This is a genomic window from Sporomusa aerivorans, from assembly GCF_041428895.1.
In the GTDB taxonomy this organism is placed as follows: domain Bacteria; phylum Bacillota; class Negativicutes; order Sporomusales; family Sporomusaceae; genus Sporomusa; species Sporomusa aerivorans.
This window is the reverse complement of the sequence record NZ_CP156926.1, coordinates 5860858-5976200: the sequence shown is the minus strand read 5'-3', so window position 1 is coordinate 5976200 and position 115343 is coordinate 5860858. Positions and strand designations below refer to the sequence as shown.

Here is a 115343-nt window from a genome sequence, read left to right as displayed (position 1 = left end):
GCGACAGCAACCATGGTTATAAAAAACTATACAATCGGCGTAACATCTACTTATGTCTCACCTGATAACGAAAAGATTACGTCCATAACCTTTGGTTTTAACGGTACTTCAAATTCATATAATTATTATTACATTTATCAGAAATCCACTCAAGCCTACCTCCAGAGCATCACCGCCTTGTTCCAAACTAACTCTGCCCCAATAATCTCCAATGTTGCCCTATCGCCCGCTGAGACGCATACAGAATCCACACTGACCGCTCATATCGCGGATTCGGACGGCGACAACGCAAGCTATCGCATCCTGGTAAATGGGGAAGAGTTCCAAGCCTACAATACAGGCGATTCGTTCGAATATGACATTTCGGTTGTTATACCCAGCAGCGCAACCATCGTGGGGACGAACGCCATAACGATTGAGGCCACGGATGGAGTAGCCACAAATCAATATACCACCTATTTGACTAAAACAGATGCCATACCTGAGATAGTCGCGGTACTTGATAAAACAACCCTATCAGCCGTTATCAGTGACGCGGACGCAGATACCATGAGCTACCAAATTACGCTTAATGATGTTGTCCTGGTATCCTGGACGGACTTTGCAGCAGGCCCGATAAGTATAAGCTATAAACTGCCCACGAAAAGCATTAAGATAGGGAAGGAAAATAACTTAGTTCTTGAAGTAAAAGACTCCTTAGAGCAGACTGCCTCCGTGGAAATTGACTTTGTTGGAGTACGGTATGGGAAATTCCCTTTCATTATCTAGTTTCTTTTTATCAGTGTTTCTATGGGGTGATAATATGCCGCGTGAACCATGCTGCTGCCGCTATTAGCGGCTATTTTTATAAGCATTTGAGAGGAGAGGTGAGGTGTGGGAGATGATGTGATCCAGCGCCTGTTTGATAAAATTGACGGCGTAGCCCATGATACGGCTACAATAAAGGCGCAACTTGAAGAAAGGGAAAATCGTAAACACGAGGTGCGTATTCAAAAGCTTGAACTTTGGAAGGCGGCGCAGGAAGGTGTTTCGGGTTTTATTCAGCGCTGGGGACCGGTTGTTATTTCAGGTTTGATAGCTATATGGGTAGCGACGAAGGGAGGTTGATCCATGGAGCTTCTTAAAAAAATTATGGACGGGCTGCTCTATGAAAATGGTCAATTAAGTCTTACAAGAGTGCTGGCTATCAGTGGATGGCTAGCATTTTTGTTTGTAAGTTTTTATCTTGTTTGGCGCGGAATGGGTTGGCAGAATTATGAAACATTCGCTAGTCTTACCGGTGGTGGTAGTGCTGCCACACAGATAGCAAACAAACTGATAAACAGCAAATATAATAGCCAAGTCGGGCAGCCGCTCGACATGAGAGGGGATAAACAGAATGGCTAAATATTTCTCAAAAGAAGAGTTTGCGTGCAGGCATTGCGGGCAGGAACCAGGCATTGATGTCCGGTTGCAAAACATTCTGGACGCTATGCGGGAGCAGGTTGGCAGGCCCCTACAACTGTCCTGCGCGTATCGTTGCCCGGAGCATAATGCCGAGGTTGGCGGCGTGCCGAATAGCTATCATGTGCAGGGAATGGCCGCTGATGTGCTGGTGCCGGACGACATGAGCGTCAATGAATTGGCCGAGATTGCTGAGCAGTGTGGCGCTGATGGTATTGGTCGGTATTATGAAAGCCTATTTGTCCATGTCGACACACGCGGCTATACGGCGAGGTGGTCTGAGTGACACCAGAAGAATTTATTTCATGGTTAGCGCCGGCGGCCCAAGCTCAATGCAAACCCTACAACTTGCCGGCCAGTGTACTTATTTCTCAAGGTGCGTTAGAGAGTGGCTGGGGCAGGTACAAGATCGGCGAGTACAATATCTTTGGCCGCAAGTGGGGCGGCTGGGGTAACTACATTGAGAAAACCACCTGGGAGTGTTACAACGGAGAATGGCAGCAGATTACGGCTAAATTTCAGGGATATGAGTCCCTATTGCAAGCGTGTGACGATTGGTGCATCCTGATCACCCAGGAGCCATATTATGCCGATGCCTGGGCGGCCTGGTACAATTCGCACGATGTAGAGCAGTTTGTACGCGCATTAGTCCCGGTATATGCAACTGATCCGGATTATGCTGATAAAGTACTCAGTACAATCTGGGCTAATAATTTAACTCAATATGATTAGGAGGGGAACACAATGCAAGTAACTTTAACGCGCGCCGATCAATCTGGGGTATTTGCTTTGCCGGAAGGCAAGACTACAGCAGATATCCAAAATGTTTTGTTGGACGGCATGCCGACAGAAATTGTCTTCGTAAAGAATCAAACGGAAATTGACGTACCGGCGGCGCAGTTAAATTCAACCGTGACTGCTATTTTTAAATAAAAATTGGAGGAATGAATCATGAGTGAAGAAACCACTAATGTTGAAACCACGGAAGCTACCGAAGCAATCACGGAAGCCATTACTGTTGATGGAGTAGATTTATCTACTCTGACGGCAGACCAACTTGCCGCATTAGCCCAGGAAGAGTGGGACGAATTTTATACTGTTGTTCTCGCCGCGCTCAAGGCCCGGGGCGAGGATCAGATATCAAAGCTAAAAACCAAGATCAAAGCAGCGGCGGACACAGTTTTGCCAGTCATTAAATATACTGCAGGCGCAGCAGTGGTGCTTAAAGTGTTCGGGATTATTTAGCCATGACAAAGGCAGTATGCTTTACAGCCTTACTCCTGGTAGGCCAAGCAGTTGTCTATTGTAACCGGTATAAAAACGATGGTGGGGGCCATGACGGCGAGTTATGGCTCTACTTGTTGTCTATGATTGGTGGCGCGTTTGGGGTCATGCTGCTGGCATTGGTCGGCATTGTTAGTTTGTTACAATAAAAAATACGCCGCTGGAGAGGCGGCGCATTAAGGGAAAGGAGAGTAGAAACTATGTTTAGCTTAACCAAGCGCCATGCAGTTATACTGCTTGGCGTTGTTTTATTGGTGGTGGTGGCCGGGTGGGTGCTATACCAGAATTACTACCAGCCACAGACGGTTACCGGAGAAAGCCAGCAGCAGGCCGAAACACCGGCAGGTGTGGGGCAGTCCGCAGATAATGCCCGGGTAAAAATGCTCGAATCTCAGTTAGCGGAAGCTGCCCTACAAATTGCTGAACTGAAGAATAAACCACCGGACACGATTATACAGACAGTGCCGGTGGAAGTTGAAAAAGTTGTCATTAAAGAAGTCGAAAAGCGCGGTGCTAACTTTGCCATTGTTACCGATCCGGCAAATCCAGATAAGACAGTTGACTTAACCGAAGTTGCTTCTATGCCCGAAGGAACTACCGTCAATCTCAATCAGTACAATGTGTATGCCTACCGCAAGGTTATCCGAGGTTTTAATATTATTCCTGATTGGTCAGAATCTGTTAAAAAAGCCAGCCCTCGCATTCAGGAACTAACATTTGATGCTAGCCGGCGAATTACAAAGGATGGCAAGTACCTGGGCGGCGTAGTCGGATATGATTTTAAACACGATGAAGCAAAAGCCGGAATTAGATATTCATTTTAGCTTTAGTCCTCGGGAAACCGGGCTTATTTTATTTTTAGGAGGCGAGTCGAATAGACAAACAACATCTTTGCCAAGAATTTAAGCCGCTCGTTAAAAAGTACGCGGGAATATATAGACGGTCAGTCCCTGATGCCGAATCCGAAGCGTGGCTGGCCTTGCTGCAAGGAGTGCATAGTTTTAATCCTGAACAGGGAGTCCCATTGGCCGGCTATCTCGAAAGCCGAGTTAAATTTGGCCTACTGAATCTTTGGAAACAAGAAATGAAGCGAAAGCAAATGGAATGTCAGGGGGACAATGTGCTTGCATATATAGCGGCCCCGGATGATCCGCAAGCTGAGCTGGTATATAAGGAAATTATTGAGCGTATGCTGACAGCGCTGCATGAGTTGCCCCAACGGCAGCTCATGGTATTGATTCATATTTTTGTCTATGGCCGTAAGCTGGCATACATTGCGCAGGTACTGGGAATTACGGTACAGGCAGTGAATCAAATAAAAAATAGAGCGTTGAGGCGTTTAAAAAGTCGGTTGATTTGAATGTATATAAGTGAAAGCTGATATACAGGAAACACACAGTGATATAAGAGTTCCTTGGATATATTGGAGTTCAACTATTAATTTGGAGGAATGTGAAATGGCGACATTAGGTAAAGCGTTGACTGCACCAGAGAGTGGGTGGCAACGAATCAACGATGATAATGAGAACATTACTTACAATGGAGCGTGGTATTCGAATTCAAGTTCGTCTTATTATGGTGGCACACTTAAAACCAGTTTAGTTAACACATCAAGTGCTTGTTTTAATTTCACTGGAACAAAGATTAGAATATTAGGGACCGCGGTGAACCATACTAGATATTCTGGTCAAGTGGTTATCTCAATTGATGGCACTGAGTATAGTTATACTCACCAATATTCAGCTACTGCTTTTCAAGCATTGTTATTTGATAAAACAGATTTAAGTGATACGCAACACTATGTCAAAATATATTCTGTGCCGAATATTCAATGGAATATAGATGCAATTGATATAGATTCTAATGGAACAATAGCACCGTATAATTCGGAAATTGAGGCACCTACAAATCTTGTCGCAGCTTTAGAAAATTCCCAAGTGACACTTTCTTGGAGTGCAGTAACGGGTGCTGCCAGCTACAACGTTAAGCGTGCAACAACTTCTGGGGGAGAGTATACAACGATAGCTACTGGTGTAGCTGATACAAGCTATGTTGATACCGCTATTGAAAATGGGGTTACTTACTATTACGTAGTTTCTGCAGTAACTTCAGATGGTGAAAGCTCTAATTCCAATGAAGCTTCGGTGAGTACTCCGATGAATCTTATTGCAATTGCAGGTGACGCCCAAGTAACACTTACATGGGCAACAATAACTGGTGCAATCAGCTACAACATTAAACGAGCAACAACTTCTGGAGGAGAGTACGCAACGATAGCTAGTGGTGTAACTGATGCAAGCTATATCGATACAAACGTTGAAAATGGGATCACGTATTATTATGTTGTTTCTGTAGTAACTGAAAATGGTGAAGGTACTAGCTCTAACGAAGCATCTGCAACACCGGTTGAAGAAGGTCGGGTATTGCTAGTTATTGAAATGGTAAATGGACTGAAAAAGGAATACAAAGTTACTGTGACTGAAGTTGAAGCGTTCCTTACTTGGTACAAAAATCGTGCCGATGATACAGGTGATCCGTATTATATTTTTGATAGCAACTTTAACCTTGGGCCATTCACCAGCCGGAAAGATTACTTGGCATTTGATAAGATACAAAACTTTGAAGTAATGGCATACACTGAGTAAATTGTTGCAGCCGCCTGCCGGGTTCGTCCTGGCGGGCGGCTTTTTTTGTTTTTATGGCAAGTTCTTCTAAATGAATTCTAAGAATTGGTATATATATTTGCAATATAGAGAAAGAAATCTACTGGGGGAATATCAATGAAGAAGATGTTAGTTCTAATGATTGCGATGTTTGTTTTGAGCCTTTCTTCAATAGTAAGCGCTTATGATAATCAACAAAGTTCAGTTCCAAATTATCAAATGATGGCTGTTGCCGATCAACCGCAGCCTGATCCTAACGATCCGCATCATAAGCAACAACCTAAATCACGTCATAAGCAGCAGCCCAAGCAACAGCAACCACAGCCTGAGCAACCAAGATAAGATATTAAAATCATTAAAGCCCGTCTCTCAGCCATTTTTACTGGCCGGGGAACGGGCTTTTTTGTTTTATTCCTTTCTCTCCTAGTATATCTGAAGATTGGACGATGGAGGTTTATCCTTTAAATATCATAAAGTATAATAATAGAAGGAGGTATCCGATATTTTAATTGATAATGACGCAATTTCGACATGGTTAAAGAACGAGGAGGGTTACGGTGAAATTTTATCATGGGACAAGTATTTATCACGGCATGAGCATTATTAAAGATGGTAGGATTAAAAAGACTACGGAAGATAACACTATATATCAAGATGTTCCGGAAGAATATAAAACAACTCCTGGATATGTGTATTTGACAACATCCGATAATCAAGCATTTCGATGGGGGAAAAAAGCATTATTTCATATGCTTCATTATAAAAAAACGACTATGGAGTCGGAGCTTTCAGAAGCTGAAAAATTAGGAATATATATTTTCGAAGTAGATATTCCTGATATTTCAGTTTTGGAACCAGATATAGATGAATGTGACTTAAGAGTAAAGACGAGAAGAATTGATAGATGTAAAATATGTACGTTAGACAACTGTATAGATAGGATTGGCTCTGTCCGATTTAAACATGATTTATTTATCGGAAAGGAAATTAATCGATTAAAAGTAATGTCTACAATGACTATGAATGATAAGTTTATGCTTTTAAAAGATTGGTCTAACATTGTTACTTCGTAGATGATCTACACATAGTCTATTCGTTTGCGCAGCCTGCCGGGTTCGTCCTGGTGGGCGGTTTTTTATATTTGCGGAATAATTTTGGGAAGATACGGTTAAGGTAGGAAGAAAGGAGCGTGAAGGAAATGCCGGCTGTAGCGGAAACGGAAGAATTAGATTGGCAAAAAGTCTTAGAGGTTGGAGCAAGTTCGCTCGGTTCTACCCTTGCTAGAGAAATAATTCGGCAAATGTTTGGAGGGCAAGATAATACGGCAAGTTTAGTTGCTGCGGCAATCGAAGAGATTTGTAACCGTTTAACTAAAATAATAGATAACGCATTTATGCAAGAGTATATCGCTGATACGAATAGTATTGCAAGTCGATTAAACGCTTATAAAGACTCGGGCGACGTTAATATACTAGATGAGATATTTGCCGATGCATCTGATACCGTACATCGCTTGAAAAGATTTGACACAATAGAAAGTATTACGACATGTAATTATGTCAGTACATTACATCTTGTTGCTACCCAGGCGTTGTCGGAACACAATTCAGGATATCGTCAAACACTACAAAAATTAGGTAAAGATTACGCCGAATGGTCTCAGGCGAAGAGTGAGAGAATTATCGAGTTGACAAGAGACAGTGTAGGGCAACTTATGATTGGATCCTTATCTTCTAAAAATATAAATTTTGGATACGGCATAGATGCAAATCAAAATTTAATAAAATTTCATGCGACGTTTCTTGATATGTGGGGTTCTCCTGACTTTAGTTCATGGCAGTATATTAGATCAGAAGCAGTTAATATTAATCCCCAACATTATTTTAAAGATTCAAATGAATACATACTGAACGACGAAGGGAAAAAAGATCGAAAAATTTTAGAAGAATTTTCTAAGTTTCAAGTCTATGCTAAAAAATCGAGAGATGATTTTTTTAATAAGCGCATGGATGTGGCTAACAAACTAAGAAATACTATTCTATCAGCATGTAACAGATGGCGTTCCTTGTAACAAGATTTTGCCCTGCAAATGCAGGGTTTTATTTTGGGCAGAAAAATACCGCCTATTCGGTCTAGGTAGTGCCGCTTTGCCTGTAGCAGAAGGGTTTTTTTGTTTAATAAGGCAGGAATTTACAAGTAAGTGTATAATTTGTAATATAATAAATTAGTTTTGGGGGTGGACACTCTGTTAGATATACAAAATATAACACATCACAGTGATCTGCTGAGACTATCGAAAAATCAATTAGTTGAAATCTGTACGGATATGGATTTACCGACTGATGGTTATCGACCGGAACTTGCTTTTAGTGTATGGGAAAAGGTAAAAGGGAATACTCAACTTCAGAATGAAAAACTGAAGCCTTGGAAAACGAGACTTTTGTGTGGACGTACATCTGTTATGTGGTACCAGTTAGATGTTGGCACGTCCAAAGGAATAAAGGAAGCTCTTTTAAAGCAATGCGGATTTAATCCGTTCAATGATATAAAAATGCCACCAAAAGAAGAATTAACGAGTACACCGATTTTAATTAGTGCTGCTAGTGGTGATAATGAAAGTGAGTATTTTCTAAGATTTATTTATAAATCTGGAGTAACAAAAAATATATATGGAGACGAGATGCAACTAATACCTAGCAGTAGTATTGTAACAGTATATGTTAATGAAGACATAAATTGCTTTGAAGTTCGATCTGAACCAGGAACTGCCTCAAAAGTAGCAAAAAGTTTTGCGCGTTTAATTAACCGAGAAATAGCATTAGCACCTAGAAATATACTAGTGCCTTTTGGTAATAATGTAGAAGCGATGGCGGATGCACTAGGCGGTAATTTGATTGAAGCTCTTTCCAAGCCTGAGTCTTTGCTTGAGGATTTTACATCAGAACAAACGGAAGCTATTGCAAAAGTATTGACTGCATTTGATGAATACTTAGCTGCAGAGGATACTGATAGTTTAACTAAAGAGCTAAAAGACGCAAAAATTGCTTTCGGAGATGAATTACTAAGCGTTCCTTTTGCGGCATTAATATTATCAGGAATTGAAAAGGTTTCATTAGGTGTTGCTGGTCGTGATCTAAGAGAACTGGCACTATACGATTTTTTAAAACCACATTTGCAGCATCAAGGGGGGTTCATTCAGTTTGTAGTACAAGAGGATGGTTTGCCGCAAAGCTATACTATAAAGGTTGGTCTCAAGAGTAATAGTGTATATTTTGTTACACCTGCGACAGAAGATGTATTAAAATTTGTTCGTGAACGTATCTTTTAGTCTTGACAAATGGTATAATTTATAGTAATAAATACTTACAGGGGAGGTGACTAGGTATGGCTTTAATTTGGAAGGTAGACGAGGTTGTCAATGAAATAGCATTGTGGCCTATAAAGAAATTCTATCCTACACTTATTGCAAAGCGTACCGGACTCCCCATAGACACTGTTTTTGCTCGCCTTTTGGAATTAACTAATGATCATAAATTATGTGTAAAATGGGAATTAAGATGCCCAGGTGATAATTGTGCACGTACATTGCTAGTTCTTGACGAAGAAGCTATTAAACTTAGGGACGTTTTCTGTCAGTACTGTGGTCAAGATTTCTGTGAAGACGATTATGGTGATGTATATGATTATATTTACCCCGCTTTTGAAGTCTGCAGAGAGTATAAAGAATATTTAAGGCAATCCAGTTTACAGACTAAAAAAAAACAACCACCAATGAAAGGAAAGAAGTTTTTAAACTAGGAGATAATCAACCAATATCATTATCTCAGATACTTAAAGGTAATATTAGTAATATGCCATCAGAAATAAGTGCACCATTTATGGTTAACATTTTTCAGAATTGTGATTTTGCGGAGGGATTACTAGTGAATACTAAAAATAGTTTTGGTGGGGTTACAGTTAATGGTAACCATGGTGCTTTGGGGATAGGTTCTGACCAGACAATTGTTAATGTAAATCATGAGGCAGTTAAAGAATTGTCGGCAGAGTTAATTAAGGAAATAAAGGCTTCAAATATTCCAGATACAACAAAGAAAGAACTGGAGGAATCTGTTAACGAAGTTAGTAAGCAGGTTAATTCAGGAAGTCCTAATAAAATTACTTTGACGGGCATGTTGAGCGGAATTAACGCAGCAATAAATACTATAAATAATTCTCCGTCATTAATAGAATCATTCACTAAGTGGAAAGACTTTATACTGCCTTTAGTTGGCATTAACTAATTATCATGGCCGCATCCTCCGGGGTGCGGTTTTATTTTTAAAGGTAGAGACATGCGGTATTTTTTTGCAAATCAAACAAACATTACTTGCTTTAAAGCAAGTAATGTGTTATAATTAAGACATAGAGAGGAGGTGAGCAGAATGTGGTTGAATGGTTAGAGGTACTAAAAGACCTAGTGATAATAGGGTACACCACCTACAAGTGGTACACCGAAATCACTAGGCAAAAGAAAAAGCGCTCTCGGCCTCGCAAGCAAAGAAAGCGCTAATTCACCGGGGAGGGAAACCTCCCCACCTCTTAACCACATTCTAACAGGTATGAATACTAAAATCAAGTTTGTTGACTGGGGCATGTTGTTTATCTTTATTCTCTGGTTGGCATCGGTAGATTTTAGCAACATGGAGTGGCATTCCTGGCTTGCAGGCGGTTTGGTTGTTTCTTATCTAATATTTTACGCAGTTCGGCGGGTAATTAATAAATGAAATACGAATTTGACACAGAAAAAGAGCTAATTCCGTTTATTGTTGACAATATTATTACGACCCGTGAAGCTATGGAAATCCTTGGCTGCTCCCGGCAAAACATTGACGATTTAATTAAGCGTGGTAAGCTGGCCCCAATAAAAAAATGGGATAGGGATAAACTTTTTTGGAAAGAGGATGTGCTGGACAGATTAAACCGACTGAGTAAATAGTTACGCCCTTGGCATGTGCCGGGGACAATATATTGCAAAAGAATATTTGTTCTGTTGACACATTTGTTTACTTGTCATATTATAAAATACATCCGACCAGTAGGCTGGCATTATAATAATGTAGCCCTCTACTCAGCATTTTATATTGAGTAGAGGGTTTTTCGTTGAGGTGATAAGATGATAAATTCTGTAGCAATTTTACTAGACGCTGGTTTTGTTCTTAAAAAAATGGAAGCAGAGCTTGGTAGAATACCTACTTCTCAGGAGATTTATGAGTTCTCATTGCTTTGTGTAAAACCAGACGAACAGTTGTCTAAAGTTAGCTATTTATAATAAAAGCACTCCTCTTATTACATAGAACCATCATATATCCCGGCCTGTGTGCCGGGTATTTTTTTATTATTTATGCAACTGACTTGATATATTGTATTGACAAATAATCAAAGATGATGTATAATTAAATCATAGAAAGGAGGTGTAAAGTGGACGCCAAGCAAAAAGAGCTTCTCGAAGTAGCGGCCCTGCTGATCGGAATAGCGGCAAACCTAATCACGATAGCAGAAGCCCTGAAGAGAAGCAAGAAGCCCCGGAAAAACCGCCGTAAGCCTCGCAAGCGTAGACGGTAACCCGGAGCAGGTAGCGAGGGAGGGAAACCTCCCTTACTACTAAAAGTATAACATGTTTAGTGTCCACATTCAATTATGACAAGATGGGGTAAACTAACCTTATTATCAACTTCAATGCTAACGATTGGCATGCTGCTGCGCATGACCTGGACCATTGATAATATACTCATATTACTGACTGGAATTTTGCTTGGAACTTGCTTGACTGGTGCAATAGTTTGGTGGAGGGACAAAAATTGGTGACCAAGAAACATGGCGGGGCCCGTCCAGGTGCCGGAAGGCCTGAAAAGAAACCAGATGAAGTTGTGCAACGTAAACAGCGGCAGCTTCGCGCTTTTGATGACGAATGGGAAATTATTAACCAGTTTGGCGATTTGGTTAAGCACTGGAATAAAAAGAAGTGTAAGGAAGTTGTACTGAAGTTAATGCTGCAAAGAGATAGTGAATAGTAAAGCCCCTAGCGTGTGCCGGGGGCTTATTTTGTGTTATTACAACAAAAGGAGAGTAATGGTGTTGTGAGTAAAATCTTATAATTCTATTTAGTTTTAGGGTTATTATTGCTGGAATTAATTGTTTTATGATAGAATAAACAAAAAAAGGAAAAGAACATATGTTCTGGGTGGAGGGTGATTGAAAAAGAAAATGACATTAAAAAAAGCAAGATTAAAATTTAATATGATTATGTGTTCGGCGGATTAGACGACATGATTTTGAACTGAACAATTTTTTTGAACAGAACTGGGACGGAGTAAGTGTAACGAATAAAATAATTTCTATTAAATTCTACTGATTGTCAATAACATGTAGTCTTGATATTACCAAACGGGGAGTGGCGTCATATGGTAAACGGCAATTCAAATATCGATGCAGTTACGGAGGGAATTACTTATTGCTTTTCCCGGAGCGTAGATTGCCAATCTTTAAAGGTAGCTCGTAACCTACTTAAAAGTATGAAGTTGACGGAAGCCGATATTAATACTGTAATATTTATGTTTGCAGCAAGTTGTGCCAAACATTATAATTATGGATTTACCGCTGCTAAAAATAACGCAAGGTAAGTCAGGAGAATTGGGAACAGTTTTGGGAACACTGTTCCCAATTTTTTTATTTTAATTGGGTGTTTTTTAGATATTTGCTAAAGTAGAAATGTAGATTTTATGCGCCTTTATACACTTTCACACTTTTGTAAATACTAGCCCAAGCAGACTTCAAAACCGTTCGTTCGGCACTAACCTGCCGTTGGTGGGTTCGATTCCTACACACTCCCGCCATAAAGTAATCAAGGCTTCTGAGGTTTTTACTCAGAAGCTGTTTGTTTTTAGCGATTGTTTGCGGAACGATTTGCGGAGCGATTGACTCTAAAACACAGCTAATATGGTTGTACGTATACGTTTAACCAATAGAAGTAGCATTGGACATTGACATCATGCTCAGCACACCAGACAGAAATGATCTGTCCGCTACTATAGCATTCCCGGATGATTTTTGTCCATTGATTCCGGCGATATTGCTATATTGTGATTTGCTTTTCTGGGATACATGCTCTAAACCTCCTGGTTGGGAGTTTTTCAAGTTACTCTAAAAACTCTATGTCTTAATTTAGAGCCATTATCCATGGATTTAGTTTGAGTACTATCCACTATTTTATTTGGCGATTACGTTATAGCAGGTATAATTGTGTCGAATATAGAAGAAAAATATCATGCTGTGGTATTTAGAAAGTTTGAGCGGAAAATAGAGGAGAAGGAGTAAGAATGTGAATATAACCGTAGCGCAGCTCTGTAGGTTACCACTCTTTGTGGAAGGGTTTAAACTAATTGCCGGCGCTGAAGGTTTGAATAGAGAAGTCCGGCTTGTTACCGTTATGGAAGTTCCCGACTTTCCCGAATATATGCAAGAGAATGTTTTTGTGCTTACAACTTTATATGCACTTAAAGAAGATCAAAATCTTGTAGGTGAAATTGTTGCTAAACTTGGTAACATGAAGATTGCGGCTTTAGCAATAAAAGTAGGGCGTTTCATTGAAGAAGTGCCATCCTATGTGATCGAGACTGCCAATAAATATGGACTGCCACTTTTTTCGATGGATAAGAATATAACCTTCCGTGAAGCTATTAGTGCAATATCTACAGAAATAATTGAAAGTCAATTTAATACATTTAAAGATTTGAATAACCAATATGAATCTCTCCTATCGTCCGTTCTAAAAGGAGATAAAATTGAGGTATTTGTTAGGAGTCTTGGAGAGAGTCTGAATTGTTATTGTGCTTGCGTATCGCCGCTAGGACAAATAGTGGCTCATTATTTCCCTGCTGAATTTCAAGGGGGGGAAGAGGACGTTGAATTGCTGGTTAATGAAGCCGGTAAATCACGACGAAGCCTTTTGGGATACACGCAAATAGATAATGATTACTTGTTTCCCTGCGTGGCGCGTGATCAGTTCTTGGGGTATCTTGTATTAAAAGATATTGATCCAATGAGTGACAGTCAATTGCTTTTTGTAAGGCAGATGGTCGCGTTCTTGTCAATAAAACTATTGGAGAAACATCTCGTTATCGAAACAGAGCAACGTATGATAATCGCTATTGCGGATGAGATTCTTTTTAAGCGTTATGAAAACGAAGCTTTATTGAAGGAGCGAATTAAGCTTTTAGGATTAACTCCCCAAAAATATCATTTTGTTATATTCATCTCCTTTCGTCATACAGATTCTACCGATTCGCTGCAATTTGAAAGTCACCAGTTGCTTACACGATTGCGATCGGTATTTACCCATAGCGCCGTTTTTCTTAGATCGACAGAGATTGTGGCGATTGTTTCATTACCTGACCAACCTGGAACAACTTACCATAAAACTATAAAGCGGGCTATGACGTCCCTTATGAAAAGTGGGCAAGGGCACCAGAATAATAAATTTGATTTAGGGTATAGTCTGATAATTAGAGATTTAAGGCAAATTCCTGACTGTTATGAACAGGCGAATAAGGCTGTAATGTTAGGAAGAATCTTTAAGCCCGAATCTAATTTGTTTTGGTATGAAGAGTTTATCAAAGAAGGCTTACTTCTCCACAGTTTGGATACTAATGAGTACAACATGATGGCAAGAGCGATTATAGAGCCAATTAGGGAATATGATAAAAAGTGTAATGCTGAATTATGGGCAACGCTGGAAGCCTGCCTTGTCATGAGTTCTTTGGAGAAAGCGGCGCAAGCGCTGCACATTCACTCTAGCTCGCTTCGTTATCGGCTGCAGAGAATACATGACATAACCGGTACTAACTTCTTTTTGCCGGAGGGGAGATTTGTCTTGCAGATAGCCTATGTTTTATCGAAGCTGGACTCCGGGGTGACTCCTGAGGTTTCTCTTAAGTAATGTCTGATGTGAGAATATTGGTATTTAATGTTATTCGTAGAAAATTAGGAAAATAGCCTTGTTCTTTTAGAGCCTTTTTGCGAAGGCTCTATTTTTATTTTGCAGAAATCAAATAGTGTAGTCAAAAACAAAGATAAGGGGGGCTTTATGATGAGTGTAGGAATATCGTCATTGAGCGCATATGTGCCGTACTACCGCTTAAAACGGGAATCTATAGCACGAGCATGGGAACGACGAGCAATCAAAGGGGAACGAAGTGTAGCAAATACGGATGAAGACAGTTTAACAATGGCTGTTGAAGCGGCGATTTCGTGTATCGAGAATGCTGATCGCCAGGAAATTGATGCACTGTATTTCGCTTCGGTGACTGCGCCATATGCGGAAAAGTCGATTGCAAGCACGATAGCCGTTGTATGTGATTTGAAAGATGATCTTGTTACATCTGACTTTTCCAATTCGACGAAAGCTGGAACAGGCGCCTTGAACGCAGCAATTAACGCGGTCAAAGCAAAATCGGCAAGAAATGCGCTAGTTACTGCAGCTGATTGCCGTAACGGTTTTCCAAAATCCGATCAAGAGCAGCTATTTGGCGATGCAGCAGCAGCTCTGTTGATTGGTTCGGAAGACCTAGTTGCAGAAGTAGTCGAAAACTATTCGGTAAACACCGAGATTATTGATGTATGGCGAAATGCTGGCGAAAAATACGTAAATCATGGTGAGGGACGTTTCAGCACTGATAAAGGTTATATTACCGCTATGACCCAGGCAGTAAAAGGCATCTTAAAGAAAGCCGGTAAAAAACCTGAGGATATTCAAAAGGTAGTTTTGACTACTCCTGGCCTGAAAGATAATGCTGCTGTTGCCAAAAAAACTGGCTTTATACCTGAGCAAATTCAAGATTCCTACATGTTGCAAATCGGATACTGCGGTACTGCTCAGCCGCTGTTGTTGCTGTCTGCTGCGCTGGAAGAAGCCAAGCCTGGCGATCTCATATTGCTGGCCGCATACGGAAACGGTGCAGATGCCTTTTTGTTTCAAGTAACAGATCAGGTACGTAAAATCCAACAAAAGCCAAGCGTTAGAGCCGCTTTGGAAACTAAAAGAACGCTGGAATCGTATAGTCGGTATTTGTCTTTCCGCGACTTGCTTGAGACTGTGCCTGGCGAGCCTTTTCGGACTTTCCCATCTAATTCTGCCTACTGGCGGGAACAAAAAGGCATTCTGCGTCTTTATGGCAGCAAATGTACAAGCTGTGGTCAGGGAATTTTCCCAATAAACAGAGTCTGCCCTTCCTGCGGTGCAAAAGATGAGCTTAAGGAAGTTAGACTTTCTGACCGTCATGCAAAAGTATTTACCTATTCCATAGATAATTTGGCAGGGCGCGGTGACGACCCGGTAGTTGTCCAGACAGTTGCTGAAGACAGTGAAGGTTTTCGCTACTATCTGCTAATGACTGATTTTAATAATGAAGAAGTACAGGTCGGTATGGAAGTAAAGTTTACCTTCCGGAAGATATATGAAGGCGGCAATTATATTAATTATTTTTGGAAATGCCGCCCGATAAGAAATGGAGGTGACCAGTAATGTCAATTAAAGATCAAATTGCAATAGCTGGTATGGGATGCTCGAAATTTGGGGAGCGTTGGGATTGCGGAGTGAGTGACCTTGTCGTTGAATCGTCTTATGAAGCTTATGAAGATGCGGGAGTGGGTCCTAAGGACATCCAGGCGGTATTTGTCGGGCAAATGTATGCACCGGTCGGCGGATTGGCGGGCGCTCAAGTTATTGATGCGTTGAAACTTAAGAATATTCCTGTCATCAGAAACGAGAACTGGTGCTGTGCGGGCCACGTTGCTCTGATTTCCGCGATTATGGCTGTCGCCAGCGGCGCTTATGATGTTGTCATGGCAATTGGCGTAGAAAAACTTAAAGATACCGGATTTCCGGGACTTGGAGCCGGTCGCGGCATGAACCCTGTTTATGAAGCCAGAAGGACAGCGCCCGGATCGTTTTCCTTGATTGCCACCCGGTACTTTGAACAGTACGGGCTTACACTGGAGGAAGGCAAGCAGACCATCGGAAAGATTGCCGTCAAAAACCATAAGAACGGTATGTTAGCACCTAAGGCACATTTTCATAAGGAAATTACACTTGAGGAAGTCATAAAGGCGCCAATTATTTCTTCGCCGCTTGGTCTATATGATTGCTGCGGCAACAGTGATGGTTCGGCATGCGCAATCATTACCCGCGCCGACACAGCGAGAAAATTACGTGAAGACCCCATCTACGTAAAGGGATTTGGAATATCAATGGATACAGTTCTGCCTCATACAAGACCAGGATTTAGCTGGACAAGTTTTGACGCTTTAAAAACCTCTTCAGCCAAAGCTTACGAAATGGCGGGTATCAGAAATCCGCGCACCGAGATTGACGTGGCAGAAGTTCACGATTGCTTCACCATCACTGAAATGCTGATTTATGAAGATTTTGGTTTTAGCGCCAGAGGAAAAGCAAAAGAAGATATTGACGAAGGATTTTTCGAACTGAACGGAGGATTGCCGGTCAATGTCGACGGAGGACTTAAATGCTTTGGCCATCCCGTTGGCGCCAGTGGTTTACGTATGACTTATGAAATCTATAAGCAACTTCAGTATAAGGTGGATAATCCCCAACGTCAGATAAAAGATGTAAGCCGCGGCCTTTCTCACACCTTTGGCGGAGGACCACAGTTGAGTTGCGTGTTTATTGCTGGTAACGAACCAGGTTAACAGCTATTGCTAAGTTCGGTTTCGCATGGAAATAGAATATAGGCTTTGCATATATGCTCAGATTTGCATCGTGGAATAAAACGTACTCGGCAGAATATAAAAGGGGAGATTTCGTGATGGCACAAAAAGGTGCGCTAGATGGATTAAAGGTTCTGGATTTGACTAGGGTATTGGCTGGTCCCTATTGTTGCGCTATTTTGGCGGACTTGGGCGCCGATGTTATAAAAATTGAGCAACCGGGCACAGGTGATGATGCAAGATTTTTCAACCCGTTTAAAAACGGTGAGAGCTCTTATTATATGAATATGAACCGCAGCAAACGGGGAATTACCTTAAACCTAAAAAAAGGTAAAGACATATTCTTGAAAATGGTCGCAAGTGCCGACGTTGTGGTTGAAAATTACCGCCCTGGAGTAATGAAGAAGCTTGGATTAGATTATGAAGAACTGAAAAAAGTGAATCCGCGGATTATTTTCGCAGCTGTTTCGGGATTCGGGCAAACCGGGCCCTACAGCCAATGGCCGGGTTATGACCTTATCGCCCAAGCAATGAGTGGTCTTATGAGCGTTACCGGTGAGGCAGACGGAGATCCGACCCGGGCGGGCGGCCCTATCTGCGATGCTGTCGGCGGATTGACAGCCAGTATTGGAATACTTGCTGCTCTGCAATACCGCAACAAGACGGGTATTGGGCAAATGATTGACATTTCGCTGCTTGATTCGGCGGTTTCTATTATGGCAATCATTAATCAGCATTATTTGGTGGATGGACGGATACCTCAACGCCGCGGGAACTCCTACGAATCGGGTGCTCCAATGGAGTCTTACAAAGCAAGTGACGGAGACATAGTTCTTGCTGTTGGCAACGACAGAATGTGGAAAAAATTGGTTGAGTTAATGGAAATGCCTGAACTCCTCGAAAAGTCTGAATTTGAAACCGTTCACAAGCGCGTACAAAATCGGATTGCGTGCAAAGAATACATTGAACAGTGGTCGAAGAAACGGACGGTGGACGGATTGGTAAAAATAATGATTGATACCGGCATTCCGGCAGCGCCAATTTATAATATTGCGCAAGTATGCAATGATCCGCATATTGCCGGGGCTCGAAATATGTTCACCGAATTCGACCATCCGATTGCCGGTAAAGTGAAAGTCACAAATACTGCAATACGAATGAGTGAAACAGATGCATACGTCAAATGCCCGCCTCCTACTTTGGGGCAGCACAATAATGAGGTGTATAAGGAGGTCTTTGGTTTTAGCGAAGAAGAGATAGCAGCTTTTCGTAAAGACGGAATAATTTAATGAACTAAGATATGGAGTATCAGTAGGGGCGGTAACGCCCCTGCAATACGGTTTCTATTTTTAATAAATAACAAGATAATTTGTCGGAAAATTTTGGAATATATAGGAGGTATATAGCGAAGATGTTTGAAAAGTTTTTCTGGAGCAAACCAAGTTTCCGGTTCATAGTCCTCGCAGGCGCTGTTTTGATTTACACTTGTTCACAAGCGGTACGATGGAACTATGCAAGTATTACTCCGTACTTGGTTACTGACTTTGGTATTGGCAAACCCGAACTAGGGCTGTTAGGATCTGCTTTCTTTTATGCATATGCAGCTACGCAAATCCCTTGGGGTGTTGCTCATGATAAGCTTGGCGGCAGATCGGTCCTGCCTGCTGGATTCATAATAGTGTCTTTATTTTTAGCAGGTTTTGCGACTGCAGCTACTTTTACTCAAGCAATGGGATGGCGTGTAGCCATCGGCTTTGCGTCAGCATCTGGATTTGCGCCGGCCAATGCCCTCTTGTCTAAATGGTTTGAGAAGAAAGAACGTGGCTTTGCCTTAGGGATTTATTCTTCTCTTGGTGGCGGTTTAGGTGAAGCAATGAGTTTTGTCTTGATGCCTCTGATCGCGTTGCTTTTAAGTGATGGTAGAACTATTTTTGGTTATGCTAGTTGGCGAGGATCTACCATAATTATGGCTGGAACCATTTTAGTAATGTCCCTTATAGCTGCATTCTTGCTTCGCTCTGATCCAAAAGATATGGGGCTTGAATCTATCGCAGCAAAAGAAGAAAAAGCAGCGGTTCCATACAAAGAGGCGGTATGGGTGGCAATTAAAGACCCATCTTTTTACTTGATCACAATGTGCTTTTCGGCCTTTACCGTTGGATGCCGCCTGCTACCTGCATGGCTGCCTATGTACGGTACAGCTATGTATTTGCAAACCACCGATATGTCTAAAGCAGAGGCAGTATTAGCCGGTAGCATTGGCGTTACCATGTATATAGCAGGACGGTTGATTGGGACACCGATTGTCGGAAAAGTCTCAGATTATTTATTGGCAAAGTATAATTTTTCTCGTAATTCAATGGTTGCATGGCTTATGGCTTTTTCAGTTGCAATGTTCTACGCATTTACCCATCCAATGCCAAGCGTAACCCTTTTCGCTGTTTTGTCTTTCATCGGCGGCGTCTTAGTCACTGCGTTTCCAATTATTAATGCTATGTGTGCTGAGGCATGGTCTATTGGGGCTGCTGGGTTTAACAACGCGTTGATGAATACCTTTGGTCAGATTATTGCTGCCACGGTACTTGCGATGAGTGGTTTTTGGGCTGTAAAATATTCCGTAAAAGGCGGAGGCTATTGGATGGAGTTTGCTGGTATTTGGTATCTGGGAATCTTAATATTCTCATTAGCTTTTATAGCAGCGATGATTACTGTTTATCGGGAGAAACAACATCGTAAGGCCGCAGTAGTTGAACAGCCCGAGCCCGAGGCTATCTAACAGATGGCTGTAGTAGAGAGAAAATTTTCTCCAGAATTTGTATTAGAAAGTGAACTAAAGTTGGTAAAACAATAGTTCGCTTCCTATACTTAGACTGTACAGTAGGAGATGAATCAGAATGAACGTGACAGCCCAACTAGTGGATAATATTTTCGAGTATTCGAATAAGGTCCCGGATGAGGTCCTCGCTAAAACTCAAGAGCTTGTGCTTGATGCTCTTGGAGTAGCAATAGCAGGATCAAAGACTGCAGAAGGCGAAATTATAGCAAAATTTGTGCAGGATATGAGGGGGACCGGACAAGCTACCGTTATTGGTATGGAAAATCCTATGGATCCTGTGAGAGCGGCGCTGGCCAACGGGACAATGGGTTACAGCATTGGTCTGACTGATACTCATGCTCTGTCAATTACACATCCCGGTTCTGCAATTATACCAGCTGCCCTTGCTGTGGCGGAGCAAGAAGGTCGATCAGGAGAAGAGCTATTAAAAGCAATTACTTTGGGATATGAGGTCGTTACCAGGTTAGGAAGAGCTATTAATCCATCCCACAGAGCCAGAGGTTTTCATACATCTGCTACCTGTAATCCATTCGGCGCAGCCACGGCTGCCGCATTGCTTTTGGGCTGCACCAAAGAACAATTGACCTGGGCATTAGGCATTGCCGGGAGTACATCCAGTGGACTTTTTGAATTCCGGCAAAATGGAGATATGACTATGGCTTTTCATGGCGGATGGCCGGCTCAAAGCGGGGTAACAGCCGCCTATATGGCAAAGAAAGGTTTTACCGGACCAAAAACGATACTGGAAGGACAGGATGGATTCTTCAAAGCAATGTCAGATAAACATGATGCGGTCATTATTAACCAGGACTTTGGTAAGCGTTTTAGTGTAGAAGCTATGTCACTTCGCGCATACTGCGCGTGCCGCTATGCACATACTGCTATCGAAGCCATCGGAAAAATGAAAAAGCGCAGAAATGGCATAGCTGCAGCGGATTTGCAAGAGATTACCGTTTATACTCACAAAACCGCTATAGATCAAGAAACTGAACCAAATACATTGGTAGGAGCACGGCTGTGCACGGTATTTAATTTAGCTTTGGCAATTTTGTATGGTCCTAAGTTAACTGAGATTCAGCAGTCTGATTTACATGATGAAAAAGTTCTGGAAGTATATAAAAAGATAAAAGTTATCGAAGATCCAAACATGACCGCTCAATTCCCGCAGCTTTGGACATCAAGAGTGGCAGTTAAATTCACAGACGGAACTATGGATGAAGAAACCATGGATTATGCTAAGGGAGATCCTGCAAATCCAATGAGTAGTGAAGAAATTACAAATAAATTTCAATTTATTACAAGTTCGGTAATGACCCCGGCCAAAGCAGAAGGATTCTTAAACAAGATAAACCGGCTAAGATCCATATCTGTAAGGGAGTTAATGCAGACTTTGGCAAAAATCTAAATTAGAGAAACTAAAACAGTCCAATCCTTAGTGGGCTCACTATGCTTGGCTTTGGTTATAGTTATTTCATGTGGTATTTGATGTTAAGTACGTTGGTTAAAAATTTTTTTTAAGGGCGTTCATTGCCTCTGTAAATCTTCTATGATTTCTATTGACATTGCAAGCATCTACTCGCCGAGGATATTGATGAAATGTATTTGTTATGAAAATATATACGTATTTTGCTAGCTCTCAGGGAGGAATAGTGAATCAGTATGAAAAATCCGATGTTAACGGGGCTTACGCTGAAAAATATTCAGACAAAACTCACTGTTTGGATTCTCCTTATCTTCTTAATCTCTCTAAGTGCTTTGGGTGAATTGAACTACCTAAAAGCCAGAAATCTGCTGATGGATAGTGTAAAAGACAACATCTCAATGCAAGCAATGGATTCAGGCAGAGAGATAAGTGACTGGCTTGACGCCCGCAAATCAGAAATGGTTATGATATCCCATGCGCCGGTTTTTCTTACTGGCGATGAAAAAGCGATAGAGTCTTACTTGGCTGCCTTCGCTAAGGTAAACAAGGCATATTTCAGTGTTACATATGTTAATCTTTCAAAAGAGTATATCACCTCTAATGGAGAGAGGGGTAATCTCGGCAATCGTGCTTATCTGCCACGAGTCTTTAGCGGGGAAACAGTAATTACTGATCCGTTAATAGCGAAGAGGGCCGGACGCTTATCTTCCGTAGTCTCTGTTCCTATTAAGGCTGACGGAAAGGTTGTCGGAGCCATCAACGGAACGGTCGATATGGATGCCATTATAAATCAGGTGCTAGAGGTAAAAGTTGGTCAGACAGGGTATGCCTTTGTCAACCAGCAAGATGGTTTAACGATTATTCACCCCAACAAAGATGTTGTAATGAAGAGTAATCTTCTCAAGGACCAGGATGCTCCGACAGAAGTCCGGGATTTGTATCAAAGTATGGCAAACGGTGAAACCGGGTTTGTCCATTACCGGCAAGACGGGGTGGATAAGATCGCAGCATTTGCCCCAATAGGCGGTGTTAACTGGTCATTAGCGGTGACCGTACCGACAGCCGAGGTGACCGGCGCTGTTTCAGAGTTGACAACCGTCACCGTCGAAATTATTGTCGTTGTATTGATTATAGCTACAATCATTATCGCCTGGCTATCACGGCGAATTGCTAAGCCTATTCATGACTTGGAGACGGTGGCTAACCGGATTGCCTCTGGCGATATTGCCAGCACGAAACTGGGTATTACTTCAAATGACGAACTTGAACGTTTAGGACAAAGTTTTGAAAAAATGGGTGATAATTTGCGACAATTAATTCAACGAATTCTTAATACTACAGATCAGGTTGCCGCTTCATCGGAAGAGTTAACGGCAACTGCAGAGCAGTCGGCACAAGCTGCTAATCAAGTAGCAACTGTTATTACCCAGACAGCTCAGGGAGCCGAACGGCAGTCTCAGACTGTAGATAAAGCAGTGAATCTAGTTGAGCAAATTGCTAATGGGGCGGCCGAAGAAGCAAAAAATACCAATAATGCTGCTGATATGACGCAGCGGGCAGTCAATATAGCAACGGATGGCAATCAGGCAGTAGCCACAGCCATTGAGCAGATGAATCGGATTCAAACTACAGTGGGTGATTCGGCCAAAGTCGTTTCAGAATTGGGAGAATGGTCTAAGGAAATCGGGAAAATCGTTGGGACAATTTCCAATATTGCCGGTCAAACCAACCTGTTGGCGCTTAATGCAGCCATTGAGGCAGCCAGGGCAGGCGAACATGGCCGGGGATTTGCTGTTGTTGCTGAAGAGGTGCGAAAACTGGCAGAAGACTCTCAGGTTGCAGCGAAACAAATTGCTTCGCTGATCAAAAGAATTCAGGAAAAAACCGATACTGCTGTAATGGCAATGACAAATGGAACAACGGAAGTACAAAAAGGGACCGAAGTAATCGATAAGGCAGGCGACGCTTTCCAAAATATAATGGAGCAGGTACAAACAGTTGCTATAATTACCCAAGGAGCATCCGAGGGATTGATACAGTTCGCGGCAAATAGCAGGCAAGTACTGGTAGCTATAAAAGAGGTCGATGCTGTTAGTCGCGAGATTTCCAGCCAGGCGCAGAACGTCTCTGCCGCGAGTGAAGAACAGTCAGCATCCGTGGAAGAGATTGCTGCTTCCAGCAGGGGACTGGCAGCCTTGGCGGAAGAACTGCAGGCGGCGGTACGCCAGTTTAAAATGTAGGATCTGTTTTTTTGGAGCAAGTGCCATAATAGGAGATTATCTCGCTAAGTATGCTGGTGTGCATATGATGCTGATGGGAGCAAGCCCTCAAAAAGATCTTGCTAAACTGATTTTGCAGTGTGTTCGAGCAAGACAGTGGAGATTCTTTTCCAAGCACGAACTACTTTTAGCCATTTGAAGTCGGGTAAGGAGCGCACAAGAATCAGATGAACCCTTGAGAACTCTTGTAGAGCGTGGTTTTATCCGAAGTGTGGCAGAAACAAAATACAAAGATTTATTGTTAGATAGAAAATACATTAAAATAGGCTGGTCAACTATGAAGTTTAAATTAAATGATTATCATAGATTTACATCAGATGAAGATTTCCAGACAATAGAATTTAACGATAAGTCTGATAGTAAAGCACATAAGCCATGTAATAAAGGGTAGCGATTTTATATTTGCTCCTACTAAGCTAGTATTGAGACGATCTCATCATTTTTTGAAAAAATGCGGAACGATTCCAGAGTATTACTGTCAAAAAACCAAAAGACTGAGTAGACTAAAACTACCTGAGATCTTAATAAATTATGGATCTTTTAGATCCAATTGACTGATAAAACTGTGAAAAACAGCCGTTTGCCAACTTCAAAACCGTTCGTTCGGCACTAATCTGTCGTTGGTGGGTTCGATTCCTACACACTCCCGCCATAAAGTAATCAAGGCTTCTGAGGTTTTTGCCCCGGGAGCTTTTTGTTTTTATGAACGTATTGATAAAGCTCAAAAGAAAGAGCCGCGTTAGCGGCGATATCTTACTGGTATACTTGAGTTGCGTACCGCAAGCAAAGCATAAGATACAACCTGGTCAGCTTTGGGCTTGCTAAGTCCGAAAGGGTAGAGCAAATTGAGTATTTCTCTTTGAAACTTTTTTTCGTCAAAGTCAATAACCATACTATCACCTCAATATAGTATACGAATTATGTGATAAGGAGGTGAGAGCATGACTTGGGAAGATCTTTGTCAGTTTGAGCAATGAATAAATTCCATGAAAAAAAGAATAGCCGTCTTCAAGCGGAAAGCTGGGGAGCGGCCAGAGAAATTTCTTATTCTTGTTCGGGTATTTCGGATGGATCAAATTCTTGAAATCCGCGTGCGTTTTGCGGCGACGGACGACAAAATCCAATCGGTGCTTTTGGCCGTTCCGGATCTGGGCGTTTTACAGCAATCAACAGAAAGCTAACCTGATTTAAGTGTTGTACTAACTGCACATTCGACTTATCTGGTAAAACTCCGTCAAACCAAATAATACTGGGATTCATATACCCCATACGGGCAACGCTAAATTGAATAGATTGACCAAAGCATACAAGTTGCATACCAACTTCGTGATCTTTGTCTAGAGTTTGTTCAAACCTTCTTATTTGCTGAACCAGTTGGTAAAAAACATATTCAGATGTGTACGGTTTATTAATTTCATTCATTTGATCCTTAAAGCTTGGAGTTTGGGGGATACGTAAATCAGAAAATAATATTCCTCGCGGAAGATCATTGTTATCCAATATATTACCTCCTTTTGAAACCGGCTTATTAAAATCCATATGTTGAAAGGATGCTAAACATGCCCGTTCAAAAGAAATCGACGCTAGTGTACCTTTTGGTGATAGCGGTTATTGATAAGCTTTTGCAAGTTGTAAGCGTGATAAGGCCTGAAACAAAAAAATCCGCTATGTGAACGAGCTTCGATGTTTGAAGCAAGAGCCGCATCCTTGATAATCGGCATTTTTGTGGCGAAAATCAATCCTATTTTGCGTCTGAATTTAATAGTTTGCTTTAATAAGGCCAGGCTTACTTTTCTCTATATATAGCTTAGAAAATGAAACTTCTCCTGCCATAAACAAAGTGGTATATTTTACACTAGGATATATAGAAACACTGCTTGTGGTGCGCAGGGAAGAGGGAAATAAATGAATAGGGGAATGATCACACTCATGTGCCTAGGATTGTCGATTGGCCGAGTTTCAGATAGCTTGACTGAACGGCTGCTGGGTGAGTATATACAAGAAGGGCGCGTAGTCCTGCGAAATACGTCAAAGAAAGTGGCTGCGGCATTTAGCGACCGAAAATGTTACCAGTGCGGTTGCTGCTGCAAGGAAATGCCTTGCCTATACGGAAACTGGGATGAAGCCACTCAGCAATGTTTATATTTGGAGGTAGCAGAGGAGTTTTCCCAATATAGTACATATCGCTGCTCGCAATACGACACAATTGTTCGCCAAGAATCTACTAAGAAATATCCGATGTTCGGAGGCGGCTGCGGCCGGCCTTTGCTAAATCCAGATCGGGATAAAATTAAACAGTATAAGCTTTAATGTAGTAACGTCCTGGGTAGGCTCGATTCCTACACGCTCCCGCCAATAGTAAAAACAAAAGCTTCTGGGGATTTTTCCTCAGAAGCTTTTGTTTTTGATGACATATTATGGAGCAATTGATTTAAAAAAACACCTTACAATTAGATATATTACATCATGTTTGAATGCTGAAAAAATTAGGTTTTCTGCAACCGGATCAAAGGGTTGAAATTTCACATTAGGGAAATAGCGTAAGTATATTTCTGTAATTATACTGTAAATTAAGTTTTGGCCTATCTACTTTAATAATATCGATCTTCGAGACTTGATGCACCAAGAGAATGTATGTAGTTGATTTTTTTATGCCATAGAGTATATTTCTAACCTACTTAATGTTTTCTCAAGAGAAGAAGGAATGCCGTAGCAGCACCCAGCGCAGCTACAGCGCTTAGAAAGGCAATCCCGCTTTCGGTGTGACCTGTTGCACCAATTACAAGGCCAACCGCTAACGGTGCAAAGCCTGAAAGTGCGTTTGAAAGCCCTACCAGTATTCCGGAAGCGGTACTTATAATCTTGCCTGGAACAAGGTCTTGGAGCAGTGTATATGCAGCTGGGGTCCCGAAGGACATAAATCCCATCCCTAGGGCAATAAATACCGCTGACATTACATTGCTAGTTGCTGCAACAGAAGAATATATGCCGGTACCTAGACCAATCATCGCAATCAGAAGAATTGGCGCTCTCCGACCGAAAGAATCCAGGACAAACCCGGAGATCAGCTTGGTGAAAAACCCCATTACTCCTGGCAAAGAAGCTAATGCACCCATTGCCGCCCAGGAAAATCCGCGCGCATTCTTAAGATAGGCCGGTAACCAAGTCATAACGCCAAAATATACAAAGGATTGGCAGCACATGAACAGAACCAGCAGCCAAAAAGAAGTGTTTTTGGTTAAGGATTTTATATTTTGTTTAAAGGTGCCTTGTTCCAACTCCCCATGGGTATTTTTTTCCGTGACCAACCCGGATTCGATAAGCTCAAGTTCTGCACTATTAACCCTGCTATTTTGACGGGGTGTGTCAGCTGTAAAAAACCATAGCAATGCCAGTGGAATCAGACCGATTAATGCCAACCCAAAGAAGCTAAAGCGCCAGCCGGCGAAATAAATCAGTGCTGAAACTAAAGGCATACTAACAACAGGTGCTAAGGTTATTCCCATTGACCAAACCATATTTGCTCTGCCGCGTTCTTTTACCGGAAACCAGTTTTTCACAAAAGTATTTTGCATCGGATAATGCAGGCCTTCTCCAATTCCCAAAAGAATTCTGGAAACAATCAGAAGCGCAAATAGGGATGTCAGACCACCTATTACGAGCGATAGGATCCATATAACCACAGCAATGAGCATTGCCTTGCGGGGGCCTAAGTAGTCACCCAAGGGGGCAAGCAAAAAACTGCATGTCCCATAAGCAAACAGGAAGGCCGTCATGAGCATCCCCATTTTCATTGGCTGACCTGCTAATTGCATATCATTTAAAAAATGTGGGTCAGCTATCAACACCGAGATATTAACTCGGTCAATAAAAGCAATCAGCAGTGTGATCAGCAAAATAAATGATAACAAGTGTCTCTGACTTGTCGGCTTTTGATTCGTAGTTCTTTCTGGTATTTGTTCCACTTAGCATCCTCCCTATTAGCTGCTGCACCTGTATCACGAAGCGTCCTTTGGTCGGATTTTGCTCGCTGCCTATTACGTGGTTATGCTCGAGTTGTACCGATTGAATGAACACAAAACAGACCGATAATACAAGTGTGCATACACCTCTTCCACAAAGTTGCTCCCGAAGTTACTGGTTATGTTCATTCATCACCCTGGGTATGTTGACCGATTTCCCTGGATAGTTACCTCGTGGCTACGGTGTGCACAGACCGTACCACTCTTAGTGACACAAATTAACCAGTTTCCTGTTGCCTCCGGCAACGCATGTTTATCTAAAACTGCAAAATGCATGCCAAAAATAGTATTCTTGGTGCGGAGGATTTGGTTGAGCTTATCAAAAGGGAGGTATTTATTTGATCTTTTACCGTAAACTTTTTTAAAATTTTTTTAAAAAACTGATTTATTATAAAACAAGAAAAAAGAGATTTATCCCAAAGTGTAGATTGCTTCTATTTTTGTATTACAAAATTAGAAGTAATCCATGATAATATGTATCGTAAATGAAGACAAATCAATTCTTGTTCAATTGCGGGTAGTGTATAGCAAAGTCTCCTATCGTAGATGGTTTTGATACTACATGGGGGACTCTTTAATTTTTGCTTTGATGGATATTAACTCTGTTGGCAGCTTTCCTGGCGTCTTTCTTACGCAAAACTAGCACCATAGCGCCGTTACACTTTACGCAAAAGCGGGTTGTTTCTTTTGAAAGTTATAGAGGTAAATTAGGTTCTTGTTTATAGTATTTTCCTGTTTATATCCATAGGATTAGATACTTGGCATAATATTTGCTTATAAATATAGTTGTATTGGTTTAGTACAATTTTCATAAAAGGAGGGATACAATGCATGCAAACATTTTTGCAGGGCTAAAAGCCGTCGACTTTACAATGAACACTGTGGGGCCATATTTATGCGTTCCTCTGTCCGCTTATGGTGCAGATGTTGTTAAAATCGAAAACCAAAACGGAGATAGTCAAAAAAACTTCTCCCCTCTACTGGCTGGTATTTAAGTCGGATTTATTGGGATAACAGAGGGTAAAGGTCAGCCGACTTGCTGAAAATGAGCCGGAAGGGATAGCAATAGCGAAGAATAAATTGATGAATATTAATTAATTTTTTGAGGTGTAAGTATGCAGATTATAACATGTTTTAAAGTAGTGCCGGAAGAGCAAGACATTACCATAAACTCTAACGGCGATCTCTCGTTTGACAGGGCAAAACTAGCGATCAGCAATTATGATATCAATGCGATTGAGGCTGGAACCCAATTGGTTGAGGCGCATGGCGGAACACTGGTGGGTATTAGCGCCGGCGCAGCCAGTATTGACGAATCCAAATTAAAGAAAAGCGTTTTGTCCCGGGGACCGGAAAGTTTGTATTTAGTGGCTGATAACAGCTTGGCCGATATGGACACGCACCAGACCGCAACTGTTTTAAAAACGGCTATTGACAAAGTAGGCCAGTTTGACCTCATTCTTTGCGGCGAAGGCTCGGCCGATCTGTATGCCCAGCAGGTCGGAGTTCAGCTTGGCCAGTTACTTAACCTTCCCACGATCAACAGTGTCAGCAGAATTACTATTGATGGTAAGAATGTTATTGTAGAACGCACACTGGAAAATGAGGTGGAGATTCTGGAAAGCTCATTACCAGCGGTACTTTCCGTCACATCTGATATTAATGTGCCGCGTATCCCGAGCATGAAGCAAATTTTAGCAGCCGGGAAGAAAGCGGCCATTACTTGGAATACTGCTGACCTTGGCCTGCATCAAGCGATAAAATCCGTTGAGAATCTGGAAACGAAGGCCCCTCAGCAAGCCGAACGCAAGCAGGACATCTTGGAAGGCGATTCAGATGAGGCTGTTAAAAAGTTCCTGGAAAAAATTATTAAAGAATTGAAGTAAAGGTGGTCACAACTATGAAAATACTGGTTTTTGCTGAACGGAATACGGCGCTGGCCGAGCTGTGCAGCGGTGCACGCAGTCTGGGAGATCAGATCGAGGCTATCGTTATTGGCGCGCCGGGAACCCTTGCAGCAGATAAAATCTGGTCTATCCCGGTCCAGGACAATGTGATGCTGGAGGATTATACCGAGTCCATTGCCGCTGTCATGGATGTAGCGGCAGCCGATATACTGCTGATCGAGTCTTCGAAACGCTGCAAGTTGATCGCAGGCCGTCTTGCCGCCATGAAAGGCTCCAGTGCTATAACCGATGTCATGGAAATTGCTGACAATCTGTCAACCAAGCGCATGGTTTATGGCGGAGTGGCAGTCCGCAAGGAAAAAGCGGTGGCAGGTACGGCAATTGTCATCACGGGCCCGGGTGTATTAACCGGCGCAGCCGCAGCGACAGGTCAGGGTATCGTGGAGACTGTCGCCTATATTGATCCTGTTTCCAAGGTTAAAGTAGTCAGCAGAGAACAAAAACCCAAAGTTTCCGTAAACTTGTCTGCTGCCAAAAAGATTATCGGTGTGGGGCGGGGAGTTGCCAAGCAAGAAGACTTAACCATGATTCGCGAATTGGCTGACGCCATCGGCGCCGAACTGGGCTGCACCAGACCTATCGCAGAGGCCGAAAAATGGCTGCCCAAAGAAACTTATATCGGTGTATCGGGTCTGATGCTGGCTCCGGAGCTTTATATTGCGGTCGGTATTTCCGGACAAATCCAGCACACGGTTGGCGTCAACCGATCGAAGGTGATTGTTGCCATTAACAAAGACAAAAATGCGCCGATTCTTAAGCAAGCCGATTACGGTATTGTCGGTGATCTGTATAAAGTGGTGCCGGCATTGATAAGTCAATTAAAATAGTCAATATTAGTTTTAGTTTGAATATGGTGAGATTGGAAAGGGTGTTACAATGGCTGATGAAAAATTTGACGCCATAGTTGTAGGCGGCGGTATAGCCGGCACAGTCGCAAGCTATCTGCTCGCCAAGGAGGGCCTGGAAGTACTGCTGGTAGAACGGGGCAATTTTGCCGGCAGCAAAAATGTGAGCGGTGGCAGAATCTATAGTCACAGTCTTGAAAAAATCTTTCCGGACTTTGGCCGGGAAGCACCGGTGGAACGCAAGATTACCCGGGAAAAAATCAGCCTTATGACAAAAGACAGTAGTGTAACCTTGGATTTCTATTCAGGTTCCTTGGGAAAACAGGGTAGTGATTCCTATTCCGTATTGCGGAGTGTATTTGACCAGTGGCTGGCGGAGAAAGCGGAAGAAGCAGGTGTCCAGATTATCACCGGTATCCGGGTTGATGATTTAATTGTCCGCGAGGGTAAGGTTTGCGGAGTTGTCGCCGGTGAGGATGAATTGGAGGCTGACGTTACTATTCTGGCTGATGGAGTAAACTCGCTCTTGGCGCAAAAAATCGGTTTTTGCCGTGAATTGCTGCCAAACCAGGTTTCCGTGAGCGCTAAGGAAGTTATTGAGTTGCCCCGGGAAGTGATCAACGACCGCTTCAACTGTCAGGACGAAGAAGGAACCGCCTGGCTGTTTGCCGGAGCTCCTTCCGGCGGCCGGAGCGGCGGCGCTTTTTTATATACCAATAAAACCAGCCTTTCTCTCGGTATTGTCTGTACACTAAGTGATTTAATCAAGGGTGATAAATCAGTGCCGCAGCTGCTGGAGGAGTTTAAACAGCATCCGGCTATTGAGCAGCTGGTAAGAGGCGGAAAGCTTGTTGAATATTCGGGCCACCTCATTCCGGAAGGGGGGCTGGCAATGGTTCCCAAGCTGGTTGGCAACGGTGTGCTGGTGATTGGGGATGCAGCCGGATTTTGTATAAATGTCGGTTATGCAGTGCGCGGGATGGACCTGGCGGTCACCTCAGCCGAGTGCGCCGCCCAAGCCGTCTTGGCGGCAAAAGATAAACAAGACTATAGTGAAGCAACGCTCAAACTGTATCAAACAAACCTGGATAAGAGTTACCTTATGCAGGATTTAAACTTGTATAAGAATTTACCGCACTTCATGGAAGCAACACCGCGCATCTTCGACGGCTATCCCCAGATGGCGGCGGATATATTGACTGATTTGTTTGTGGTTAACGGGCAGCCGGCTAAATCGATGCCAAAGCATATATTTAAACATGTTCGGAAAATTGGTATTGCCAACCTCATGCGGGATGGCTGGAAGGGAGTAAGGGCGCTATGAGTGCGGTCAATGTAGATCAAAAACTTGGCTTAAACAAATTTTACGTGGATGAAGACAATGCTCATATCGTTCTAAAAGCCGATCCTGACAGGCAAGAGTTGCAAAAGCTGGTGCTGGCCTGTCCGGCTGGCTTATATAAGGTAAATGAGAACGGGACCATTCAGTTCGACTATGCCGGTTGTATAGAGTGCGGTACATGTCGGGTGCTTTGCGGCAGTACTATCCTGGAGAAATGGGAGTTTCCTGTGGGAACTTTGGGCGTTGAATTCCGGTGGGGATAGCCATACGAACACAAATTAACTGAATGACAATGTCAAAATGGATTATCAATATTGTCTGGAAAAATACCGAGGAAAAACCCGCTTTCAGGCCGCAGGGCAAGGAAGCGGGTTTTTCCATGTTTCAAATAGTTAAGTTGTATACTCGTGCCAGGTGGAAATAAAGGATCAGGAGTCTTTGATATCTTGCTCCAGCTTGTAGCAGAGCGCGCGCCTTGACATATTCAGATAATTCGCGGCGTCTGTCTTATTGCCATTTTTGATTTCCAGGGCTTTATAAATCACTTTATCCGTAAACTCTTTCAAATCAAATTTTTCAGCCGGAAGAATAAAGTTGTCGGGATTAATGACAAGTGGGGAAACTTTCGGGGAAACTTCTGCGGTTTGCTCATTTTTGTTGATCGCACCTAAGTGTTCAGGGCGTACTTCAACGTCATCGTACATAAAGGTTATCCATTCTACAACATTTCGCAGTTCACGGATATTCCCGGGCCATGGATAAGAGCGGAGGATATCGGCTGCTGCAGCACTAATGGCAGTAAACCGCTTTCTTCTAAGTTGTGTGAATTCCTTCAGGAATATCGTGGCTAATGGCAGAATTTCATCAGACCGTTCCCGTAAAGGCGGCAGTACAATATGGCCTACCTTAAGGCGGTAATACAAATCTTTGCGAAAACTGCCATTTGAAACCATGTCGGATAAATCTTCGTTCGTAGCGCAAACAATGCGAACATCAGTGGTAAGTTTTTTAACACCCCCTACCCGATAATAGGTTTTTTCCTGGAGAACACGCAGTAATTTACTCTGGAGTTCCAGCGGCATCTCACCTATTTCGTCTAAAAACAGAGTCCCGCCGGCAGCCATATCCAGCTTGCCCTTTTGCCCTTTTGTCAAACCGCCGGTGAACGCTCCCGCTTCATAGCCGAATAGCTCGCTTTCAAACAAGCTGGACGTGAAGGCCGCGCAGTTTATATCAACGTAAGGGGCAGGATGTGTATCTTTGCCGTAATGGATCATTTTGGCGATAATTTCCTTGCCTGTTCCTGTCTCGCCTTGAATCAAGACAGGTATAGAACGCTCAGTATGATACTTGTACGCCTGGTCAACAATTTGACGCATGGATTCGGAAAAAACGCCAATATTCCCTATGCCAAATTGTTTGGCCATAATTGTTTTTAGTTGGGATAACTCACGTTGCGTTTCTTCCGTGGCAGCCTTTACTTCGCTGTCAAAGTGGTTGCTGAGTCGCCGATTTTCCCGTAAAAGGTTCTGATGTTCTGCAATCCTTTCTGTCAGTACCGCCAGCTCATCCATATTAATGGGCTTTAGGAGATAGTCGTATGCACCGGCCCGCAAAGCGTGAATCGCTGATTCCATGTCGCCGTGTCCAGTGAAAAGTACAATGTCAGCATTTGGCCTGGAAGGCATGGCGGAAATGGTTTTTAGCAATTCGAGGCCCGACATTTTTGGCATTTTGATGTCAGAAAGTATCATGCCAAAATCCATTGTTTTGAATGCTGTCAAAGCTTCTTCGCCATTGGCGCATTCCAGAACATGGTGGCCAAGCTGGCGCAAAAACATGGCAATCCATTCACGCCCGGTTTTATCATCATCCACAAGCAAAATATTCACCTTATATAGCCTCCTGTGTTTACTTCAACCAAGTAGGAATTCTATTCGAAAGGCAGCGCCGGCCGGTAAATGCTCCCTAATGCGTGTTTCCCAATATGCCTGGATTATAGCTTCAGATGGGGCTTTAACCCCACCTGAAGTTTAGCCGCCCTTATCCAGGAGCTTAGCCCCACTTATCTCACGCTTATAGAAGCAGGAGTCTTAATGCGGGTTAGTTACAGGATAAATTCAGTTGGGACCTTCCTCGTATTCATACCATTATTATAACTTAGTTTTTTCTTTTGTGTATGCCGGTGGTTTTATTATACTTTCAGGGATACTTTCCGTGAATTTTCTGCTATGTTTTGTTGATAGATAGGCAAATCCACCCGGAAAGTGGCTCCTCCCCAGCCATTGTTTGCTGCGTAAATGGTCCCGTCGTAGGAAAGAATAATCGACTTAATGATTGCTAGACCCAGCCCCATTCCATCACCGGAAGCGTTGGTGCTAAAGAAAGGTTCAAACAGTTGATCTTTAATATCGTCAGCTATTCCGGGACCGTTATCCGACACCTCAATTGTAACATAGTCATTAATTGAAGTAGAAATAATAATTTTTTTATCTTTTTGCTCAACTGATTGCAATGCATGAAAAGCATTTATCACTAAATTGATTACTATTTCCTCAAGTCCGGTAGGAGTTGTGAAAACAGGCGGCAGATTATCCGCTAGTTTCTTTTCTAATTGAATATTATGGGAGGATAGCTGGGTTTCCAACAAACTTAAGGTGTCTTCGATAATGTTGTTTAAGTCGCATGGCGCCCGCAGCGATGAATTTTTGCTATGCAGAAAGCCGCGGACGTGTTTGACGATTTTGTCGATTTTATCGGCCTGCATGGAAATATCGCTAATTGCATGGAGAAGAGCCGGTGTTTCGTATTCAATTCCTTTTCGTTGCCAAAATTGAATGCCATCTGTAATTACTTTTATCGTGTTTAACGGCTGGTTAATTTCATGAGAAATGCTGGCAGCCATTCTGCCCAATGAAGTTAACTTTTCGGCTTGTGCGAGTGTTTCTTTTGCTTGCAGCTTATGCAATTCTGCTTGTTTACGATCAGTTATGTCGCGGATGGTGCTGAAGATAACGATTTTCTCCTCAATCGGTACACATACGGAACTGACTTCTACCGGGAAGGTTAAGCCATCCCGCCGGTGGTGTTCTGTTTCTAACAAATAGCCATCCTGCGAAGCCATTATCGGAGTGAGTGTATGCGCAGGGTTGGCGGCGGCAGCCGGCTGCGGCTCAAAAGAAGGACTGATTCGCATTGTAAGAAGTTGCTCGCGGGTATAGCCATACGCGTTTTCCGCTGCTGGATTTGCCTCGATAATTTGCCCGTCAGGACGGGAAATAAGAATGATGTCATTTGTACGCTGATAAAGAAACTGGTAACGTTGCAGTACGGATTCCGCCTTTTTCCGTTGTGTAAGGTCGTGAAATCCGATAATAAAATGTGTAGTTTCATCCGTATCGTTTTTTACCGGAGTGACTGCAATTTCAAATGGAGCTAATGAACCATCCCGTTTATATAAGGTAAATTCATTTATCCAGGCTGATCCGGTTAAGGCGACAGATTGAATTTCGGCAAATATTGCAGCATCTTGATTAAAAGGTTTAATTGTTGCGGGAAAATGCAATTTTAAAACAGATTGATAATCTGGTCGAATCAAATCGACGAAAGCCGGGTTATTCCATTCAATGATAAAATTCCGGTCGGTAATAAGAGTCGCATTGGTTGTTGAATGTAGTCCGGTGGTAATAAGCTGCAGTTGCTGCTTTTTAATGGCATCATTAATAGCGAGCGCAATTTGTTCGGCAAACAATTCAATTTCACAGACTACCCTGCTGCTAAAGAAGTACTGGTAGTTTGAATAGATTACCAGTGTACCCAGCGTATTTCCCTTCGTTTTAAGGGGAAATGCTGCCACGGAACGTATTTTGCGTGCAATTAATCTGTCTAACCAAGGTTGAATCTGAAAGTTGGCTTTCTCCACATCGACAATTAAGGTTTTTCCGCTGCGAATAACCTTACCGGTGGGCCCTTGCCCTTCCGGGGTGTCGTCCCACCGGACGCCGTGTAACTGAATAAGCTGGTTTTGAACTCCCTCCACTGCGCTGATGCTGACGGTGCCGTCATGCTCCTTTAATCCGATCCAGGCAAAATTAAAACCATAGATATCAACGAGCTTGTTGCAGGCATGAGAAAGAATGGATGTGAGCGGTTTATCTTCCATTACCATTAGTGCTACTTCTTTTAAAAGATCATTACGTGCTTCTAATTGTTGTTCATAAGTTATATTGCGCGCAATTCCGTTTATTTTGATTAAGTCGCCATGTTCGTTGAATGTGGGGAGATTAATATGTTCGATCCAAATCATTGCTGAGTTTTTAGGCCAAATTCGTGTAATCATCGGTTTTCCCGGAGATTCGGCAATTGTCCGGAGAAAAGATGAAACAGATTGCCTGTCGTCCTGATGAATAATGCGAAGCCCTAACTTGTGGTTTTCGTAAAAGTCATTTGGTGAATAACCGGTTAAAGTTTCGATTTCCGGACTGACATAGTCTAATTTTACTGTTGGCAATTGATGAAATGAATACACGATGCAGTCCGTTTTTTCAACAAGGGTGCGCAGCAACACCTCGGCTTCAGAAGCTATTGTGATTTCCTGCAGGTAGTAGCTTCGAAAAATTGCAACAGCGCATACTAGCTGAGCAAGACTAGCCATACGGTATATCCATATCCATGCCCAATACCAATCCCCCTGGTTGCTTAGTAAATTAGTCAGATTTAGAAATCCCCAGATGGTCGCAGCAGCTGCGGTTATCAGTATTGAAAAGAGGTTTTTTGTCTGTATTACTATGTTACTATAGGCAATGGCGCCATATACAGCCAATAAGAATGCCGATGGCAAGAGAATAGTGATATGGTTTGGAACAAGATAGAGGAAGCCTAGTGTAAACCCAATCAGACAAAGGATTGGGACGATTTTCCATGCCTTATGGTACTTCCTGTTAATAAAAAAACCCGACAAAATAAGATAGCAACTGAGCAGTTTGGTTGATAAACAAGTGAAGGTAATGGTAGTTTGGTCTGCTTGGATAAAACCCAGTTCGAAGATATCTGCAAGCAGATTAAATAACCAGCCTAACAGCCAGAGTGTGTTAGGGGCATTACGTCTCATCATAAATAATAAAAATAATAGTACGACCGAAATCGTTGAGAATAGAAGCTGCATTATCGAAAAAAATGCAGGCGGAATAGACAGGTCACTCAAGTACATAGCTTGCCTCCCTGGTAAAAAAAAATTCTACATACAAGTACTTAAAAAAAGCACATTCGACATTATTCGTGTAAATGTTTTGAATTTCCTTTATAGGTATAATAGTATAAATTGTTGAATAGATGACTTTTTTAGTACGAAGCTTAAATAAGGAGCTTGCCTATAAGAATGAAAAAACAATGGATAATTGTTTTTTTTGCTTTTGGACACCCTGCCAATTTTAAAATACTGTATATTTTTGTATTACACTTTTGAAAGTATCTACACTTTTTGAATATCAAAAGCAGCTTTGAAATTATGAAAAGAGATTTATTGATAATTTAAGATGAAAAATAACCCTAGATAAAACTACTTTGTGCATAGGCTGGTGTTCTCGGGTAGCCGAATTTAGTCTTGGTTGGCATGGTTCTTGCGATTGATATATTATGGCTGTGTCAACAATTATTCATAAGGCAGGAGGAGATGAGGCAAGTGGATAACCAGAAACCTTTAAGTGGGTACCGCATTATTGAATTGGCGACTTTTGTTGCAGCGCCTGCATGTGCCCGGATTTTAGGAGATTGGGGTGCCGATGTTATTAAGGTGGAAAGTCCGGACGGTGATGCATGGCGGACTTACGGCCAGACGATGTTAATGCCTGCGAATGAAGATGAGAATCCGGCTTGGGAAATTGCCAATGCCAATAAGCGGGCAATCGCCTTAGATTTAAAAAAAACGGAAGGGCAAAAGGTGCTTCACGATTTATTGCAGACAGCCGATGTATTTATTACCAATAACCGGATAGAAGCTTTGAAAAAATTGAATTTGGATTACGAAAGCCTTAAAGCAAGGTATCCCCGGTTAGTTTACGGCATTGTAACCGGGTTTGGCGAAACAGGGCCGGACGTTAACCAACCTGGATTTGATACTGTTGCCTTCTGGGGCCGTAGTGGATTTTTAGCTGATTTGGTTCCCGACGGGGCGTACCCGGTTTATAGTCCGGCTGCCTTTGGCGATTTAGCAGTAGGAACCATATTGTGCGGCGGAATAAGTGCGGCTCTTTTGAAACGAGAGAAAACCGGCAAAGGTGATAAAGTCAGTATTTCTTTGTTCGGTACGTCGGTATGGCTTGCAGGTTTAATGATTACTTCGACTCAATCCCGCTATCAGAACAAGTATCCCAAAGATCGGCTGGAAGGCAATCCGATGGTAATTCCCTATCGGACTAAAGACAAAGAATGGATATTCTTGTCTGTTCTCGACTTTGACCGCTATTGGCCGGCGCTTTGCAAAATAATTGAGCGGGAGGATCTCCTTGCTGATGACAGGTTTAAAACCAGACTCGATATGTTAGCCAACCGGGCTGCCCTCATTCCTGTTCTGGAGGAAGCATTTGCGACTAAGGACATTGCTGAATGGGTTACTCGCTTGCGGGCAGCAGACATTGTTCATGTACGGCTGCAGCATTTTAAAGACATTGAAAATGATCAGCAAGCATGGGCTAATGATTATATATATGAAAATACTTATGCCAACGGGGCCAAGGCGGTACTTCCCGGCTCGCCGATTCGGTGGGCTGAGGGCGGTTCGCTTCCTGAACAGAGTAGTCCGCTGTTAGGCGAACATACGCAAGAGCTTCTTAAGGAATTAGGCTATACACAAGCGCAGATTGCAGAGTTGAAAAGCCAGCAAGTCGCAAAAATGCGTTGAGAATAATAGTTGCTTAATTCATTCATTATTAGGAGGAGATCTGTTTGAAAAATGTAGTGATTGTTTCAGCAGTTCGTACTGCGATTGGGAATTTCGGCGGGCAATGGTCAGCCGTATCGCCGGAAAAACTAGCTTCGGCGGCGATTAAAGAAGCCGTCGCGAGAGCGAAAATTGACCCGGCGGAAGTCGAAGATGTTATTATGGGGAATATTCATGCTGAGCATGGCAATATTGCCAGAAGATCTTCTCTGACAGCTGGGTTGCCGCTGGAATGCGGCGCGATGACGATCGACAGACAGTGCGGGTCGGGATCCCAGGCGGTGGCCAGTGCGGCGCTGACGATCATGGCGGGTTTCGGCGATATAGTTGTCGCTTGCGGTCTTGAGCATATGACGCAGTCGCCTTATCAGATGGAGAAACCGGCGAAAGCTTTTACGGCGAAACTGCCGGCCTTTTTGCCCAACCGCGTGTCAATTGACGAACTTGGCAATCCCACAATGCCCCAAACGGCGGACACACTAGGCGCACGGCATAACATCAGCAGGCAGGAATGCGACGAGTTTGCGTTGTTGTCGCACCAAAGAGCGGCTAAAGCGATTAAAGAAAATGTGTTCAAAGACCAAATTGTCCCGATAGAAGTAAAAACAAAAAAAGGGGTAAAAGTAATAGACACTGATGAATGCGTGCGCTATGATGCTTCTTTGGAAAGCATGAGTAAACTGCCGCCGCTTTTTAAAGGCGGCTTAACAACAGCGGGAAATTCTTGCCCCAGGTCGGACGGCGCGGGAGCATTGGTCATGATGTCGGAAGAAAAGGCCAAAGCATTGGGCCTGACACCGCTGGTTAGTTTAAAAACGTATGCCGTAGCCGGCTTGGATCCCAATATCATGGGTTACGGCCCGGTGCCGGCGACCCACAAAGCCTTGAAGAAGGCAGGGCTTACAATAAAAGATATCGACCTTATTGAACTCAATGAAGCGTTTGCCGCGCAGTCGCTGCCCTGCGTTAAAGATCTGGGCCTTGACATCGAGAAAACCAATCCCAATGGCGGCGCCATTGCTTTGGGACATCCAATCGGTGGCACGGGACCAATTTTGACAACTAAGCTTATCTACGAAATGATAAGAAAGGATTATACGCTGGGGCTGGTAACCATGTGCATTGGCGGCGGCCAGGGGATGGCGACAATCTTTGAACGCTGCTAAAATACCGATATTTCTTTAAAAAAAATATTTATAGGGTGTTTCTTGAAAATTGGTGCATAGGTGTGTGTCCAGGATTCATTTATGAGAAAAGGAATAGAGGTATTCTTCGGCTTATCCTTGATAAGCTGAGATTTGTTTGCGTTAACACATACAAGGCTCTGGCTCATAGAGATTGCTCACGGTTTCATGGTCTTGAAGTACGCGTTCTAAATCATGCTGAACGCCACTATGCGAACATTATTCGAGAATAATAAAAGCGGCAGAAAGACAACATTTTTCTCCCCTTAGAACAGTTTTGCTGATGAGAGGGTTAAAATTTGTATATTCTCAGCAAATCTTGATGACAAGACAGAAAGAGCGAGGAGCAAAAATATGATGCTGGAGTGATCTGTGTGAAGTTGGTTCGAAATAGCATTCAGACAAAATTAACGGTAATGATACTGTTGATTATTAGCGTTGCATTATGCACGCTGGGAGGAATAAATTATTGGGAGGCTCGTCAGATCATTAGCGCGAGCCTGTCTCGTGATATGGAAAATGTGGCAAAAAGATCTGCCGGAGAAGTAAGTGACTGGTTAATTGCCCGGCAAAACGAATTGGCAATTGCTGCCATTGATCCGGTTGTTGTATCTGGAAATAAAGCGGCAATGGTACCTTATTTAAGCTCAGTTGTAAAATCCATGCAGGGGATGGATGGCATTGCCTATGCCTCGGCCGATGGATCCTTTATCGGCAATTCGGGAATGACAGGCAACGTAGCTAAAGCCGAATACTTCATTCAGGGAATGCAGGGGCAAACAGTCATAACTAATCCTCGAATCTCGCCGGTTAAAGGAAATTATGTCACAGTAGTAGCTGTTCCGGTCAAGTCAGGAGATCGAGTAACCGGCGTTCTGTTTGCCACAGTGGATATGGAAGGTCTGGCAAAAAAAGTAACCTCAACGAAAATTGGCAAATCAGGTTATGCCTATATTGTACAAGGCGATGGAACAGTGATTATTCATCCTGACAAGAATGTCATTTTGAAGCTTAATACGCTAACCGACGACAAAATTTCGCCGGAATTGCGGAAAATTACCGAAGAAATGGTTAATGGTGCCAATGGAATTGTGCAGTATAAATATGCAGATAGAGAGAGGATTGTCGCGTATTATCCCGTCGAGGGGGTAAAATGGTCATTGGCCGTTACCGCTCCTATAGAAGAGATTACCGATAGTTTGTCAAAACTTCTGGTTACGACGATTATAACCATTCTGGCAGTATTGGCATTAACTGCGTTATTGATTGCTTGGTACGCCCGCCGTTTTGTTAAGCCAATTCTACTGCTCGAGACTGCTGCCAACCGTATTGCTGGTGGGGACGTTTCTTCGGAACGGCTGGATATCCATTCAAATGATGAAATTGGTAGACTGGCTCGTAGCTTTGAGCTTATGTCCCACAATTTATATACGCTAGTAAAAAAAATTCTGGGGGCTACTGAGCAGGTAGCAGCTTCCGCCGAGGAACTGAACGCCAGTTCTGCACAGTCTGCACAGGCGGCAAATACAATTACAACGGCTATTACCCAGATCGCGGAAGGATCAAATGAGCAACTGGGAGCGGCCGATTATACCCGTACCGTTATTGTTGAGATGACTGACAGTTTGCAGCAACTTGTTTCGCGGGCCGATCAGGTCGCTTCTAATTCGGATCAAGCAGCCGGACAAGCACAAGAGGGGGATCGGGTAGTAGAAAAAGTTGCTTCACAAATGAGGCAACTTGAGGAAACCGTTATTTCCTCCGCCCAGGTTGTAAGTAAGCTGGGAGAACGATCGAAAGAGATTGGACAAATTGTGGACACGATTTCCGGTATTGCCGGACAAACAAACCTGCTGGCGTTAAACGCAGCAATTGAGGCAGCGCGTGCAGGCGAACAAGGCCGCGGTTTTGCAGTCGTTGCGGAGGAAGTACGCAAATTGGCTGAGCAATCACAGGATGCTGCCAAAAAAATTGCAGAATTAATTGGCGAGATACAAGGAGACACCGATAAGGCTGTAGTTGCAATGGACAATGGCACACGGGAGGTTAAGATGGGTGCTGAGGTTGTTAATACGGCCGGGGTGACTTTCCAAAAGATTGTTGAAATTGTCGATGAGGTTTCTCAGCAAGTTAAAGAAATTTCCGAGGCGATGCAGCAGCTTTTTGCCGGCAGTCGAGAAATTGTGTTATCTATCGAAAAGGTTGATTCCCTCGGAAAAAAATCGGCCGGTGAAGCACAGGGTGTCTCTGCTGCAGCAGAACAACAACTGGCTTCCATGGAAGAGATTGCTTCTTCCAGTCAGGCATTAGCTGATTTAGCACAAGACTTGCATTCAGCAGTTAATTCATTTCGTATATAAAAACATCGTATCTGTCCATAAAAATAAATGAGGGAGGACATAGTCATGAAAATTGATGATATTAAAAAAGTGGTGGTTATCGGCGGAGGAACAATGGGTAAGCAAATCGCGCTCAATGCTGCGATTCATGGATATGAAGTCAATTTAACCGATAGTTTTCCCGGCGTATTGGAGAAGGTTGACACTTGGAGCAAGGAGTATCTGAACGGCCGTGTAGCAAAAGGAAAAATGGCAGCAGATGTGGCACAAAGCACGATAGCCCGTTTTCATATGGTTCATGATTTGGCTGAAGCGGTAAAAGATGCTGAGTTGGTTATTGAAGTTATTGTAGAAAAGTTGGGCGTTAAACAAGAACTTTTTGTAAAACTTGAGACGCTTACTCGTCCTGATACTATTCTGGTTAGTAATTCCAGCACTTTTGTACCTTCTGTGATTTCGTCCCGGATGAAGAATCGGTCAAGGGTGGCCAATCTGCATTATTTTAATCCAGCGCTGCATATGGAGCTGGTAGAAGTGGTTGCGGCACCTCAATCCAGTAAGGAAACAATTGACACATTGATGGAGTTTGCTACCCGTATCGGTAAAAATGCAATTAAAGTCCAAAAAGAAATCGAAGGCTTTGTGGTTAACCGATTGCTTGGGGCAATTAATAGTGAAGCTTGGTTTCTTTTGGAAAACGGTTATGCAACTGTCCAGGAAATTGATATTGCAGCGGAAAAAGGTTTGGGGCATCCGATGGGCCCTTTCCGCATAATGGATTTGGCTGGCCTGGATGTAATCTATGACATCCGTAATGCTAAGTATAAGGCTGGTCAAGCTGAACGTCCCCCGAAGACGCTGGAGGAAAAAGTAAAGAACGGTCATTTTGGCAGAAAAACGGGTCAAGGGTTCTATACATATAAATAATTTAAAAGCTATATTCATAGCCCCTTGTTAAATCTCTCCCTGGGCAGGACCGAAGGATGAACGCGTTAGCGTGAATGCTTCGGTCCTGCCCAGGGAATTGTGCTTTAAAGGGGCAATTATCCTGCGTAACAATCCTCGAAAAGTATGGCTAAATTGGATTTTACTAATTGTTAACTCAGAATAAGTAATCGGGAGTGGAAGATGAAATACAATACGAAAATTGCGATACAAGATTGTAATCTATATCAAAATTTTGTTACCGCTAGCGATCTCAGTGATTTTATATAGACACCAATAAATCAATTAATTTTTTATTGTTGTTTATTACAGATAATAAATCCGCTGGGTTTAGCGGTTTGACCTGATGTGAATGACATAAAAAAGGCAAATTGGCATGTTTCTTGCTTTTACTAGGGCAGACGGACAGGCACCAAGGGTCTTGTCCCTAACAAAAGGAGGAAAACACATGAAGAAAACTCTTGCTACTCTTCTCGCACTTATGTTTGTGCTCGGTATCGCCGGCACCGCACTGGCTGCTCCGGCCAACACCTTCGCAGACGTGCCCGCCACGCACTGGGCTTATGGCGCGGTGAACAAACTGGCGAAAGCCGGAATTGTTGACGGTTATGGTGACGGCACCTTCCGCGGCGACAAAACCATGACCCGTTACGAAATGGCCCTGCTTGTCGCTAATGCGATGACCAAGTCGGAGAAGGCCGATGCTGAACTTAAGACCCTTATCGACAAGCTGGCTGACGAGTTCGCTGCCGAGCTGGACAACCTTGGTGTTCGTGTCTCAAAACTTGAAAAATACGCTTCAAAAATCAAGCTGACTGGCGACGCCCGGTTGCGCTGGATTCACCAGGAAGCCAGCACCACCAATCCGGCTTTTGCCGAGCGCTTCCGTTTGGCTGCTCAGATTGACGTAAATGATACAGTCGGCTTCTATGCACGCTGGCAGGTGCTCAATCACAACACCATGGGGACTTATAACGCCGCTACTGCTAATTACATTACCGACGCCAGCGTGAACGTGAAACGGCTATTACCGAACATGGATCTCAAAGCGGGTCGCTATAGCCTGAGCCTTGGTGAAACTACCTACTACTCCGGCACAGTCGGCGGCTTTGACGGTGCCGAACTTGCCTGGAAACAAGGCAAAGTAGCAATCTTTGCCGGTTACGCTGATCCCGGCAGTCAGTTTGATTATGCTGAGGCCGACCTTACCACTGGTAACAACCCTTACGGTAACCTCTACTACAGCCAAATGGCCTATAAATTTACCGATAATGCCAAGATGAGCGCCTTTTACATGAAGAACCAAGACAAGGGTTCAGCCGCCGATAAACTCATCAACACTTACGGCGTCGGCTTTACCTATGGTTTCGGCAAGAACTGGAAGGTTGTAGCCGACTATTGGAAGAATACCGCTGATGCTGCCCGGCTTTCTGACGGAAGTGAACCGGCCGGCAGCGTGTACCGCCTGCAGTATGGCACGATGAACCCGACCGTTCCCGGCAGTTGGCAGGCCTTTGTCGAATATAATAAAATAGAAAAAAATTCCAACGTGCCTACCTTCACAAGCGCGTATACAGTTGCCTCCAACATCAAATCTTGGGATGTTCAGTACGCTCGTACGCTGAGCAAGAACGTCACCCTGGAGGCTGTCTATCAGTTCGATATGAAGAAAGCTGACACTGGTGCTGACTACTACACTGGCGACGGCACTGGCGACACCAGGACACGGATGCAAGTCAACTTTTTGTTCTAGTTTCACCGCTAAACCGTGCCGTATGGCGCGGTTTTTCCGGTTTAAAAGCTCTATGACAAACCGCGGAACTGAAGAAGCCAACAGCAAAAAAATGTTAATTAAATGCTGCCGAAATAATACAAAATTTGCAATACAAAAATGGAAGCGACTAACGGTTTTGAATATTGACGGCATTGATAAGGCTAATTATGCAAATTAAGAATCAAATTTATTGTTGTAGTTTAGTTCTTTATATACTGGCGTTTACACGGCTCCGCCGTTATAAAAAACAAGACGCAGCCGTACATGGCACACTTCTTGCTTTTAAATGGAAGCGGAAGAACGATGTGTTGTAATTAAATAATTGCGCAGTGGCGCACGAAGATTGGAGAGGACAAGAATGAAAACCAGAATTACCGAACTTCTAAACATTAAATATCCCATTATGCAGGGTGGACTTCAACATCTGGGAACCCCGGAACTGGCTTCCGCCGTATCCAATGCCGGCGGCCTCGGGACCATCAATGCCACGATTTACCCGGCTATTCCTGAATTCCGGGATGCAATCCGTAAGATGAAATTGCTAACCAGCAATCCCTTCTGTGTCAACGTGTCCATGCTTCCTACAATGATGCCGGGAGAACTGACGCCGGAATATTTCAAAGTAATTGTTGAGGAAGGCGTTGCTGTCGTAGAAACAGCCGGACGTGATCCTAAAGAATTTGTCCCCATGCTAAAAGCAGCTGGCATAAAGCTGATTCACAAAGTCGCAGCTGTGAAATATGCCAAGAAGGCCGAAGAAGCTGGAGCTGACATGGTTACCATTGTTGGCGTTGAGTGTGCCGGTCATCCGGGCATGGACGATATTACCACCATGATCCTGGGCAACAAGGTAGCAAAGACTGTGAAAATACCAGTCTTTATCGGCGGTGGTATAGCTGACGGCAAAGGCTTAGTTGCTGCCTTGGCTCTTGGCGGCGATGGCATTGTTATGGGTACGCGGTTTGTTGCTACGCAGGAATGCATTATTCACCCCAACTTTAAACAATGGATGGTTGAGGCCAGCGAGAATGACACTATTTTGATTCAGCGCTCAATCAAGAACATGATTCGCGCTATGAAAAATGAAGCGGCATTAAAATGCCTGGAAATGGAACAACAGGGCGCCACTCTGCAGGAACTCCTGACTATAATCTCCGGTAAAAAAAGCAAAGCCTGCGTGATGGAAGGCGACTTGCAGGGAAGTATCTTTGCAACAGGGCAGGTTATGGGCTTGATTGACGAAATCAAACCGGCAAAACAGGTTATTGAAGATGTCATAAGTGAAGCGGAGAGTGTATTGGCACGTCTGGAAGCCATAAGAAGCTAAAATCAATTTCAACATCTGCAATAAAAATATGAGTTGAGTAAGGAGACAATTCACATGAAAAAGGCAGTTATCGTTTCTGCAGTCCGTACGGCGGTAGGTAAGTATGCAGGGCAATGGACAACGGTTCCTTCGGACAGGTTGGCAGCCGCTGCTATTAAAGAAGCCGTTGGCCGATCCAAAGTCGATCCCAGGGAAATTGAAGATGTCATTATGGGCAATATCTATGGTCCTCATGGCAATCATGCCAGGGTAGCTTCGCTGCTTGCCGGTCTGCCTGTTGAGGCGGGAGCAACCACGATTGACAGGCAATGCGGCTCCGGCACTCAGGCTATCGTCAATGCAGCTCTTAACATTATGGCAGGCTGCGGTGATGTTTATGTTGCTTGTGGCGTAGAACACATGACACTGCAGCCTTATCAAATGGAAAAAGCGCCTGGTGCGTACTCGTGGCAGCCACCTAAGTTTTTAGCCAACCGCCTGTCGACAGATGAAATTGGCAATCCCCCAATGCCAGTTACTGCCGATACCTTGGCTGCACGCCACCATGTAACCAGACAGGAATGCGATGAATGGGCGCTTATTTCTCATCAACGTGCCGCCAAGGCGATTCAAGCCGGCGTTTTTAAAGATCAAATAGTGCCTGTGCCTGTTAAGACCAAGACCGGGGTTGAGATGGTCGATACTGATGAATGCGTACGGTATGATATTTCTCTTGAAAAAATGGCTAAATTGCAACCATTGTTTCCCAATGGCGTAACAACCGCCGGTAATGCCTGCCCCCGTGCTGATGGCGCGGCCGCTGTCGTGATAATGTCGGAGGAGCGGGCCTTAGCACTGGGACTCAAGCCGCTGGCCAGCGTCAAATCCTTCGCAGTAGCGGGGCTTGACCCGAACATCATGGGCTACGGGCCTGTGGCTTCCACTGAAAAGGCCTTGAAACGGGCCGGCTTGTCCATCAAAGATATTGATGTCATTGAAATGAATGAAGCGTTTGCCGGACAATTCATTCCTTGCCTGCGGGATCTGCAGCTTGATCCTGAAAAAACCAATCCCAACGGCGGCGCTATTGCGCTGGGTCATCCGCTAGGCGGCACCGGGGTTGTCCTTACGACCAAGCTGCTTTACGAAATGATTGCGAAGGATTATACCTTTGGACTGGTAACCATGTGCATCGGCGGCGGCCAGGGCATGGCAACAATTTTTGAACGTTATTAGGCCAAATGCCGTTACCGGACTCATTCGTTCTGCCAAGTATAAAGCAGGCAATGCGGCTGACGACCTCCCAAGACACTGGAGGAAAAAGTCAAACAGGCCATTTTGGCAGAAAATCCGGCCAAGGTTTTTATACTTATAAATAACGTTAATCCTAGCGCTTAAGCAAATAAGGAACACGATTGCATCACAGTTTGGGATGGCCGTTGGCACTGGGACTCGTATCGATGAGCACGGTAGCTCAAAAGCGGTCATTCCTATTTATCCTGTGACTAACCCGCTCTAAGCCCCCCTTCTGTAAGTGGGAGTAAGCGCGGATAAGTCCCGGGATAAGGGCAACTAACCTTCAGATGGGGTTAAAAACCCACCTGAAGCTAGTCTACTTTATTCAAGTAACAGGCATGATTAAAATTTTTTTCAAAAAGTGAAAAAGGGTAGGTGACGTAGATGAGTGACATGAAGGTTATTCTCAAAAAAGAGAAGGGCATAGGGTTGGTTATCCTGAACGATCCGGAACATCGCAATATTCTTTCCGTATCAATGGCCGAAGCTTTGGAGAAATGTCTGGATGAATGCAATGCCGACCCTGAGATCCGGGTAATTGTTCTACGCGGCGCCGGCAAAGCTTTCAGCGCTGGTGGGAACCTCAATGTAATGAAAGAAAGAGTCGATAGCGGAAATGCCAAAGCATACAGAGATGGTGTCAGTAAGCTGGGAAAAGCAGCTGTGAAGATAAGACATCTCCGGAAACCCGTGATTGCCTCCATCCACGGAGCTGCGGCTGGCGGAGGTTTGAATCTCGCTCTGGCCTGTGACTTCCGTATCGTATCTGATGAAACAAAATTGGTTTTTTCTTTTGCCAATATTGGGTTAGTTCCAGACTTGGGTGGACCGCTTCCCCTGCTGCGATCCATTGGTGTAGCCAGGACTACCGAGCTTCTTATGACCGGTCGGGTGTTTTCTGCCGCCGAGGCTCTGGAGTGGGGCCTGATTAACGAGGTGGTTCCGCTAGACCAACTGGAAGCGGCGACAATGCGTCTTGCAGATCAATTAGCCAACGGCGCAACTGTTTCCTACGGCTATATCAAGGCTATGATTAACCAGTTAGCCTTTCATGACCTGGAAGCGGAGATTCGCTATGAGGCTGAATATCAGGCCATATGTGCGGCAACAGTGGATCACAAAGAGGGAGTAGATGCCTTTTTAGAAAAAAGAAAGCCTGTTTTTCGAGGGAAATAGAAAAGCGCAGAACTGGCTAAGACAACTCGAAAAGAGAAACCCGGTAGTTAAGAGGCGATAATTTTAGTACAAAAGTGGTGGGGAGCTGTTATTAATGGATAGAATTTTACCGTTTACTGATGAACATGAAGTATTTCGTAGTGCGTTTAGTGAATTTTTAGACCAGGAAGTGGTTCCGCATTATGGGCAATGGGAAAAGAACGGTAGTGTTCCAAGGGAAATTTTCAAAAGGTTTGGCGAATTAGGCTATCTTTGTATCTGGCTGGACGAAAAATACGGCGGTGTTGGCGGTGACTTGCTGTATTCGGTAATCCAGGCGGAAGAAATGAATGCACGTGGTCTGAACAGTCAGTATACCAGGCTGCATGGGGATGTTATCGCGCCTTATATTTATGCTCACGGCAGTGAGGAATTAAAAGAGCGCTGGCTGCCGACGTGCGCTGCCGGAGAGAAGATTCTTGCCGTAGCCATGTCGGAACCACAAGCGGGATCAGACCTCGCCAGTCTGGAGACCAGTGCGGTTAAAGAGGGCAGCTACTATATACTGAATGGCAATAAAGCGTGGATTTCCAATGGAATGCTGGCCGACCTTGTCGTTGTGGCGGTTAGGACCGATCCGAATGTGAAACCGCATAAGGGTGTCAGCCTGCTGTTGGTAGAAACCAATACGCCGGGCTTCAGGCGGAATCGTGTTCAAAAGATCGGTATGCATGCGCAGGATACGGCGGAATTATTTTTCTCTGATTGTAAAGTGCCGCAAGGAAACTTGCTGGGTGAAGAAAATAAAGGGTTTTATTATTTGATGGAAAAGCTGCAGTGGGAACGAATCATGGCGGCCATATGTGCTGTCAACCAGGCGCAGTACAGCCTGGCTCTCACAATACCCTACGTAAAAGAGAGAAAAATGTTTAATCAGACGTTAAGTGCGTTTCAAAATACACAGTTTGAACTGGCGAAAGCGGCCACGGAAATTGAAGTCGCTAAAAGTTTCGTAGATCAGCTAGTTGTTCAGCACCTGGCTGGCAAAAAAATCAGTAAAGAAGTTGCTATGGCCAAATATTATTGCTGCGATTTGGCATTCCGCACAGCGGATCGCTGCGTGCAATTGTTTGGGGGGTATGGGTTATGCGAGGAATATCCTATTGCCAGACAGTTCGTTGATAGTAGATTTTCTAAGATGCTTGGCGGGACTTCTGAGGTTCAGCTAGTGATTATTGCCAAAGAGCTGGGATTATAGCATTACTAACAAGGAGGATATAATGAACACTTTTGAAGGATTAAAAGTTGTAGATTTTACGACCAACGCTGCCGGCCCTTTCGCTACTGCTATGCTTGCTGATTTTGGTGCTGAAGTGATCAAGATTGAGAAGCCTCAGGCGGGCGACGACATGCGCTCTTTTCCACCGGCAGTGGATGGCACCGGGGTTGCGTTTTTTTGGTTCAATCGTGGCAAGAAATCGATTGTGCTGGATATGGAAGATCCCAAGGGGCAGGAGGTCGCCAAGAAGCTAATCGCGGCGGCGGATATCGTCGTGGAAAGCTTTAAACCCGGTACTATGGAGAAATTCGGCTTAGGCTATAAGGATGTCAAAGAGATCAAGCCGTCGGTCATTATGTGCTCTGTTTCGGCATTCGGACAGACAGGGCCCTACCGGCACAAGCCGGGATATGATATTGTTGCGCAGGCGCTGAGCGGCGCCATGGATTTAACGGGAGAACCGGATGGGCCGCCAACCCGGTCCGGTCTTGTTTTAGCTGATTATGTTACGGGGATACATGCCTATGGGGCTATCATTACAGCCTTATATCACCGCCAGCGTACCGGCAGCGGACAGCATATTGACATATCGCTGCTAGATTGTATGGTCTCCTTAAATGGTCTTATTGAGCCTGCAGGTTTAGGCCGGAAACCTACCAGAACAGGTAATCATCATAGTTTGTTAGCTCCCTTTGGATTATTCCAGGGAACAGGCGGCAGCGTTATCATCGGTGCACCTAATCAGAAATTTTGGAAGTCGCTCTGCAAAGTTATGGGCAATGAGGCTCTTGCTGATGACCCGCTATGCCGTACCGGAGCAGACAGAATTAAAAATCTTAAAAAGCTAATTTTTGAAATAGAGAATTGGCTCAAGAAATTCCCCAATGTGGATGAGCCGCTCGCCTTAATAGATCAGGCCGGAATACCTTGTGCAAAAGTAAATACTACCAATGACCTGTTGGAAGATATCCAACTGCAGGCAAGAGATATGATTCGTGAGTTAGAGCTGCCTGATGGAATGTCAATTCCCAAAATTAAAGCCAGAGGCAATCCCTTTAAGTTTTCGGAAGCAACTGCCGTTATGAAAAAACCCCCTGCTTTAGGCCAGCATCTGGAGGAAGTACTGGATGGACTTGGTTATGGAAAAGCGGAAATTGCTGAACTGAAAACACAATGGAATCTTTCTGGAAAATAATTTATCCTGTGACTAACCCGCTCTAAGACTCCCCTTCTGTAAGTGGGAGTAAGAGCGGATAAGTCCCGGGATAAGGGCAACTAACCTTCAGATGGGGTTAAAACCCCACCTGAAGCTAAGTTTGCTTTATAGAGTTAGCGTGAATTTTCATGAATAGTTACTGGAGGTAATTGTGTGACTGAAGCAAAGCGGATAAATTGGCTGAAAATTATTGGCGGAATTATTGGCATTATTATCGGGATCGCTATTGCCAATATTCCTGCGCCTGAGGGGATTTCCAAACAGGCGATGTGGGGAATCGGGATCTTTAGCTGGGCGGTAGTGTGGTGGATAGCCGATGTGCTGTCTGACTTTGGCACAGGCCTACTCATGTGTTGTGCCTGGGCAGTTTTTAAAGTAGTTCCCTTTTCTGTCGCTTTTGCCTCTTTTTCGACGAGTACTATCTGGATTATTGTTGGCGCCCTTGGCTTTGGCGTGGCTGCAACCAGAAGCGGGCTACTCAACCGGGTAGCATTGATGACCATGAGTAAGTTTCCGTTAACCTTTGGCGGTCAGGTACTGGCTTTACTGAGTGCCGGCCTGGTTTTGACCCCGTTCATTCCCAGCGGTACCGCAAAAGCGGCCGTTCTGGCCCCTTTTGCCCGGTCAATTTGTGAGAATATGGGTTATGAGAGCAAAAGTCCGGGAGCGACAGGACTTTTCAATGCGCTGTTCGTGACGACAGGGTTGGCTTATCCAATATTTTTAAGCGGTAATTTTCTGTGCTACGCCATTTTAGGGTTACTGCCCAAAGACGTACAGGCGCAAATGACCTGGGGAACCTGGTTTATCAATGCCCTGCCGTGGGGTCTTACCATGCTTGTTTTAAGTTATTTTGCTATTGTGACCTTATATAAGCCGAAAGAAAGCAATTCAATGAACTCCGGCTTTATTAAGGACAGGCTGGACAAGCTCGGCCCCATGACAAAACACGAAATCATTACAGGAGTAGTTCTTATCATAGCGTTAATTCTGTGGATGACGGAGAGAATGCATGGTATTGAATCAGCCATTGTAGCTTGTGTTGCACTGATTGTCCTGATGGCTTTTGGCGTTTTTGACCGCAATGCCTTCCGTGCTAACATCGCCTGGGATGCTGTTGTGTTCATCGGAGCCCTTATTAATGTATCCGGTGTTTTTAAAACACTCAAAATTGATGCCTGGATTGGTAAAGTCCTTGCTCCCTACCTGTCTCCGCTGGTATCAGGTAATATCTTCCTGTTTATTATTCTACTTTGCTTAATTATATATGTCGTCAGGGTGGTTCTGGTATCTCAGCTTGCGACTGCTGCCATATTGATCCTCGTGCTTACTCCGTTCAGTATTCAAGCGGGAATTAATCCCTGGGTTACTGCTTTCGTCATCTTTGTTGCCGTTAATGTATGGTATACATTCTATCAAAATGCTAGTTTTCTAGTCGCGTACTATGCTACCGGCGGGGACATGGTAGAACATAAACATACAGTAAAAATGTGTGTGGTTTATATGGCTGTTTCTCTTCTTGGTCTGTTGATTAGTGTACCGGTATGGAAGATGACAGGCCTTATCCGATAGCACTACGACAAAGAATATTGATTGTACAAACAACGGTTTAGGCGACTACTTTGATAGTCAAGGCACATAAGCCCTGTCTGGCTCTAATTCATCGGTACGGAGCCAATTCTTACACACTTCCACAATAAAAAAAATCAGCACTTGCGGGGATAGCCGTAGATTTGGTGTGCAACAAACCGATGGAGTAGGTGTGGAACAGTGGTCAAAAGGATGCAGCCCTAAGTAATTTTAGGGCTGCTTTTTCATGCTTTTTTACGGCCTTGACAAGTAGTACTGTTGATTCTTATATTTAAGGTGCTGATATTCTGCTATGGTCTATTAACTGCTGGAACCCCCTGTTGTCTATGTTCCAGTTGCTGCAACCGTGCAAGTTGATAAAATGACTGGTTGCGGGGGCGTGATTTATAATATCCAGGTACTATTTAGTTGCAATGGAAGCTATAGTATAGCAGAGAACATTATGGATACGGGTAGCGCAAAGTCTCGATCCGTTGCCCTATTAAAAATAATTTGGGAGGATTGAAATGATTAAAGGCATTGACGTGTCTAAACACAATGGGATGGTGGATTGGCAGACTGTTGCGGCAGCCGGCATCGAATTCGTTATAATCCGGTGTTCCTATGGCCTGCAATCAAGAGATGAGATGTTTTCCCGGAACGCTGCCGAAGCCAAGGCTGCCGGGCTGAAAGTCGGAGCCTATCACTACTCATACGCTTTGAGTGTAGCCGATGCAATCCAAGAAGCGGCTAATTGCCGCGAAGCTATTGAATGCATAGGTCAAAAACTTGAACTGCCGGTATTCTTCGATATGGAGGATGCGGACGGATACAAAGAACGAAAGGGATTTGCTTTTGAACCGGCGGAAATTACCGGCATGTGCAAAGCCTTTGTCGACAATATTGGCCTAGATTGCGGCGTCTACGCTTCCTATTCCTGGCTGACTGACTACATTGACTGGCGCAGTATTGGTTGTGCTGTTTGGAATGCCCAGTGGGGCCGCAGTGACGATATCAGGGGTTATATGTGGCAGTATACCGATAGTTTAGAAATTGGTGGGCGGCTGTTTGACGGCAATATTAAATATTAGGACTCTTTGGCGTAGTAATCGTAATGCGGGCATTAAGGTTTTACTGCAATAAAAAAACGCCGCTGCGTGAGGCGGCGCTGAAGGGAGAGGAGTATAACTTATGTTTAGTATACCCAAGTTCCAGGTGGCTATACTGCCTGGTGCTGTTTTTTTGTTGCGGTAGCCGGGTAGTTATTATGGAAGAATAATGGGAACTCATAAAACGGATAGTTGTTTCTTGTTCTGATATGGTCCCGGACTTCGGTTCGGGGCTTTTTTATTTGGAAATAAAACTATCGAGAGATTGGTCCGGTGGTTATTTATGTATACATTTTTAAATGAAATTCTAAAGATGCTGATATATATTTAATATATTCATTTCGGGACACAAACTATATCTCCAAGCTATACAATCAACTGAATAAGGGCTATTAAATTGACTTCCCAGGATTATTTGAAAATTGAAAGCTGAAAAGTAGAACAATTTTAGTTGCTGTATGTATATTTGGTTGCATGCTAGTAGAGGCTTGTTATACAAAAACTAAAGACAAGGAGAATTAAATGAAGAAAAGAAACATACTTTTTATTTTTCTTAGTAATGTTCAATATGAATATTTTAAACGACTGGGAGATTATCTTAGTAATGAATATAATGTTCACTACTTAAGACTAAAAGAGCCAATTAATTTAAAAGATGTTATAAAAACTGCATCGTTATCGTCAAATGTAAAAATCAATGACATTGATCAGGCAGATATTATTGAATATAGTGTTAAGTTGAAAAAATATAGTAAGAAGCTTAGTATGAGACGTAAATTTTTGATGAATACCAGTTTTTTAAAAAAGCACACAGTATCATTAGCTATGATAGTAAAAAATTATCTGGAAGTTCACTCTATCGACTTGGTGTGTGTGTGGAATGGTAGTAAATTACCATTGGCAGTTAGCAGATATATCGCCAAATTAATGGGAATCCATCTTTTACATTTTGAAAATGGGGCTTTGCTTGATACAACAACGGTAGATTCAATCGGAGTGAATTTTCACAATAGTCTAGTAGATATGCCGGTTACTTTTTGGGAAAGCGTTAGTATAGACGAAGAAAAAATTCAATCATTATGCTCTAATCCGTTAACTGTGAGGGAGCGGAGAAACACATCCTCTGTCTCCGGTTTCTTTTTAAAGATAAAGGAAGATAAAACGTGTAATATAGCAGTATTGCCCAATAACTATATATTTGTGCCGTTTCAGGTACATGATGATACACAGGTCTTATTATTTTCGCCGCAAGTAAAAACAATGGAGCAGCTACTGGATTTTGTGTGGCAGGCCGTTGAAAAGTTTAATCAAAACTCAGAAAGCCCGTTAACTATAGTAGTAAAAGAGCATCCTGGTGATTATGGCCGGATAGATTATACTAAGTTAAGAGAGCAATATCATGAACGAAATGTGATTTTTGCTAATGAGTGTCTGACTGAAGATTTGATTAAAAACAGCACAGGAGTTATTACCCTTAACTCAACAGTTGGAATCGAGGCTTTACTTTGCCATAAGCCCGTTATTTCCCTGGGGAATGCATTTTATAATATTCCCGGGCTAGTAACCAATGTGGCAAACCCCGACAAATTAGCCGACTATCTCTATGTTCTTGATAGGCCTGTAAATATTAATTTAGCTAATAAATTCTTGTATTATCTTCGTTATAAATATTTAGTGGAAGGTTCCTGGCGTAACCCGGACGAACGGCATCTTGAAAGTGTGAAAAAGAAAGTTGAGAATGTATTGGATGCGTAATCTTATTATCCGCATACCATTTGCAGGAGCCGGAATGTTACCAATGCTTCGATGAGGATAAGTACGTGATACAAATCATCGGTGACCTTAGCGCAACTCAATGGCGAAGCTGGGCAAAACAAAATAATTCTATTATAGCTGCCTGCCGGGTTCGTCCTGGCAGGCTATTTGATTTTTATTCTAAACAAATTCTAAAATTTGGCGGTTATTATTAGTATATAATCACAGAGCAGAGCTGCTCTGTTAATATAAAATTCCTCCCTTTTTCGCCGCTCTGTCCTTGGGGATTGGAGTGGCTTTTTGATTTGTTTTTTGCAAACGCGGGAAGTATAATTGTTTCTTTGGAGGATATTAAGAGCCGATAAATACGGGGGAGCGCTTTTGACGGCGGAAGAAGAGGATTGGTATCTGAAGCTGTGAAAGACGGGTTTAATATAATTCCCCTTATTGCCCGTCAATGTATTACCGGGTCTTGCTTATTTGCAACTATTTTAGCTTACAGGATACTCACAAAAAATTACGTTGACTGTTACGTTTAATCCTAATGCGCCGGAAGAAGAAAAATACAGACTGCTTCCTGGCTGTATTATAATAGGCACGATTATAGGATTAAACACATTTGTGAGTGAAAGCTGGGTTAAAAGGGTACTGCCGCCACTTACACTTACAGTTGCATTGGCGGCAGAGGATATAATAGTACTGGTGGAAGCTGGATATTTCTCATTTAAGTTATAGACCGGCCGTACTGTTAGTGAGCCGCTCAATGTGGCGTTTCTTATAATCGAATATCCTAAGCTGGCTGAACTGTTAACTAAGATACTTTCCACTGACGTCATTAAATTGGTACTGTTATTTTGAATTCGGCAAATTATATTCCCGGCGACGGCAAGCGATAAATTGGAAGCACTAACATTCATTATGCCACTGCGGGCTTGCGCTGTCAGGTAAGGGATGACATAGACCGGTTCCAGTACAGAGGATGTCAGTTTGGTATTCATTCTCTCCATGATATTTTAATTTTCACCTCCCATTTAGTGTATTCAGTACAATATAACTATGGCTAATTGAAATTTACTTATTAGAAATGCGGAGACCATGATACTGCCAGGGATATGCTGCGAATCGGGGGAGCGTGCCGGCGAAAGTGTGTTTTGCAGGCTGATTAAATAGGAATGACCTGCCGTGCGTCAGGGGCTGTTTATAAAAATAAAGGGTTTACTAATTTTTGCAGGAAATATTTATAGGGTGAAAGAGATGAAAGTTGAAGAAATAGTTTCTCTGCGAGTACAGATGGTTGGCTTGGGTTACAAAGAAGGGGAAGTAAACGCATTTATACATGATGTCACCGGTGATACTCCAATTGATAAATTAAATGATCATGAATGCCAAGAACTGATTGAATACTTAAACAGCTATATTTCCTTTGCAACGAAAAGCAAGCATTTAATTACGAAAGCTAAATAAATCGACTGTATTTTGGGCGATGTATTAAAGCCTCCGGGAGAGCAGAGCGCGGTAACTAAAAATGAAGAGATTAGAGCCTTAAGGCTCTTTTTTTTGTGCGTCGAGCGAGGTTGTACGAAGCTGTTTACGTTCAGATAATGACAAGGGGCGGCGGCTGGTCGAGTTATATAAAAGGGAATTTTTATCAAATGTTTTTGCGGGGTTCTTTACAAACAAGGCAGAAAGCAATATAATAAGCTCAGAACATATGTTCGGGAGAGCTGATGCGATGGATCTTTTTAAGCCAATTTTTCAGCCACAGTATTTAGACATTTATTGCTAAATGGAGGTACGAAATGATAATCAGAGAAGTTGTTAAAAAGGTTTTGAGTAAGCTGAAGTTGCTAAAGTGGGGGAAAATTGAAATTATTGTACGAGATGCAAAAGTGACTCAAATTAATACAATCGAAGAAGACCGGTTGTAAAACTCCTGGGCGACAACGCAGGGAGCTAGAGGGAAAGCCTTTAGCTCCTTTTCTTCATCATTAGCGGTCTTGGGTACAAAAAGCCGAACAATGCAAGTAAGCGCTCATCACTTAAAAGATATTAAAAAGACGAAAAAAACATAGTTTACTATTAATTTGCATGAATTGCATCTAGCAAAAATCCAATTCAGATGTACGGAATAATAATAGGAGGAAATAAATGTATTTTCAAAATAAAGGAGATGCAGGAACACATATAATTTTCTGAGTATAAGAATTAGGGCTGAAAGCATTTATCCTGTGACTAACCCGCTCTAAGACTCCCCCTTCTGTAAGTGGGGGTAAGAGCGGATAAGTCCCGGGATAAGGGCAACTTAGCTTTACTTTATTACTCGATAGTCCGGAGATAGACGTGAATTAAGATCCTGAGCGACAACGCAGGGAGCTGAAGTTATACTTTGGCTCCCTGCGCTATTTTAACAAACATATGTTGTCAGTAAGAAGTAGCAAAAAGTTATTGCTGGGAGGACATAGCATGTGCAATAATCAGCGCCAGATTATGAAGAAAGCAAAGGGGAAGAGCATTGCGGGTGGTCATGTTGATTACGACCCCAAACAAATCGCCAATATCATTAAACGGTATCAAGAGCTTAGAAGTGCAATTGAAATTACCTCAGCCCGGTATGAACAAACGAACGGGGGCGGTTCCAGGACCGGTAAAGAAGAAATCCTGTGCGCACTGGTTGATGTTGACCGGGCAATGAATCAGTTGTCGCCGCGGCAAAGAGTGGTAATCCGTATGCTGGAAGAGGGCTATCCATGCGAAGAAATCTGTTCAAGATTGGGCATTCGTCTTGCTACGGTAAAATTTCATGTGAGTCAGGGAATCTGTCGTCTGACCGCTTACTTAAATTTACACTAATACAGAGAGCGAAAGGGTGGATTATTATGAAGTATTATACACTGGAGATGCTGGAAGGGGCCTATAGCCGGGAATATCCTGACATGCCGGAACACGTAATCAAAGAGAAAGCAAAGCAACTGCACAGAAAAATGAATACGCTGGACATTTACTGGAAACGCAGCAACCGTCGGTTTTACCAAAATAATGACTTAATGTAAAAAAATATACCTATCCTTTTTTACCATTTGATGTACGTATAAAGAATAGGAGGAGTAATAAGGGCAGATGGTTCTGGCAAAGGGTTATATCCCGGAGCAGCAGGTTTGATCCCGGACGCGACAAATGATCGGGTAACAATTGGACTAACAGTATATCACTAACAATCTATTTGTTATCGCTGTCGAAGCTCAAATATTTGTCGAGCGCGGGTGGTAGGAAGGGAAATGCATATGCCGCGTGAGCCATGCTGCTGAGAGCGGTTATTTTTATGACTATTTTATGGGGTGGGGTCTTGGAGCAGGTCTTACCATTTAAAGAAATACTGGCCAGCCCGAATAGTGCCTGGGCGCTGCTGGCTATAGTCTTAGTTATTTACGTTATGCGGGATAGCGGTAAACGGGAGGAGCGCCTCACCGGGATTATTGACAGCTCATTATCTGAGCAGACAAAGACGCTTAACCATATTAACACCTCGCTATTATCCCTGAAGGACGCCCTTTGCGACGTTAAGGGGCGTGTGGAAGATCTGGAAGTTTTGATAGGGATTGAAAAAGAGGAGAAAAAATGAAAAATAAAAAGCGGGTTGCAGCCATAATCACAGCTTTACTGGCGGGGTATGCAGCTTATATGAAGGCTTTTAAAGGCACTGACATTGATGTTAGTGCCTTTATTAATGCAGTAAATATTTTATTGGGAGGGAATTAACATGCCAATTGTATGTTTAGACCCTGGCCATGGCGGCTCTGATCCGGGGGCGTGCGGCAACGGTTTGCGCGAATGTGATGTTACTCTGATTGTCGCGTTAAAGGTTCGGGCGTATCTGCAGCCAGTGGGGTATCAGGTCATTATGACCCGAGAAACAGATAGAGATGTGTATGGTGCTAATGCGACTGCTGTGCAAGAACTGGGTGCCAGGTGCGCTATAGCGAACAGTGCGAATGCGGATGCCTTTATATCCATCCATTGCAATGCATTCAATGAAGTGGCAAACGGTACGGAGACCCTGTATTTTGCTGGCAGCGTAGACGGGAAGCTATTGGCCGAGTGTATTCATAACCAGCTTATTGGTCTTGGTGACCTTACCGACCGAGGTTTAAAAACCAATCCTCTGTATGTGACAAAACATACAGACGCACCGGCCTGTCTTACAGAACTGGTGTTTATATCCAATCCCGAGGATGCCGCTAAACTGGGAGAACCGCAGTGGCAGGATCAGTTTGCCCGGGCGATAGCGCGCGACGTTACAGATTATTTTGCAACAAGGTTAGGGAGGGACTAACATGAGCTTATGGACGAATATTAGAGATAAGGTGATCATGTTATTAACAGGATATGGTATTAGCAAGGTGCTGGACAAAAATACCTCCTGGGTTGATACCCGGGAACAAATTAAGGCTACTGCAGTAGAGGCAGTAGTTAAGGAAGAGACGGACAACAAAAAATAAGCATCCGCAGGCAAATGTCCACAGATGCTTATTTTATATATTTAGATTGTTATTCATGCTTCTTTGACTATAACGCTTTCGCTTTGGCCTGCAGTTCAACATCCTCCGGCGAGACTGCCTCGATGGAAAGACCATGCGGAGCCGGCTTGCCATGAGAATCAACATTGATAAATGTTAAGAAACCGTCTACGACAAACTCGTCAGTAGGATGGATCATTATTTTTACATAAGCGACCAAACTGGTTCTGCCGGCAAGAACTACTTTGCTTTCGCACCGGATGAGGCTGCCTTTTTTTACCGGTCTGGTAAAAACCATTCCATGAATTTTTACACATACAGTTTTTTCAGGTGCAGTAAGCGAAGCTGCTGCAATAAATCCTGCTTCAACAAACCATTCTGCACCCCTTCCCGCGAATAAAGTTCCATGATGATTAAGATCGCCGCCCTTGACTAAACGGCACATTGATACTGCTTTGACTTCCATGTTCATTTCCTCCTAAAAAGGTTTGTTGTTTACCGCCTGGAAAAACTGTGATTAGCTAACTTGCATTCTGCAGTAACAAAAAACTGCGTTTGAATGTAAAATATTCAGAATGCGTTATGTAGCAAATAAATCACACAAGTATGATTTTACCACTATATTTATTAGTCTTCCAGAAAAATTCAAAGATTGAAGAGTTTGGCATAAAAAAATCTTTTTATAGTGATTTGCCAATAACCGGCAGTAATTTACTGAAAAATGCACCGGGTTTTCTATGAACATACTATAGACATATAATTAGCCGCACCCTCAGGGGTGCGGCTTCATTTGCCTAGATATTCAGAAACAAAGGCACAATAATTGCGATTAACAAAGCCAGGTAAATACAGCTGGCGATAAACATCTTCCATGGTGCCCCGGAGCGAAATCCAGGCAGTCGCCGCCAGTTAGGCAGCGGTTGTTCCTGTTCTAGTGACAGTTGACACCCGCAACGGGGACAATATGAGAAATCAAAATGAGTACAAACACCGCAGTACGGACACTTCATACAATCACCCTTTTTCAGGTTGCCACAATAAGCGTTATATTATAACGTAAGCATGCTTGCCACCGCTGGAATTATAATGCCGGCAGGCTATCGATCCGTCTTGTGCAGGCAGGTGAATTTTATGTGTAACAGTCTATTGCTTTTTCGGGAACCTTCGTTTCTAAAGAAATTCTAAAAATCAGGATATATAATCCATAAATAGAAGTGCTCTCCTTATTAATAAATTTCCCTGTACAGCCCGGCATTTAATGCCGGGTATTTTTTTGTCTGTTCTTGTGACAAATTTCATAAGCTTTTTGTCAGCCGCCTGCCGGGCGGTTTTTGGTTTTTAGATAAATAAATTCTTTAAATCAGGCGGCCGTACCTTCAGAATATGGATTTTAATTCCAGTCATATAGCCGGCATACTTTACGGCTGGCGAGGACATACTATAGTCGGAGGTGCATGCTTGTGATATGGTCTTTAATTATCGGCGCAATAGCAGGCTGGGCAGCCGGACAACTGACACGCGGCCATGGCTTCGGACTGGCGGTTGATATCATTGTCGGTGTGGTGGGCGCTTTTATAGGCAGATTTGCTTTATCCTTCTTCGGTTTTGCCGCTTATGGCACTATTGCTGAAATAATTACCAGCATAATAGGCGCCGTAATCCTGCTGGGCATTATCAGAATGTTTAGCGGCAGCTCAAAAGTATAGCTTATTTTGATGACGTAAGTTTCAATCCTGCATTGCCGGAACGGCTGCAGGATTTCGTTTTTTTTATTAAAAAGCCTAAAAGCTTTAAAACACACTGGGCATTGAACAGGGAAATTATGGCAGTGTTGAAAAACAGGGGGACAGGGACCGTGTTTTTTTACTGCTAATGTATACCTCCTATAAAAGCAATATGCTGCGCGAAGTATTTGGAATCAAAGAAAGCAAGGAGAAAAAGTGTATATAAAGCTAAGGGGATTATACAACTCCAAAAGCGAAAATCGCCGTTTTGCAAGGTATTGCCGCAGTCTGCTGATTATTTTTGTAACATTGTATCTGTCGGTCAGGTTTTAGCCGGGGTGCGGGTCGTAGTTTTTGTCTGTAAAAAAAGAAATGGCTGGCCCGGAGGGCCGGCCGTTTGTCTATTTAGGATTTTGCCGGTTTGCTGGATCGGCGGACTGCCAGTAGTGCATGCTTGACAACCTGCTCTGTTTGACCTTTGTTTAACCCAAAGGGACGAACCATATTCTTAACTTCATTTATAAATCTTTGCTCATCAAAATAAATAATCATAATGATCACCACCCCTAAACGTCTGTTACTTCATTATACGGATTATGTTGCAAAGATGTGAACAGGAGCCAGTGGAATGTTGGTTTATCCAGTACATTTTTTTTGCTGCGCGGCTGCTTGAATAAAGTGGATTATTTAGCAGAAGCGATATAATTGCAAACTGCTAGATATAATTTCTAAAATATGTAAATATATTATTGTTAGTGGGAGTAAGAAGCAGGGGGTATAGCGCATGTTTAATCCTGGAGTAGCCATGTTGATCGGGATTCTTGGATTGTGTATGGGAGCAGTCTTGCTGCTGATTTTTGGAAAGCCGCTAACTAAAGAACGGTCAGGCTGCAATAAAAATTAGAAAAAGCAATGCCGTTTATATTTGCGCAGCAGATTGAATTGATATTTGCCTGGAACATACGACGCAACAGTGCCTGGACTGTCACTGCCAGCATTTATAAAAACTAAAAAAATACTGCTCGGGAGGCAAAATATACTATTAAGGCGGACAAACTATTCTTTAAAATTTAAATATAGTATAACTAAATTGTCACAATCGAACCTATAACGCAATCATCTTTTATCTCCGTTTACTTTACTTAGTAAACGGAGTCTTTTTATTAGTTAGCATACAGTAAACTTTTTTGTTTGGTTTGCCTGAGAAATAAAAAAACGGGGGTTTAACCCGTTAACGGTAGGTGGAAATACGAGATTCTTCATCGATCTGAATGGTGTTGCTTTGTTTTGGCGGTTGCATTAAGGCTGTTCTGACAGTACCTGTTGATGCAGATACCGGAATGCCGTTTAGATTTATAACTCCGTTAGCTTGATGGTCTAAATCGGTATTAGTGGAGTTATTGGCTGAATTAGTTTCTGCGGTATCCTGCTCGCGGGTACTATTATCCTGCATTAGTGCCGCTTCGATTCCGCTGGTATCGAAAACTTTTTCAGGCTTGTCAGTATGTTGACGTTTGTTGCTAGCCACTTAAATCACCCCCAGGTTGGTTTTGCCGCTAAGAGTGCCGGTCAGTGTCATAACGAACAGAGTCGGGCTGAGATAAAGTAGACCTAGCTTCAGGTGGGGGTTTTTACCCCACTGAAGGTTAGTCACTGAAAAATCAGAGTATACAAAAGCCGGCAGTAAGGCGATATGACCAATCAAGCTATTCCGATAAAAAATCGTAGACATTTTGATTGGATTTAGCTGCCGGCTTGTCCCGCAAAAGTAACTTCTTTTTGTCTTTGGCAATTAGACGATCCATTTCTTCATACGCATCATGAAGTTTGCTGGCTGGTTTTATATCAGTGCGGAATCTTAGGTAAGAGCCGTTGTTTCTATAAGTCATAATACTCACCTCACATAGTAGTTTGCGTCATGTGCGTCATCCCATTCACTTAAGAATATGGAAATCAATACACAAGCATTACGTTGAATTATTGGCCTCAGACAAGCCGACGGAAGCGGCTCCCGTCAGCTAACAGTCATATTGCCGTAGGTTACTGCGAGGACTGTAACCCCAAAAAGCAAAAGGGCAGCAATAGCTGCCCTCAGGTAGAGGGGTGATTGGGGCCGGTAAGTTTTTTATCGCTGCTCATATCTTTGTTTTTAAGATTTTGGTTTTGTTTCTTTTGCTGTTGCTGGGCTAAAGAGTCGTTGGTATTATTTCTGGCCATTCGATCACCTCCTGTGGATAGTCTTTGTGAGACCGGGGATTTAAATACAAGTAATCCCAATAAACAATAAGCTTATGTAGTTGTCTTAGTGTTCGCAGCCGTGACTGCCCGGTATTCCCGAATCAGCTTTTTACTCAAAATAAATGACCGCCCTAAGACGGTCAATAAAGCTACCCCCGCGGAAAACAGTTATATGGCGAACATCTTCTCGGGTAACATGGCCGTGGAAAACAATACATTACGGGATGACAGGCATAAGGATTACATACGGCCCTATAGTTTTTTTGATTTTGCCAGTCTTCTATCTCGGGATATTCTCTACATTTTAGCATTGTTAAGTACACCTCCGTTTGTTATTAGCATATGTCGATAATTGGAATGGTGTGCTAAGGTATTATCTTGAAAAGCCAAGTGCTCACTACTGACGAGCTCGTACAGCCGGAGTTTGGATGCAATAAGAAAACCTGGGTCTAGACCCAGGTTTAGGAGGTTTTAGTCGCGATGACAATGATGCCAGTGGTGCATAGCCTTTAAGCCGACATACACAATAGCACCCACAGCCAGGACTCTTAATAATGAGGAGTCGTGCATGGAACAGCCATGGCGTTTGGAATGATGACAGAACATTATTAAATCACCTCCAAAGCTAGTGTGCCATGAATTATGATGAATTATTGCTGGAAATAGGGGCAATTATTGCAACGTCTGTAATTGTCTCTTAGCGTTGAAAGTTCATTGCAAAGATTCTGAAGCTGGCTTTCCAGCTTACCATACTGCTCTTCCTGGTCTTTCTTCGAACATTCGGCATTGTATTGCTTTTGGAATTCAATTATGAGTATCATTACATCAATAATTATAGCAACCACTAAAATCGTAATGACCCATTTATTGATATTGTCGCAATTCATATCTTTATACCTCAGGTTCGGTTATTATTTCTAATCTATGATATTCGCTACCTGTGAAAACTGTATACGATTCTGCCCGGGACTTAAAGTTGAATGGCTAAAAAAGCTCCTGGCAGCCCCTGTTGGGTATTATAAATAAGGAATTAATTATTAATATATGTACAAAAATGGCCTTTTTTGTCGGATGGACTTACATAAATGTAAAAATTGGTAAGCAAATAAGAGCGAGTAAAAATTCTTTTGTTCTATTCAAGAGCCAGCAAATTCCAGGCTTTAACAAGATAATTTATTTAGCATGCCTATATTGGCATGCTTTTTGCATAAGTTTAGAAGTGACATCTGGCCGGGCTGTTGCGATAGGCGTAGAGCCTTAGTTTGCGAGATAAATTGAAGCTCAGAAGTTCGAGGTAAAGGAGAGGCGTCTGGTGATTGAAGAACAAGTGTTGATATTTCGTGTACAAGAGGAAGAATATGCAATCCCCTTCGAGGATTCTCAAGAAACGATCGCAAAACTTCCGATAACAAAAATTCCAACTGCTATTGATTATCTGGAAGGCGTCACAAACATCCATGGGCAGGTTATTCCTGTTGTCAGATTATCCGCGAAAATTGGTTTAGCCGGTGATATACCTTCAGAGCAAAAGGTTATAATTGTAAAAATAGGATTACAGAAGATTGGCATAATGGTTGATGAAATTACAGGTGGAGTTTGTTTGACAGCCGATTGCATTGATCCGGCAAATAGGGGAAACAGTTGCCTGGGGTCTTGCATCAAAGGCTTAGGGGAGATTGGCAACCGGCCAATAATGCTCTTGGATATTGCCAGGCTATTTTCGGAGGAGGAATTATCCTTCTTGCGCAGGCTTGAGCAATTAGCGTGCTTTTACTAGAATTTTTTCCGTAGGCCGACATTTCTAATGGAAATCTAAATTATGGAACGTATGATTAGTGCATGGATTCAATCAAAATGCAAAGGACGTGTTTCCATGAAAAATGTGGCCAAAAAGGTAATTATATACTCCATGGTAGGCTTATTGCATGTCGGTGTTTTTGTTTCTGCGGCTGAAGCTGCCGCTCCAGGACAAAATGAACCGCCGCGTTACGAACACCGGGATGAACATCGTCAGCGAGAACTGGAGAAGGAAAAAGAGCGCCGGCTGCATGAAGAAAATGTGTATCATGAAAAACAAATGAAGCGACGCCCGTTTGAATCGAAAAAAAGCTGGCATGAACGCCAGAAGAAAGAAAATGAGCGACATGAAAAAGCAGTACGCGAAATTATGCGCATGGGTCACCGGTGAGAATACATAAATGTAAGCCCTTGGAAAGGAATCCAAGGGCTTTTCTGACTGCCTTTTGTTGATTTGGATAAGTGCTTTTCTTATGTTTTTAGTCAGGAATTACCACACCAACCAGCCAGACTAGGAATACGGTTCCCACTGGCGCTGCAAGCAACGCCCCAACTGACAGCAGGATATCCAGTATCATACAAATCCCCCCGTACATCCTATGTAGCAAGGGGGGCGGACAGAACAAAAAAAATATGCCCTGGGCAGCAGGCATTTGGCGATACTACGGGCTGGTTGCATGAACATAGCTTTTTTTAAAGGGATTTATTACCTTTTGATGAACTATATATTAAAGGGTAAGTGGGGTGATTTAGAATTAATGGCTAATACAGAAACTCTGCAAAAATGGTTTAGCAGCGATATGAAGGAAGCTATACTCGTTTTGTCAGGTGACTACTGGCTTGTTTATGTGGAAACCAAGGAAAGCAAACTCCTTGGCAAGTCGGCGGAAGAGGCCAGGGAAATTCTTAAAGAGTTAGATAAAATCGAAAATTTCCCGGGATTTTAGCTATATTTTAATATCCACGTTAGAATTCTTTCGGAGCTCTTTCTCCAACAAGTTCTTGAAAGACGGCGCGGATTTTTTTTTGGTTGCATAAGAAGTGGTAAGATATTTATCTTGTAAATAAGATTTTTGTCCTGCAAATACTGGGGCGACTTTGGTAACAATCATAATAATCACCTTCCATATTTTTACACATAATTTCTGTGTTATGGAAAATAATTCCTTCAGTGAAATTTGTTAAATCCAGAAACATTTTGTGTCATTTTTCTGCAAAATAACTACCGCCGCTTGCAATACGGCGGTAGTTTTATTTTGCAGATTTATCCCCCAGGAGGCTATCCGGCCACTAACCTTCAGATGGAGTTAAAACCTCACCTGCAGGTTAGTATACTTTATTGCTGCATAGTCTCTTGCGAGTTTTTAAATAGGCTGTCGGTATTTAGGGAAAAACGCTAGCAATATAAAACAGCTTCATGCTATAGTAAAGACAAATATAGCAAACTGAGGAGGGTAAACAAAAGAGTGTCCGATGAATTAACAAAAAGTGATATGATTCTTACGCACATTGCTAATAGTAATCTTGCCGAGAGAATCGTGGATGTCGATGAAGAAATGATCAGTTTGTTAGTATTTCAGCTGGGTGATTATTTGTTTGCTTTCCATGGCGACCAAGTCAGGGAAATACTTCCTTTTGCCGGAACATCCTGGATTCCCGGCGCAACGGCTTCGATTCCGGGAGTGATTAATGTTCGCGGGGATGTGGTGGCGTTAATTGCTTTGGGGCAGGCTTTCGGGGACCGAAATACCGGCGCAGCCGGAGCATTTTCTGTTCTGCTGCGGCACGGGGACGGCCGCAGCGGAATTCTTGTAGACAATATTGTGGATGTTGCCGCCGTGCCGGTTTCCGGCATTATGGAGATACTGCCAACCCTGGAAGAACGGTTTAAACGGTTTGCATCCGGTCAGTTTGAATATAAGCAAACAATGGTTACCATACTGGATGCTGCGTTGATTTTAGCGAAGGTAGAGTTATAGGGAGATCGATGTGGAACTGACTGAAGTCCAACTTTTACTTTTTACAGTAAGCGGCAATCGCTATGGTATTGATATTGATCAGATTGCCGCTTTGAGGAATGCCGATTCAACTGAGTCACCGCTATATTTTGCTCAGCTCATGGGAGTACATAATGTAACAAAGTCTGCTTGCTCGAAGCAGTTAATTATAAAACATACCGGGAACAGACCTGTCTTGATTACTGAACCTGAAGAAGTAGCGACAGTTTCAACGGGTTCTATCCGCCCTGTGCCGGCCATATTAAAAAAAACGGCTGGCGAAAAAGGGGTATGGGGGCTCTTGCCACAGTCACAGCAAAGGGTTATCATTCTGGTCGATCTTTATAAAAATCTGTTGTTTATGCAACTGACAGACAGCATTGCCAATGCAAAACCAGATAGGGTTTTACAAGAGAGGAGTAACAATGAAAAGTAGTCTTAAGGTAAAAATGATTGGACTTATGGCTCTGTTTATGTGTTGTTTAGTAGCGGTATTATCCTATTTTTCTGTTTCCGCCACGCTGCAACGGGGCGAGTTAAGGCTGCGTGAATATGAGGAAATGCTTTATAAACAGAAAACCGATAATATGAAGAACCTTGTTGAATCCATTGCCAACGCCGCTTCCCTTTTGCCGGAAGAAGAAGCCAAGCAGTTGATACGTCATGCCCGCTATGGCGAAGACGGATATTTTTTGGTTATCAATGCAAACGGCAATATGGCAGTACATATTGATCAGACTTTGGAGGGACAAGCATTAGCCAATATACGTGACGCGGGAAATGCGGTTTTTTGGCCGAAGCTGCTTGAACAATGTAAGGAAAAAGGGGAAGGTACAGTAAAGTATACCTGGATAAAACCGGGGTCCGCCAAGCCGGAAGCCAAATTATCCTACGGTAAGGCAATCGGCAAGTGGAATTGGATTGTGGTGACAGGGATGTATCTGGACGACGTGGCGGCTGCAATCAGCAGAGAAGAAGCCCTAATTCACCAGGAAATATGGGGTACAGTAGTGCGGTATCTACTGATAGCAGCTGTTGCCCTTGTATTAATTATTGCAATCGCCGGCTTCTTTCTTAACCGGTATATTACTCAGCCTCTGGCCGGCGCCATAGCAAAAGTAAATAATTACGCAGCCGAAATGGACGAAACAGTAACGAATCAGGCCAGCTTTTCCCTGGAGCTTTCGTCGTCGGTAAGCGAAATCTCAGCAACCATGGAGGAATTTTCTTCATCAGGCATATTGATTTCCAACCATAGTCAGGGTGTGGCCGACAGTGCTGCTCAAACGCTGGAGCGGACCAGGCAAGGCGTAGCTGAGGTGGAAGCGCTGATGGGGAAAATGAAAGAGATTTATAGCGATAATCAGATTAATATTCAGGAGATCGTTGCGTTGGGCCATAGGTCAAAAGAAGTTAACAAAATTATGGAATTTATCAACAATATTACCAGTCAAACCCGGCTGATCGCCTTTAATGCCGCACTTGAGGCCGCAAGTGCCGGGGAAGCGGGTAAACGTTTTGGGGTAGTTGCTCTGGAAATCAGACGTTTGGCCGACAGTGTTATGGAATCCACTAAAGAGATTGAAACCAAGATCAATGAAATTGTAGCTGCTGTCAGCCGCCAGGTAGTCGCCTCTGAGAAAAACACCAAGGGGATTGAAGAAGGACTGGCCTATTCGGAACGGACTGTCACGCTTATTTACGATATTGAGAACGCCGCAGATCAGACAACAGATGCTGTCAGCCAGATTGTTCTTTCCATTCAGCAGCAGCAAACCGCCGGTGAACAGGTGCTGACGGCGCTGCGGCAGATCAAACAGGGCACTAATGACAACACAACCATGATTCAGCAAACAAAAGCCATCAGTAAGGAATTGGCTAAACTGGCGGAGGAACTCGAAGCTGTGGTTGATACAGGCAAACCGGCAGCCATTGCAGGCAGAGTCCACGGATGAGCGGATTATGAGTGCTCGGGATACATGTATAAAGGTACTGATTGTCGGCAGTCCCCTTATACGGGAATGGCTTGTCAGACTGCTGGCTGCCCAAGCCGGTGTTGAAGTAGCCGGTGAGGCGCCCAATGGGGACGAAGGCGCAAGGCTGGCCTTCCTGTTGCGCCCCGACCTTATTATAATGGCTATTGAGATGCCTGCCAGGAAGGGGTTAGAAGCTATTGAGGCCATTATGCAGCGGAATCCGACCCCCATACTTGTGCTTACTTCCTATAGTGACGCCGGCCTGGCGTATGAAGCGATAAGCCGGGGCGCTTTGGAAGTAATAGTAAAGCCTAAGCCTGATCTGGCACAGTGCCGGCAATTTGTACGCAAGATAAAATTGTTGGCAGGAGTCAGCGTCATCAGACACATTAAGGGCAGCAAGCCGGCCTGGAAGAATGTTGCCAGCGGAAAGGAAGCAACCGGAGTCTGGACAAAAGTGGTAGCCATTGCCTCTTCACTGGGAGGGGCGAATGTACTGGAAACCATCTTTTCACGGCTGCCGGCTGGTTTTCCCGCTCCTATTGTCGTTGCGCAACATATTTCCGCCGGTTTTGCGGAGGCTTTGGCTGACTGGCTGAATCATAAAACGCCCCTGACTGTAAAAGTGGCCTCCGGGGCGGATGTTTTAACTCCCGGCAGTGTATTTATTGCGCCGCCGGAATACAACATTGAGGTCGATGCAGCTGGAAAACTTACGCTTGCGCCATGCCCAGCCGGACATATATACCACCCCTCCTGTGACCGGTTACTTACATCAGTAGCCTGCGCTTACCGGGAACGGGCTGTAGGTATCATCCTGACAGGCATGGGACAGGACGGGGTAGCAGGTATGGCGGCCATTAAGGCCGCCGGTGGGGTGACTATTGCCCAAAATGAACAAACATCACTCATCTACAATATGCCGCGGTTGGTAATAGAACGTGGGCTGGCCGACTTTGTCGTGGCCGCCGCTGATATTTCCACCACGTTAACCAGCGTAGTTAGCGGATGAATAGGAAGGAAAAACCGTTGACAAAACTTGAATTAGAAGAACTCGATCTATTTATAAGCCGGCGTTTTGGCTTGGAGTTTCGCCATCAACGCCTGGATTTGCTGAAAGACGCAGTCCAAAGACGTATTGCCCTGAGTCAGGCGCTGACGGTTAGGCAGTATCTAAACTTTTTGCAGCAGCGTGAAGAAGAGGTCTTGCTGCTTATCAACTTGTTAACGGTACATGAAACCTACTTTTTTCGTGAACCCACTCAACTAGAGGTTATGGCCGGGCAGGTCATTCCGCAGCTATTGAAAAATGCCGGCGCCAAACCCTTGCTCCGCTTGCTGAGTGCTGGTTGCTCAACCGGCGAAGAAGCCTATTCCATGGCAATAGCGGCACTTAAAATACCGGGGGCAGGCAGCGAATGGGATTTTGAAGTGATCGGCATGGACGTGGATAAAGCAGCTGTCGATAAGGCTCAGGCCGGTATATACGGGTCATACTCGTTTCGCTCCTGTCCAGAGGATGTACGGGATAACTATTTTCAGCCGGTGACTAAAGACCGCTTTGCAATTAAACCTTTCGTCAAAGCAAAAGTACGGTTTGAACATTTGAATTTATTTGAACCGGTGTATCCTGAATGGCTTAGAAGCATGAACATTGTATTTTACAGAAATGTATCCATCTATTTTTCGCAGGAACAGCGCCAGGAAGTGTTTCGACGGTTAGCCGGCCTGCTTACGGCGGGCGGTTGTTTATTTCTAAGCTGTACGGAAACGTTATACCACAATAATAACCTTATGTCATTGGTGAAAAGCGGTGATACCTTTTATTACCGGAAACAGGACCGTTTCTTCCGGGCCAGTCCTGATACCGGTCCGGAAATAACAGCCGTAAAGCCGCGTAGTCTTAATGTCCAGCCGTCGGCTATACGGCATTCCCCGGCCAAAGCCGCAGTCAAAAAAAGAACATTGCCCTCTGAACCATCAAAAATGCAGCTGCGTTTGCCAGCGGACAAGCTGATGCCAGGCGGGGGAAACAAAGCAGATATATGCCGGCAATTGTTTGCCGATGCCCTGGAACTGGTTAACGGTAAAAACTATGATGAAGCTATTGTTTTCTTGGACCGGATTCTGGCGAGAGATTCCTTTTACGTTAGAGCGCATACTTTAAAGGCCAATATTCTACTTAACCGGCAGAATGCCGCCGCTGCTATTGAAGCTTGCCAGGCCGCGCTGGTGATAGATGCATTATGCCTGGAAGCCTATCTGCTGCTAGGCATGGCCGCAAGGCTTACCGGTATGACAGACGAAGCCATTCACCGGTTTAAGGAAGCTGTTTATGTAAGTCCGGAATGTTGGCTGGCGCATTTCTTTTTAGCCGAAATGTACCAAATGCGAGAAGAGAATGCGTTTGCCAAGCGGGAGTATGAAGTAGCTATGCGGCTTCTGACACAGGGGAAGTTCGCCGGTCACGGGTTGAGCTTTTTCCTGGTGCCATTTCAACTGGAAGATTTTATTCGCTTATGTCAGCACAACATAGCCAAACTGCAGGACTGATGCTCTGCACCGTAAGGAAGGAGGCGGATGAGGCGTCATGGCACTTGATATAAAAACTCTTTTGGTGCGCTTTGCCGCAGAAGCCGCCAAACATTGCGACCTGATTGAAAAAGAATTACTGGCGCTTGAAGCGGACGGCTTTGCTAAAGAGCGCCTTGATGCCGTATTCCGTGCGGCCCACACTATGAAGGGCGCCGCACGAATGCTGAAGCTGACAGTAGTTTCTGAAGTGGCTCACCACATGGAAGATGTTTTGGAATCGCTTCGCGATGGACAGAACGTTCTTACCCGTGAAATAACCGACCTTTTGTTAAAGAGTGTGGACGTTCTCCGGCAACTGATTGCTGATATTGCCGCCGGCACACCTTTGCCGGCCACGCTGCCGCCGGTTTGCTCCGAGCTTGCTCAATTGCTTACTGTGGCCAAGGAGCAGGTATCGGACCCCGTGCCTGGAAAAATTCCGCTTGGCGAAGACCACACCCCGGAAGGGAAAAGGGAACCGTCTGTCATAGAGCATGGTTATGTGCAGATTCGCTCTGAGCGGCTGGATGAGCTAATCCAGTTGATGGGAGAAATGGTTTCTTTTCAATACAGGAAAAAGCAGCAAGCGCAGCTGATGCGGGATATTGTCCGCTTATCGGCAGCCAGTCTGGAGTTGGTATCCCGCCCGAACTATAATCTGGAGCAGGCGGAAAAGAAACGTATAGAGTGGGCGGATACGTTAGCCGCTATGCACAGCCAGCTCAGGAAGCTGCAGGATTCATTGAGGAATGACACTGTGATCGAAAACCTGCTCACGACTGACTTGCAGGAACGCTCACTAAAGATACGCATGCTGCCAATTGCCACTGTTTTTGACAAACTTACCCGTGTGATTCGGGACCTGGCTCACGCTACCGGCAAAGAGGTTGAGTTTCTGACAGAGGGTGGCGATACTGAGCTTGACCGCAAAATTATTGAGCAGTTGGGAGATTGCCTGCTGCATATGATCCGGAATGCAGTCGACCATGGTATCGAGTTGCCGGAAGACAGGATAAGAGCCGGGAAAAACCGGCGGGGAATTATCCGGCTGATAGCCGCTTATGATTCCGGGGGAGTTACGATCACCCTTAGAGACGATGGGGCAGGCATTGCAGTGGAGCATATAAAAAAGGTCGCTATTCATAAGCGGCTGATAAAGGAAGAGGCAGTCGAGACACTAACGGAAAAAGAATTACTGGATTTAATCTTTGCGCCGGGTTTTAGTACAAGCGCCATTATTACTGATATATCCGGGCGTGGGGTCGGCATGAATGTCGTCAGGAAAACCATTACCGAAGATCTTAAGGGAGCGGTGAAAATCCAGACACACGCAGGCTTAGGGACAGCTTTTAGTCTTAAGGTCCCGATTACTTTAGCCCTTTCGCGCATGCTGATGGTTGCGGCGGCCGAGCATACCTTCGCTATTCCCGCCTATTCGGTGCAGGAAGTTATTATGGTAGCTGACGACCAAGCTATTGATGTTGTCGGCAAACCTGCATTACGCATACGGGAACAGCTTGTCCCGATCGCGGAACTTGAGGTTATACTGGGATGCCCGCAGGCCAAGCAGCGGGGGCGCAAAGAGTTGCTGGTTGTTATACTGGCTTCAGGCGCCGACCGGCTGGGAATTGTTGTAGATGCTGTCGTGAGTGAAGCTGACATGGTTATAAAATCCTTGCCGTCGGCGATTAAGCATAGCACACTGGTTTCAGGCTTTACCATTGGCAGCAATGACGAAATTATTAGCGTACTTGGTGTTGCGGCGCTTATGCAGCAAGCCCGCGAAAACAAGGCTGCTACCGCCAAACCTGCAGGAACAGCCGCTCTGAAGCAGCGCAAAACCATCCTGGTGGTGGATGACTCCGCCAATACCCGGGATATCGTAAAAAGTATTCTGGAATCGTATGGCTACCAGGTAGAGTTAGCCGAAGACGGGATGGCGGCCCTTGAAAAAACCGGCAGGAAAGTTTATGATGCTGTTATAACTGACGTAGAGATGCCCAATCTGGATGGTTTCAGTTTAACTGCCCATTTGCGCCAGGATGAACGGTACCGGCAGATCCCGGTAATTATTGTCACCTCCCGGGAAAAGGCCGAAGATAAGCGGCGCGGCATTCAGGTTGGTGCAAGTGCCTATATAGTGAAAGGCGCCTTTGATCAAAACAATCTTATCGAGACGGTTCAGAATGTTATCGGCTAGTATATTTGTGAGGGATGTGTAATGTCCGAAAAAAAGAGTTCAATCGGCGAGCGTATAAAATTGCTGCAAGAGGCCTATATCCGTGAGCTTCCTGAAAAAATCGGGACAATGGACTACACTTGGCAGGAACTTGTAGCAACAAAAAAACTGGACAAATACATCGCAGGCCTTATACGGTCTTTTCATTCGATGGCGGGAACGGCCAGTTCATTCGGATATACCAGACTGGGAGAGCATGCTTATACCGGTGAGCGTATACTTAAGGATGTCTTAAATTCCCGGCGGATATCTGTAGAAACCCAAAATGCCATGCAGGCTTGTATACAAGCTATGAAAGCAACGCTCCAGGCAATGGCGGCGCCTGATGGCGGCCAGTATGAACTGGAGACGTTGCCGGCGAGGCGAGAGGGCGGCAGCCAGCCGCGCAAGACGGTAATCATGGTGGATGATGATGAACATTTCCTGGAAGGGCTGGCATTTCAGCTGGAATGTTTCGGTTATGAGGTTTTTAAATTTCACAAACTTAAGGAAGCGGAAGAAGCTTTGCCAAATTTAGACCCGGCCGGTATCGTGATGGATATGGTGTTTCCTGAAGGAGATGTGGCCGGGGCATTTGCCGTCAAACGGCTGCGGGCCATGAAGGATTACCACATTCCGGTCGTATTCTTGTCCAGACGTAATGATATTCACTCCCGGTTGGCCGCCGTAAAGGCCGGGAGTGATGCCTATTTCTTAAAACCGGTTCGCCCCACCGACCTTATTGATAAACTGGATCAGCTGACCAGAAAAGAAGAGCCTGCACCCTGCCGGGTTTTAATTATTGACGATGATCCGAGTATGGCCGAATATCATGCTGCTTTGCTGGAACAAAACGGCATGAAAACCCTAACGTTGAGGGACTCGCTAAAAGTTCTGGATTATTTAAGTGTTTTTAATCCTGATTTAATTTTGCTGGATCTAAATATGCCGGAATGCAATGGTTACGAGCTTGCCAAGGTTATACGCCAGGTACCTGCGTATTTTCGCATTCCTATTGTATTTCTTTCGGGAGAAAAGAATCTTGCGCTACAGATGCAGGCTATGGCCACCGGTGGTGATGATTTTATAACGAAGCCGGTTCAACCGGAGCATTTTATTTGTTCTGTGCGGCTTAGGGCTGAACGGATGCGTCTGCTGCGCCAGTATATGGAACGGGATGGTTTAAGCGGTTTATATAATCACTCCGTCATGAAGCAGTATATTGAAAGGCTGTTTCTGCAAGCGCTGCGCAGCGATACGCCTCTGAGTCTGGCTATTATTGATTTGGATTGCTTCAAAGATATTAATGACACATATGGGCATGTTGCCGGAGATCTGGTAATTCTGGGTATTTCCCGGCTGTTGGAGCAGCGTCTGCGCAGTACAGATATTATCGGCCGGATGGGTGGCGAGGAGTTTGCTGTCATAATGCCTGATACGCCGGTTGCAACCGCTTATCAAGTAATGGAGGAAATACGGACGAAGTTTGAGGGAATCTGCCACGAATCGGTGAATGGAACATTCCATGCTACGTTCAGCTGCGGACTTGCGGGTTTTCCCCGCTATACCGACGCCACCGGCTTGTATAATGCGGCCGATAAGGCTTTGTATAAGGCTAAAGATTTAGGCAGGAACCGGATCTGTACAGGGTAGTACCCCATACCGGTGAAAAATGAGGTGTTAGATGTTGGGAAAAAAGTTACTGCTGATTGAAGATGACAGTTTTATGCGTGAAATGATAACTCTGGTCTTAGAGTCCGAGGATTATGAAGTAACCGGCGCCGGGGACGGTAGAGGGGCTTTGCGGCTGCTTAAAGACAGCGGCGGTTATGATGCCGTCATATCAGATATGTATTTGCCGGATACAGACGGACTGGAGCTCTTTGCCCAAATTAACGCGCTCCAGCCTGAACTGGCTTTTTTACTGCTGACAAGTGAGACTGATGAGACCATTGTCCGGAAAGCAACAGGCCTGGGAATTAGTTATATCTTAAAAGATGAAAACTATGCCGAAGCTATCCTGTCTGCATTAAGGCAATCATGCACGCGGCCAAACGGGTGAAATGATTTCCTGATTGAATAACGGCTTGCGCTTTGCCCAAGGCTCAGCGCAAGCCGTATTTTCTTTAGCCAGTTACTTTAACTTGTCACGCTACCAATGCTTGGTCTCTATGCTGGGATCGCGCGGACTCAAATATTTAAATATAATCCAGCCGTGCGTTCCCTTGTGATCCACTTCCCAGTACTGACCGTCTGCGGATTTGGTATGGACCTTAACAACATCGCCCCGTTTTAACACGGCAAGAACCGTTGCGGAATCTGTCGGTTCAGAATAAATTTTTACCTTGTCCGTGTTGGTTACAGCGGAAAAAACGGCCTGAGCCGGCAGGACGGTGCATGCAGTCAGTAATAAAAGAAAAAACGCGGTTACAAGCTGTACTTTTTTCATGGAAAATTCCCCCGCAGTATTAGGATAGTAGAAAATAGATTCCACATGTAAATGCTAAACTCCTATCTTTGCCGATGCTTATATTTGAAGATTATTATTTTTAAAATGTAGGGATTTCGCATTTGGCTACGAATAAATATATTCTATACGGAATTGCTAAATCAAGGATACCGATCACCTATTACCCTAAAGAGCCAAAAGGCAGGAGGCGACGATGGACCCGATAGAAGACTATAAGTATTTGCTTGCGCTGCATATGCGTGATATTAGTAAGCGTTTCGGTTTGCTGTATTATGATGTGCTCAGAGGTAAAATGCCGGCTGAGGTCCAAAGTGTATATGCCGAGGGCTTGTCCCGGGTGTTTGAATATATGAATCTTCGGCATGGATTGGAAATGACCGATGTTATGGCCGTACATGAGACGATAATGGAAATCGTACTTGCTGAATTTGTTGCGGCCGCATTAAGTAATGAGGATGCGGACAGCTCCCATATCCTGCATTAAGCAAAGTGCTCCCGGCAAAACTTTTGTAAGGGATGATAGATATGTCTTTAACAGGCAAACTACAAAAGATAGTACTGTTCGCCGATAAGGCCAGGGAAAGGGGCTGCACCACAGCGGAACTGATGCTGGCCAAAGAACTGGCGGTGGATGACCGTGTCCGGCTGAAATGCCGCCTAAACACCTGCGGCAATTACGGCCGCAATCTGATGTGCCCGCCGCATGTTCCTGAACTGGCGGAGGCTGCCCGCATTTTTAACAGGTATACATTTGCTTTGGTAATGCAGGTTACTTCGCCTATGCCCGGCACTGATTACCGGGAAGTATATACCAAGCTTAAGAATCAATTTAATGAAATTATCACGGCTCTGGAAAAAGATGCATTTCGCCAGGGGTTTACGCTGGCAACAGGTTTTTCCGGCGGCAATTGTACAATATGTGAAATTTGTGCCGGTCAGGAGGAGGCTTCCTGCTGCCGTTTTCCCGAGAAGGCACGTCCGTCCATGGAAGCATTTGGGCTGGATGTGGGGGCTGTGTGCCGGCACCTGGGGTTACCGGCTGATTTTGTCCCGGGGGAAATAACCCTGACGGGGTTGCTGCTTCTCGACTAAGCTTATATATTGAGTTACACTAATGAGATCCCGGAGGAGGCAAACATTCATTGCAGACAAAAATGGCCTATATAACACGCATCGCAGTTCTGGCCAGCGCTGCCGCGATCTTAATGGTGCTGGAGTTACCGGTTATTCTTATGCCTGGCTTTTTAAAACTTGATTTTAGTGATATCCCGGCTATCATCGGCGCTTTTGCACTGGGACCGCTGGCCGGCTGCCTGATTGTACTTATTAAGAATTTCATCCATCTCAGCAGTACCCAGACAGCAGGGATCGGGGAGATGGCCAATTTTTTCGTAGGCGCTTTTTTTGTTGTGCCGGCAGCTTTTATTTACCGGTATAAAAAGAACCGGTCAGGGGCCATGCTGGCCATGCTGGCCGGGACGCTGACTATGACGCTGGCGGCTGCGGTCCTAAATTACTGGGTATTACTGCCTTTGTATCAGGCCGCATTACATTTCCCGCCCGAGGCCATAATCAAGTTGGGTAGTATGGCCAATCCGCTGATTGTTGATTTAAAAACATTTATCGTCTTTGCTATTGTTCCCTTTAACTTGCTGAAAGGGGCTCTGGTTTCGATAATAACTTTGCTGGTATATAAAAAATTATCCCCCATATTGCATTAGGCGCAAAGGAGACAAGCCATGACAGACGCAGCGTACAAGGTAAAACCCGGTATATACCGCCATTATAAAGGCAAACAGTATCACGTAGTTGGGGAAGCTATCCATAGTGAAACCCTGGAGCCCATGATAGTCTACCGGGCGCTCTATGGTGAGTTTAAATTATGGGTGCGGCCCAGGGCGATGTTTTGTGAGAAAGTGGTAATTGCTGGCCAGGAAGTGCCGCGGTTTAAACTGGAGATAGAGGTTGACTAATTAATACTAAAATAAAGCAAAAAAACAATAAATTCTGTAGGTTGATAAAACATATTAAATATAGTAAACTGGGACTGGAATTAACTGGGTGAACATTCGGAATCCACCATAAAAATGTACTGGGAATGCGCACCCAGCAGCAAAATTGTCGGAATATAAAAAAAATAGATGGGAGAGAGAATGGCATGAAAAAGTGGTTATCCCTGGTCTTGGCGTCCTTGCTGGTTATTTCACTGGCTGTTACCGGCTGTAGCAGCCAAACCGCCACAAAGGATGAGGTAAAATATCCTACTAAGCCGATTGAAATTATTGTTCCGTTTGCAGCCGGCGGTGGTACGGATGCTGTTGGCCGCGCTTTTGCTGAAGCTTTGAAAGGCGTTTTAGGTCAGGATGTTGTTGTTGTTAACAAAACTGGCGGCGGCGGCGCTGTAGGTATGGCCGAGGGCCTAAAAGCCAAGCCGGACGGCTATACGTTAACCATGGTGACCCGTGAAATTGTTTCTTTGCCCTTACAAGGACAGGCTCCCTTTAAAACTTTCGATTTCAGGCTCATCGGCAATGTGAATACCGATCCAACCGTAATTGTCGTATCGACAAACTCCAAATACAAAACAATTGAAGATTTGCTGGCAGATCTAAAGGCTAATCCCGGTAAGCTCAATTTTGCCGCTTCGGTAACTCCAAATTTTTATGCTATTCAGTTTACACAGGCTGCGAATGTAACCTTTGTTACTGTTCCTTTCCAGGGGGCGGCACCTGCTATCACAGAAATTCTGGGTGGACGGGCTGATTTTGGAATTTATGGCCCCGGTGAAGTTAAGGCGCAAATCGACGCCGGCAAGCTGCGCCCGCTGGCTGTTATGGCCGACAAACGCTTTGAAGGCTTAAAGGATGTTCCGACCCTTAAAGAAAAGGGAATTGACGCCTCAACCGGCACATACCGGGGTATCGCCGTTCCTCCGCAAACACCTGACGCTGTTGCTAAGAAATTAGAGGATGCAGCGGCCAAAGCCGTAAAAGATCCTAAGTTTGTGGAATTCATGAATAAGTCATTCTTAGGTATTGATTATAAGAATGCCGCTGATTACAAACAATTCCTTGAACAGGACGTAAAAATCCTGGAGCCAGTTATCGAGGCCGGTAAAAAGAAACAATAGTATGGTGAGAGCGAGGAGCCGATCTTCGCTCTCCTTTTATCAAAAACTGACGGTATAGGAAATCCAATAAAGATTTTTGGAAACAGGGTATTAAGTACGTTTGGTCTAATCTCATTGAATGCTATAGAGAGTTATGAGGCTAAGCTCCTGCATTGCAAGAAAGGTTGTGTTTGCGTGAAAAAAGCCGGAGTATGGGCAGGTGTAATCCTGTTGGTGTATGCCGTGACTATTTTTTACCAGTCGCTGTCACTCGACTACTCTACCCGGCTGGGACCTGGTCCTGGCTTCTTTCCGTTGTGGCTGAGCGGAATTTTAACAGTTCTTGCGCTTGTTTATATCTTCGAAGCCTTTAAGAAAGATACTGTTTTACTTAGTGACATTTTGCCCGGAGGACAAGCCGGCAAAAGTATATTAGCTACCTTGGCTGGCCTTATTCTGTTTCCGGCGGTTGTATCGATCCTGGGATTTGTGATATCCTCGGCAATGCTATTATTTATTATGTTTGTCCGTGATTATAAGTGGTATACCGCGCTGGGGATTTCAGTGGGTTTATCGCTTGTATTGCTGGTTGTATTTCAGTCGCTGCTGGGAGTGTCACTTCCTGTCAACGATTATGGCTGGTGAGGGGAGAAGACAATGGATGTATTTATGCCTTTGCTGCAAGGTTTCGATATTGCCATGGGTGGCTGGAATCTTTTGTATTGCCTGATCGGAGTTACCATAGGTATGCTTGTGGGTGTTTTGCCGGGGCTAGGTCCTACCACAGGCACTGCCTTATTGCTGCCAATCACCTTTTCCATGGACCCGATACCTGCAATTATAATGCTCTCCGGTATTTATTACGGTTCACTGTATGGCGGGACGGTAACTTCCGTACTTATAAATACACCGGGTGAAGCGGCCTCGGTAACCACTTGTTTTGATGGATATCCCATGGCCAGACAGGGACGTGCCGGTACAGCGCTGGGGGTCGCCGGCATCGGTTCGTTTATCGGCGGTACGATTGCCATTATAGGCTTGGTGTTTATCGGACCGCCGCTTGCTGAATTCGCTTTGAAATTCGGACCGCCGGAATTTTTCGCGCTTATGATTTTGGGACTGGTCCTGGTAGTAGGATTAATGGGAAAATCGATAGTTCGCGGCACTATTGCCGCAGTAGTAGGTTTAACCTTGTCCCTTATTGGTATGGACCCGATTTCCGGTACGTTACGGTTCACTTTCGGCGAGCCGCATCTTATGGAAGGTTTCGATTTTGTTACAATTGCCATGGGCCTATTTGGCATATCCGAAGTATTATTAGGGTTAGAGACCGCGGCGCACACCGGCAAGCCCCCCAAAGTGGGTAAACTGCTGCCTGAACGCGAGGAATGGCGACCCACACTAATGGCCATAGCCAGAGGAACCGGACTGGGGTGCCTGACAGGTCTGATCCCCGGTTCGAATGCCGTTATACCTTCTATTCTGTCGTATACGCTGGAGAAAAAGCTGGCTAAGGATCCGTCCCGTTTCGGCCAGGGAGCTATCGAGGGGGTGGCCGGACCGGAGACGGCGAATAACGCCTACTGTGGGGCTGCGCTAATCCCGCTTTTCACGATGGGCATTCCTAGTTCGCCAACAATTGCCGTTTTGTTTGGCGCTTTTATTATGCACGGTCTCACGCCTGGACCGGCCCTGTTTCAGAGCAATCCCCAATTTGTCTGGGCAGTAATCGCCAGCATGTTCATCGGGAATTTTATGCTGCTTATAATGAATTTACCGATGGCCGGCATGTGGGGGAAGATCGCTACCGTTCCATCCCGGATACTTTATCCGGTTATTGTAATTATCTCGGTACTAGGGGCTTATAGTGTCAGCGGCAGTGTATGGGATATTTGGGTTATGATATTCTTTGGCGTTGCCGGATACATCATGAAGAAGATTGATATTCCCATGGCCCCTGTAGTGCTTACCTTCGTGCTGGGGAAAATGATTGAAAGCTCATTGCTGCAGTCTTTAATGTACTTTAAAGGTGATTTTCTGGGCTTTTTTACCCGGCCTATTGCCGGAAGTATGCTTGTAGTTGCTATAATTCTCTTGGTTGCCGGCATTGTGGCAGGTATGAAGAATAAACGCAGCATGCTGGCAGATGACTTTGAAGTATAATTGGTTACCTGTAAACCGGCATAAGAAGACCGCCAGGCGATACCTGGCGGTCTTTTCACATTGCTCTCAGTCAATCTTTGGCGGCAGAGCCGCTTTGCCAATAATAGCTAGTACCTGTCGTACGGCAACTTCCAGTGAACCATCATTTTTTACGACATAATTAGCCGATTGCCAGTTGTTAAATTCACCGGTAGTTTTGGCATATTCAATCCTGCGGTTGATTAGATCGTTATCGTCACCGCGCTCCAGCATGCGGCCGACCACGGTATCCTGATCCACCATAATGAAAATAGATTCAACCCGGTCGGCTAAGAGTTTTTTGAGTTGGGTAAGTCCCTGTGTTTCAACGGCTACTGTGCTAACCGGATGTTTTTTTACTTTATCAAGTACTTCGGCTTTACTTAGTCCGTACAGGTTGCCGGAGTATTCCACCCGTTCGATCAATTCATTTTTCTGAAAGTCTTCTTTGCCGACAAAATAATAATGAACACCGTGTATTTCGCCAAGTCTCGGTTTCCTGGTAGTGTGGCTGACTATCTCCGGCACGCCATACTGGGCAAGCTCCCTTAAGATGCTGGTTTTTCCCGAAGCTGGCGGACCAATTAGCGCATAAACTTTGTTCATAACTCCTCCACAATAGCGTTTTAGACAGATATGTCAATGTTGTTGCCTAGATGAGCCGGCGACGCAGGGGGAGCTATAGTAGACATGAGCTGCAGCAAGTCCTGACTTTGCTCGGCGCTTGTATCCATGACTTTTTTCATGACCAGAATACTGGCAGTATTACAAAGCTGTCCCTGTGAGAGTCCGGTGGCAAGTGCGGCAATATCCATAATATATGCCTCCTGTACTTCTTATAAATTTTTTACCTGCCGAGGAAATGTTCGGTCAATTTGGATTAAATGTACTAGTATCCTATATATCGGGAAAAACTACCTTAAGCTTAAATTGTGTGGTGCTGAAACCTTCTACAGCCAACCGTCTGGGCATCTTGACCGCTTTTTATCGTAGGCGCCAGGATCGGGAAGCAGTCTGCGGAAGCGTTGCTAAATAATTAATATTTTTATGCTTAGTAAAGCAGGAATATTAAGAAAAATAGCTAATATAAGCATTTAGAAAGCTTGTAAACCGGTTTCCTAAATCGGTTTACAAAGGAGAGGATGATAAGAATGATACCAAAATTAAATGTTTTGCAAAAGATTATGGATTCCGGTGTTGTCGCAGTTGTCCGGGCGGAAAGCTCGGAGCAGGCTGTTAAAATTGCCGATGCCTGCCTCAAAGGCGGCGTAGCGGCTATTGAGATTACCTTTACCGTACCTGGTGCTGCCGATGTAATCAAGGATCTCGCCGCAACGTATAAAAACGGCGAGATTATTATTGGCGCCGGCACTGTGCTGGACTCTGAAACCGCCCGTGTTGCCATTTTAGCTGGCGCACAGTATATTGTCAGTCCCTCGTTCAACGCCGAAACCGTAAAATTGTGCAACCGTTATCAAGTGCCCATCATGGCTGGCTGCATGACTATCAAAGAAGTGGTCGAAGCCATGGAGGCCGGTACCGACATTATTAAATTGTTCCCTGGTGAAGCGTTGGGGGCTTCGTTCGTGAAGGCGCTTAAAGGTCCGCTGCCGCAGGCTCCGGTTATGCCGACAGGCGGTGTCAGCCTGGATAATGTAGCCGACTGGATCAAAGCCGGCTGTGTGGCAGTCGGTGTGGGCGGCAATTTGACCGCCGGCGCCAAGAAGGGCGACTACGAGTCCATCACTGAAATCGGCAAACAGTTTATTGAAAAGGTGCGTCAGGCCCGCGGTAAGTAATTATTAATTAAAATATAAGAGGTGTATAATCGGTGAAAAAAGTAGTATGCTTTGGTGAAATTATGCTTCGTTTGGCCCCGGTAGGATACCAGCGTTTTGAACAGACTCCCAGCTTTGAAGCTGTATACGGCGGCGGCGAGGCCAATGTATGTGTATCTTTGGCCAACTATGGGGAAGAGGCTGTATTTGTAACCAAGGTTCCGAATAATCCCATTGGCCAGGCGGCCGTTAATGAGATGCGCCGCTATGGCGTGGATACCCGTCATATGATCCGGGAAGGGGAACGGCTGGGTATTTACTTCTGTGAAAAGGGTGCTTCCCAGCGGCCTTCGAAAGTAGTGTATGACCGTGCCCATTCGGCTATTTCTGCGGCTAAAAAAGAAGATTTTGACTGGAAGAAAATCTTTGCAGGAGCCACCTGGTTCCATTTTACCGGCATTACCCCCGCTCTGGGCGACAGTGTAGCCGAGTGCGTGCTGGACGCTTGCAAAGCAGCCAAAGAAGCCGGTCTGACCGTAAGCTGCGACCTTAATTTCCGCAAAAATTTGTGGACCAGTGAAAAATCCGGTAAAGTGATGGCTCAGTTTATGCCCTATGTTGACGTTTGTATTGCTAATGAAGAGGATGCGGAAAAAGTATTCGGAATTCATGCGGCCAATACTGACATTACCGGCGGCAAACTCAGTCACGAAGGCTATAAGGATGTGGCAAAACAGCTTAAAGAACGTTTTGGCTTTAAGGCAGTTGCCATTACCCTGCGCGGCAGTATTTCCGCTTCTGATAACAATTGGGCGGCCATGCTTTACAAAGACGGCGAGTTTTATTTCTCCCGCAACTATGCCATTCACATTATAGACCGCGTGGGCGGCGGTGATTCCTTTGGCGGCGGTTTGATTTACGCGATGATGAATAATTATTCCAACGCCGATGCGCTGGAATTCGCGGTAGCTGCTTCCTGCCTCAAACACACCATTGAGGGCGACCATAACCACGTATCTGTCAGCGAAGTCAAAGCGTTGATGGGTGGCGATGGTTCAGGACGCGTACAGCGCTAAGCCTATGCCTGTCACGATTGCTGAGGTTGCCAGAAAAGCCGGTGTTTCCAAGAGCACAATATCCAGATATCTAAACGGCCTATATGACCACATGGGGGCTGATACCCGGGAACGAATCTCCCAGGTTATTGCCGAACTGGATTACAGGCCTAACGCATTGGCCCGCAGCCTCAAGCAAAAGCGCACCTATACGGTAGGCGCCATTGTGGCCAATATCCTCAACCCTTTTTCTACCAGTATTATCAGAGGTATTGAAGACACGCTGAAGGCTGCCGGTTTTAACCTGATTTTGTGTAATGCCGACGATGACCCGGCTAAAGAACGCGATTATATTACGATGTTGGCGGATAAGCAAATTGATGGCCTGATTATCAATACAACAGGCTGCAATAATGATTTGATTGCGCAGGTTAACCGGAATACGCCAGTTGTTCTTATTGACCGGAAGGTGCCTGAGATTCAGGTTGATACCGTGACGGTTGACAGCGCCAAAGGCGTACGCCAGGCTATAGATCATATGGTTAGCCTGGGTCACCGGCGGATTGCCATGTTTACTCTGCCATATGACCATGTCAGTCCACGGCTGGAGCGGGTGCAGGCCTATCAGGCCGCAGTAGCCGAACATGGGCTGGATTTCAGGGAAGAATGGCTGGTGCAGACAGATATAGAGGAGGTTTCCATTACAGCCAAGCTACAGCATATATTGGCGCTTGGCGACAAGGCCGGCAAGCCGACAGGTATTTTTTGCGCTAATAACCTGATTACCATGTCGGTGGTTAAGGTGCTCAAAAAACTTGGCCTGGCTGTTCCAGCCGATGTTGCTGTGCTGGGGTTTGATGACTGGGAATGGGCTGAGCTTATTGAACCCCCGGTGACCGTTGTAGCCCAACCGGTATACGAAATGGGAAATAAGGCGGCCACACTGCTGATAAAACGCCTTACAGCAGGACGGCCGCCGAAAAAGCCGGCTACCATTATGTTTGAGCCCGAGTTAATCAGGCGCAAATCTTGCGGTGAATAGACAGCAGCCAAACCTGGTAACCCAGGTTTGGCTGTTTTTTAATGCACTATATGAAAGAGAGCAAGTTTGTTTTTTCTTTAAATAGCAGGGTCTAAATTTTTGCCAGCTTCATATACTGTTTAATGCGGTACTAATTAAGGAGGTGGCAAAATGCTAGTGCATATTCAGTGTGGAGCCGTTATGGCGGTTGATCAGGAAGGCAATCATATTTGTCCAAAGTGCGGTAAAGTAATTAGACCGCGCGTTTCCCGCAAGTAGGGAGACGACTTATTGACGGTTCTGGGGAATTTTGTTAAACTATGTTATTGCAACAGACAAAAATGATTAAAGGTAAAGGTGAAAATATGCTGCATGAATTTTCCCGGACGGAACTGTTAATAGGCGAAACGGGCCTGAAAAAGCTGGCACAAAGCAAAGTGGCTGTTTTTGGCATCGGTGGCGTAGGTACGTTTGTAGTGGAAGGTTTGGTGCGTTCGGGGATTGGCAAGTTTGTCCTGGTGGATGATGATTGTATCTGCCTGACAAATATTAACCGGCAGCTGCATGCTACCAGGAAGACAATCGGCAAGCCTAAGGTTGAGGTCATGCGGGACCGCATTCTGGAAATTAATCCAAAGGCGGAGGTAACCATTTTCCAGGCGTTTTACATGCCTGATAACGCTGAGGGATTAATTGCCGATGACTATACGTATATTGTCGATGCCATCGATACAGTAACCGCCAAGCTTGACCTGATACTAAAGGCCAAAGCCAGGAATATCCCCGTCATTTCGGCGATGGGAGCCGGCAACAAACTGGATCCGACCCGATTTGAGGTTGCCGATATTTTCAGCACTTCGGTGTGTCCCCTGGCTAAAGTGATGCGCCAAGAGCTGCGCAAGCGCGGCGTAACTTCGCTTAAGGTCGTTTATTCCAGGGAAGAGCCGCTCACGCCTGTAGAAACTGAGAATTCAAGTTGCAGTGTCAATTGTGTGTGCCCGCAGGGAACTACGCGCAAATGCACGGCACGCCGGCAGATTCCCGGCAGTATCGCCTTTGTACCCTCGGTTGCCGGCCTGATTATTGCCGGTGAGGTAATTAAGGATATTGTTTTTGGTAAAATCTAAAGCTAATACGGCTTGCGCAGTTTTGACGAAAGCAGATAAAGAAAATAAAACTTGTGTGAGCCTTGGTGAAGGTGGAAGCCAATGTTGTCCTTATACGGGCAAAAATTATACTATTTATCAGGATAAAAAAATCTTTATGGGTGTAATACCCATAAAGATTTTTTCTACTTATTGGCGCGTTTTTGATTATATGTTTCCCAGGCGGTCATTACCTTTTGACGGGAGAAATCCAGACGTTTGGCGGTTACCTTTTTGCCGTCTCTGTCATTTTCGGCAGAAAGGTCGTAAAGGGTGTTATTCAAAGTAGCCACAATAGCTGCCAGTAGTTCGTGCACTTCGTCTTTCGGTGTTTCCATGGCTAGGCCTCCATTCTTGGTTATCAGCAATATGCCCAATTGACAGACTGATAGTTTATCTAAAATTATAGCGGGATATTCCGAGGAATGCAACAAACAACATGAGATAATAAAAATTGCGGAAAACTTAATTTTCTGAAATTATTCCGGGGTATTGCGGGAGATTTATATCTGTGCTATAGTTGTTTCATCAGATAATGATTACAGCAATGAAGCTATGGCGCAGAACTTTCTGCCCATGGCTTTTGTATTTTTTAAGACATTTGAGCATTATCTGGGAAACATGTTAATTAACAAAATAGGATTAGAAGCAATGAGGCTTACCGCATCTACCAAGGCGGTAAGCCCTTGTCTTTTTCTGGGTCATTTAAGGAGGTGAGTAATTTTACGAGTTATAATAAATGGCTTCACGTGTACTCGCGATACTCGTGAAGCCGTCGGCAAATCGCATTCCCCAAGTGGCGGCAAGGGTTTATTGACATGCCTATCTTCATTATATTCGATGAATCAACTTTTTTCAACAATAACCCGGCAAGCCAGACTATCTCATTCATGAAAAAAAGGGAGGAAATTTTTATGAGACAGGTTGCTATTTATGGTAAAGGCGGTATTGGCAAATCCACTACTACACAAAACACGGTGGCGGCATTGGCTGAGGCTGGGAACAATATTATGGTTGTCGGCTGCGATCCGAAGGCTGATTCCACCCGGTTATTACTGAATGGCTTGTGCCAAAAGACAGTACTTGATACCCTTCGTGATGAAGGCGATGATATCGAACTTGATGATATTTTGAAACCAGGCTATAAGAATACCCGTTGCGTTGAATCCGGCGGTCCGGAGCCAGGTGTTGGTTGTGCCGGTCGTGGCATTATCACCTCCATTAACATGCTGGAATCCCTCGGCGCTTATACTGATGAACTTGACTATGTATTTTATGACGTACTCGGTGATGTTGTTTGCGGCGGATTTGCCATGCCGATCCGTGAAGGTAAAGCCGAAGAAATATATATTGTAGCTTCCGGCGAATTGATGGCCTTATATGCAGCCAACAACATTGCCAAAGGTATTCAAAAATATGCCACATCCGGTAAAGTTCGCCTTGGCGGCATCATTTGCAACAGCCGTAAAGTTGACAATGAACTCCCGCTCCTACAAGCTTTTGCGGAGGAACTCGGCTCCCAGCTTATTCACTTTGTACCGCGTGACAATCTGGTACAACGCGCTGAAATCAACAAAAAGACAGTTATCGACTTTGATCCGGAAGCTAACCAGGCTAATGAGTACCGCGCTTTGGCCAATGCCATTCATAATAACAAAATGTTTGTTATTCCGAAGCCTATGACCCAGGACCGTCTGGAAGAACTTATGATGCAGCACGGTTTCCTTGATGCCATTGCCTAAGCCAATAGCGAAAATGAAGGAGTGAGTATTGTGATATTAATCAGAGCTATTATTAGACCGGAAAAGAAAGACGAAGTGCTGGCGGCATTATCGGAAGCCGGATTTAATGCGGTTACGGTTGTTGACGTTGTTGGCCGGGGTAAGCAAAAGGGCATCAAAATCGGCGGCGTTGTGTATGATGAAATTCCTAAAACCCTCCTGTTAATGGCGGTACGGGCCGAATATAAGCAGGAAATCATTAAGGTAATTATGGATTCGGCTAAATCAGGTGAAAAAGGAGCCTATGGTGACGGCAAGATTTTCGTCAGCCCGGTTTCAGAAGTATATACCGTATCTAGCGGCATGAAAGAACTGTAAAAGGAGGGCTGCACCATGAAAGAAATTCTCGCCATCGTGCGTATGAATAAAACAAGTGCCACCAAGAAAGCCTTGGTTGAGGCCGGTGTAGCCGGCTTTACCGCCTTTAAGGTCAGCGGACGGGGTGCATTGGTTGATGACCCGGCTGTTGTCGCTGAGCGGAAAGCCAAAATGATGGCGCTGGCCGGAGCCGATGAGCCGGATGCAGAAACACTGATCGACGGTTTTTTGGATGGTCACCGGCTGTTTCCCCGCCGGTTATTCACCATCCTGGCTCATGATGAAGATGTCCCCAAAATTATCGAGGCAATAATGGCTGTCAATCGGACCGAGCATAAAGTAGGAGACGGAAAAATCATTGTTATGCCCATGCTTGACGCTATTCGGGTTCGTACCGGCGAAGCCGGCGAAGATGCAGTATAAGAGCAGAAGTAAAGGGGGTAAGCAGCATGGCTGTTACTGAAAAAGAGTTACAGGAAATTCTTGATCAATATCCGTCCAAAGTCCAGAAAAACCGCAAGAAGCATATTCTCATCAAGGACGGAGAGCAACCAGACCAAATCATTGAAGCGAATACAAGGACCATTCCTGGTATCATTACCAATCGCGGCTGTGCCTACGCAGGCTGTAAAGGCGTTGTGCTTGGCCCGCTGAAAGACATGGTTCATATCACCCACGGCCCTATCGGCTGTGCATATTATACCTGGGGTACCCGCCGTAATAAGGCTAAATCGGATGATCCTACCCAGAACTTTATCAATTATAGTTTTTCAACTGACATGCAGGAAAGCGATATTGTGTTTGGTGGCGAAAAGAAACTGGCTCGCGTTATTGACGAGGTTGTGGAAATCTTCCATCCCAAAGCTATCACCGTTTCCGCCACTTGCCCGGTAGGTCTCATTGGCGACGATTTGGGAGCAGTGTCCAGAGCAGCCGAGGCAAGGCACGGTATTCCGGTACTTTCTTTTAGCTGCGAAGGCTATAAAGGCGTTAGCCAGTCAGCCGGCCACCATATCGCCAATAATATCCTTATGGACCGGGTTATTGGTGCCAGTGAACTCGAAGAGGCGCCCGGCAAGTATCCTATCAATATTTTAGGCGAATATAACATTGGCGGCGACAGCTGGGAAATTGAACGTACTTTGAAAGAAATCGGCTATACCATTGTCTCGGTTATGACCGGTGACGGTTCTTATGCAGAACTTAAAAACGCCCATACCGCTGAGCTTAACCTGGTACAGTGCCACCGTTCCATTAACTATATTGCTGAAATGCTGGAAACTAAATACGGCACACCCTGGCTCAAAGTTAACTTTATCGGTATGAACGGCATGTGCGAGTCGCTCCGGAATATGGCTGCTTACTTTGGTGACGAAGCTCTTATTCAAAAGACGGAAGAAGTAATTTCCCGGGAATTGGCGCGTATTGAGCCGCTTATGGATCAATATAAAAAAATATGTGAGGGTAAAACTGCATTCTGCTTTGTGGGAGGTTCCCGCGGTCACCACTATCAGGGTCTGTTTGGTGAACTGGGTATTGAGACCGTGCTTGCCGGCTATGAGTTTGCCCACCGGGATGATTACGAAGGACGTCAGGTTATTCCCACCATCAAACCCGATGCCGACAGTAAAAATATCCCTGAGCTCCATGTGACTGCCGATGAACGGAGGTTCCGTCTCAAGGTATCGCCGGAAAAAATGGAGGAGCTTAAAAAGAAAATTCCTCTTAGCTACTATGCCGGCATGAATCCCGAAATGAAGGACGGCAGTATCATCGTCGACGACCTCAATCACTTTGAGACCGAAGAGTTTATTAAAATCTTAAAACCCGATATTTTTGCTTCCGGGATTAAAGATAAATATGTTATTCAAAAAATGGGCATTCCCGCCAAGCAGCTGCACTCGTATGACTATAGCGGACCCTACGCCGGCTTTAACGGTGCGGTAAATTTCGCCAGGGATGTAAGCATGGGATTTGCTTCACCCACTTGGAACTTTATTGTTCCCCCCTGGCAGGATGAACCACTGTTATCTGGTACTGTAAATGAGGAAGGAGTGGCCTAACATGCTGGACTGCACACCAAAAGAACTAAAAGAACATAAAAGTGGCGGCGTAATCAATCCCGCGAAAACCTGTCAGCCTATTGGGGCCATGTATGCAGCTCTCGGGATTCATCGCTGCCTGCCGCACAGTCACGGCTCGCAAGGTTGCTGCTCATTTCACCGGATGCATCTGTCCCGGCATTTCCGGGAGCCGGCCATGGCTTCCACCTCCAGTTTTACTGAAGGTGCCTCAGTTTTTGGCGGCGGCGCCAACTTAAAGACAGCTATCAAAAATGTATTTACCATCTACAATCCGGATGTCATGGCCGTGCACACCACCTGCCTGACCGAGACAATCGGTGATGATATTCCCAGTATTATCAAATCCTCTGAGATTCCGGAAGGCAAACTGGTTATTCATGCCAACACACCAAGCTATCAGGGGTCTCATATCACCGGTTTTTCCAATATGACCAAAGGAATGGTAAGCTATTTGGCCGAAGCAACCTCACCGGTTAAAAAAGAGCAGGTAAACCTTATACCCGGGTTTGTTAATCCCGGCGACATGCGGGAAATCAAACGCATAGTAAAAGCTATGGGCATTAAGTTTGTCATGTTCCCTGATACCTCAGGCGTTATGGATTCACCAATGACAGGCAAGTTTGACATGTATCCCAAGGGCGGAGCGACTGTAGCACAGATCAAAGACAGCGGCAATTCCAAGCTTACTTTGGCACTGGGGCGTTTTGCTTCCAGCGATGCAGCTGATTTGCTGTCGAAAAAATGCCAGGTACCGGCCACTGTTCTTAAAACACCCATTGGGATTAAAGCCACTGATGCTATGCTTATGTCCTTGCGCCGGGCTTTTGCCCAGGAAGTTCCTGCTGAGCTGGAAGAAGAGCGCGGACAACTGGTCGATATTATGACCGATACGCATTTCCATTTCCACGGCAAGCAGGTAGGTATTTTCGGTGATCCCGATGTTGTTACCGGCCTGACTGAGCTTGTACTAAGTCTGGGCATGAAACCCATTCATGTTTTGACAGGCACGCCGGGAGGTGCCCTCGGTTCCGGTATGGGCAGCTTTGAAGAAGATATAGAAACCATGCTCGAACCCATGGGTATCAAGGCTAACATCAAAGCCGGCGGTGACTTGTTCACCTTCCACCAATGGATTAAAAATGAACCGGTTGATCTCATAATCGGCAATACCTATGGCAAATTTATCGCCAGGGCTGAAGATATACCGTTAGTAAGAGTAGGCTTCCCGGTTCTGGATCGCAGTGTGCACTCGTACCTGCCCATTGTCGGTTACCGTGGTGCCATGCGTCTCATCGAAAGTATTAGCGGCGCGTTGCTCGACAGAGCAGACCGGGATGCCACTGACGAAGATTTTGAATTAGTTATGTAAAAAACGGCGGGTGCTGTCTTGGCATACCGCCTGTGCGAGAAGGGCATACAAAGAGCAGGAGGTGAAACAAATGAGCGAGACGGCTGCAGCCATTAACGAACGGGACGATTTTATCGCCACCAAGGGACGGCGTAAAAACACCATAAAATGTGATGCCGACAGTATTGCCGGCTGTGTCAGTCAGCGGGCCTGCGTGTACTGCGGCGCCAGGGTTGTCTTGAATCCGGTCACCGATGCCATTCATCTGGTGCATGGGCCGATTGGCTGCGCCAATTACACCTGGGATATCCGCGGCAGCCTGTCCAGCGGTTCTGAACTATACCGCAACAGTTTTTCGACAGATCTGCGTGAACAGGACGTTATCTTTGGCGGTGAAAAGAAACTGGCCAGAATTATTGATGAACTTGTAGCTCAATACAAGTCCAAACTGGTCTTTGTGTATTCAACCTGCATAGTCGGTGTCATTGGCGACGATCTTTCAGCCGTCTGCAAGGCGGCGGCGAGCCGTCACAACATTGAGGTTATACCGGTGGAATCCAGTGGTTTTATCGGTAATAAGTCGGCTGGCTACCGGGCAGCCTGTGAGGCGCTTTTAAAGTTGATTGACCCGGTTGACCGGCGCGAAGCGGCGGCCAGCCGGAAGATTAACTATCTGGGAGACTTTAATCTGGCAGGCGAGGCCTGGATAATTAAAAATTACCTTGCGCAAATGGGGATTGAGGTAAATACCGTTTTTACCGGCGACTCCACCAGCGCTACCATTAAGGGCGCGGCTAAGGCTTCTTTAAATATTGTCCAGTGCGCCGGTTCCATGAATTACCTTGCCGGTAAACTGCAGGAACTGTACGGTATACCCTACACGCAGGTTTCTTTCGTAGGAGTCGAAGATACAGCCAAATCACTGCGGGATATTGCTGATGCAATGGGCGGCGGCGAATATAGGGCCAGAGCCGAAGTGCTGATCCGCCGGGAGACAGACCGGGTAATGCCTGTCATTAACAAGTACCGGGAAAAGCTGGCCGGCAAAAGAGCAGCCGTCTATGTTGGCGGTGGCTTTAAAGCCATCTCGCTTATTAAGCAATTCCGCGAAATCGGTATTGAAGTATGTATGATCGGTACTCAGACCGGACGTCGTGAAGAGTATGAGATCATTCATGATCTGGTTACTGACGGCACTGTCATTTTGGATGATGCCAACCCGGCAGAGCTGGAACGGTTTATGACCAGCCAGGGGGCGCATCTTCTGGTTGGCGGCGTAAAGGAAAGACCGCTGGCCTACAAGCTGGGTATTGCTTTCATTGACCATAACCATGATCGCAAACATCCGTTAAGCGGCTATGACGGAGCCATCAATTTCGCTAAAGAAGTGTACTCTACCGTTTGTTCCCCGGTCTGGAAATATACTGCTTCCTTAGGAGGTGACTGATATGGAAAATCCCTGTCATATGTGTATGCCGATGGGCGGGATTCTTGCACTCAAAGGCATTGAAAGGGCTATGGTCATTGTCCACGGCTCGCAGGGTTGCAGCACCTACATGCGGCGGCACATAGCCGAACATTTTAATGAGCCGATTGACGTCGGCTCCTCATCCCTAAATGAGAAGGGAACGGTCTACGGCGGGGAAGCCAACCTGCGCAAGGCAATTGACAACATTACCCGTGTGTACCAGCCAGGCTTAATCGGGGTTGTGACCACTTGTCTGGCCGAAACTATCGGCGAGGACATTGCCAGGATAGTCAGCGATTACCGCCGGGAAAATAATTTGGCCACTCCTATCATAACGGCCAATACGCCTGGTTATGGCGGCAGCCACAGCGAAGGTTACTGGCTGACGGTGAGAAAACTTGTCGAAACCTTAGCCACCGAGGCAGAGCGTCATAACAAAGTAAATGTTTTTGTCCCCAATATCAGCCCGGCAGATATCCGCGAGCTTAAACGCCTGCTCACGGCCATGGATATCGAGTTCACCATGTGCCCGGATATCTCCGATACGCTGGATCGTCCCTATCTTTCCACCTATAACAAGTTGTCGGAGGATGGTACTCCCGTCGCCGACATCTGCCGCATGAGCGGAGCCCGGGCAACCATTGAACTGGGAGTAACCGTTCCCGGGAGTGTTTCGCCGGGAAAATATCTTGCCGATACCTTCGGGGTGCCGCTCTACACTGTGCCCATTCCGATAGGCATTGAAAATACCGACGTCTTTATGGCGGCGCTGGAGGCCATCAGCGGCAAGAAGCGGCCGGTCGATATTGAGACCGAGCGTGGGCGGCTCATAGACGCCATGATTGACTCGCATAAATATAATTTTTACGGCCGCAGCGCTATTTTCGGCGATCCGGAGCTGGTTTACGCCGTAACCAGGACTTGTCTGGAAAATGGTGTTCGACCGGTTGTGGTAACAGGCGATAAGGGGGGCCTGGCAGCTAAGCTGCTACCCCAAAATGAGCTGACGGCAGAAACGGTTGTGTTGTCAGACCCTGATTTTAGTTTGGTTCAGCAGCAGGCTCTGGCAGGAGAGGCTAACATTGCGATTGGTCATTCAGACGGGCGGTTTCTTACCGAACGTAATGATATTCCGTTGGTGCGGCTGGGATTTCCCATTCATGACCGGGTGGGCGGCCAACGGCTGCTGTCGGTGGGGTATATCGGTACCGCTCTTTTCTTAGACCGGATTACCAACACGCTGCTTGAAAACAAATATAAAGATTACCGTAAAAATATGTACGAGAAATATTTTGTTGAACCGCAAAATGAACTTCAGGAAAGGGGGTGGCCGCTCTATGTCGAGCGTGCTAACCGATAAACATCCTTGTTTTTCCGCCCATGCCCAGCACCAATACGCCCGCATGCATCTGCCGGTAGCTCCCAAGTGCAATATTAGCTGTAATTACTGTAGCCGCAAGTTCGACTGTGTGAACGAAAGCCGCCCAGGTGTAACCAGTGAGGTGTTGTCGCCAGCAGAAGCCCTGCTGAAATTTGAACGGGTGAAGCATGAGATTCCCAATTTAAGTGTAGTTGGGATCGCCGGTCCTGGCGATGCTCTGGCCAATTGGCCGGAAACCCGTGGCACTATAGAACTCATTAAAAAAGCAGATCCCGGCGTGTTAATTTGTTTGTCAACAAATGGCTTGTTACTACCTGAATACGCGCCTGAACTGGTTAAATTTGGCGTGCGCCATGTAACCGTGACTGTCAACTGTACTGACCCGGCGGTTGGAGCTCAAATATATGGTAGTATTAATTATCAGGGTAAGCGCTATACAGGCGCCGAAGGTTCTGAGCTTCTGCTTAACAATCAGCAGGAAGGTATTATGTATCTGTCCGGTCATGGCGTGAGTATTAAAGTTAATATCGTCATGATCAAAATGGTGAATGACTGGCACGTGCCTGATGTAGTGAAGCGCGTCAAGCAGCTGGGCGCTACTATGACCAATATCATGCCGTTTATTCCGGCTCCAGGCAGTGTATTCTCCGGTTTGCCGCAAACCAATATGCGGGATGTAACCGCGGTCCGGACCGCCTGTGCCGGTGATTTGAAACAGATGAGCCATTGCCGGCAGTGCCGGGCGGACGCCATTGGACTTTTGGGTGAAGATCGCTCCAACGAATTTAGAAGCTGTGCCCAACACGTTGAACCGGTTGAGCACAAACCAGTACCTTTTGTAGCTCATCACAAAATTGCAGTTACCAGCAAATATGGCAAGCTGGTAGATTTGCATTTTGGTCAGGCTGAAGAATTCCTAATCTATCAGGTTAATGGCAACCGTTATGAACTCTTAGAAACACGCCGTCTGGAGAAATACTGCGCCGGCAACATTGAGTGTGAATCCGAAGACAACCGGCGGGAAGCTATACTGGCTGCACTGGCCGACTGTGACGCCGTACTTACCATGCGGATCGGCTATCAGGCGCAAAAACGGCTGTTAAAGAGGGGGATAATGTCGGTAGAATATTGCTATACAGTGGAGAGTGGAATTTTATATACTGTCAAGCAGCTGGAGTTAAAGGCTGCGGCCGGTTAGGCGCAAAGGAGGAAATAACATGGCGCGGGAAATAGCAGTATTTATTGATGGCGATGGTGCAACGACCTCCCTGACAGAGCCGGGAAAAATAGTTATTTATCGCCGCCAGCAGGGAAAATGGCAGTCGCAAAGCGAGATGCCGTTTTGCCTTGACCATTCCAGTGGAATGCCGGGAGTTCGTCCGCAGCTGGCCGCCATGGTTCAGTCTTTGGGAACTTGCCGGGTGTTTATTGCCCGGTCGGTAACTGGGCTTTTATATAGGGAATTGGAGCAGGCTGGTTTTAGTATTTGGGAATTTGCCGGTCAGCCGATAGAATTTTTGGAATATGTTTTGATTCAGGAAGAGTTGGCTGCTCAGCAACAGACGGCAATTAAGGCAGTACCTCTCCCTATTGTTGAAACCGGGCCCGGTTGTTACCAAGTATCGCTTAAAGACATTCAGCATAGCGGTAACGGTCTTACTTCCAAACAGATTTTGCAGCCCTTGCTTAGTAAAAACTTTTATACAATCGAAGTTCTTTGCAGTCACGTTCCTCCATGGCTGGAAGCCGAATGGACGTGCGGGCGGCTTGACTGCCACGCGGAAAAAATGGCGGAAGGTCTTAAGCTGACAATCAGAAAGCAAAACTGCGGGTGATTGACATGGGTAATCCAATTTGGATCGACCAGACATTGAATACAGCTGTCCGGTGGCAGTTTACCAGCAGCCAGCTTGCCGAGCTGGCCGATCTGCTCGCCAGGCTGGGTATTAAGCAGGCCGATGTCTGCCTGGATGACTGGCACTGGTACCGGCCAGACCTGGCGACAGTACAAAACTGTCTCGCCTTGCGGGGGATTACCGGCATAGCTGGTACAGGGCTCAAACTGGCCAGGCAAGCCGGACTGACAGAGGTTGCGGTAGCCTTGCGTGTTGCCGGAGCCGGCAAGCTTGACGTGGCGCTTGAAGATGTTATGAATCAGGCCAGCCAGCTTGGTTTGCAGGCAGCCTTGCTAATGGAAGATTTACTTGGCTGTAGTGCGGCCGATATAGAGGCGGTTGCAGCCGTTGTTAATAAATTTGATTTTACTGCCGTTATCTGTGATGACGGCAGAGGCTTAGGCGATCCGTTTGCTGTCTGTAAGCAGATGGATTTTTTCCAAAGAAAATTCAAGTGTCCTGTTGAACTCAGAGCCGGTAATGCTTATGGCATGGCAACAGCCAATACGTTAGCCGCCATGAAAGCAGGTGTCTGGCGTCTGGCAACTGCGGTAGCCGGCGTCGGCGGCTGTACTCCCTGGGAAGAAGCCTTGCTGGTCGCCAGACAACTGGGAGGAATGAACATAGAATTTCCCCGGGATTTGGCGGGTAAATGCCAGCAGGTGCTGAATATGCTCGGCCTTAATATGCCGGAAAATAAGGCCGTTATTGGCCCGGAAATATTTGCCCATGAATCCGGTTTGCATGTGGATGGTGTTAACAAAGCGCCGGAAATCTATGAACCCTATGACCCGGAACTGGTAGGACTTAAGCGGCAGCTTGTTATTGGCAAACATTCGGGCAGCGCCGCCCTCAGAACCAAATTTGCCGCCTGGGGCATATGCCTGGAAGAAGCTGAGACCAAGCGTCTGCTCGGTGACGTACGGGCGCTGGCGGTCAGTAAGAAAGCCGCCGTTACCGATGAAGAATTACAGCAGCTCTACCGGTCTGGCTGAAAGGAGCAAAAATATGCAAGAACTCAAACAAGGAGTTATCATTGATACAACTCTCCGGGACGGTGAGCAATCTCCGGGCATTGCCTTTAACGCCATGGAAAAACTGGCTATTGCCACTGCCTTAAGTCAGGCTGGCGTGACTTGGATTGAAGCCGGTACTCCGGCCATGGGACAAGAAGAAATGGAAGCGCTCAGGCTTATTGTGGACGCCCGCCTCAAAGCCGTTGTATTTGCCTGGAATCGAGCTTTTCCTGAAGACATTGAAGCTTCTGTGGCGTGTGGTTTTGAGTTTTTGCATATTTCTGTGCCTGTCTCTGACCTTCATATCTACCGGAAACTGAAGAAAAACCGGGAATGGGTGCTAAAACAGCTGGAATCTGCAATACTGTTAGCCCAGAGCTATGGCTGTCAGGTGTCGGTTGGCGCCGAGGACGCTTCCCGGGCGGATAACGAGCATTTTCTGGAGCTGGCCGAACTCAGCGCCCGTCTGGGAGCTGTGCGCATTCGTTATGCTGATACCGTTGGCCGGCTAGATCCGTTTGCTACCTATGACCTGATGCAAAAGATGGCGCCGCGCTGCCTTCTGCCCATCGAGTTTCACGCCCATAATGATTTTGGCCTGGCAACGGCAAATACCTTGGCCGCCTTGCAGGGGGGCGCGGTATTTGCCAGTGTGACAGCAGCCGGGATCGGTGAACGGGCCGGTAATGCGGCCATGGAGGAAGTGGTGGCGGCGCTGGCGGCAATAGCCGGCCGGCCGTGCAATATTGATTTGGAAGCGGTAAAAAAAATTAGTTGCCGGGTGGCAGCTATCAGTGGACGCAGGATCTTTCCCTACAAACCGGTTGTAGGTACGGCGGGCATGCCGCCGGAATTTCCGCCGTATCACCAAGTATATTCCTTAACTGATGATAAATAGGCTGGATTATTGCTAACCCCAGGCAAAGTTATACTTTCCATCAGGACAAGAAAAGACTTGGAATAAACCAAGTCTTTTCTTGCTGCCGGTTCTAAAATAATTGCTGAGCCTGTCCGTTGCTGTACCGCCCCGGGCGGGCTTTCTGAATGTTCTCCTGGATTTCCCGGCTGGTGCGTGGACTAGCCAGTACAGTCACTGAGGCAAGGTTTTTACTGAACCCCTTACCGTGAGCGTATTTTATCCTGGTTTTCACGGTGTTACCTCCTCTGTGATAGGTTGTTAACTGTCGAAGCGCTGGTAGTATTCCCGGTATTTTTGCAAGGTAAGATCTTCAGCTAAATCACTATCAAGGCTGAGGTCCAGAGCAGCTTTTGGACAATACTGAGAGGAAAATTCACAGGAGCAACTTTCAACGCAACTATTACAGCCTATAACTTGGCGTTGCAGCATACAATCGCCTCCTGAAAGCATATTGCGTGTTGCTGTCACAACACTACTTATAATAGTTTTTCGTACAAATATGCAAATTATTCTGTAAATTACCGGTTTTTTTGCTCCGCTATTCCTATTTAAGCAAGATTTCCGCCGGTTGGTGGATTGTGATGTAAATGGTATAATATAAAATGGAAGAACATTGTAGAAAGTGGTGGAACGCGATGCACATAGGTCAGGTTGGCCAGCCGTATGAATGCGGTGAGGACAAGCTTGAAGAAAAAGTACTATATCGCTTGGACAAAGATGGTCATTGCCTTGTAATTGTCAAGGCAGGAATTACTGTTCAGGAAATAGAAAATATCGATCATGGCATTGCCGAACTGGGTATATATATTGATGGGCCTATACTGTTTTTGCTTTTTCGGTTTGGTAAGGGAAGCTGGAATGACGCCCCTTATTCCTGGCATACGGTGCCGCGGGAGTTTCGTATGTTTCCGGCGGAGGCGGCTGACAGCAACCGGCTGCGCATAAGTCTGGTTGAGGCTGGCAGCGGTATTGTCCGGGCGGTGCGGGAAGTAGTTTTTACAGCCGAATTTGCCGAAGCGCTTAATACCGCCATAACGGTACAGGCTAATGGCAGCTTTAATGGTTTGTCCTATGCCAAACATATAAACATTGTGTATAACCAGTATATAGCGGAAGATATGGTTGAGCTGGCTGGTATACATATGGTTTCTCCTATCTGAAAATCTTATGAGAGGGGATTTACGATGAGTGAATTTACAAACTGGCATAACCAAACTATCGGGACAAGAGTTGTCGAAGCATTGCAAAAGAATAATTTTAAAGCCAGCTACGTCAATACCAAAGAGGAAGCTTTAGACAAGCTGTCAGCGCTTATTCCTGTTGACGCCACGGTGGGTATCGGCGGCTCATGGACAATCAAGGAAGTTGGCATTGATACTCTTCTGGAAGAACGGGGCAACACGGTATTTAACCATAACAAGCCGGGACTGTCTCCGGAAGAAACCTTGGCGCTGCGCCGCAAACAGATGACGTGTGATGTGTTTTTAACAGGCACCAACGCCCTCACGCTAAAAGGTGAGCTGGTCAATGTGGATGGCGCCGGCAACCGGGTAGCCGCCATGATCTTTGGGCCTAAGAAAGTAGTTGTTATTACCGGTATCAATAAGGTTGTTACTAATGTGGAAGCGGCCATGGAGCGGATTGAACTGTTCGCAGCTCCCATAAATAATAAGCGTCTCAGCCGGCCCAATCCCTGTACTGTGACTGGCGAATGCATGGATTGTCAGGGACCGACCCGGATCTGTAATGTTACGACAGTAATGCATAAAAAACCGGCTGTAACCGATCTTGAGGTTATAATTATTGGCGAAGAATTAGGTTTTTAATTTTAAAAGAGCAGGCGACAGGCAGTGTACAATAGTGCACTGCCTGTTGTTTTATAATAGCTCAGCAGCGGCAAAATTTTTCACGGCATACCGGCCACCTTCTGTTCATATAAGTTATTGTCTTGAACAATTGGCTTATAAAGGAGATGGCGGTATGAGCAAATGGGTCTGGCTGGTAGTATTCTGGGTTAGTATGATAATTCAGCCTATTGGCGTACAGGCTGTGGCGCAACCGGATGTATCGCGAATTATCGTAAATCTGCCAAGCCGCACCCTGGAACTATATAAGGGCGATACCTTGATTAAAGAATATCCGGTCGCAATTGGCAAACCTTCTACACCTACTCCTACCGGCACGTACTCGGTTATCGAAAAAGAAGTCAACCCTACCTGGTATCCACCTGGCAAAGGATATAATATCCCGCCTGGACCGGATAACCCGCTGGGCGCCCGGTGGCTGGGATTTGTTCCCTTATATGGAATTCATGGTACCAATGCACCCTGGTCGATTGGTTTAGCAGTTTCTAACGGCTGTATCCGGATGCAGGAAGAGGACGTCGAAGAATTGTTTGAACTGGTTGAAGATGGCGCAACTGTTACTGTAGAATACGAAAGAATCAAGGTGCGCGTGGGCAATAATGGGCAGGCGACCATTGGCATTTACCCTGATGTATATGGGAGACAGGCTGTGACGTTGAAGCAAGTCAGGCAAAGATTAAGAGACGCCGGTCTGGACGGACTTGTTGATGATACTTTTCTTAAAGGCTTAATTCAGAATAGCTCTGCACAGCAGATTGCTTTTGCTCAGCTGCACAATCTGAAAATAAACGGTATGCTGCGGCCGGAACGAGCAGTATCCTGGCAGGGAGAAAAGCTTGTGCCAGTGATGGCGCTTGCTGATAGTTTGCATACTTCAGTGACCTGGAATGAACGGCAGCAGACTCTGACCAGGCAGTTTCAGTCCGTTCCCGGACTGAAACTGGGTAACACGGTATATACCGATATTAAATATCTGCCGGCCTTGTTTGGCGGACGGGAAAAGTGGAATGACAAGCAAAACTGCCTGGAATTAACACTGCCTATTGCCAAATTCGGGGGGCAACTGTTATCCGGTGATATTCAATGTGTGAATAATGCCTTGGTAGTACCGGCTCTGCCATTAGCCGCCGTGCTGGGGGAACGGGTAACCTGGCAGCCGCAGATCGGTACTCTGTATGTTCATGGCAAACCGGCGCCCATTATTATTATGGCGGGACAGCCGTTTTTAGCGATCGAGGATATTGGTAAAATATATAACACAGCCGCCGTTTGGGATGAAAAGGAACAGACCCTGGCTTTAACGTATCCTTTGCATGTAGTTGACTATTCCACGTACCTGGATCCTGATGAGTGCTTCTTAATTAGCGGGTACTTGCCGGATCCAGCGCTAGCTGCAACCAAGTGAAGTAATCACTTGGTTGTTTTATTTTTCCACTTGGAGAATGATGACAAGATTCCTAATGGAGATGTCAAAAAATTCAGAAGGTAAAAAGCCTAATTTATCGGAATATTACAGCATGATCGTTTAGACTTACGACAGGCCTGGCGTAGGTATTATAGAGCAAGTAAACGAAAGGGGCACTACATTCATGAGAAGTCATATTACTACACGCGGATTAGAACGGTCTACGCACCGTGCGCTGTATTATTCGATGGGTCATCTCCCGGAGGATCTGGATAAGCCATTGGTGGCTATTGTTAATACTCAAAACGAAACAATGCCTGGCCATCTGCATTTAGACAGCATAGCGAAAGCCGTGCGGGAAGGAGTAATCGCAGCCGGAGGAACGCCGATTGAGTTTCCGACAATTGGCATCTGCGACGGTATAGCTCAGGGAAATTACGGTATGCATTATCCGCTGGCCAGCAGGGAGTTGATCTGTGATTCAGTCGAATGCATGGTAAACGGTCATCAGTATGATGCCATGGTCTTAATAACCAACTGCGATAAAATTACCCCAGGTCTTTTGATGGCGGCAGTACGCCTTAACATTCCGGCAATCATGATCAGCGGCGGCCCGATGGCCACCGGCTGTGTTGATGGCCAGGAAATCGGCTATACAGACTTGATGGCTGCGCAGGGGGATGTTGCCAGAGGGATTATTACCCGGGAAGAATTGTCAAAGCGAGAAAGAGATGCATTGCCGGGCTGTGGCGCCTGTAACCTCCTGGGAACTGCCAACACCATGAATTTTCTGACTGAAGCGCTGGGGATGTGTTTGCCGGGTTCCACCTGCCTGGCGGGAACCGGCAGAAGGCTGGCATTGGCAAAACAGACTGGTATGAAGATTATGGAGCTGTACAAGAAGTCGATTTTACCCCGCCAGATTGTTACGAAAGAAGCTATTGAAAACACAATTACCGTTGACTTGGCAATCGGCGGTTCTACGAATACTATTTTGCATTTGACAGCCCTGGCTAAAACGGCGGATATTGATTTTGATATCCATTGTTTTGCCGAACTGGCCCAAAAAGTTCCTCATCTTGTAAAAATAAAGCCTGCCAATAATGGCCACTACCCGGCTGATGTACATTATGCCGGCGGCATAAGAGCGGTTATGAACCAATTATGCCGGCATGGGCTTTTGCATAACGATGCTTTGACCGTGACAGGCCAAACTGTGGCAGAGAATGTAAAGGATGCCACAGTGATAAACAGCAATGTCATAAGGCCTATGGATAATCCTTACTCGGCGAAAGGCGGCTTACAGCTCTTATACGGTAACCTGGCCCCGGAAGGTTCGGTATGCAAGAGCGCGGCTGTCGTGCCGGAGATGTATCATCATCAAGGCCTGGCCAGGATCTTTAACCAGGAAGAGCCGGCGGTTGCCGCCATATATGGCGGGCAAATCAAACCGGGAGATGTAGTGGTAATAAGATACGAAGGACCCAAAGGCGGTCCGGGCATGCGAGAAATGCTCACGGCTACGGCCGCTATTGTCGGCATGGGGTTATCAAAAGAAGTTGCCCTGGTAACCGACGGGCGTTTTTCCGGGGCTACGGCGGGAGCAGCGGTCGGCCATGTTTCGCCTGAAGCGGCGGAGGGAGGACCCATTGCTCTTATTGAAGAGGGCGACATAATTGAAATTGATATAACCAAAGGCACCATCCAGCTGCATGTTAATGATGAGGAACTGGCGCGGCGTAAAGCCGTCTGGCAACCAGTCAAGCAGGACCATGTAATTAAGGGCAGCTATTTGGAGCGCTACGCCAAGATAGTATCATCCGCCATGGCCGGTGCCGTTTTTAAATAAGGGCTACACAAAGGAGGAGAAATATTTATGGCAAAAACCAAAATAACAATTCCCGAGATTCTCGAAACCAAAACCAATGGCAAGAAATTCAAAATGATTACCGTGTATGATTATCCCATGGCCAATCTCGTTGACCGTTCCGCCGCCGAACTTATTTTGGTTGGCGACTCTCTCGGCATGGTAATTCAGGGCCATGACGGTACCATTCCCGTAAACATTGAGGATATACTGTACCACCTCAAACTAGTCCGCCGGGGTGCGCCAAATACCTTTGTCGTCGGTGATATGCCCTTTATGTCTTACCAGATTAATCGGGATGAAGCCATTCGCAATGCCGGAACACTCTTAAAAGCCGGCGCGGATTGTGTAAAGATGGAAGGCGGTAGTAAAATTGCCGACACAGTTAAAGCCGTAGTAGACGCCGGCGTTCCCGTCATGGGGCATATCGGCCTGACCCCGCAAACAGCTGCCATGATGGGCGGTTTTAAAGTCCAGGGCAAAAATGCCGAAGCTGCCGAGAAACTGCTGCAGGATGCGATTGCCATCGATAATGCCGGTGTATTTGCCATGGTGCTGGAATGTATGCCTGCCGGATTATGTAAGCTTATTACCGAGCGGGTTAAATGTGCAACCATCAGTGTTGGCGGCGGTAAAGATTGCAACGGCCACAATCTCAATGCTTATGATCTGGTAGGTATATTTGATAAGTTTGTGCCTAAATTTGTTAAGCAATATGCGCAAATGGGACCGCAAATGGTTGAAGTATTTGATACCTGGTGCAAAGAGATTGATGACGGAACTTTCCCGGAAGAAAAACATTGCTTTACCATAAATGATGAAAATTTAAAACGCTTGTATTAATTTATTATTATAAAAAGAGGTGTTAGCATGGCAAAGAAAACAATCAATGATTTTACACAAATGGTGGAAAAAGGCGAAAAAATCGTATACTTAACAGCTTACGATTATCTTACCGCCAAAATGCAGGAAAAAGCCGGCGTAGATATGATACTGGTCGGAGACTCGCTGGGCATGGTATCCCTGGGGTATGATACTACCTTCCCGGTCACCATGGACGACATGGTTCGTCACTGCCAGGCAGTGCGGCGCGGCGCGCCAAACACATTTATTGTCGGCGATATGCCTTACATGTCTTACCAGAAATCAGATGAGGAAGCGGTAGCCAATGCCGGCCGGCTGGTAAAAGAAGCGCTGGTCGACTGCATCAAGCTGGAGGGCGGCGGCGAAATGATTGCCAGTCGGGTCAGAGCCATTCAACAAGCCGGTATTTTAGTAATGGGCCATATTGGTTTAACACCGCAGTTCATGGGGCAAATCGGCGGCTATAAGGCTCAGGGTCGCAGTGCGGCTGCCGCCATGAAAATCGTGGATCAGGCTAGGGTAATTGAGGAAGCGGGAGCCTTTAGCATCCTGGTGGAAGGTGTGCCGCCGGCCGTAGGCAAAGCCATTACCGAAAAGGCAGGTATCCCCATCCTGGGAATTGGCGCCGGTTCCTACACGCATGGACAACTGTTGATTTATGCCGATATGGTAGGTATGTACGATAACTTTACACCGAAATTCGTTAAGAAATATGCTAATGTTGGTGAGGTTTTAGTAAAAGCCTTCGAAGAATACACCCGGGAAGTAAGACAGGGGCAATTCCCCATTGATACAGAGCATGCCTATAAAATGAATGACGAGGAAGTAAAAGAATTCTTAACAGCCCTGGGAAAATAGGCTGTTGTCAGGGCAGGGCCAATCCGCTCCGGCGATGGTCCTGCCCAACCTAAAAGCAAAATAAACTCCAGGACTGCAAACAATAGTACAAATATTCAAGAAAAAGGGTCGAATCTGTGATCAGATTTGACAAGGAGGCAGGTTCTATCGATTAAAAAAGACTGAATTTTTGTGGTATTGCGTAAACTGGTTTCCTTTAACCGGAATGATAGATTTTGAAGTACGGAGGTGATCGTCAAACAAATAGCCGGCAGCAGTGTTCGAAATCCAAAACAGGAATTAAATTTGGAGGTGTAATCATTGGCAAATATCACTTTTAGCGAAGAGCGCGAAAATCAGCTTATGCGTAAAATACGGTGGCACCTTGTGCCCTATGTTATGCTGCTGTACATCGTAGCCATGCTGGACCGGGTTAATATCGGCTTTGCCGCGCTGCAAATGAATAAAGATTTGGGAATAAGCGCGAGCATGTTTGGCATGCTCGCAGGAATCTTCTTTATTTCTTATTTCTTTTTTGAAGTCCCCAGTAATGTAATTATGCACAAAGTAGGGGCGCGCAAATGGATTGCCAGAATTCTTGTCAGTTGGGGCCTGGTGACCGTTTTCCTGGCTTATGCCCAAAACATTACTCATGTTGCTATCTTACGGGCGCTTCTAGGGGCCGCTGAAGCCGGTTTTTATCCTTGTATTGTGCTCTACTTTACTTTTTGGTTCCCAACTAAGCATTTTGCTAAAACCATGTCGCTGTTTATGTGCGGAATGGCGCTGGCTAACATCATTGTCGGTCCTATATCCTCCTGGATTATGGAAAACGTGACCTGGATGGGAATGACCGGCTGGCGCTGGATGTTTATTTTAGAGGGACTGCCTGCTGTAATCCTGGGCGTTGTTACCCTGTTTACCATGGTTGACAGACCCGATCAGGCCAAGTTTCTGACCGAGGAGGAGAAGCAGTGGCTTATAGCAGAATTGGAGCGCGAGCATGTGGCCAAACAGTTAAAAGTAAAAGTAGCCAATAAGTGGGAAGTGTTTAAAAACAGCCGCGTATGGCACTTGTCTTTCTGTTATCTTTGTTATGTTCTTGCTCTCTATGGTCTGGGAATGTGGATGCCGCAAATATTGAAAAACCTGGCCAAGGCCATGAGCCTGTCCAATATCGGTCTGATCTCCACTATTCCGTATATGTGCGCAATCGTCGTCATGGTGTATGTTGCCAGACGTTCGGATGCCGCTCAGGAACGTCGGTATCACACTGCCTTGCCGATCGGTCTGGCTTTCTTCGGTCTGATTGGCTTAACCATGACCGATAATCTGGTGGTATCAATGCTGCTCTTATGCATAAGCCAGGCTGCCATCTACTCCTTTGTCGGCACATTCTGGACACTGCCGAATCTGTATCTGTCGGAAGCCACCGCGGCAGTAGGCATAGCCATTATCAATTCGGTTGGCAACCTGGGCGGATTTTTCGGTCCGTATATGGTCGGTTTTCTGAAAGACTTATCCGGATCGACTACTTTGGGCATGTATTTCTTAGCTTCCTTCGCTATCCTGGGGACTATCTCGGTGCTGGCAATTCCATCGCGGGAAGCTGCGGCCGAATCGTTAAAAACCAATATGAGTGCATAGCAGACAGCGAAGGGCTCGGGAAAACCTCCAGCCCTTTCGGTCTTCGGAACAGCTGTCAATAGTTTCATGATACCGTTCAAAAGATTTGGCAGGATGTCAATGGGGTACTGGGAAATAGTCATAATATTTGCATTTGTTATAGAAGGGAAGGGTGATGATGAGAAGTTTTACACTGAAATACGGATCTGAGGAAGTCAATTTTTCAATACCTGAGGAACAATTGTTATACGAAATTACAGGCGGGGAATATCCGCCAGTTCCTAATATTCCACAAGCTGTCAAGTCTGCTTTGGCCAAACCGGTCGATTCCCCCCCGCTCAGCGAAATTGTAAAGCCAGGTGAAACAGTCGCGATTGCCGTCAGTGATATTACGCGGGGCTGGCAGCAGATGATGCTGGTATTGCCGGAGGTATTGACCACTCTTAATGAGGCCGGTGTGCCGGATGAAAATATTACAATCATTATCGCAGTAGGCGGCCATCGAAAAAATACCGAACAAGAGTTTATTCAGCTATGTGGCCAGGAAATTTGCCGGCGCGTAAAAGTAGTAAATCATGATGCCTGGGATTTTGAAAATATGGTCTATTACGGCAAGACAGGCCGCGGTACAGAGGTCTACATAAATAAAATAGCCGCGCAAGCGGACCGGCTCATTCTGACCGGCGGCATTATCTATCATTATATGGCTGGCTTTGGTGGCGGACGCAAAAGTATCATACCCGGGATAAGTTCGATAAAAACCATCCGGCAGAATCATTTGTGGGGGCTGGGACTTGAGGAAGGAGCGGGCTCCAATCCAAATGCGGCATCCCGCAAGACAAAGGGAAATGATCTGCACGAAGATATGATGGAAGTGGCAGGCTTTGTCCAGCCTGACTTTATTATCAACATGGTGCCTACACCGGACGGGGAATTTGCCGGTATTTTCGCCGGGAACTGGATCTCGGCCTGGCAGGAAGGCTGTAAGCTGGTTGATCAGCTGTACGGGGTAGAGATTGATCAACAGGCCGATATTGTTATTGCTAGCGCCGGCGGCTTTCCTAAAGATATAAATCTGTATCAGACAGGTAAGACCATGGATAACGCTTATTACGCCGTTAAGCAGAACGGTGTGGTAATTGTTTTAAGTGAATGTGCGGATATCGCTGAACCACAGGAGTTTTCCCGCTGGTTTCTGTTTGCAGATAAGCTGTCGATGGAAAAAGCGTTACGGGAGCAATTCGGCATTCCGGGCTGGGTGGCTCTAAAAGAAGCAGAGTGCAGTGAGTATGCAACCTACATTCTGGTAACCAAAGCGGACAATGCAGAGTTTGTCGGCAAAACCGGCATGATGCCTGCTGCTTCTATGGAGGAAGCGCTCCGGCTGGCGCGGGAAAAGTGCGGGACCGATAAACCTACCTACACGGTAATGCCGCAGGGGGCCAACACGTTACCTATCCTAAAACAGGTGCAAAAGAAGTAACGCCTTACTCAAGGCGTAAGCACCAAAAGCTGATAAGGAGAATTGTGTTTTTGAATTGATCTGAAAATTATAAAAGCGCCAGGAGGATTTCTTAAAAGGGAGCGGTAATTTATAGCATAGGGAATTTAGCAAGAGACGCGGGGTAGCTGCAATGACAGAAGAGGTTATTAACAAAATAAAAGATATGTTGCAATTAGATATCCTGGACGGCCAGCATTTCGACTGGGGTGAACAGCACTGGTTGCAGCTCGATCCGGATAATAGGGAAACGCAGCCGATCGTGTCGGTGGCCACCGTATATCCCGGGGCAGAGCAACGCCAGCATATTCATTCCGGTTATCTTGAAATTATGATCGGACTCAACGGTCAAACCCTGCACTGGTGCGATAGCCGGCTTATCGAACTGGCCGCAGGAAAAATCGGCTATATCCGAGAGGGGAGTAAACACCAGCTGCTAAATAATTCTGCTGAGCCGGCATCCTTTTTAAGCATAGTGTACTCAATTCCCCGGCCGCTAAAGGAAGTTACAACAGGCAGCGACATTGAATTAAACGAAGTGGCTAAAGTAATTAATTTGGATGCCATCGCCGAAAAATTCGCGCAAACTGTGGATATGACAGTAACCTTAATTGATGTTTCGGGCAATTTCCTGACAGACAGCAGAAATCTGCCGGATATCTGCAGAGTTTGCCGGCAGGAACGCTCGGGAAATTGTATTTTAAGCGCAGCCTCTTCACCGCAAATATACCCCGATTTGAAATTGTTTCATTGTAAATTCGGTGTTTCTTCCATTCAAAGCCCGATTGTCGTTAATGATAGAGTGCTGGGTTATTTAGGCTGCGGCTATGGCAGACTGTCAGCCAATGTCCCTAAAACTGCCTTGTCCCAGGAAATGTATTTGCAATTAAGGTTTTTCAACCGGAACCAACTGACATCGGTGGCTGAAACCTTATCACTTGTAAGTGCCTCGCTTGTTCAACTAATGATTAACTCTATGAAAGAAAAAGAGATCAGCAGTTATCGGGTTAGTTTGTCGGAAGAACGGGCGATGAAAGCGCGGCTTCATAACTCCCTAAGTCAGGCGCGGCTTAAATTCCTGGAGTCGCAGGTTAATCCCCATTTCCTGTTTAATACTTTAAGCACTATTGCCCAGCGCGCGGAAATGGACGGCGCCGCTACCCTGGCATCCCTGACTTACTCACTCTCCAATTTATTGCGCTTGAGTCTCGGGAAAGCCGAATCACTGGTGACGATAGAGGAAGAATTAAGTTATATCAAAGATTATCTGTATATTCAAAAGGAAAGATTCCCTAATAAATTTGACATAAGTATCGAGATAGATCCGGATATATCGGCAGTCCGCATTCCTTTTATGACAATAATGGTTTTAATAGAAAATTCCATATTGCATGGCTTTAAGAATGTCCGCGATCAGGGTAAGCTGTTTGTCCGTGGCTACAAGCAGGACATATACGGGGTTATCGAGGTTGCGGATAACGGCTGCGGCATTCCGGACTCGATTGCCAAGGCCGTCCGTGATCTGCCTGATGCCGACTATGATCCACCTAATTTGCAAGGGATTGGCATCAAAAATATCTTCTTGCGCTTGCGGCACTATTATGGCGAAACCTTTACACTGACACTTGAGCGCAGGCAAGAAGGGGGAACGTTAGCGCGACTTTCCGTGCTGCTTTAGACTCGATGTGAACTAAGGCTGAGTGAGGGGGAAATGAAATGTACAAGATGCTCATTGCGGATGACGAGCCTGCTGTACGACAATATCTCCACTTTATTGTAAAGCAATATAACTTGCCGTTTCTGATCTGTGGCGAGGCCGAGGACGGGGAGCAGGCAGTGCAAATGGCTGCTGCCTATAAGCCTGATTTTTTTATTTTGGATATTAACATGCCTATGCGGAATGGCTTGGATGCCGCTAAACTCATCAGGGAAAAGAACCGGGATGCAATAATTTACATTCTGACTGCCTACAGCCAATTTGAGTATGCGCATCAGGCCCTGCAGACACAGGTTGCCGGCTATTTATTAAAACCCATAAAGCCGGCTGAGCTTGTTGATACGCTGAAAAAGGGCATTGCGGCTGCGCTCAATCAGCGGATGTCCAGCCACCGCCTCCGGCGTATGGAGCGGCAAATTGAGAAAGATAAAGCGGTAGTAATAAAACATAAATTATTTGAATTATTAAAAAGCGATAAGCCTAATCCCCGGGCCGCACAATTATTGCGCAGCATTGCCAAAAAGGACAGCTTCCTCCCAAGTGCGGTTATATCGCTTTCCTGCTGGCCGGCGGCCGAGGCTCCCGCAGCTATTGGCGCTGATGAATATATCCGCGAAGAATGTATTGGGCATTTTGGCGGTCAGGCTATAATCACGGGTTTTAGCGATGAAATCATTATGATTTTTGAGTGCTGGGATTACGATTTGCACAAAGAACTGCAACGTCAGCTGGAGGATTGGGAAAGGGCATATAACGTTACCTTTTGCGCAGGCATAAGTCAGATACTCAGGCCTGCGGACATTGGCAGGGATTATAAAAATGCTAAAAGAAAACGGGAAACAGGGTTGTTCTGGCAGCAGCACGGACTTTTGGTTATTGATAGGGTAACGGAGGGCGGTCTGGAATTTATTTGTGACAGCGTCCAGCAGCAACTGCGAGACTGTCTTGTTGAACGGGAGATAGACAAGGCTAAAACCGTAACACGCCAGTTTTTTTGTGAGGCCAAACAAAATGTGGGGCAGCCGGAACACGTGTATGCCGCCTGTATAAAAATAGCCAATAGCCTGGTGGATAAATATGCCGAGTACATCCTTTCAACCAGTGAGGCCAATAGTGTCCGGCAAAGTTTTATCAGTAAACTCACCAATACAACTTCGGTCAGTGATTTAGAACAATGTTTGTGCAGCCTGATTGACAAGCTTAACAGCTATGTTTGCTCAGCGGAGCAAAATCAGGCCGAGCAGGCGGTAAAATGGGCATTGGAATATATAAATAATAATTACCATAAGGATCTTGCGTTAGAGCAGTTTGCCGAGAAACTGTTTATGAGCGCCGGCTACTTTTGCCGCATTTTTAAAAAATATGCGGGAGAAGGGTATGCCTCTTATTTAACCAATATTAGACTGAAGAAAGCTAGGGAAAGGTTATTGAGCGGGAAATATACAGTCGCCGAAGTTGCGCGGATGGTAGGGTTTCGGGATGCAAGCTATTTTAGCAGTGTTTTCAAAAAGCACTACAACCAATCACCGAGTCTGCTTGCCGCCGCGGTAACCAATAAGGTCAATTTACAGGCACAATGCGTTAAATAGTCTAAGCTGGAGGCGGTGTTATGTTTAAGGGTGTTCTTTCACCGGTGATTACAGTTTTTGACCGGAACGGGAAGCTTGACTACGAAGGCAATAAACTGGTCATTGAGCGGCTGATTGATAATGGAATTAACGGCTTGCTGTTTCTTGGCAGCATTGGCGAGTTTTTTGCCATGTCCATGGCCGAAAAGCAAGAATTCACTGCCTTTGTGGTCAAAACCGTTAACAAGCGGGTGCCGGTGCTCATCGGTACAGGCGGAACAGTACAAGCCGAGGTAATCGAATTTACCAGGTTTGCTGAGCAGGCAGGCGCAGATGCCGCAGTAGTTATCTCGCCGTACTACTTTAAGCTCAACTCCACGGCCATCTACCGCTACTATGCTAATGTGGCGCGCAGCACATCGCTGCCAATTATGATGTATAATTTTCCTGAGCGGACTGCTGCCGATTTAGAGCCTGAATTAGTCTGCCGGCTCATTAAAGAGTTTCCGCACATAGTGGCAATTAAAGATACCGTGGATAATATCAGTCACACCAGGAAACTGATTCAGGCTGCGAAGGCAGTGCGCCCGGAATTTTGTGTATTGTCCGGCTTTGATGAATATATGATTCCTAATTTAATGGCCGGCGGCGACGGGATACTGGGTGGCCTGACTAATGTTGTTCCCGGTGTTTTTTCTGATCTTATGAGGGCTTATAAAGCAAAGGAAATGGCGCAGGTAGAGGCTGCTCAGGCCAAGATTTCGATATTAATGAATCTGTATGAAGTGTCTGCGCCTTTTGTAGCAGCCATCAAAGGAGCGGTTGCACGGATGGGGGTGCCTATTGTCCCGGCGGTAAAAGATCCTGCCGCTGATTTAACAGATGAGCAGCAGCAAAGAATTAAAACACTGTTAGTAAGCGCCGGTGTTATTACTGCAGATAAGGAATAACCAATTGGTAGAATTAATGAGTAATAAATCGGTGAGAGGCCAATTTTTTACCGGTGGCGTAAGATGCCATGCGAACAAAATTTGACAATACCGAACAACTGTTATGGAAAAAGGAGCTGCTTACTCATGAAATATCGGAGCGGTGATATATTAGGTAAACCGGAAGGGCGTTTCAACCGGAGCGTTTTTAAATCAGCAGGGTTTTCTGAGGAGGATCTTGCCAGGCCCCTCATCGGTATTGCCAATTCATGGAACGAGCTTGTACCGGGGCATGCCAACCTGCGTATTGTAGCGGAGCATGTACGCAAGGGGATACACCGGGCAGGTGGCGCAGTAGCGGAATTTGGCGTTATCGGGGCCTGTGACGGGACTGCTCAGGGCCATGCCGGCATGCATTACATATTACCTTCCAGGGATCTAATTGCCAATGATATTGAAGTAATGGTGGAAGCTCACCGCTTGGACGGGATCGTGCTGCTTGGATCCTGTGACAAGATTGTGCCGGGAATGCTTATGGCGGCAGCCCGGCTTAAAATCCCAGCAATCTTTCTGCCAGGCGGGCCGATGCTCGGCGGTATTGAGTTTGATGGCCGCAAGTCAGATTTAACAACAATGTCGGAAGCGCTGGGAATGCTTAAAAGCCAAAAAATTGGTGAAACAGCCTATGCCCAGTTAGAGGAACTTTGTGGTCCAACCTGCGGTTCTTGTGCATTTTACGGTACTGCCAATACGATGTGCTGCATGGCTGAGGCCATGGGAATGTCGCTGCCGGGAGCGGCGCTTGTACCGGCGGTTTACGCTGACAGACTGAGGCTCGGGGAACAAACCGGGCAGGCGATTGTAGCTTTGGTGAATCGCCGGATAAGCGCCGATCAGATCATAACTTATCAAGCTCTGGAAAATGCCATCCGGGTATTAATGGCTACCGGTGGTTCGACCAATGCGGTATTGCACTTGTCGGCGGTGGCGGCAGAGCTGAATATCCCGGCTGAAAAAATGATGGCGGCCTATGACAGGCTCAGCCAGTCCACTCCCCAGATCGTCAAGGTAAATCCGGCTTCCAAGTATGATATGGAGGATTTTTTTCGCGCCGGCGGGATTCCGCGAGTCATGCAGGCAATACGTTCACTGCTTGATACCGGCTGTATTACTGTGACCGGTAAAACCGTAATACAAAACCTGCAGGACTATACATTCAGATACCCGCAGGATGGTAACGTGATAACCACACTGGATAAACCGTTCAGCAAACAAAAGGGGTTGGCTATCTTACGAGGAAATCTCGCCCCGGATACAGCCGTAACCAAGCCGGCTGCGATTGATGCCCGGATGCACACTTTCTCCGGAGCCGCAAGGGTGCTTGACTGTGAGGAAGCGGCGGAGGAGGCCATATTAAGCGGCTGTATTA

The 115343-nt window shown here is 45.2% G+C and carries 122 protein-coding genes (2 of these 122 only partly in view); 103 read left to right on the top strand and 19 right to left on the bottom strand.

The features are described 5' to 3' along the window. The 29 genes from SATMO3_RS28420 to SATMO3_RS28280 form a co-directional block, all read left to right on the top strand. Positions 1 to 768: the 3' end of a hypothetical protein gene (locus SATMO3_RS28420; protein WP_371374344.1), read on the top strand. The gene continues 1839 nt to the left of window position 1, outside the view; 768 of the gene's 2607 nt are visible here — the last part of the coding sequence; its start codon lies beyond the left edge, outside the window; its stop codon occupies positions 766 to 768. 105 nt (positions 769 to 873) lie between these two features. Further along, complete coding sequence (locus tag SATMO3_RS28415; RefSeq protein ID WP_371374342.1) at positions 874 to 1107, top strand: hypothetical protein; 234 nt, start codon at positions 874 to 876, stop codon at positions 1105 to 1107. Positions 1108 to 1110: 3 nt separating this feature from the next. Further along, on the top strand, positions 1111 to 1386 hold the full coding sequence (locus SATMO3_RS28410) for a hypothetical protein (protein ID WP_371374339.1): 276 nt from the start codon (positions 1111 to 1113) through the stop codon (positions 1384 to 1386). Then, positions 1379 to 1729 carry a YcbK family protein gene (locus tag SATMO3_RS28405; RefSeq protein ID WP_371374337.1) on the top strand — a complete coding sequence of 117 codons (351 nt, stop codon included), beginning with the start codon at positions 1379 to 1381 and terminating at the stop codon, positions 1727 to 1729. The genes SATMO3_RS28410 and SATMO3_RS28405 overlap by 8 nt, the downstream gene beginning before the upstream one ends. After that, complete coding sequence (locus tag SATMO3_RS28400) at positions 1726 to 2175, top strand: glycoside hydrolase family 73 protein (RefSeq protein ID WP_371374334.1); 450 nt, start codon at positions 1726 to 1728, stop codon at positions 2173 to 2175. The genes SATMO3_RS28405 and SATMO3_RS28400 overlap by 4 nt, the downstream gene beginning before the upstream one ends. A gap of 12 nt (positions 2176 to 2187) precedes the next feature. Continuing rightward, positions 2188 to 2376: a hypothetical protein gene (locus SATMO3_RS28395; RefSeq protein WP_371374332.1), complete on the top strand. Its 189-nt coding sequence runs from the start codon at positions 2188 to 2190 to the stop codon at positions 2374 to 2376. Positions 2377 to 2394: 18 nt separating this feature from the next. After that, positions 2395 to 2688 (top strand): hypothetical protein, encoded by a 294-nt coding sequence (locus tag SATMO3_RS28390; protein ID WP_371374329.1) that lies wholly within the window; start codon positions 2395 to 2397, stop codon positions 2686 to 2688. 2 nt (positions 2689 to 2690) lie between these two features. Beyond that, entirely contained in the window at positions 2691 to 2876 is a 186-nt protein-coding gene (locus SATMO3_RS28385; RefSeq protein WP_371374327.1) for a hypothetical protein, read from the top strand. Positions 2877 to 2927: 51 nt separating this feature from the next. After that, a complete protein-coding gene (locus tag SATMO3_RS28380; protein WP_371374324.1) occupies positions 2928 to 3551 on the top strand; it encodes a hypothetical protein in 624 nt (207 codons plus the stop codon). A gap of 50 nt (positions 3552 to 3601) precedes the next feature. Further along, positions 3602 to 4087: a sigma-70 family RNA polymerase sigma factor gene (locus SATMO3_RS28375; RefSeq protein WP_371381816.1), complete on the top strand. Its 486-nt coding sequence runs from the start codon at positions 3602 to 3604 to the stop codon at positions 4085 to 4087. Between the two features lie 97 nt (positions 4088 to 4184). Next, positions 4185 to 5372: a fibronectin type III domain-containing protein gene (locus SATMO3_RS28370; RefSeq protein ID WP_371374322.1), complete on the top strand. Its 1188-nt coding sequence runs from the start codon at positions 4185 to 4187 to the stop codon at positions 5370 to 5372. 135 nt (positions 5373 to 5507) lie between these two features. After that, on the top strand, positions 5508 to 5732 hold the full coding sequence (locus SATMO3_RS28365; protein WP_371374319.1) for a hypothetical protein: 225 nt from the start codon (positions 5508 to 5510) through the stop codon (positions 5730 to 5732). A gap of 215 nt (positions 5733 to 5947) precedes the next feature. After that, positions 5948 to 6463 carry a hypothetical protein gene (locus SATMO3_RS28360; RefSeq protein ID WP_371374317.1) on the top strand — a complete coding sequence of 172 codons (516 nt, stop codon included), beginning with the start codon at positions 5948 to 5950 and terminating at the stop codon, positions 6461 to 6463. A 116-nt stretch (positions 6464 to 6579) separates the two neighbouring features. Continuing rightward, the gene (locus tag SATMO3_RS28355) at positions 6580 to 7461 is read left to right on the top strand and encodes a hypothetical protein (protein ID WP_371374314.1); all 882 of its coding nucleotides are present in this window, start codon (positions 6580 to 6582) and stop codon (positions 7459 to 7461) included. 255 nt (positions 7462 to 7716) lie between these two features. Next, positions 7717 to 8718, top strand: coding sequence for a hypothetical protein (locus tag SATMO3_RS28350; protein ID WP_371374311.1), 1002 nt, complete (start codon positions 7717 to 7719; stop codon positions 8716 to 8718). Between the two features lie 56 nt (positions 8719 to 8774). After that, on the top strand, positions 8775 to 9188 hold the full coding sequence (locus SATMO3_RS28345; protein ID WP_371374310.1) for a hypothetical protein: 414 nt from the start codon (positions 8775 to 8777) through the stop codon (positions 9186 to 9188). Between the two features lie 125 nt (positions 9189 to 9313). Continuing rightward, entirely contained in the window at positions 9314 to 9670 is a 357-nt protein-coding gene (locus tag SATMO3_RS28340; RefSeq protein ID WP_371374307.1) for a hypothetical protein, read from the top strand. A 479-nt stretch (positions 9671 to 10149) separates the two neighbouring features. Beyond that, on the top strand, positions 10150 to 10365 hold the full coding sequence (locus tag SATMO3_RS28335; protein ID WP_371374304.1) for a helix-turn-helix transcriptional regulator: 216 nt from the start codon (positions 10150 to 10152) through the stop codon (positions 10363 to 10365). A 177-nt stretch (positions 10366 to 10542) separates the two neighbouring features. Beyond that, entirely contained in the window at positions 10543 to 10698 is a 156-nt protein-coding gene (locus SATMO3_RS28330; protein WP_371374301.1) for a hypothetical protein, read from the top strand. 149 nt (positions 10699 to 10847) lie between these two features. Further along, positions 10848 to 10991, top strand: coding sequence for a hypothetical protein (locus tag SATMO3_RS28325; RefSeq protein WP_371374298.1), 144 nt, complete (start codon positions 10848 to 10850; stop codon positions 10989 to 10991). 239 nt (positions 10992 to 11230) lie between these two features. Continuing rightward, the gene (locus tag SATMO3_RS28320; protein WP_371381815.1) at positions 11231 to 11440 is read left to right on the top strand and encodes a hypothetical protein; all 210 of its coding nucleotides are present in this window, start codon (positions 11231 to 11233) and stop codon (positions 11438 to 11440) included. Between the two features lie 390 nt (positions 11441 to 11830). Continuing rightward, positions 11831 to 12049 (top strand): hypothetical protein, encoded by a 219-nt coding sequence (locus SATMO3_RS28315; protein ID WP_371374295.1) that lies wholly within the window; start codon positions 11831 to 11833, stop codon positions 12047 to 12049. 698 nt (positions 12050 to 12747) lie between these two features. Then, a complete protein-coding gene (locus SATMO3_RS28310; RefSeq protein WP_371374293.1) occupies positions 12748 to 14364 on the top strand; it encodes a PucR family transcriptional regulator in 1617 nt (538 codons plus the stop codon). Between the two features lie 147 nt (positions 14365 to 14511). Beyond that, complete coding sequence (locus tag SATMO3_RS28305; protein ID WP_371374290.1) at positions 14512 to 15948, top strand: hydroxymethylglutaryl-CoA synthase; 1437 nt, start codon at positions 14512 to 14514, stop codon at positions 15946 to 15948. After that, positions 15948 to 17132 (top strand): acetyl-CoA acetyltransferase, encoded by a 1185-nt coding sequence (locus SATMO3_RS28300; protein WP_371374287.1) that lies wholly within the window; start codon positions 15948 to 15950, stop codon positions 17130 to 17132. Before SATMO3_RS28305 ends, SATMO3_RS28300 begins: the two co-directional genes overlap by 1 nt. 116 nt (positions 17133 to 17248) lie before the next feature. Then, positions 17249 to 18439 carry a CaiB/BaiF CoA transferase family protein gene (locus SATMO3_RS28295; protein WP_371374284.1) on the top strand — a complete coding sequence of 397 codons (1191 nt, stop codon included), beginning with the start codon at positions 17249 to 17251 and terminating at the stop codon, positions 18437 to 18439. 122 nt (positions 18440 to 18561) lie between these two features. After that, the gene (locus SATMO3_RS28290; RefSeq protein WP_371374282.1) at positions 18562 to 19926 is read left to right on the top strand and encodes an MFS transporter; all 1365 of its coding nucleotides are present in this window, start codon (positions 18562 to 18564) and stop codon (positions 19924 to 19926) included. Positions 19927 to 20044: 118 nt separating this feature from the next. Next, positions 20045 to 21391 carry an MmgE/PrpD family protein gene (locus SATMO3_RS28285; RefSeq protein ID WP_371374279.1) on the top strand — a complete coding sequence of 449 codons (1347 nt, stop codon included), beginning with the start codon at positions 20045 to 20047 and terminating at the stop codon, positions 21389 to 21391. A 254-nt stretch (positions 21392 to 21645) separates the two neighbouring features. Beyond that, positions 21646 to 23649: a methyl-accepting chemotaxis protein gene (locus SATMO3_RS28280; RefSeq protein WP_371374276.1), complete on the top strand. Its 2004-nt coding sequence runs from the start codon at positions 21646 to 21648 to the stop codon at positions 23647 to 23649. A gap of 1083 nt (positions 23650 to 24732) precedes the next feature. On the opposite strand, the gene SATMO3_RS28275 is transcribed toward SATMO3_RS28280, so the two are convergent. After that, positions 24733 to 25188: a DUF6173 family protein gene (locus SATMO3_RS28275; protein WP_371374273.1), complete on the bottom strand. Its 456-nt coding sequence runs from the start codon at positions 25186 to 25188 to the stop codon at positions 24733 to 24735. 405 nt (positions 25189 to 25593) lie between these two features. On the opposite strand from SATMO3_RS28275, the gene SATMO3_RS28270 reads away from it, so the two are divergent. After that, complete coding sequence (locus SATMO3_RS28270; protein ID WP_371374270.1) at positions 25594 to 25998, top strand: hypothetical protein; 405 nt, start codon at positions 25594 to 25596, stop codon at positions 25996 to 25998. Positions 25999 to 26366: 368 nt separating this feature from the next. Here the strand turns inward: SATMO3_RS28270 and SATMO3_RS28265 are convergent, their stop codons facing one another. Next, complete coding sequence (locus SATMO3_RS28265) at positions 26367 to 27653, bottom strand: MFS transporter (RefSeq protein WP_371374267.1); 1287 nt, start codon at positions 27651 to 27653, stop codon at positions 26367 to 26369. A gap of 884 nt (positions 27654 to 28537) precedes the next feature. On the opposite strand from SATMO3_RS28265, the gene SATMO3_RS28260 reads away from it, so the two are divergent. The 5 genes from SATMO3_RS28260 (at position 28538) to SATMO3_RS28240 (ending at position 32127) form a co-directional block, all read left to right on the top strand. Then, positions 28538 to 28705, top strand: coding sequence for a CoA transferase (locus SATMO3_RS28260; protein ID WP_371374264.1), 168 nt, complete (start codon positions 28538 to 28540; stop codon positions 28703 to 28705). 120 nt (positions 28706 to 28825) lie between these two features. Beyond that, a complete protein-coding gene (locus SATMO3_RS28255; RefSeq protein ID WP_371374261.1) occupies positions 28826 to 29596 on the top strand; it encodes an electron transfer flavoprotein in 771 nt (256 codons plus the stop codon). A gap of 14 nt (positions 29597 to 29610) precedes the next feature. Continuing rightward, on the top strand, positions 29611 to 30504 hold the full coding sequence (locus SATMO3_RS28250) for an FAD-binding protein (protein ID WP_371374258.1): 894 nt from the start codon (positions 29611 to 29613) through the stop codon (positions 30502 to 30504). Positions 30505 to 30553: 49 nt separating this feature from the next. After that, entirely contained in the window at positions 30554 to 31846 is a 1293-nt protein-coding gene (locus tag SATMO3_RS28245; protein WP_371374254.1) for an FAD-dependent oxidoreductase, read from the top strand. Beyond that, positions 31843 to 32127, top strand: a complete 285-nt coding sequence (locus SATMO3_RS28240; RefSeq protein WP_371374251.1) for a ferredoxin family protein — start codon at positions 31843 to 31845, stop codon at positions 32125 to 32127. Before SATMO3_RS28245 ends, SATMO3_RS28240 begins: the two co-directional genes overlap by 4 nt. 165 nt (positions 32128 to 32292) lie before the next feature. On the opposite strand, the gene SATMO3_RS28235 is transcribed toward SATMO3_RS28240, so the two are convergent. Both SATMO3_RS28235 and SATMO3_RS28230 read right to left on the bottom strand, forming a co-directional pair. Continuing rightward, positions 32293 to 33756 carry a sigma-54-dependent transcriptional regulator gene (locus SATMO3_RS28235; protein WP_371374248.1) on the bottom strand — a complete coding sequence of 488 codons (1464 nt, stop codon included), beginning with the start codon at positions 33754 to 33756 and terminating at the stop codon, positions 32293 to 32295. A 302-nt stretch (positions 33757 to 34058) separates the two neighbouring features. Further along, complete coding sequence (locus tag SATMO3_RS28230; protein WP_371374245.1) at positions 34059 to 37073, bottom strand: PAS domain S-box protein; 3015 nt, start codon at positions 37071 to 37073, stop codon at positions 34059 to 34061. A gap of 471 nt (positions 37074 to 37544) precedes the next feature. Here SATMO3_RS28230 and SATMO3_RS28225 point away from each other — a divergent pair, with 471 nt between their 5' ends. The 14 genes from SATMO3_RS28225 to SATMO3_RS28160 all read left to right on the top strand — a co-directional run bounded on the left by SATMO3_RS28225 (position 37545) and on the right by SATMO3_RS28160 (position 55943). After that, positions 37545 to 38762, top strand: coding sequence for a CaiB/BaiF CoA transferase family protein (locus SATMO3_RS28225; RefSeq protein ID WP_371374242.1), 1218 nt, complete (start codon positions 37545 to 37547; stop codon positions 38760 to 38762). Positions 38763 to 38806: 44 nt separating this feature from the next. Then, positions 38807 to 39967, top strand: a complete 1161-nt coding sequence (locus SATMO3_RS28220; protein ID WP_371374240.1) for an acetyl-CoA C-acyltransferase — start codon at positions 38807 to 38809, stop codon at positions 39965 to 39967. 392 nt (positions 39968 to 40359) lie between these two features. Beyond that, positions 40360 to 42345, top strand: coding sequence for a methyl-accepting chemotaxis protein (locus SATMO3_RS28215; protein WP_371374237.1), 1986 nt, complete (start codon positions 40360 to 40362; stop codon positions 42343 to 42345). A gap of 45 nt (positions 42346 to 42390) precedes the next feature. Then, complete coding sequence (locus SATMO3_RS28210; protein ID WP_371374235.1) at positions 42391 to 43251, top strand: 3-hydroxyacyl-CoA dehydrogenase family protein; 861 nt, start codon at positions 42391 to 42393, stop codon at positions 43249 to 43251. A gap of 466 nt (positions 43252 to 43717) precedes the next feature. Next, positions 43718 to 45022, top strand: a complete 1305-nt coding sequence (locus tag SATMO3_RS28205; RefSeq protein WP_371374232.1) for an S-layer homology domain-containing protein — start codon at positions 43718 to 43720, stop codon at positions 45020 to 45022. Positions 45023 to 45401: 379 nt separating this feature from the next. Then, a complete protein-coding gene (locus SATMO3_RS28200; RefSeq protein ID WP_371374229.1) occupies positions 45402 to 46370 on the top strand; it encodes an NAD(P)H-dependent flavin oxidoreductase in 969 nt (322 codons plus the stop codon). A 54-nt stretch (positions 46371 to 46424) separates the two neighbouring features. Further along, the gene (locus tag SATMO3_RS28195; RefSeq protein ID WP_371374226.1) at positions 46425 to 47585 is read left to right on the top strand and encodes an acetyl-CoA C-acyltransferase; all 1161 of its coding nucleotides are present in this window, start codon (positions 46425 to 46427) and stop codon (positions 47583 to 47585) included. A gap of 444 nt (positions 47586 to 48029) precedes the next feature. Then, entirely contained in the window at positions 48030 to 48821 is a 792-nt protein-coding gene (locus tag SATMO3_RS28190; RefSeq protein ID WP_371374223.1) for an enoyl-CoA hydratase/isomerase family protein, read from the top strand. Between the two features lie 94 nt (positions 48822 to 48915). Beyond that, complete coding sequence (locus tag SATMO3_RS28185; protein WP_371374221.1) at positions 48916 to 50058, top strand: acyl-CoA dehydrogenase family protein; 1143 nt, start codon at positions 48916 to 48918, stop codon at positions 50056 to 50058. Between the two features lie 22 nt (positions 50059 to 50080). Continuing rightward, positions 50081 to 51274, top strand: a complete 1194-nt coding sequence (locus tag SATMO3_RS28180; protein WP_371374218.1) for a CaiB/BaiF CoA transferase family protein — start codon at positions 50081 to 50083, stop codon at positions 51272 to 51274. Positions 51275 to 51448: 174 nt separating this feature from the next. Beyond that, entirely contained in the window at positions 51449 to 52867 is a 1419-nt protein-coding gene (locus SATMO3_RS28175) for an SLC13 family permease (protein WP_371374216.1), read from the top strand. A gap of 524 nt (positions 52868 to 53391) precedes the next feature. After that, the gene (locus SATMO3_RS28170; RefSeq protein ID WP_371374214.1) at positions 53392 to 53955 is read left to right on the top strand and encodes a GH25 family lysozyme; all 564 of its coding nucleotides are present in this window, start codon (positions 53392 to 53394) and stop codon (positions 53953 to 53955) included. A gap of 540 nt (positions 53956 to 54495) precedes the next feature. After that, positions 54496 to 55728, top strand: a complete 1233-nt coding sequence (locus SATMO3_RS28165; protein WP_371374211.1) for a hypothetical protein — start codon at positions 54496 to 54498, stop codon at positions 55726 to 55728. A 65-nt stretch (positions 55729 to 55793) separates the two neighbouring features. After that, positions 55794 to 55943, top strand: a complete 150-nt coding sequence (locus tag SATMO3_RS28160; RefSeq protein WP_371374209.1) for a hypothetical protein — start codon at positions 55794 to 55796, stop codon at positions 55941 to 55943. Between the two features lie 276 nt (positions 55944 to 56219). On the opposite strand, the gene SATMO3_RS28155 is transcribed toward SATMO3_RS28160, so the two are convergent. Beyond that, positions 56220 to 56735 carry a hypothetical protein gene (locus SATMO3_RS28155; protein ID WP_371374206.1) on the bottom strand — a complete coding sequence of 172 codons (516 nt, stop codon included), beginning with the start codon at positions 56733 to 56735 and terminating at the stop codon, positions 56220 to 56222. A gap of 175 nt (positions 56736 to 56910) precedes the next feature. Here SATMO3_RS28155 and SATMO3_RS28150 point away from each other — a divergent pair, with 175 nt between their 5' ends. From SATMO3_RS28150 to SATMO3_RS28115, 8 genes are all read left to right on the top strand, one after another. Next, positions 56911 to 57192, top strand: a complete 282-nt coding sequence (locus tag SATMO3_RS28150) for a hypothetical protein (RefSeq protein WP_371374204.1) — start codon at positions 56911 to 56913, stop codon at positions 57190 to 57192. 335 nt (positions 57193 to 57527) lie between these two features. Then, entirely contained in the window at positions 57528 to 57656 is a 129-nt protein-coding gene (locus SATMO3_RS28145; RefSeq protein WP_371374201.1) for a DUF2292 domain-containing protein, read from the top strand. Between the two features lie 535 nt (positions 57657 to 58191). Further along, entirely contained in the window at positions 58192 to 58578 is a 387-nt protein-coding gene (locus SATMO3_RS28140; RefSeq protein ID WP_371374198.1) for an RNA polymerase sigma factor, read from the top strand. Positions 58579 to 58604: 26 nt separating this feature from the next. Then, on the top strand, positions 58605 to 58778 hold the full coding sequence (locus SATMO3_RS28135) for a hypothetical protein (protein ID WP_371374195.1): 174 nt from the start codon (positions 58605 to 58607) through the stop codon (positions 58776 to 58778). 269 nt (positions 58779 to 59047) lie between these two features. Then, the gene (locus SATMO3_RS28130; protein ID WP_371374193.1) at positions 59048 to 59347 is read left to right on the top strand and encodes a BhlA/UviB family holin-like peptide; all 300 of its coding nucleotides are present in this window, start codon (positions 59048 to 59050) and stop codon (positions 59345 to 59347) included. After that, the gene (locus SATMO3_RS28125; protein WP_371374191.1) at positions 59344 to 59484 is read left to right on the top strand and encodes a hypothetical protein; all 141 of its coding nucleotides are present in this window, start codon (positions 59344 to 59346) and stop codon (positions 59482 to 59484) included. The genes SATMO3_RS28130 and SATMO3_RS28125 overlap by 4 nt, the downstream gene beginning before the upstream one ends. 1 nt (position 59485) lies before the next feature. Beyond that, on the top strand, positions 59486 to 60058 hold the full coding sequence (locus SATMO3_RS28120) for an N-acetylmuramoyl-L-alanine amidase (RefSeq protein WP_371374189.1): 573 nt from the start codon (positions 59486 to 59488) through the stop codon (positions 60056 to 60058). Between the two features lies 1 nt (position 60059). Then, positions 60060 to 60224, top strand: a complete 165-nt coding sequence (locus tag SATMO3_RS28115) for a hypothetical protein (RefSeq protein WP_371374187.1) — start codon at positions 60060 to 60062, stop codon at positions 60222 to 60224. A 67-nt stretch (positions 60225 to 60291) separates the two neighbouring features. Here SATMO3_RS28115 and SATMO3_RS28110 read toward each other — a convergent pair whose 3' ends face one another. Then, on the bottom strand, positions 60292 to 60708 hold the full coding sequence (locus SATMO3_RS28110) for an acyl-CoA thioesterase (protein ID WP_371374184.1): 417 nt from the start codon (positions 60706 to 60708) through the stop codon (positions 60292 to 60294). A gap of 994 nt (positions 60709 to 61702) precedes the next feature. On the opposite strand from SATMO3_RS28110, the gene SATMO3_RS28105 reads away from it, so the two are divergent. Then, positions 61703 to 61948, top strand: a complete 246-nt coding sequence (locus tag SATMO3_RS28105) for a GlsB/YeaQ/YmgE family stress response membrane protein (protein WP_371374181.1) — start codon at positions 61703 to 61705, stop codon at positions 61946 to 61948. Between the two features lie 423 nt (positions 61949 to 62371). On the opposite strand, the gene SATMO3_RS28100 is transcribed toward SATMO3_RS28105, so the two are convergent. From SATMO3_RS28100 to SATMO3_RS28075, 6 genes are all read right to left on the bottom strand, one after another. Next, on the bottom strand, positions 62372 to 62518 hold the full coding sequence (locus SATMO3_RS28100; protein WP_371374179.1) for a hypothetical protein: 147 nt from the start codon (positions 62516 to 62518) through the stop codon (positions 62372 to 62374). 679 nt (positions 62519 to 63197) lie between these two features. Beyond that, positions 63198 to 63494, bottom strand: a complete 297-nt coding sequence (locus tag SATMO3_RS28095; RefSeq protein WP_371374176.1) for a hypothetical protein — start codon at positions 63492 to 63494, stop codon at positions 63198 to 63200. A gap of 178 nt (positions 63495 to 63672) precedes the next feature. Further along, positions 63673 to 63855, bottom strand: coding sequence for a hypothetical protein (locus tag SATMO3_RS28090; RefSeq protein ID WP_371374174.1), 183 nt, complete (start codon positions 63853 to 63855; stop codon positions 63673 to 63675). 202 nt (positions 63856 to 64057) lie between these two features. Then, positions 64058 to 64183 (bottom strand): hypothetical protein, encoded by a 126-nt coding sequence (locus SATMO3_RS28085; RefSeq protein ID WP_371374172.1) that lies wholly within the window; start codon positions 64181 to 64183, stop codon positions 64058 to 64060. A 492-nt stretch (positions 64184 to 64675) separates the two neighbouring features. Continuing rightward, on the bottom strand, positions 64676 to 64810 hold the full coding sequence (locus SATMO3_RS28080; RefSeq protein ID WP_371374170.1) for a hypothetical protein: 135 nt from the start codon (positions 64808 to 64810) through the stop codon (positions 64676 to 64678). Positions 64811 to 64854: 44 nt separating this feature from the next. Then, entirely contained in the window at positions 64855 to 65091 is a 237-nt protein-coding gene (locus SATMO3_RS28075; protein ID WP_371374167.1) for a hypothetical protein, read from the bottom strand. Between the two features lie 425 nt (positions 65092 to 65516). Here SATMO3_RS28075 and SATMO3_RS28070 point away from each other — a divergent pair, with 425 nt between their 5' ends. From SATMO3_RS28070 to SATMO3_RS28060, 3 genes are all read left to right on the top strand, one after another. After that, the gene (locus SATMO3_RS28070) at positions 65517 to 65981 is read left to right on the top strand and encodes a chemotaxis protein CheW (protein WP_371374164.1); all 465 of its coding nucleotides are present in this window, start codon (positions 65517 to 65519) and stop codon (positions 65979 to 65981) included. A 42-nt stretch (positions 65982 to 66023) separates the two neighbouring features. Beyond that, entirely contained in the window at positions 66024 to 66392 is a 369-nt protein-coding gene (locus SATMO3_RS28065; RefSeq protein ID WP_371374161.1) for a hypothetical protein, read from the top strand. A 367-nt stretch (positions 66393 to 66759) separates the two neighbouring features. Beyond that, on the top strand, positions 66760 to 66948 hold the full coding sequence (locus tag SATMO3_RS28060) for a hypothetical protein (protein ID WP_371374158.1): 189 nt from the start codon (positions 66760 to 66762) through the stop codon (positions 66946 to 66948). Here SATMO3_RS28060 and SATMO3_RS28055 read toward each other — a convergent pair whose 3' ends face one another. Beyond that, on the bottom strand, positions 66949 to 67113 hold the full coding sequence (locus tag SATMO3_RS28055; protein ID WP_371374155.1) for a hypothetical protein: 165 nt from the start codon (positions 67111 to 67113) through the stop codon (positions 66949 to 66951). A gap of 354 nt (positions 67114 to 67467) precedes the next feature. Here SATMO3_RS28055 and SATMO3_RS28050 point away from each other — a divergent pair, with 354 nt between their 5' ends. From SATMO3_RS28050 to SATMO3_RS28015, 8 genes are read left to right on the top strand one after another with little or no spacing between them, the layout of a single operon-like run. Beyond that, positions 67468 to 67980, top strand: coding sequence for a chemotaxis protein CheW (locus tag SATMO3_RS28050; RefSeq protein WP_371374153.1), 513 nt, complete (start codon positions 67468 to 67470; stop codon positions 67978 to 67980). Between the two features lie 10 nt (positions 67981 to 67990). After that, the gene (locus tag SATMO3_RS28045; protein WP_371374150.1) at positions 67991 to 68434 is read left to right on the top strand and encodes a hypothetical protein; all 444 of its coding nucleotides are present in this window, start codon (positions 67991 to 67993) and stop codon (positions 68432 to 68434) included. Then, positions 68424 to 69953 (top strand): methyl-accepting chemotaxis protein, encoded by a 1530-nt coding sequence (locus tag SATMO3_RS28040; protein WP_371374147.1) that lies wholly within the window; start codon positions 68424 to 68426, stop codon positions 69951 to 69953. The genes SATMO3_RS28045 and SATMO3_RS28040 overlap by 11 nt, the downstream gene beginning before the upstream one ends. A 7-nt stretch (positions 69954 to 69960) precedes the next feature. After that, positions 69961 to 70986 (top strand): chemotaxis protein CheB, encoded by a 1026-nt coding sequence (locus SATMO3_RS28035; RefSeq protein WP_371374144.1) that lies wholly within the window; start codon positions 69961 to 69963, stop codon positions 70984 to 70986. A gap of 17 nt (positions 70987 to 71003) precedes the next feature. Next, on the top strand, positions 71004 to 72527 hold the full coding sequence (locus SATMO3_RS28030; protein WP_371374141.1) for a CheR family methyltransferase: 1524 nt from the start codon (positions 71004 to 71006) through the stop codon (positions 72525 to 72527). A 37-nt stretch (positions 72528 to 72564) separates the two neighbouring features. Continuing rightward, positions 72565 to 74748 (top strand): response regulator, encoded by a 2184-nt coding sequence (locus SATMO3_RS28025; protein ID WP_371374138.1) that lies wholly within the window; start codon positions 72565 to 72567, stop codon positions 74746 to 74748. 21 nt (positions 74749 to 74769) lie between these two features. Next, positions 74770 to 76419 (top strand): response regulator, encoded by a 1650-nt coding sequence (locus SATMO3_RS28020; protein ID WP_371374135.1) that lies wholly within the window; start codon positions 74770 to 74772, stop codon positions 76417 to 76419. Between the two features lie 31 nt (positions 76420 to 76450). Continuing rightward, complete coding sequence (locus SATMO3_RS28015) at positions 76451 to 76828, top strand: response regulator (RefSeq protein WP_371374132.1); 378 nt, start codon at positions 76451 to 76453, stop codon at positions 76826 to 76828. A gap of 90 nt (positions 76829 to 76918) precedes the next feature. On the opposite strand, the gene SATMO3_RS28010 is transcribed toward SATMO3_RS28015, so the two are convergent. Further along, positions 76919 to 77215 (bottom strand): SH3 domain-containing protein, encoded by a 297-nt coding sequence (locus SATMO3_RS28010; RefSeq protein ID WP_371374130.1) that lies wholly within the window; start codon positions 77213 to 77215, stop codon positions 76919 to 76921. Positions 77216 to 77429: 214 nt separating this feature from the next. Here SATMO3_RS28010 and SATMO3_RS28005 point away from each other — a divergent pair, with 214 nt between their 5' ends. The 7 genes from SATMO3_RS28005 (at position 77430) to SATMO3_RS27975 (ending at position 82508) form a co-directional block, all read left to right on the top strand. Next, positions 77430 to 77720: a hypothetical protein gene (locus SATMO3_RS28005; RefSeq protein WP_371374127.1), complete on the top strand. Its 291-nt coding sequence runs from the start codon at positions 77430 to 77432 to the stop codon at positions 77718 to 77720. A gap of 41 nt (positions 77721 to 77761) precedes the next feature. After that, positions 77762 to 78328 (top strand): DUF2284 domain-containing protein, encoded by a 567-nt coding sequence (locus SATMO3_RS28000; RefSeq protein WP_371374124.1) that lies wholly within the window; start codon positions 77762 to 77764, stop codon positions 78326 to 78328. Positions 78329 to 78378: 50 nt separating this feature from the next. Next, positions 78379 to 78957: an ECF transporter S component gene (locus SATMO3_RS27995; RefSeq protein WP_371374122.1), complete on the top strand. Its 579-nt coding sequence runs from the start codon at positions 78379 to 78381 to the stop codon at positions 78955 to 78957. 18 nt (positions 78958 to 78975) lie between these two features. Continuing rightward, on the top strand, positions 78976 to 79209 hold the full coding sequence (locus SATMO3_RS27990; RefSeq protein ID WP_371374118.1) for a DUF1653 domain-containing protein: 234 nt from the start codon (positions 78976 to 78978) through the stop codon (positions 79207 to 79209). A gap of 185 nt (positions 79210 to 79394) precedes the next feature. Further along, positions 79395 to 80366: a tripartite tricarboxylate transporter substrate binding protein gene (locus SATMO3_RS27985; RefSeq protein ID WP_371374116.1), complete on the top strand. Its 972-nt coding sequence runs from the start codon at positions 79395 to 79397 to the stop codon at positions 80364 to 80366. 174 nt (positions 80367 to 80540) lie between these two features. Continuing rightward, complete coding sequence (locus SATMO3_RS27980; RefSeq protein WP_371374113.1) at positions 80541 to 80990, top strand: tripartite tricarboxylate transporter TctB family protein; 450 nt, start codon at positions 80541 to 80543, stop codon at positions 80988 to 80990. Positions 80991 to 81002: 12 nt separating this feature from the next. Continuing rightward, positions 81003 to 82508 carry a tripartite tricarboxylate transporter permease gene (locus tag SATMO3_RS27975; protein ID WP_371374111.1) on the top strand — a complete coding sequence of 502 codons (1506 nt, stop codon included), beginning with the start codon at positions 81003 to 81005 and terminating at the stop codon, positions 82506 to 82508. 66 nt (positions 82509 to 82574) lie between these two features. Here SATMO3_RS27975 and SATMO3_RS27970 read toward each other — a convergent pair whose 3' ends face one another. Continuing rightward, complete coding sequence (locus SATMO3_RS27970) at positions 82575 to 83132, bottom strand: guanylate kinase (protein ID WP_371374109.1); 558 nt, start codon at positions 83130 to 83132, stop codon at positions 82575 to 82577. A gap of 20 nt (positions 83133 to 83152) precedes the next feature. Then, positions 83153 to 83341: a YjfB family protein gene (locus tag SATMO3_RS27965; protein WP_371374106.1), complete on the bottom strand. Its 189-nt coding sequence runs from the start codon at positions 83339 to 83341 to the stop codon at positions 83153 to 83155. A 336-nt stretch (positions 83342 to 83677) separates the two neighbouring features. Between SATMO3_RS27965 and SATMO3_RS27960 the strand changes: the two genes are divergently transcribed. The 4 genes from SATMO3_RS27960 (at position 83678) to SATMO3_RS27945 (ending at position 87507) form a co-directional block, all read left to right on the top strand. After that, positions 83678 to 84325, top strand: a complete 648-nt coding sequence (locus SATMO3_RS27960; protein ID WP_371374104.1) for a bifunctional 4-hydroxy-2-oxoglutarate aldolase/2-dehydro-3-deoxy-phosphogluconate aldolase — start codon at positions 83678 to 83680, stop codon at positions 84323 to 84325. Positions 84326 to 84357: 32 nt separating this feature from the next. Next, positions 84358 to 85380 (top strand): PfkB family carbohydrate kinase, encoded by a 1023-nt coding sequence (locus SATMO3_RS27955; protein WP_371374102.1) that lies wholly within the window; start codon positions 84358 to 84360, stop codon positions 85378 to 85380. After that, complete coding sequence (locus SATMO3_RS27950) at positions 85355 to 86401, top strand: LacI family DNA-binding transcriptional regulator (RefSeq protein WP_371381814.1); 1047 nt, start codon at positions 85355 to 85357, stop codon at positions 86399 to 86401. Before SATMO3_RS27955 ends, SATMO3_RS27950 begins: the two co-directional genes overlap by 26 nt. A gap of 344 nt (positions 86402 to 86745) precedes the next feature. After that, positions 86746 to 87507 carry a ThiF family adenylyltransferase gene (locus SATMO3_RS27945; RefSeq protein ID WP_371381813.1) on the top strand — a complete coding sequence of 254 codons (762 nt, stop codon included), beginning with the start codon at positions 86746 to 86748 and terminating at the stop codon, positions 87505 to 87507. A 164-nt stretch (positions 87508 to 87671) separates the two neighbouring features. Here SATMO3_RS27945 and SATMO3_RS27940 read toward each other — a convergent pair whose 3' ends face one another. Continuing rightward, positions 87672 to 87863 (bottom strand): hypothetical protein, encoded by a 192-nt coding sequence (locus tag SATMO3_RS27940; protein WP_371374100.1) that lies wholly within the window; start codon positions 87861 to 87863, stop codon positions 87672 to 87674. A 576-nt stretch (positions 87864 to 88439) separates the two neighbouring features. Here SATMO3_RS27940 and nifH point away from each other — a divergent pair. The 11 genes from nifH (at position 88440) to SATMO3_RS27885 (ending at position 99714) form a co-directional block, all read left to right on the top strand. Beyond that, positions 88440 to 89267 carry a nitrogenase iron protein gene (gene nifH / locus SATMO3_RS27935; RefSeq protein ID WP_371374097.1) on the top strand — a complete coding sequence of 276 codons (828 nt, stop codon included), beginning with the start codon at positions 88440 to 88442 and terminating at the stop codon, positions 89265 to 89267. Positions 89268 to 89297: 30 nt separating this feature from the next. Continuing rightward, positions 89298 to 89624, top strand: coding sequence for a P-II family nitrogen regulator (locus SATMO3_RS27930; RefSeq protein WP_371374095.1), 327 nt, complete (start codon positions 89298 to 89300; stop codon positions 89622 to 89624). Between the two features lie 15 nt (positions 89625 to 89639). Beyond that, positions 89640 to 90047 (top strand): P-II family nitrogen regulator, encoded by a 408-nt coding sequence (locus tag SATMO3_RS27925; RefSeq protein ID WP_371374093.1) that lies wholly within the window; start codon positions 89640 to 89642, stop codon positions 90045 to 90047. 26 nt (positions 90048 to 90073) lie between these two features. Beyond that, the gene (nifD, locus tag SATMO3_RS27920; RefSeq protein WP_371374090.1) at positions 90074 to 91687 is read left to right on the top strand and encodes a nitrogenase molybdenum-iron protein alpha chain; all 1614 of its coding nucleotides are present in this window, start codon (positions 90074 to 90076) and stop codon (positions 91685 to 91687) included. Between the two features lies 1 nt (position 91688). Beyond that, the gene (nifK, locus tag SATMO3_RS27915) at positions 91689 to 93077 is read left to right on the top strand and encodes a nitrogenase molybdenum-iron protein subunit beta (protein ID WP_371374087.1); all 1389 of its coding nucleotides are present in this window, start codon (positions 91689 to 91691) and stop codon (positions 93075 to 93077) included. Between the two features lie 70 nt (positions 93078 to 93147). Beyond that, positions 93148 to 94503 (top strand): nitrogenase iron-molybdenum cofactor biosynthesis protein NifE, encoded by a 1356-nt coding sequence (nifE, locus tag SATMO3_RS27910; RefSeq protein ID WP_371374084.1) that lies wholly within the window; start codon positions 93148 to 93150, stop codon positions 94501 to 94503. Position 94504: 1 nt separating this feature from the next. Continuing rightward, positions 94505 to 95884 (top strand): nitrogenase component 1, encoded by a 1380-nt coding sequence (locus tag SATMO3_RS27905; protein WP_371374081.1) that lies wholly within the window; start codon positions 94505 to 94507, stop codon positions 95882 to 95884. After that, positions 95862 to 97103 (top strand): nitrogenase cofactor biosynthesis protein NifB, encoded by a 1242-nt coding sequence (nifB, locus tag SATMO3_RS27900; RefSeq protein WP_371374079.1) that lies wholly within the window; start codon positions 95862 to 95864, stop codon positions 97101 to 97103. Before SATMO3_RS27905 ends, nifB begins: the two co-directional genes overlap by 23 nt. 19 nt (positions 97104 to 97122) lie before the next feature. Further along, a complete protein-coding gene (locus SATMO3_RS27895) occupies positions 97123 to 97740 on the top strand; it encodes a Fe-only nitrogenase accessory AnfO family protein (RefSeq protein ID WP_371374076.1) in 618 nt (205 codons plus the stop codon). 5 nt (positions 97741 to 97745) lie between these two features. Further along, positions 97746 to 98795 carry a hypothetical protein gene (locus SATMO3_RS27890; protein ID WP_371374073.1) on the top strand — a complete coding sequence of 350 codons (1050 nt, stop codon included), beginning with the start codon at positions 97746 to 97748 and terminating at the stop codon, positions 98793 to 98795. A 13-nt stretch (positions 98796 to 98808) separates the two neighbouring features. Next, a complete protein-coding gene (locus SATMO3_RS27885) occupies positions 98809 to 99714 on the top strand; it encodes a homocitrate synthase (RefSeq protein WP_371374070.1) in 906 nt (301 codons plus the stop codon). A 91-nt stretch (positions 99715 to 99805) separates the two neighbouring features. Here the strand turns inward: SATMO3_RS27885 and SATMO3_RS27880 are convergent, their stop codons facing one another. Together SATMO3_RS27880 and SATMO3_RS27875 are read right to left on the bottom strand one after the other, a co-directional pair. Next, positions 99806 to 99967 carry a hypothetical protein gene (locus SATMO3_RS27880; RefSeq protein WP_371374067.1) on the bottom strand — a complete coding sequence of 54 codons (162 nt, stop codon included), beginning with the start codon at positions 99965 to 99967 and terminating at the stop codon, positions 99806 to 99808. A 26-nt stretch (positions 99968 to 99993) separates the two neighbouring features. Beyond that, positions 99994 to 100164, bottom strand: coding sequence for a hypothetical protein (locus SATMO3_RS27875; protein ID WP_371374065.1), 171 nt, complete (start codon positions 100162 to 100164; stop codon positions 99994 to 99996). A 206-nt stretch (positions 100165 to 100370) separates the two neighbouring features. Here SATMO3_RS27875 and SATMO3_RS27870 point away from each other — a divergent pair, with 206 nt between their 5' ends. The 12 genes from SATMO3_RS27870 to ilvD (SATMO3_RS27815) form a co-directional block, all read left to right on the top strand. Next, positions 100371 to 100895 carry a hypothetical protein gene (locus SATMO3_RS27870; RefSeq protein ID WP_371374063.1) on the top strand — a complete coding sequence of 175 codons (525 nt, stop codon included), beginning with the start codon at positions 100371 to 100373 and terminating at the stop codon, positions 100893 to 100895. A gap of 24 nt (positions 100896 to 100919) precedes the next feature. Further along, positions 100920 to 101561, top strand: a complete 642-nt coding sequence (locus SATMO3_RS27865) for a lactate utilization protein (RefSeq protein WP_371374060.1) — start codon at positions 100920 to 100922, stop codon at positions 101559 to 101561. Positions 101562 to 101715: 154 nt separating this feature from the next. Beyond that, positions 101716 to 103005, top strand: coding sequence for a L,D-transpeptidase (locus SATMO3_RS27860; RefSeq protein ID WP_371374057.1), 1290 nt, complete (start codon positions 101716 to 101718; stop codon positions 103003 to 103005). A gap of 184 nt (positions 103006 to 103189) precedes the next feature. Then, positions 103190 to 104854 (top strand): dihydroxy-acid dehydratase, encoded by a 1665-nt coding sequence (ilvD, locus tag SATMO3_RS27855; RefSeq protein ID WP_371374055.1) that lies wholly within the window; start codon positions 103190 to 103192, stop codon positions 104852 to 104854. 27 nt (positions 104855 to 104881) lie between these two features. After that, positions 104882 to 105715, top strand: coding sequence for a 3-methyl-2-oxobutanoate hydroxymethyltransferase (panB, locus tag SATMO3_RS27850; RefSeq protein WP_371374052.1), 834 nt, complete (start codon positions 104882 to 104884; stop codon positions 105713 to 105715). Positions 105716 to 105742: 27 nt separating this feature from the next. Further along, positions 105743 to 106594 carry a 3-methyl-2-oxobutanoate hydroxymethyltransferase gene (panB, locus tag SATMO3_RS27845; protein ID WP_371374049.1) on the top strand — a complete coding sequence of 284 codons (852 nt, stop codon included), beginning with the start codon at positions 105743 to 105745 and terminating at the stop codon, positions 106592 to 106594. 300 nt (positions 106595 to 106894) lie between these two features. Then, positions 106895 to 108220, top strand: coding sequence for an MFS transporter (locus SATMO3_RS27840; RefSeq protein ID WP_371374046.1), 1326 nt, complete (start codon positions 106895 to 106897; stop codon positions 108218 to 108220). A 154-nt stretch (positions 108221 to 108374) separates the two neighbouring features. After that, a complete protein-coding gene (gene larA / locus SATMO3_RS27835) occupies positions 108375 to 109682 on the top strand; it encodes a nickel-dependent lactate racemase (protein WP_371374042.1) in 1308 nt (435 codons plus the stop codon). 151 nt (positions 109683 to 109833) lie between these two features. Then, entirely contained in the window at positions 109834 to 111378 is a 1545-nt protein-coding gene (locus tag SATMO3_RS27830) for a histidine kinase (RefSeq protein WP_371374038.1), read from the top strand. Between the two features lie 38 nt (positions 111379 to 111416). Further along, positions 111417 to 113006 carry a response regulator gene (locus SATMO3_RS27825; protein WP_371374035.1) on the top strand — a complete coding sequence of 530 codons (1590 nt, stop codon included), beginning with the start codon at positions 111417 to 111419 and terminating at the stop codon, positions 113004 to 113006. Between the two features lie 20 nt (positions 113007 to 113026). Continuing rightward, complete coding sequence (locus SATMO3_RS27820) at positions 113027 to 113935, top strand: dihydrodipicolinate synthase family protein (RefSeq protein WP_371374033.1); 909 nt, start codon at positions 113027 to 113029, stop codon at positions 113933 to 113935. A 126-nt stretch (positions 113936 to 114061) separates the two neighbouring features. Continuing rightward, positions 114062 to 115343: the 5' portion of a dihydroxy-acid dehydratase gene (gene ilvD, locus SATMO3_RS27815; protein ID WP_371374031.1), read on the top strand. 398 nt of this gene lie beyond the right edge of the window; the window shows 1282 of its 1680 coding nt (coding positions 1-1282); it begins with the start codon at positions 114062 to 114064; the stop codon falls past the right edge of the window.

Excerpts from the sequence above, each read along its gene's own strand:
- SATMO3_RS28410 (WP_371374339.1), top strand. The coding sequence starts at position 1,111 with ATGGAGCTTCTTAAAAAAATTATGGACGGGCTGCTCTATGAAAATGGT.
- SATMO3_RS28405 (WP_371374337.1), top strand. The coding sequence starts at position 1,379 with ATGGCTAAATATTTCTCAAAAGAAGAGTTTGCGTGCAGGCATTGCGGG.
- SATMO3_RS28395 (WP_371374332.1), top strand. The coding sequence starts at position 2,188 with ATGCAAGTAACTTTAACGCGCGCCGATCAATCTGGGGTATTTGCTTTG.
- SATMO3_RS28390 (WP_371374329.1), top strand. The coding sequence starts at position 2,395 with ATGAGTGAAGAAACCACTAATGTTGAAACCACGGAAGCTACCGAAGCA.
- SATMO3_RS28385 (WP_371374327.1), top strand. The coding sequence starts at position 2,691 with ATGACAAAGGCAGTATGCTTTACAGCCTTACTCCTGGTAGGCCAAGCA.
- SATMO3_RS28380 (WP_371374324.1), top strand. The coding sequence starts at position 2,928 with ATGTTTAGCTTAACCAAGCGCCATGCAGTTATACTGCTTGGCGTTGTT.
- SATMO3_RS28370 (WP_371374322.1), top strand. The coding sequence starts at position 4,185 with ATGGCGACATTAGGTAAAGCGTTGACTGCACCAGAGAGTGGGTGGCAA.
- SATMO3_RS28365 (WP_371374319.1), top strand. The coding sequence starts at position 5,508 with ATGAAGAAGATGTTAGTTCTAATGATTGCGATGTTTGTTTTGAGCCTT.
- SATMO3_RS28350 (WP_371374311.1), top strand. The coding sequence starts at position 7,717 with ATGGATTTACCGACTGATGGTTATCGACCGGAACTTGCTTTTAGTGTA.
- SATMO3_RS28345 (WP_371374310.1), top strand. The coding sequence starts at position 8,775 with ATGGCTTTAATTTGGAAGGTAGACGAGGTTGTCAATGAAATAGCATTG.
- SATMO3_RS28335 (WP_371374304.1), top strand. The coding sequence starts at position 10,150 with ATGAAATACGAATTTGACACAGAAAAAGAGCTAATTCCGTTTATTGTT.
- SATMO3_RS28330 (WP_371374301.1), top strand. The coding sequence starts at position 10,543 with ATGATAAATTCTGTAGCAATTTTACTAGACGCTGGTTTTGTTCTTAAA.
- SATMO3_RS28315 (WP_371374295.1), top strand. The coding sequence starts at position 11,831 with ATGGTAAACGGCAATTCAAATATCGATGCAGTTACGGAGGGAATTACT.
- SATMO3_RS28305 (WP_371374290.1), top strand. The coding sequence starts at position 14,512 with ATGATGAGTGTAGGAATATCGTCATTGAGCGCATATGTGCCGTACTAC.
- SATMO3_RS28300 (WP_371374287.1), top strand. The coding sequence starts at position 15,948 with ATGTCAATTAAAGATCAAATTGCAATAGCTGGTATGGGATGCTCGAAA.
- SATMO3_RS28295 (WP_371374284.1), top strand. The coding sequence starts at position 17,249 with ATGGCACAAAAAGGTGCGCTAGATGGATTAAAGGTTCTGGATTTGACT.
- SATMO3_RS28290 (WP_371374282.1), top strand. The coding sequence starts at position 18,562 with ATGTTTGAAAAGTTTTTCTGGAGCAAACCAAGTTTCCGGTTCATAGTC.
- SATMO3_RS28285 (WP_371374279.1), top strand. The coding sequence starts at position 20,045 with ATGAACGTGACAGCCCAACTAGTGGATAATATTTTCGAGTATTCGAAT.
- SATMO3_RS28280 (WP_371374276.1), top strand. The coding sequence starts at position 21,646 with ATGAAAAATCCGATGTTAACGGGGCTTACGCTGAAAAATATTCAGACA.
- SATMO3_RS28270 (WP_371374270.1), top strand. The coding sequence starts at position 25,594 with ATGAATAGGGGAATGATCACACTCATGTGCCTAGGATTGTCGATTGGC.
- SATMO3_RS28260 (WP_371374264.1), top strand. The coding sequence starts at position 28,538 with ATGCATGCAAACATTTTTGCAGGGCTAAAAGCCGTCGACTTTACAATG.
- SATMO3_RS28255 (WP_371374261.1), top strand. The coding sequence starts at position 28,826 with ATGCAGATTATAACATGTTTTAAAGTAGTGCCGGAAGAGCAAGACATT.
- SATMO3_RS28250 (WP_371374258.1), top strand. The coding sequence starts at position 29,611 with ATGAAAATACTGGTTTTTGCTGAACGGAATACGGCGCTGGCCGAGCTG.
- SATMO3_RS28245 (WP_371374254.1), top strand. The coding sequence starts at position 30,554 with ATGGCTGATGAAAAATTTGACGCCATAGTTGTAGGCGGCGGTATAGCC.
- SATMO3_RS28240 (WP_371374251.1), top strand. The coding sequence starts at position 31,843 with ATGAGTGCGGTCAATGTAGATCAAAAACTTGGCTTAAACAAATTTTAC.
- SATMO3_RS28230 (WP_371374245.1), bottom strand. The coding sequence starts at position 37,073 with ATGTACTTGAGTGACCTGTCTATTCCGCCTGCATTTTTTTCGATAATG.
- SATMO3_RS28210 (WP_371374235.1), top strand. The coding sequence starts at position 42,391 with ATGAAAATTGATGATATTAAAAAAGTGGTGGTTATCGGCGGAGGAACA.
- SATMO3_RS28205 (WP_371374232.1), top strand. The coding sequence starts at position 43,718 with ATGAAGAAAACTCTTGCTACTCTTCTCGCACTTATGTTTGTGCTCGGT.
- SATMO3_RS28200 (WP_371374229.1), top strand. The coding sequence starts at position 45,402 with ATGAAAACCAGAATTACCGAACTTCTAAACATTAAATATCCCATTATG.
- SATMO3_RS28195 (WP_371374226.1), top strand. The coding sequence starts at position 46,425 with ATGAAAAAGGCAGTTATCGTTTCTGCAGTCCGTACGGCGGTAGGTAAG.
- SATMO3_RS28190 (WP_371374223.1), top strand. The coding sequence starts at position 48,030 with ATGAGTGACATGAAGGTTATTCTCAAAAAAGAGAAGGGCATAGGGTTG.
- SATMO3_RS28185 (WP_371374221.1), top strand. The coding sequence starts at position 48,916 with ATGGATAGAATTTTACCGTTTACTGATGAACATGAAGTATTTCGTAGT.
- SATMO3_RS28180 (WP_371374218.1), top strand. The coding sequence starts at position 50,081 with ATGAACACTTTTGAAGGATTAAAAGTTGTAGATTTTACGACCAACGCT.
- SATMO3_RS28170 (WP_371374214.1), top strand. The coding sequence starts at position 53,392 with ATGATTAAAGGCATTGACGTGTCTAAACACAATGGGATGGTGGATTGG.
- SATMO3_RS28165 (WP_371374211.1), top strand. The coding sequence starts at position 54,496 with ATGAAGAAAAGAAACATACTTTTTATTTTTCTTAGTAATGTTCAATAT.
- SATMO3_RS28155 (WP_371374206.1), bottom strand. The coding sequence starts at position 56,735 with ATGGAGAGAATGAATACCAAACTGACATCCTCTGTACTGGAACCGGTC.
- SATMO3_RS28145 (WP_371374201.1), top strand. The coding sequence starts at position 57,528 with ATGATAATCAGAGAAGTTGTTAAAAAGGTTTTGAGTAAGCTGAAGTTG.
- SATMO3_RS28140 (WP_371374198.1), top strand. The coding sequence starts at position 58,192 with ATGTGCAATAATCAGCGCCAGATTATGAAGAAAGCAAAGGGGAAGAGC.
- SATMO3_RS28135 (WP_371374195.1), top strand. The coding sequence starts at position 58,605 with ATGAAGTATTATACACTGGAGATGCTGGAAGGGGCCTATAGCCGGGAA.
- SATMO3_RS28130 (WP_371374193.1), top strand. The coding sequence starts at position 59,048 with ATGACTATTTTATGGGGTGGGGTCTTGGAGCAGGTCTTACCATTTAAA.
- SATMO3_RS28125 (WP_371374191.1), top strand. The coding sequence starts at position 59,344 with ATGAAAAATAAAAAGCGGGTTGCAGCCATAATCACAGCTTTACTGGCG.
- SATMO3_RS28120 (WP_371374189.1), top strand. The coding sequence starts at position 59,486 with ATGCCAATTGTATGTTTAGACCCTGGCCATGGCGGCTCTGATCCGGGG.
- SATMO3_RS28115 (WP_371374187.1), top strand. The coding sequence starts at position 60,060 with ATGAGCTTATGGACGAATATTAGAGATAAGGTGATCATGTTATTAACA.
- SATMO3_RS28110 (WP_371374184.1), bottom strand. The coding sequence starts at position 60,708 with ATGGAAGTCAAAGCAGTATCAATGTGCCGTTTAGTCAAGGGCGGCGAT.
- SATMO3_RS28100 (WP_371374179.1), bottom strand. The coding sequence starts at position 62,518 with ATGATTATTTATTTTGATGAGCAAAGATTTATAAATGAAGTTAAGAAT.
- SATMO3_RS28090 (WP_371374174.1), bottom strand. The coding sequence starts at position 63,855 with ATGACTTATAGAAACAACGGCTCTTACCTAAGATTCCGCACTGATATA.
- SATMO3_RS28085 (WP_371374172.1), bottom strand. The coding sequence starts at position 64,183 with ATGGCCAGAAATAATACCAACGACTCTTTAGCCCAGCAACAGCAAAAG.
- SATMO3_RS28080 (WP_371374170.1), bottom strand. The coding sequence starts at position 64,810 with ATGTTCTGTCATCATTCCAAACGCCATGGCTGTTCCATGCACGACTCC.
- SATMO3_RS28075 (WP_371374167.1), bottom strand. The coding sequence starts at position 65,091 with ATGAATTGCGACAATATCAATAAATGGGTCATTACGATTTTAGTGGTT.
- SATMO3_RS28065 (WP_371374161.1), top strand. The coding sequence starts at position 66,024 with ATGGAACGTATGATTAGTGCATGGATTCAATCAAAATGCAAAGGACGT.
- SATMO3_RS28060 (WP_371374158.1), top strand. The coding sequence starts at position 66,760 with ATGGCTAATACAGAAACTCTGCAAAAATGGTTTAGCAGCGATATGAAG.
- SATMO3_RS28055 (WP_371374155.1), bottom strand. The coding sequence starts at position 67,113 with ATGATTGTTACCAAAGTCGCCCCAGTATTTGCAGGACAAAAATCTTAT.
- SATMO3_RS28040 (WP_371374147.1), top strand. The coding sequence starts at position 68,424 with ATGAAAAGTAGTCTTAAGGTAAAAATGATTGGACTTATGGCTCTGTTT.
- SATMO3_RS28035 (WP_371374144.1), top strand. The coding sequence starts at position 69,961 with ATGAGTGCTCGGGATACATGTATAAAGGTACTGATTGTCGGCAGTCCC.
- SATMO3_RS28025 (WP_371374138.1), top strand. The coding sequence starts at position 72,565 with ATGGCACTTGATATAAAAACTCTTTTGGTGCGCTTTGCCGCAGAAGCC.
- SATMO3_RS28020 (WP_371374135.1), top strand. The coding sequence starts at position 74,770 with ATGTCCGAAAAAAAGAGTTCAATCGGCGAGCGTATAAAATTGCTGCAA.
- SATMO3_RS28015 (WP_371374132.1), top strand. The coding sequence starts at position 76,451 with ATGTTGGGAAAAAAGTTACTGCTGATTGAAGATGACAGTTTTATGCGT.
- SATMO3_RS28010 (WP_371374130.1), bottom strand. The coding sequence starts at position 77,215 with ATGAAAAAAGTACAGCTTGTAACCGCGTTTTTTCTTTTATTACTGACT.
- SATMO3_RS28005 (WP_371374127.1), top strand. The coding sequence starts at position 77,430 with ATGGACCCGATAGAAGACTATAAGTATTTGCTTGCGCTGCATATGCGT.
- SATMO3_RS28000 (WP_371374124.1), top strand. The coding sequence starts at position 77,762 with ATGTCTTTAACAGGCAAACTACAAAAGATAGTACTGTTCGCCGATAAG.
- SATMO3_RS27990 (WP_371374118.1), top strand. The coding sequence starts at position 78,976 with ATGACAGACGCAGCGTACAAGGTAAAACCCGGTATATACCGCCATTAT.
- SATMO3_RS27985 (WP_371374116.1), top strand. The coding sequence starts at position 79,395 with ATGAAAAAGTGGTTATCCCTGGTCTTGGCGTCCTTGCTGGTTATTTCA.
- SATMO3_RS27975 (WP_371374111.1), top strand. The coding sequence starts at position 81,003 with ATGGATGTATTTATGCCTTTGCTGCAAGGTTTCGATATTGCCATGGGT.
- SATMO3_RS27970 (WP_371374109.1), bottom strand. The coding sequence starts at position 83,132 with ATGAACAAAGTTTATGCGCTAATTGGTCCGCCAGCTTCGGGAAAAACC.
- SATMO3_RS27965 (WP_371374106.1), bottom strand. The coding sequence starts at position 83,341 with ATGGATATTGCCGCACTTGCCACCGGACTCTCACAGGGACAGCTTTGT.
- SATMO3_RS27960 (WP_371374104.1), top strand. The coding sequence starts at position 83,678 with ATGATACCAAAATTAAATGTTTTGCAAAAGATTATGGATTCCGGTGTT.
- SATMO3_RS27950 (WP_371381814.1), top strand. The coding sequence starts at position 85,355 with ATGGTTCAGGACGCGTACAGCGCTAAGCCTATGCCTGTCACGATTGCT.
- SATMO3_RS27945 (WP_371381813.1), top strand. The coding sequence starts at position 86,746 with ATGCTGCATGAATTTTCCCGGACGGAACTGTTAATAGGCGAAACGGGC.
- SATMO3_RS27940 (WP_371374100.1), bottom strand. The coding sequence starts at position 87,863 with ATGGAAACACCGAAAGACGAAGTGCACGAACTACTGGCAGCTATTGTG.
- nifH (WP_371374097.1), top strand. The coding sequence starts at position 88,440 with ATGAGACAGGTTGCTATTTATGGTAAAGGCGGTATTGGCAAATCCACT.
- SATMO3_RS27925 (WP_371374093.1), top strand. The coding sequence starts at position 89,640 with ATGAAAGAAATTCTCGCCATCGTGCGTATGAATAAAACAAGTGCCACC.
- nifD (WP_371374090.1), top strand. The coding sequence starts at position 90,074 with ATGGCTGTTACTGAAAAAGAGTTACAGGAAATTCTTGATCAATATCCG.
- nifK (WP_371374087.1), top strand. The coding sequence starts at position 91,689 with ATGCTGGACTGCACACCAAAAGAACTAAAAGAACATAAAAGTGGCGGC.
- nifE (WP_371374084.1), top strand. The coding sequence starts at position 93,148 with ATGAGCGAGACGGCTGCAGCCATTAACGAACGGGACGATTTTATCGCC.
- SATMO3_RS27905 (WP_371374081.1), top strand. The coding sequence starts at position 94,505 with ATGGAAAATCCCTGTCATATGTGTATGCCGATGGGCGGGATTCTTGCA.
- nifB (WP_371374079.1), top strand. The coding sequence starts at position 95,862 with ATGTCGAGCGTGCTAACCGATAAACATCCTTGTTTTTCCGCCCATGCC.
- SATMO3_RS27895 (WP_371374076.1), top strand. The coding sequence starts at position 97,123 with ATGGCGCGGGAAATAGCAGTATTTATTGATGGCGATGGTGCAACGACC.
- SATMO3_RS27890 (WP_371374073.1), top strand. The coding sequence starts at position 97,746 with ATGGGTAATCCAATTTGGATCGACCAGACATTGAATACAGCTGTCCGG.
- SATMO3_RS27885 (WP_371374070.1), top strand. The coding sequence starts at position 98,809 with ATGCAAGAACTCAAACAAGGAGTTATCATTGATACAACTCTCCGGGAC.
- SATMO3_RS27875 (WP_371374065.1), bottom strand. The coding sequence starts at position 100,164 with ATGCTGCAACGCCAAGTTATAGGCTGTAATAGTTGCGTTGAAAGTTGC.
- SATMO3_RS27870 (WP_371374063.1), top strand. The coding sequence starts at position 100,371 with ATGCACATAGGTCAGGTTGGCCAGCCGTATGAATGCGGTGAGGACAAG.
- SATMO3_RS27865 (WP_371374060.1), top strand. The coding sequence starts at position 100,920 with ATGAGTGAATTTACAAACTGGCATAACCAAACTATCGGGACAAGAGTT.
- SATMO3_RS27860 (WP_371374057.1), top strand. The coding sequence starts at position 101,716 with ATGAGCAAATGGGTCTGGCTGGTAGTATTCTGGGTTAGTATGATAATT.
- ilvD (WP_371374055.1), top strand. The coding sequence starts at position 103,190 with ATGAGAAGTCATATTACTACACGCGGATTAGAACGGTCTACGCACCGT.
- panB (WP_371374052.1), top strand. The coding sequence starts at position 104,882 with ATGGCAAAAACCAAAATAACAATTCCCGAGATTCTCGAAACCAAAACC.
- panB (WP_371374049.1), top strand. The coding sequence starts at position 105,743 with ATGGCAAAGAAAACAATCAATGATTTTACACAAATGGTGGAAAAAGGC.
- larA (WP_371374042.1), top strand. The coding sequence starts at position 108,375 with ATGATGAGAAGTTTTACACTGAAATACGGATCTGAGGAAGTCAATTTT.
- SATMO3_RS27830 (WP_371374038.1), top strand. The coding sequence starts at position 109,834 with ATGACAGAAGAGGTTATTAACAAAATAAAAGATATGTTGCAATTAGAT.
- SATMO3_RS27825 (WP_371374035.1), top strand. The coding sequence starts at position 111,417 with ATGTACAAGATGCTCATTGCGGATGACGAGCCTGCTGTACGACAATAT.
- SATMO3_RS27820 (WP_371374033.1), top strand. The coding sequence starts at position 113,027 with ATGTTTAAGGGTGTTCTTTCACCGGTGATTACAGTTTTTGACCGGAAC.